At 60.6% G+C, this 112830-nt stretch carries 110 protein-coding genes and 1 riboswitch (2 of these 111 only partly in view); of the genes, 55 read left to right on the forward strand and 55 right to left on the reverse strand.

Features of this window, described 5'->3' with window-relative positions; translation table 11 throughout:
- The 3 genes from dbpA to yccS all read left to right on the forward strand — a co-directional run.
- Nucleotides 1-299 carry the final stretch of an ATP-dependent RNA helicase DbpA gene (gene dbpA, locus ICY20_RS06420; RefSeq protein WP_267463997.1) on the forward strand. It extends 1039 nt beyond the left edge of the window, so only the last 299 of its 1338 coding nucleotides appear in the window; its start codon lies beyond the left edge, outside the window; the stop codon is at nucleotides 297-299.
- 157 nt (nucleotides 300-456) lie between these two features.
- A complete protein-coding gene (locus tag ICY20_RS06425) occupies nucleotides 457-1635 on the forward strand; it encodes a BaiN/RdsA family NAD(P)/FAD-dependent oxidoreductase (protein ID WP_194937168.1) in 1179 nt (392 codons plus the stop codon).
- Between the two features lie 129 nt (nucleotides 1636-1764).
- Nucleotides 1765-3948 (forward strand): YccS family putative transporter, encoded by a 2184-nt coding sequence (yccS, locus tag ICY20_RS06430; RefSeq protein WP_159958065.1) that lies wholly within the window; start codon nucleotides 1765-1767, stop codon nucleotides 3946-3948.
- Between the two features lie 104 nt (nucleotides 3949-4052).
- Here the strand turns inward: yccS and ICY20_RS06435 are convergent, their stop codons facing one another.
- Nucleotides 4053-4790, reverse strand: coding sequence for a substrate-binding periplasmic protein (locus ICY20_RS06435; protein ID WP_159958063.1), 738 nt, complete (start codon nucleotides 4788-4790; stop codon nucleotides 4053-4055).
- Nucleotides 4791-4966: 176 nt separating this feature from the next.
- Here ICY20_RS06435 and ICY20_RS06440 point away from each other — a divergent pair, with 176 nt between their 5' ends.
- Nucleotides 4967-5419 carry a GNAT family N-acetyltransferase gene (locus tag ICY20_RS06440; RefSeq protein ID WP_194937169.1) on the forward strand — a complete coding sequence of 151 codons (453 nt, stop codon included), beginning with the start codon at nucleotides 4967-4969 and terminating at the stop codon, nucleotides 5417-5419.
- A gap of 137 nt (nucleotides 5420-5556) precedes the next feature.
- Here the strand turns inward: ICY20_RS06440 and ICY20_RS06445 are convergent, their stop codons facing one another.
- The 3 genes from ICY20_RS06445 to ICY20_RS06455 are packed head-to-tail and all read right to left on the reverse strand — an operon-like array spanning nucleotide 5557 to nucleotide 8521.
- Nucleotides 5557-5853: a winged helix-turn-helix domain-containing protein gene (locus ICY20_RS06445; protein ID WP_194937170.1), complete on the reverse strand. Its 297-nt coding sequence runs from the start codon at nucleotides 5851-5853 to the stop codon at nucleotides 5557-5559.
- A 19-nt stretch (nucleotides 5854-5872) separates the two neighbouring features.
- Nucleotides 5873-6373, reverse strand: a complete 501-nt coding sequence (locus ICY20_RS06450) for a M48 metallopeptidase family protein (protein WP_194937171.1) — start codon at nucleotides 6371-6373, stop codon at nucleotides 5873-5875.
- A gap of 42 nt (nucleotides 6374-6415) precedes the next feature.
- Nucleotides 6416-8521 carry a putative bifunctional diguanylate cyclase/phosphodiesterase gene (locus ICY20_RS06455; protein ID WP_159958055.1) on the reverse strand — a complete coding sequence of 702 codons (2106 nt, stop codon included), beginning with the start codon at nucleotides 8519-8521 and terminating at the stop codon, nucleotides 6416-6418.
- A 310-nt stretch (nucleotides 8522-8831) separates the two neighbouring features.
- Here ICY20_RS06455 and ICY20_RS06460 point away from each other — a divergent pair, with 310 nt between their 5' ends.
- The gene (locus ICY20_RS06460; protein WP_159958053.1) at nucleotides 8832-9497 is read left to right on the forward strand and encodes a polysaccharide lyase family 7 protein; all 666 of its coding nucleotides are present in this window, start codon (nucleotides 8832-8834) and stop codon (nucleotides 9495-9497) included.
- A 143-nt stretch (nucleotides 9498-9640) separates the two neighbouring features.
- Nucleotides 9641-10870: an alanine racemase gene (gene alr / locus ICY20_RS06465; RefSeq protein WP_194937172.1), complete on the forward strand. Its 1230-nt coding sequence runs from the start codon at nucleotides 9641-9643 to the stop codon at nucleotides 10868-10870.
- A gap of 178 nt (nucleotides 10871-11048) precedes the next feature.
- Here the strand turns inward: alr and fba are convergent, their stop codons facing one another.
- From fba to tkt, 6 genes are all read right to left on the reverse strand, one after another.
- Entirely contained in the window at nucleotides 11049-12113 is a 1065-nt protein-coding gene (gene fba / locus ICY20_RS06470; protein ID WP_122488823.1) for a class II fructose-bisphosphate aldolase, read from the reverse strand.
- Between the two features lie 282 nt (nucleotides 12114-12395).
- Nucleotides 12396-12731 carry an MliC family protein gene (locus tag ICY20_RS06475; protein ID WP_159958049.1) on the reverse strand — a complete coding sequence of 112 codons (336 nt, stop codon included), beginning with the start codon at nucleotides 12729-12731 and terminating at the stop codon, nucleotides 12396-12398.
- A gap of 47 nt (nucleotides 12732-12778) precedes the next feature.
- A complete protein-coding gene (locus tag ICY20_RS06480; protein WP_159958047.1) occupies nucleotides 12779-13009 on the reverse strand; it encodes a hypothetical protein in 231 nt (76 codons plus the stop codon).
- 32 nt (nucleotides 13010-13041) lie between these two features.
- Entirely contained in the window at nucleotides 13042-14205 is a 1164-nt protein-coding gene (locus tag ICY20_RS06485) for a phosphoglycerate kinase (RefSeq protein WP_159958045.1), read from the reverse strand.
- A 17-nt stretch (nucleotides 14206-14222) separates the two neighbouring features.
- On the reverse strand, nucleotides 14223-15278 hold the full coding sequence (epd, locus tag ICY20_RS06490; RefSeq protein ID WP_159958043.1) for an erythrose-4-phosphate dehydrogenase: 1056 nt from the start codon (nucleotides 15276-15278) through the stop codon (nucleotides 14223-14225).
- 138 nt (nucleotides 15279-15416) lie between these two features.
- Nucleotides 15417-17414, reverse strand: coding sequence for a transketolase (gene tkt / locus ICY20_RS06495; protein ID WP_194937173.1), 1998 nt, complete (start codon nucleotides 17412-17414; stop codon nucleotides 15417-15419).
- Nucleotides 17415-17674: 260 nt separating this feature from the next.
- Between tkt and ICY20_RS06500 the strand changes: the two genes are divergently transcribed.
- From ICY20_RS06500 to ICY20_RS06520, 5 genes are all read left to right on the forward strand, one after another.
- Entirely contained in the window at nucleotides 17675-18670 is a 996-nt protein-coding gene (locus tag ICY20_RS06500) for an ArsR/SmtB family transcription factor (protein WP_159958041.1), read from the forward strand.
- An 18-nt stretch (nucleotides 18671-18688) separates the two neighbouring features.
- Complete coding sequence (gene metK, locus ICY20_RS06505) at nucleotides 18689-19879, forward strand: methionine adenosyltransferase (RefSeq protein WP_122488816.1); 1191 nt, start codon at nucleotides 18689-18691, stop codon at nucleotides 19877-19879.
- Between the two features lie 219 nt (nucleotides 19880-20098).
- Nucleotides 20099-20452 carry a hypothetical protein gene (locus ICY20_RS06510; RefSeq protein WP_159958040.1) on the forward strand — a complete coding sequence of 118 codons (354 nt, stop codon included), beginning with the start codon at nucleotides 20099-20101 and terminating at the stop codon, nucleotides 20450-20452.
- A gap of 95 nt (nucleotides 20453-20547) precedes the next feature.
- Nucleotides 20548-22230: an NAD-dependent DNA ligase LigB gene (ligB, locus tag ICY20_RS06515; RefSeq protein WP_194937174.1), complete on the forward strand. Its 1683-nt coding sequence runs from the start codon at nucleotides 20548-20550 to the stop codon at nucleotides 22228-22230.
- A 21-nt stretch (nucleotides 22231-22251) separates the two neighbouring features.
- A complete protein-coding gene (locus ICY20_RS06520) occupies nucleotides 22252-22647 on the forward strand; it encodes a DUF1090 domain-containing protein (protein ID WP_159958038.1) in 396 nt (131 codons plus the stop codon).
- 5 nt (nucleotides 22648-22652) lie between these two features.
- On the opposite strand, the gene ICY20_RS06525 is transcribed toward ICY20_RS06520, so the two are convergent.
- Nucleotides 22653-23102 carry a c-type cytochrome gene (locus ICY20_RS06525; protein ID WP_159958037.1) on the reverse strand — a complete coding sequence of 150 codons (450 nt, stop codon included), beginning with the start codon at nucleotides 23100-23102 and terminating at the stop codon, nucleotides 22653-22655.
- A gap of 129 nt (nucleotides 23103-23231) precedes the next feature.
- Between ICY20_RS06525 and mltA the strand changes: the two genes are divergently transcribed.
- Complete coding sequence (gene mltA / locus ICY20_RS06530) at nucleotides 23232-24416, forward strand: murein transglycosylase A (RefSeq protein ID WP_159958036.1); 1185 nt, start codon at nucleotides 23232-23234, stop codon at nucleotides 24414-24416.
- Nucleotides 24417-24540: 124 nt separating this feature from the next.
- Here mltA and ICY20_RS06535 read toward each other — a convergent pair whose 3' ends face one another.
- Nucleotides 24541-24927 (reverse strand): MAPEG family protein, encoded by a 387-nt coding sequence (locus tag ICY20_RS06535; protein ID WP_122488810.1) that lies wholly within the window; start codon nucleotides 24925-24927, stop codon nucleotides 24541-24543.
- A 208-nt stretch (nucleotides 24928-25135) separates the two neighbouring features.
- Here ICY20_RS06535 and ICY20_RS06540 point away from each other — a divergent pair, with 208 nt between their 5' ends.
- Nucleotides 25136-26395, forward strand: a complete 1260-nt coding sequence (locus ICY20_RS06540) for a cation:proton antiporter (RefSeq protein WP_122512667.1) — start codon at nucleotides 25136-25138, stop codon at nucleotides 26393-26395.
- On the opposite strand, the gene ICY20_RS06545 is transcribed toward ICY20_RS06540, so the two are convergent.
- A complete protein-coding gene (locus ICY20_RS06545) occupies nucleotides 26389-27276 on the reverse strand; it encodes a formate/nitrite transporter family protein (RefSeq protein ID WP_159958035.1) in 888 nt (295 codons plus the stop codon). The two genes, ICY20_RS06540 and ICY20_RS06545, sit on opposite strands and share 7 nt — an antisense overlap.
- A gap of 86 nt (nucleotides 27277-27362) precedes the next feature.
- Nucleotides 27363-27758 (reverse strand): acyl-CoA thioesterase, encoded by a 396-nt coding sequence (locus tag ICY20_RS06550; protein WP_159958034.1) that lies wholly within the window; start codon nucleotides 27756-27758, stop codon nucleotides 27363-27365.
- Between the two features lie 197 nt (nucleotides 27759-27955).
- A riboswitch (S-adenosyl-L-homocysteine riboswitch) is annotated at nucleotides 27956-28062 on the forward strand.
- A gap of 21 nt (nucleotides 28063-28083) precedes the next feature.
- On the opposite strand from ICY20_RS06550, the gene ahcY reads away from it, so the two are divergent.
- The 5 genes from ahcY (at nucleotide 28084) to ICY20_RS06575 (ending at nucleotide 34656) form a co-directional block, all read left to right on the forward strand.
- A complete protein-coding gene (gene ahcY, locus ICY20_RS06555) occupies nucleotides 28084-29493 on the forward strand; it encodes an adenosylhomocysteinase (RefSeq protein WP_159958033.1) in 1410 nt (469 codons plus the stop codon).
- Between the two features lie 176 nt (nucleotides 29494-29669).
- On the forward strand, nucleotides 29670-30515 hold the full coding sequence (gene metF, locus ICY20_RS06560; RefSeq protein WP_194937175.1) for a methylenetetrahydrofolate reductase [NAD(P)H]: 846 nt from the start codon (nucleotides 29670-29672) through the stop codon (nucleotides 30513-30515).
- Between the two features lie 82 nt (nucleotides 30516-30597).
- Nucleotides 30598-31680: a hypothetical protein gene (locus tag ICY20_RS06565; RefSeq protein WP_194937176.1), complete on the forward strand. Its 1083-nt coding sequence runs from the start codon at nucleotides 30598-30600 to the stop codon at nucleotides 31678-31680.
- 63 nt (nucleotides 31681-31743) lie between these two features.
- Nucleotides 31744-32535 carry a substrate-binding periplasmic protein gene (locus ICY20_RS06570; RefSeq protein ID WP_194937177.1) on the forward strand — a complete coding sequence of 264 codons (792 nt, stop codon included), beginning with the start codon at nucleotides 31744-31746 and terminating at the stop codon, nucleotides 32533-32535.
- A 222-nt stretch (nucleotides 32536-32757) separates the two neighbouring features.
- The gene (locus ICY20_RS06575) at nucleotides 32758-34656 is read left to right on the forward strand and encodes a DEAD/DEAH box helicase (protein WP_194937178.1); all 1899 of its coding nucleotides are present in this window, start codon (nucleotides 32758-32760) and stop codon (nucleotides 34654-34656) included.
- A 234-nt stretch (nucleotides 34657-34890) separates the two neighbouring features.
- On the opposite strand, the gene ICY20_RS06580 is transcribed toward ICY20_RS06575, so the two are convergent.
- Together ICY20_RS06580 and ICY20_RS06585 are read right to left on the reverse strand one after the other, a co-directional pair.
- Nucleotides 34891-35469 carry a YceI family protein gene (locus ICY20_RS06580; RefSeq protein ID WP_159958029.1) on the reverse strand — a complete coding sequence of 193 codons (579 nt, stop codon included), beginning with the start codon at nucleotides 35467-35469 and terminating at the stop codon, nucleotides 34891-34893.
- Nucleotides 35470-35501: 32 nt separating this feature from the next.
- A complete protein-coding gene (locus tag ICY20_RS06585; protein WP_194937179.1) occupies nucleotides 35502-36053 on the reverse strand; it encodes a cytochrome b in 552 nt (183 codons plus the stop codon).
- A gap of 249 nt (nucleotides 36054-36302) precedes the next feature.
- Here ICY20_RS06585 and ICY20_RS06590 point away from each other — a divergent pair, with 249 nt between their 5' ends.
- Nucleotides 36303-37709 carry an adenosylmethionine--8-amino-7-oxononanoate transaminase gene (locus ICY20_RS06590; protein ID WP_194937180.1) on the forward strand — a complete coding sequence of 469 codons (1407 nt, stop codon included), beginning with the start codon at nucleotides 36303-36305 and terminating at the stop codon, nucleotides 37707-37709.
- A gap of 71 nt (nucleotides 37710-37780) precedes the next feature.
- Nucleotides 37781-38500 carry a 16S rRNA (uracil(1498)-N(3))-methyltransferase gene (locus ICY20_RS06595; protein ID WP_194937181.1) on the forward strand — a complete coding sequence of 240 codons (720 nt, stop codon included), beginning with the start codon at nucleotides 37781-37783 and terminating at the stop codon, nucleotides 38498-38500.
- A gap of 153 nt (nucleotides 38501-38653) precedes the next feature.
- On the opposite strand, the gene ICY20_RS06600 is transcribed toward ICY20_RS06595, so the two are convergent.
- Genes ICY20_RS06600 through ICY20_RS06610 form a run of 3 tightly spaced genes read right to left on the reverse strand, consistent with a single transcriptional unit; the run spans nucleotide 38654 to nucleotide 41175 of the window.
- Nucleotides 38654-39556 carry a transporter substrate-binding domain-containing protein gene (locus ICY20_RS06600; RefSeq protein WP_194937182.1) on the reverse strand — a complete coding sequence of 301 codons (903 nt, stop codon included), beginning with the start codon at nucleotides 39554-39556 and terminating at the stop codon, nucleotides 38654-38656.
- A gap of 25 nt (nucleotides 39557-39581) precedes the next feature.
- Nucleotides 39582-39932, reverse strand: coding sequence for a RidA family protein (locus ICY20_RS06605; RefSeq protein ID WP_159958022.1), 351 nt, complete (start codon nucleotides 39930-39932; stop codon nucleotides 39582-39584).
- 10 nt (nucleotides 39933-39942) lie between these two features.
- Nucleotides 39943-41175 carry a D-amino acid dehydrogenase gene (locus ICY20_RS06610; protein WP_194937317.1) on the reverse strand — a complete coding sequence of 411 codons (1233 nt, stop codon included), beginning with the start codon at nucleotides 41173-41175 and terminating at the stop codon, nucleotides 39943-39945.
- A gap of 99 nt (nucleotides 41176-41274) precedes the next feature.
- Here ICY20_RS06610 and ICY20_RS06615 point away from each other — a divergent pair, with 99 nt between their 5' ends.
- A complete protein-coding gene (locus ICY20_RS06615; protein ID WP_194937183.1) occupies nucleotides 41275-42177 on the forward strand; it encodes a LysR family transcriptional regulator in 903 nt (300 codons plus the stop codon).
- 125 nt (nucleotides 42178-42302) lie between these two features.
- On the opposite strand, the gene trhA is transcribed toward ICY20_RS06615, so the two are convergent.
- Nucleotides 42303-42920 (reverse strand): PAQR family membrane homeostasis protein TrhA, encoded by a 618-nt coding sequence (trhA, locus tag ICY20_RS06620; protein ID WP_194937184.1) that lies wholly within the window; start codon nucleotides 42918-42920, stop codon nucleotides 42303-42305.
- 144 nt (nucleotides 42921-43064) lie between these two features.
- Here trhA and ICY20_RS06625 point away from each other — a divergent pair, with 144 nt between their 5' ends.
- Nucleotides 43065-43979: a LysR family transcriptional regulator gene (locus tag ICY20_RS06625; protein ID WP_159958016.1), complete on the forward strand. Its 915-nt coding sequence runs from the start codon at nucleotides 43065-43067 to the stop codon at nucleotides 43977-43979.
- Between the two features lie 31 nt (nucleotides 43980-44010).
- Here ICY20_RS06625 and madM read toward each other — a convergent pair whose 3' ends face one another.
- The 9 genes from madM to mdcA all read right to left on the reverse strand — a co-directional run bounded on the left by madM (nucleotide 44011) and on the right by mdcA (nucleotide 51122).
- On the reverse strand, nucleotides 44011-44775 hold the full coding sequence (gene madM / locus ICY20_RS06630; protein ID WP_122488792.1) for a malonate transporter subunit MadM: 765 nt from the start codon (nucleotides 44773-44775) through the stop codon (nucleotides 44011-44013).
- Between the two features lie 4 nt (nucleotides 44776-44779).
- On the reverse strand, nucleotides 44780-45172 hold the full coding sequence (gene madL / locus ICY20_RS06635) for a malonate transporter subunit MadL (RefSeq protein WP_194937185.1): 393 nt from the start codon (nucleotides 45170-45172) through the stop codon (nucleotides 44780-44782).
- A gap of 67 nt (nucleotides 45173-45239) precedes the next feature.
- Nucleotides 45240-46139: a malonate decarboxylase subunit epsilon gene (gene mdcH / locus ICY20_RS06640; RefSeq protein WP_194937186.1), complete on the reverse strand. Its 900-nt coding sequence runs from the start codon at nucleotides 46137-46139 to the stop codon at nucleotides 45240-45242.
- Complete coding sequence (locus ICY20_RS06645; protein ID WP_194937187.1) at nucleotides 46136-46723, reverse strand: malonate decarboxylase holo-ACP synthase; 588 nt, start codon at nucleotides 46721-46723, stop codon at nucleotides 46136-46138. The genes mdcH and ICY20_RS06645 overlap by 4 nt, the downstream gene beginning before the upstream one ends.
- Entirely contained in the window at nucleotides 46717-47487 is a 771-nt protein-coding gene (gene mdcE, locus ICY20_RS06650; RefSeq protein ID WP_194937188.1) for a biotin-independent malonate decarboxylase subunit gamma, read from the reverse strand. Before mdcE ends, ICY20_RS06645 begins: the two co-directional genes overlap by 7 nt.
- Nucleotides 47484-48326, reverse strand: a complete 843-nt coding sequence (locus ICY20_RS06655; protein ID WP_159958008.1) for a biotin-independent malonate decarboxylase subunit beta — start codon at nucleotides 48324-48326, stop codon at nucleotides 47484-47486. The genes mdcE and ICY20_RS06655 overlap by 4 nt, the downstream gene beginning before the upstream one ends.
- Nucleotides 48319-48618 carry a malonate decarboxylase subunit delta gene (locus tag ICY20_RS06660; protein ID WP_049711127.1) on the reverse strand — a complete coding sequence of 100 codons (300 nt, stop codon included), beginning with the start codon at nucleotides 48616-48618 and terminating at the stop codon, nucleotides 48319-48321. Before ICY20_RS06660 ends, ICY20_RS06655 begins: the two co-directional genes overlap by 8 nt.
- Nucleotides 48618-49451: a triphosphoribosyl-dephospho-CoA synthase gene (locus ICY20_RS06665; protein ID WP_194937189.1), complete on the reverse strand. Its 834-nt coding sequence runs from the start codon at nucleotides 49449-49451 to the stop codon at nucleotides 48618-48620. Before ICY20_RS06665 ends, ICY20_RS06660 begins: the two co-directional genes overlap by 1 nt.
- The gene (gene mdcA / locus ICY20_RS06670; protein WP_159958004.1) at nucleotides 49452-51122 is read right to left on the reverse strand and encodes a malonate decarboxylase subunit alpha; all 1671 of its coding nucleotides are present in this window, start codon (nucleotides 51120-51122) and stop codon (nucleotides 49452-49454) included.
- Nucleotides 51123-51502: 380 nt separating this feature from the next.
- On the opposite strand from mdcA, the gene ICY20_RS06675 reads away from it, so the two are divergent.
- Both ICY20_RS06675 and ICY20_RS06680 read left to right on the forward strand, forming a co-directional pair.
- Nucleotides 51503-51781, forward strand: a complete 279-nt coding sequence (locus tag ICY20_RS06675) for a type II toxin-antitoxin system RelE/ParE family toxin (RefSeq protein ID WP_159958002.1) — start codon at nucleotides 51503-51505, stop codon at nucleotides 51779-51781.
- Nucleotides 51782-51795: 14 nt separating this feature from the next.
- Nucleotides 51796-52083 carry a HigA family addiction module antitoxin gene (locus ICY20_RS06680; protein WP_105699617.1) on the forward strand — a complete coding sequence of 96 codons (288 nt, stop codon included), beginning with the start codon at nucleotides 51796-51798 and terminating at the stop codon, nucleotides 52081-52083.
- Nucleotides 52084-52264: 181 nt separating this feature from the next.
- Here the strand turns inward: ICY20_RS06680 and ICY20_RS06685 are convergent, their stop codons facing one another.
- From ICY20_RS06685 to pilG, 6 genes are all read right to left on the reverse strand, one after another.
- Nucleotides 52265-52720, reverse strand: coding sequence for a chemotaxis protein CheW (locus tag ICY20_RS06685; protein WP_159958000.1), 456 nt, complete (start codon nucleotides 52718-52720; stop codon nucleotides 52265-52267).
- Nucleotides 52713-58532, reverse strand: a complete 5820-nt coding sequence (locus tag ICY20_RS06690; RefSeq protein WP_194937190.1) for an Hpt domain-containing protein — start codon at nucleotides 58530-58532, stop codon at nucleotides 52713-52715. Before ICY20_RS06690 ends, ICY20_RS06685 begins: the two co-directional genes overlap by 8 nt.
- A 158-nt stretch (nucleotides 58533-58690) precedes the next feature.
- Nucleotides 58691-60742, reverse strand: coding sequence for a methyl-accepting chemotaxis protein (locus ICY20_RS06695; protein WP_159957996.1), 2052 nt, complete (start codon nucleotides 60740-60742; stop codon nucleotides 58691-58693).
- A complete protein-coding gene (locus ICY20_RS06700; protein ID WP_159957994.1) occupies nucleotides 60739-61263 on the reverse strand; it encodes a chemotaxis protein CheW in 525 nt (174 codons plus the stop codon). The genes ICY20_RS06695 and ICY20_RS06700 overlap by 4 nt, the downstream gene beginning before the upstream one ends.
- A 12-nt stretch (nucleotides 61264-61275) precedes the next feature.
- Complete coding sequence (gene pilH, locus ICY20_RS06705) at nucleotides 61276-61641, reverse strand: twitching motility response regulator PilH (protein ID WP_034101258.1); 366 nt, start codon at nucleotides 61639-61641, stop codon at nucleotides 61276-61278.
- Nucleotides 61642-61686: 45 nt separating this feature from the next.
- Nucleotides 61687-62094, reverse strand: coding sequence for a twitching motility response regulator PilG (gene pilG, locus ICY20_RS06710; RefSeq protein WP_159957992.1), 408 nt, complete (start codon nucleotides 62092-62094; stop codon nucleotides 61687-61689).
- 239 nt (nucleotides 62095-62333) lie between these two features.
- On the opposite strand from pilG, the gene gshB reads away from it, so the two are divergent.
- The 7 genes from gshB (at nucleotide 62334) to ICY20_RS06745 (ending at nucleotide 68327) form a co-directional block, all read left to right on the forward strand.
- Nucleotides 62334-63287 carry a glutathione synthase gene (gene gshB, locus ICY20_RS06715; protein ID WP_159957990.1) on the forward strand — a complete coding sequence of 318 codons (954 nt, stop codon included), beginning with the start codon at nucleotides 62334-62336 and terminating at the stop codon, nucleotides 63285-63287.
- Nucleotides 63288-63364: 77 nt separating this feature from the next.
- On the forward strand, nucleotides 63365-64270 hold the full coding sequence (locus ICY20_RS06720) for an energy transducer TonB (RefSeq protein WP_159957988.1): 906 nt from the start codon (nucleotides 63365-63367) through the stop codon (nucleotides 64268-64270).
- A 174-nt stretch (nucleotides 64271-64444) separates the two neighbouring features.
- On the forward strand, nucleotides 64445-65014 hold the full coding sequence (locus ICY20_RS06725; protein WP_122488774.1) for a YqgE/AlgH family protein: 570 nt from the start codon (nucleotides 64445-64447) through the stop codon (nucleotides 65012-65014).
- On the forward strand, nucleotides 65014-65451 hold the full coding sequence (gene ruvX / locus ICY20_RS06730; RefSeq protein WP_005792259.1) for a Holliday junction resolvase RuvX: 438 nt from the start codon (nucleotides 65014-65016) through the stop codon (nucleotides 65449-65451). The genes ICY20_RS06725 and ruvX overlap by 1 nt, the downstream gene beginning before the upstream one ends.
- A 72-nt stretch (nucleotides 65452-65523) precedes the next feature.
- Nucleotides 65524-66030 (forward strand): bifunctional pyr operon transcriptional regulator/uracil phosphoribosyltransferase PyrR, encoded by a 507-nt coding sequence (gene pyrR, locus ICY20_RS06735; RefSeq protein ID WP_159957986.1) that lies wholly within the window; start codon nucleotides 65524-65526, stop codon nucleotides 66028-66030.
- 24 nt (nucleotides 66031-66054) lie between these two features.
- A complete protein-coding gene (locus tag ICY20_RS06740) occupies nucleotides 66055-67059 on the forward strand; it encodes an aspartate carbamoyltransferase catalytic subunit (RefSeq protein WP_194937191.1) in 1005 nt (334 codons plus the stop codon).
- Nucleotides 67056-68327 (forward strand): dihydroorotase, encoded by a 1272-nt coding sequence (locus tag ICY20_RS06745; RefSeq protein ID WP_194937192.1) that lies wholly within the window; start codon nucleotides 67056-67058, stop codon nucleotides 68325-68327. Before ICY20_RS06740 ends, ICY20_RS06745 begins: the two co-directional genes overlap by 4 nt.
- Before the next feature lie 147 nt (nucleotides 68328-68474).
- On the opposite strand, the gene ICY20_RS06750 is transcribed toward ICY20_RS06745, so the two are convergent.
- Entirely contained in the window at nucleotides 68475-68903 is a 429-nt protein-coding gene (locus ICY20_RS06750) for an NINE protein (protein WP_159957980.1), read from the reverse strand.
- A 250-nt stretch (nucleotides 68904-69153) separates the two neighbouring features.
- On the opposite strand from ICY20_RS06750, the gene ICY20_RS06755 reads away from it, so the two are divergent.
- Nucleotides 69154-69795 carry a C40 family peptidase gene (locus ICY20_RS06755; RefSeq protein WP_194937193.1) on the forward strand — a complete coding sequence of 214 codons (642 nt, stop codon included), beginning with the start codon at nucleotides 69154-69156 and terminating at the stop codon, nucleotides 69793-69795.
- Between the two features lie 137 nt (nucleotides 69796-69932).
- Here ICY20_RS06755 and ICY20_RS06760 read toward each other — a convergent pair whose 3' ends face one another.
- Nucleotides 69933-70967 carry a type IV pilus twitching motility protein PilT gene (locus tag ICY20_RS06760; protein WP_194937194.1) on the reverse strand — a complete coding sequence of 345 codons (1035 nt, stop codon included), beginning with the start codon at nucleotides 70965-70967 and terminating at the stop codon, nucleotides 69933-69935.
- 57 nt (nucleotides 70968-71024) lie between these two features.
- Here ICY20_RS06760 and ICY20_RS06765 point away from each other — a divergent pair, with 57 nt between their 5' ends.
- The 9 genes from ICY20_RS06765 (at nucleotide 71025) to ICY20_RS06805 (ending at nucleotide 77743) form a co-directional block, all read left to right on the forward strand.
- Nucleotides 71025-71711 carry a YggS family pyridoxal phosphate-dependent enzyme gene (locus tag ICY20_RS06765; RefSeq protein ID WP_194937195.1) on the forward strand — a complete coding sequence of 229 codons (687 nt, stop codon included), beginning with the start codon at nucleotides 71025-71027 and terminating at the stop codon, nucleotides 71709-71711.
- Between the two features lie 33 nt (nucleotides 71712-71744).
- Nucleotides 71745-72563 carry a pyrroline-5-carboxylate reductase gene (proC, locus tag ICY20_RS06770; RefSeq protein WP_159957972.1) on the forward strand — a complete coding sequence of 273 codons (819 nt, stop codon included), beginning with the start codon at nucleotides 71745-71747 and terminating at the stop codon, nucleotides 72561-72563.
- Between the two features lie 24 nt (nucleotides 72564-72587).
- A complete protein-coding gene (locus tag ICY20_RS06775; protein ID WP_122512691.1) occupies nucleotides 72588-73175 on the forward strand; it encodes a YggT family protein in 588 nt (195 codons plus the stop codon).
- Between the two features lie 210 nt (nucleotides 73176-73385).
- A complete protein-coding gene (gene metX / locus ICY20_RS06780; RefSeq protein ID WP_159957970.1) occupies nucleotides 73386-74525 on the forward strand; it encodes a homoserine O-succinyltransferase MetX in 1140 nt (379 codons plus the stop codon).
- Between the two features lie 7 nt (nucleotides 74526-74532).
- A complete protein-coding gene (metW, locus tag ICY20_RS06785; RefSeq protein ID WP_017735309.1) occupies nucleotides 74533-75153 on the forward strand; it encodes a methionine biosynthesis protein MetW in 621 nt (206 codons plus the stop codon).
- A gap of 21 nt (nucleotides 75154-75174) precedes the next feature.
- Complete coding sequence (locus ICY20_RS06790) at nucleotides 75175-75609, forward strand: DUF4426 domain-containing protein (protein WP_159957968.1); 435 nt, start codon at nucleotides 75175-75177, stop codon at nucleotides 75607-75609.
- Nucleotides 75606-76202: an RdgB/HAM1 family non-canonical purine NTP pyrophosphatase gene (gene rdgB / locus ICY20_RS06795; RefSeq protein ID WP_105697147.1), complete on the forward strand. Its 597-nt coding sequence runs from the start codon at nucleotides 75606-75608 to the stop codon at nucleotides 76200-76202. The genes ICY20_RS06790 and rdgB overlap by 4 nt, the downstream gene beginning before the upstream one ends.
- Nucleotides 76199-77401 (forward strand): radical SAM family heme chaperone HemW, encoded by a 1203-nt coding sequence (hemW, locus tag ICY20_RS06800; protein ID WP_228758341.1) that lies wholly within the window; start codon nucleotides 76199-76201, stop codon nucleotides 77399-77401. The genes rdgB and hemW overlap by 4 nt, the downstream gene beginning before the upstream one ends.
- Nucleotides 77402-77419: 18 nt before the next feature.
- Nucleotides 77420-77743 carry a DUF3392 domain-containing protein gene (locus ICY20_RS06805; protein WP_016972961.1) on the forward strand — a complete coding sequence of 108 codons (324 nt, stop codon included), beginning with the start codon at nucleotides 77420-77422 and terminating at the stop codon, nucleotides 77741-77743.
- 250 nt (nucleotides 77744-77993) lie between these two features.
- On the opposite strand, the gene ICY20_RS06810 is transcribed toward ICY20_RS06805, so the two are convergent.
- From ICY20_RS06810 to ICY20_RS06830, 5 genes are all read right to left on the reverse strand, one after another.
- The gene (locus ICY20_RS06810) at nucleotides 77994-78806 is read right to left on the reverse strand and encodes a hypothetical protein (RefSeq protein WP_159957964.1); all 813 of its coding nucleotides are present in this window, start codon (nucleotides 78804-78806) and stop codon (nucleotides 77994-77996) included.
- A 78-nt stretch (nucleotides 78807-78884) separates the two neighbouring features.
- The gene (gene trmB / locus ICY20_RS06815) at nucleotides 78885-79610 is read right to left on the reverse strand and encodes a tRNA (guanosine(46)-N7)-methyltransferase TrmB (protein ID WP_194937196.1); all 726 of its coding nucleotides are present in this window, start codon (nucleotides 79608-79610) and stop codon (nucleotides 78885-78887) included.
- A 9-nt stretch (nucleotides 79611-79619) separates the two neighbouring features.
- A complete protein-coding gene (locus tag ICY20_RS06820) occupies nucleotides 79620-80414 on the reverse strand; it encodes a thiazole synthase (protein WP_015886353.1) in 795 nt (264 codons plus the stop codon).
- 52 nt (nucleotides 80415-80466) lie between these two features.
- Nucleotides 80467-80667: a sulfur carrier protein ThiS gene (gene thiS / locus ICY20_RS06825; RefSeq protein WP_015886354.1), complete on the reverse strand. Its 201-nt coding sequence runs from the start codon at nucleotides 80665-80667 to the stop codon at nucleotides 80467-80469.
- Between the two features lie 71 nt (nucleotides 80668-80738).
- On the reverse strand, nucleotides 80739-81116 hold the full coding sequence (locus tag ICY20_RS06830; protein WP_122488760.1) for a DUF423 domain-containing protein: 378 nt from the start codon (nucleotides 81114-81116) through the stop codon (nucleotides 80739-80741).
- A gap of 74 nt (nucleotides 81117-81190) precedes the next feature.
- Between ICY20_RS06830 and mtgA the strand changes: the two genes are divergently transcribed.
- On the forward strand, nucleotides 81191-81913 hold the full coding sequence (gene mtgA / locus ICY20_RS06835) for a monofunctional biosynthetic peptidoglycan transglycosylase (protein WP_194937197.1): 723 nt from the start codon (nucleotides 81191-81193) through the stop codon (nucleotides 81911-81913).
- A gap of 193 nt (nucleotides 81914-82106) precedes the next feature.
- Here the strand turns inward: mtgA and rpoH are convergent, their stop codons facing one another.
- The 4 genes from rpoH to ftsY all read right to left on the reverse strand — a co-directional run bounded on the left by rpoH (nucleotide 82107) and on the right by ftsY (nucleotide 86211).
- Complete coding sequence (rpoH, locus tag ICY20_RS06840) at nucleotides 82107-82961, reverse strand: RNA polymerase sigma factor RpoH (RefSeq protein WP_016972967.1); 855 nt, start codon at nucleotides 82959-82961, stop codon at nucleotides 82107-82109.
- Nucleotides 82962-83087: 126 nt separating this feature from the next.
- A complete protein-coding gene (gene ftsX / locus ICY20_RS06845; protein ID WP_159957960.1) occupies nucleotides 83088-84113 on the reverse strand; it encodes a permease-like cell division protein FtsX in 1026 nt (341 codons plus the stop codon).
- Nucleotides 84110-84781: a cell division ATP-binding protein FtsE gene (gene ftsE, locus ICY20_RS06850; protein ID WP_135290290.1), complete on the reverse strand. Its 672-nt coding sequence runs from the start codon at nucleotides 84779-84781 to the stop codon at nucleotides 84110-84112. The genes ftsX and ftsE overlap by 4 nt, the downstream gene beginning before the upstream one ends.
- Nucleotides 84778-86211 (reverse strand): signal recognition particle-docking protein FtsY, encoded by a 1434-nt coding sequence (gene ftsY, locus ICY20_RS06855; RefSeq protein WP_194937319.1) that lies wholly within the window; start codon nucleotides 86209-86211, stop codon nucleotides 84778-84780. The genes ftsE and ftsY overlap by 4 nt, the downstream gene beginning before the upstream one ends.
- Before the next feature lie 232 nt (nucleotides 86212-86443).
- On the opposite strand from ftsY, the gene ICY20_RS06860 reads away from it, so the two are divergent.
- The 4 genes from ICY20_RS06860 to ICY20_RS06875 all read left to right on the forward strand — a co-directional run bounded on the left by ICY20_RS06860 (nucleotide 86444) and on the right by ICY20_RS06875 (nucleotide 91077).
- Nucleotides 86444-87799 carry a M16 family metallopeptidase gene (locus ICY20_RS06860; RefSeq protein ID WP_159957956.1) on the forward strand — a complete coding sequence of 452 codons (1356 nt, stop codon included), beginning with the start codon at nucleotides 86444-86446 and terminating at the stop codon, nucleotides 87797-87799.
- Nucleotides 87792-89282: a M16 family metallopeptidase gene (locus ICY20_RS06865; RefSeq protein WP_159957954.1), complete on the forward strand. Its 1491-nt coding sequence runs from the start codon at nucleotides 87792-87794 to the stop codon at nucleotides 89280-89282. Before ICY20_RS06860 ends, ICY20_RS06865 begins: the two co-directional genes overlap by 8 nt.
- A complete protein-coding gene (rsmD, locus tag ICY20_RS06870) occupies nucleotides 89282-89899 on the forward strand; it encodes a 16S rRNA (guanine(966)-N(2))-methyltransferase RsmD (RefSeq protein WP_159957952.1) in 618 nt (205 codons plus the stop codon). The genes ICY20_RS06865 and rsmD overlap by 1 nt, the downstream gene beginning before the upstream one ends.
- Before the next feature lie 182 nt (nucleotides 89900-90081).
- Nucleotides 90082-91077: a hydrolase gene (locus ICY20_RS06875; RefSeq protein WP_194937198.1), complete on the forward strand. Its 996-nt coding sequence runs from the start codon at nucleotides 90082-90084 to the stop codon at nucleotides 91075-91077.
- A gap of 120 nt (nucleotides 91078-91197) precedes the next feature.
- On the opposite strand, the gene ICY20_RS06880 is transcribed toward ICY20_RS06875, so the two are convergent.
- Nucleotides 91198-92052 (reverse strand): sulfurtransferase, encoded by an 855-nt coding sequence (locus ICY20_RS06880; RefSeq protein ID WP_159957948.1) that lies wholly within the window; start codon nucleotides 92050-92052, stop codon nucleotides 91198-91200.
- A 34-nt stretch (nucleotides 92053-92086) separates the two neighbouring features.
- On the reverse strand, nucleotides 92087-92758 hold the full coding sequence (locus tag ICY20_RS06885; RefSeq protein WP_194937199.1) for a TetR/AcrR family transcriptional regulator: 672 nt from the start codon (nucleotides 92756-92758) through the stop codon (nucleotides 92087-92089).
- A gap of 147 nt (nucleotides 92759-92905) precedes the next feature.
- Between ICY20_RS06885 and ICY20_RS06890 the strand changes: the two genes are divergently transcribed.
- The 5 genes from ICY20_RS06890 (at nucleotide 92906) to ICY20_RS06910 (ending at nucleotide 97630) form a co-directional block, all read left to right on the forward strand.
- Nucleotides 92906-94333: a coniferyl aldehyde dehydrogenase gene (locus ICY20_RS06890; protein WP_194937200.1), complete on the forward strand. Its 1428-nt coding sequence runs from the start codon at nucleotides 92906-92908 to the stop codon at nucleotides 94331-94333.
- A gap of 28 nt (nucleotides 94334-94361) precedes the next feature.
- On the forward strand, nucleotides 94362-94907 hold the full coding sequence (locus tag ICY20_RS06895; RefSeq protein ID WP_194937201.1) for a twin-arginine translocation pathway signal protein: 546 nt from the start codon (nucleotides 94362-94364) through the stop codon (nucleotides 94905-94907).
- Between the two features lie 140 nt (nucleotides 94908-95047).
- On the forward strand, nucleotides 95048-96643 hold the full coding sequence (locus tag ICY20_RS06900; protein WP_194937202.1) for a GMC family oxidoreductase: 1596 nt from the start codon (nucleotides 95048-95050) through the stop codon (nucleotides 96641-96643).
- A 103-nt stretch (nucleotides 96644-96746) separates the two neighbouring features.
- Nucleotides 96747-97226, forward strand: coding sequence for a pantetheine-phosphate adenylyltransferase (gene coaD / locus ICY20_RS06905; protein ID WP_003176711.1), 480 nt, complete (start codon nucleotides 96747-96749; stop codon nucleotides 97224-97226).
- A 152-nt stretch (nucleotides 97227-97378) separates the two neighbouring features.
- Nucleotides 97379-97630: a YfhL family 4Fe-4S dicluster ferredoxin gene (locus tag ICY20_RS06910; protein ID WP_003213796.1), complete on the forward strand. Its 252-nt coding sequence runs from the start codon at nucleotides 97379-97381 to the stop codon at nucleotides 97628-97630.
- A 121-nt stretch (nucleotides 97631-97751) separates the two neighbouring features.
- Here ICY20_RS06910 and mutM read toward each other — a convergent pair whose 3' ends face one another.
- Complete coding sequence (mutM, locus tag ICY20_RS06915; protein ID WP_135292515.1) at nucleotides 97752-98564, reverse strand: bifunctional DNA-formamidopyrimidine glycosylase/DNA-(apurinic or apyrimidinic site) lyase; 813 nt, start codon at nucleotides 98562-98564, stop codon at nucleotides 97752-97754.
- A 21-nt stretch (nucleotides 98565-98585) separates the two neighbouring features.
- On the reverse strand, nucleotides 98586-99452 hold the full coding sequence (locus tag ICY20_RS06920; RefSeq protein WP_194937203.1) for an HDOD domain-containing protein: 867 nt from the start codon (nucleotides 99450-99452) through the stop codon (nucleotides 98586-98588).
- A gap of 225 nt (nucleotides 99453-99677) precedes the next feature.
- Between ICY20_RS06920 and ICY20_RS06925 the strand changes: the two genes are divergently transcribed.
- From ICY20_RS06925 to ICY20_RS06935, 3 genes are all read left to right on the forward strand, one after another.
- Complete coding sequence (locus tag ICY20_RS06925) at nucleotides 99678-100874, forward strand: class I SAM-dependent rRNA methyltransferase (protein ID WP_053127951.1); 1197 nt, start codon at nucleotides 99678-99680, stop codon at nucleotides 100872-100874.
- A 388-nt stretch (nucleotides 100875-101262) separates the two neighbouring features.
- Complete coding sequence (locus ICY20_RS06930; RefSeq protein WP_159957934.1) at nucleotides 101263-102345, forward strand: SagB/ThcOx family dehydrogenase; 1083 nt, start codon at nucleotides 101263-101265, stop codon at nucleotides 102343-102345.
- Between the two features lie 122 nt (nucleotides 102346-102467).
- Nucleotides 102468-103682, forward strand: a complete 1215-nt coding sequence (locus tag ICY20_RS06935; protein ID WP_194937204.1) for an MFS transporter — start codon at nucleotides 102468-102470, stop codon at nucleotides 103680-103682.
- Here ICY20_RS06935 and ICY20_RS06940 read toward each other — a convergent pair.
- On the reverse strand, nucleotides 103657-105390 hold the full coding sequence (locus ICY20_RS06940; RefSeq protein ID WP_194937205.1) for a DUF4153 domain-containing protein: 1734 nt from the start codon (nucleotides 105388-105390) through the stop codon (nucleotides 103657-103659). The two genes, ICY20_RS06935 and ICY20_RS06940, sit on opposite strands and share 26 nt — an antisense overlap.
- A gap of 278 nt (nucleotides 105391-105668) precedes the next feature.
- Between ICY20_RS06940 and ilvD the strand changes: the two genes are divergently transcribed.
- The gene (ilvD, locus tag ICY20_RS06945) at nucleotides 105669-107510 is read left to right on the forward strand and encodes a dihydroxy-acid dehydratase (protein WP_159957928.1); all 1842 of its coding nucleotides are present in this window, start codon (nucleotides 105669-105671) and stop codon (nucleotides 107508-107510) included.
- 61 nt (nucleotides 107511-107571) lie between these two features.
- On the opposite strand, the gene ICY20_RS06950 is transcribed toward ilvD, so the two are convergent.
- The 4 genes from ICY20_RS06950 to ICY20_RS06965 all read right to left on the reverse strand — a co-directional run.
- Entirely contained in the window at nucleotides 107572-109923 is a 2352-nt protein-coding gene (locus tag ICY20_RS06950) for a TonB-dependent siderophore receptor (RefSeq protein ID WP_407692618.1), read from the reverse strand.
- A 180-nt stretch (nucleotides 109924-110103) separates the two neighbouring features.
- Complete coding sequence (locus tag ICY20_RS06955) at nucleotides 110104-111051, reverse strand: FecR family protein (protein WP_194937207.1); 948 nt, start codon at nucleotides 111049-111051, stop codon at nucleotides 110104-110106.
- Entirely contained in the window at nucleotides 111048-111581 is a 534-nt protein-coding gene (locus ICY20_RS06960; protein ID WP_159957922.1) for an RNA polymerase sigma factor, read from the reverse strand. Before ICY20_RS06960 ends, ICY20_RS06955 begins: the two co-directional genes overlap by 4 nt.
- Before the next feature lie 205 nt (nucleotides 111582-111786).
- A protein-coding gene (locus ICY20_RS06965) for a haloacid dehalogenase-like hydrolase (RefSeq protein ID WP_194937208.1) crosses the window boundary here: on the reverse strand, nucleotides 111787-112830 show its 3' portion. Its footprint extends 15 nt past the window's final position; 1044 of the gene's 1059 nt are visible here — the last part of the coding sequence; the start codon falls outside the window, past its right edge; it ends in the stop codon at nucleotides 111787-111789.

Genomic DNA, 112830 nt, shown 5'->3' on the forward strand with positions numbered 1-112830 from the left:
AGAAGTCGCCGCTAAACTGGGACCAACTGGACAACCTCAAGCCGCAAAGCGGTGGACCGTTGTTGCCGGTGATGAGCACGCTGTGCATTGCTGCTGGCCGTAAAGACAAGGTGCGTCCGGGTGACATCCTTGGTGCATTGACCGGTGAAGCCGGGATTCCGGGTGCCCAGGTCGGCAAGATCGCAATCTTTGATTTCCAGGCGTTTGTGGCGGTTGAGCGTGGCATCGCCAAGCAGGCGTTGCAGCGTTTGAATGACGGCAAGATCAAAGGCCGTTCGCTGCGCGTGCGGATCCTGTAACACGATCTCCAATTTATCGGAGATCCATGTGGGAGGGGGCTTGCTCCCGATAGCGGTGTATCAGTACCAGATGTATTGACTGACACACTGCTATCGGGAGCAAGCCCCCTCCCACATTTGATTGCATTTCAAATCAGTATTTTGTGAGGACACCGTTTTGCGCTCGACCGAAGTTGTGATCATTGGCGCCGGCGCCGCAGGCTTGATGTGCGCACTGACCGCCGCCGGGCGCGGGCGCAAGGTGATGTTGATCGACCACGCCAACAAGGCCGGCAAAAAGATCCTGATGTCCGGCGGTGGCCGCTGCAATTTCACCAACATGTACACCGAGCCCGCCAACTTCCTCTCCCACAATGCGCACTTCTGCAAGTCGGCCCTGGCGCGTTATACCCAGTGGGACTTTATCGGGTTGGTGGTCAAGCATGGCGTGCCTTACCACGAGAAGAAGCTGGGCCAACTGTTCTGCGATAACAAGTCCAGCGACATTCTCGGCATGCTGCTCGACGAGTGCATTCAGGTCGGCGTGAGCATGCACCTGGACACCTCGATCGAAGAGATCGCCAAGGTCGACGGCGGCTACCAGTTGCAGACTACCTTGGGCGAGTTGCGTTGCGAGTCGCTGGTCATTGCCACCGGCGGGCTGTCGATCCCGACCTTGGGTGCCACCGGGTTTGGTTACCAAGTGGCCAAGCAATTCGGTCACGAACTGCTGCCGACCCGCGCAGGGCTTGTACCGTTCACCATCACCGACCAGCTCAAGGACCTGTGCGGCGAGTTGTCTGGCACTTCAGTGGATTGCCTGGTGAGCTGCAACGACCAGAGCTTTCGCGAAAACATCCTGTTTACCCATCGTGGCCTGAGCGGGCCGGCGATTTTGCAGATTTCTTCGTACTGGGAATCCGGAGACACGGTGGAGATCAACCTGCTGCCCGACCACGACGCCCACACCTGGCTGCAAGAGCAACAGACCGAGCGCCCCAACAGCGAGCTGAAAACCCTGTTGGGCGAGATCTTCACCAAGAAGATGGCCAACCTGCTGGCGGAGACCTGGTTTGTGTCCAAGCCGATGAAGCAGTACACCCACGCCGAAATCGCCGACATCGCGCAGAAACTCGGCAGCTGGCAGTTGGTGCCGGCAGGTACCGAAGGCTATCGCACCGCCGAAGTGACACTTGGCGGCGTGGACACGCGGGAAGTGTCATCAAAGACCATGGAATCGCTGAAAAGCCCTGGCCTGTACTTTATCGGTGAAGTGCTGGATGTAACCGGCCACCTGGGCGGGTTCAACTTCCAGTGGGCCTGGGCTTCAGGCTACGCGGCGGCGCAGTACGCCTGACTGAAGGATGTACTCGGTCTAAATGTGGTGTGCCTGGGAATAATTTGCTGCCAGATGTGATCGTGACCCTTGCCGTGGCGTCACTGATGGGCCAACTTAACGGCATCGTCCCGGAAGACCCCAGCCTTCATGTCATCGACCTCGTTCAAGCAGTCCCTGCGCCGTCTCTGGGCGCTGGATAAATTCAGCTACAGCATTCGGGTGTTCATCGCCCTCACCGGCAGCATGGCGCTGTGCTGGTATCAGGATGAGATGACGCTGCTGATCCCGTTGTTCCTGGGGATTATCGCCAGCGCCCTGGCCGAGACCGATGACAGCTGGCAAGGCCGCCTCAATGCCCTTGCCGTAACCCTGGTGTGTTTCAGCATCGCCGCGCTGTCGGTGGAATTGCTGTTTCCCTACCCCTGGATTTTCGCGATTTCCCTGGCCCTGGCCACCTTCTGCCTGACCATGCTCGGCGCCCTCGGCGAGCGTTACGGGGCGATTGCCTCGGCCACGCTGATCCTGTCGGTGTACACCATGATTGGCGTGGACCAGCGCGGCGGCGCGGTCTCGGATTTCTGGCATGAACCGCTGCTGCTGGTGGCCGGCGCTGCCTGGTACGGCGCGCTGTCGGTGCTGTGGCAGGCGCTGTTTTCCAACCAGCCAGTGCAACAGAGCCTGGCGCGGTTGTTCCGCGAATTGGGCCGCTACCTCAAGCTCAAGTCCTCATTGTTTGAACCGATCCGCCAGCTGGATGTGGAGGCCCGTCGCCTGGAATTGGCCCAACAAAATGGCCGTGTGGTCGCTGCGCTGAACGCCGCGAAAGAAATCATTCTGCACCGCGTGGGCAATGGCCGACCGGGGTCGAAGGTCAGTCGGTATCTGAAGCTGTACTTCCTCGCCCAGGACATCCACGAGCGCGCCAGTTCCTCTCACTATCCCTACAACGCGCTGGCCGACGCCTTCTTTCACAGCGATGTGCTGTTCCGCTGTCAGCGCCTGCTGCGCCAGCAGGGCAAGGCGTGCCAGGCCCTGGCCGAATCAATCCAACTGCGCCAACCCTTCATTTATGACGACAGTTTCGCCGAGGCTTTGGGCGACCTGAATGCATCCCTGGAGCACTTGCGTATCCAAAGCAACCCGGCCTGGCGTGGCCTGCTGCGCTCGTTGCGCGCCCTGGCGGCCAACCTGTCGACCCTCGACCGCCTGCTGGGAGACGCCAGCAACCCCGACAGCCTGGCCGATGCCACCGACAGCAACCTGCTGGACCGCGCCCCGCGCAACCTTAAGGAAATGTGGACGCGCCTGCGTACCCAAATGACGCCTACGTCTTTGCTGTTCCGCCATGCGCTGCGCCTGTCCCTGGCGTTGACGGTGGGCTATGGCATGTTGCATGCGATCCACGCGTCCCAGGGTTACTGGATCATCCTCACCACCCTATTCGTGTGCCAACCCAACTACGGTGCCACCCGACGCAAGCTCGGCCAGCGGATCATCGGCACCGCCATCGGCCTGACCGTGGCCTGGGCGCTGTTTGATCTATTCCCGAGCCCCCTGGTGCAGTCGATGTTCGCCATCGCCGCCGGCCTGGTGTTCTTTATCAACCGTACCACCCGCTACACCTTGGCCACGGCCGCCATCACCTTGATGGTGCTGTTCTGCTTCAACCAGGTGGGCGATGGCTACGGGCTGTTCCTGCCGCGCCTGTTCGATACCTTGCTCGGCAGTTTGATTGCAGGCCTGGCGGTGTTCCTGTTCCTGCCCGACTGGCAAGGCCGGCGCCTGAACAAAGTGCTGGCCAACACCCTGACCTGCAACAGCATCTACCTGCGCCAGATCATGCAGCAATACGCGGCGGGCAAGAGCGACGACCTGGCCTACCGCCTGGCCAGGCGCAATGCACATAACGCGGATGCAGCGCTGTCGACCACCCTGGCGAATATGCTCATGGAGCCGGGACACTTTCGTAAGGAGGCCGATGTGGGCTTCCGCTTCCTGGTGCTGTCGCACACCTTGCTCAGTTACTTGTCAGGGCTGGGGGCACACCGCGAGACTCAGTTACCGGCCGAGGTGCGTGAGCATTTGATCGACGGGGCGGGTAACACCCTGGCGGCCAGCATCGATGAAATTGCCACGGGGCTGGCGAACAAGCAGCCGATTGCGATCCAGAGTGATGCCGAGGAAGCGCTGGCGGCGGATCTGGAGCAGATGCCGGATGAGATTGATGAAGGGCAACGGTTGGTGCAGACACAGTTGGCGTTGATTTGTCGGCAGTTGGGGCCGTTGCGTACGCTGGCTGCGCATTTGATCAAAGACACCAGCGCCGGTTAGATCGCCATCGGGGGCAAGCCCCCTCCCACATTCGACTGCATTCCAAAGGGCGTACTGGGTTAAGTGTGGGAGGGGGCTTGCCCGCGATGAGGCCCGCAAGAGCGCTACATCCCATGTGCCTTCATCAACCGCGCATAACTCCCATCCGCCTTCATCCTGGCGATCTCCCGATCAAACCCAGCCACGATCTGCTCATGCGCTGGGTTTTTCAGGCTCACCAGGATATGCAGGCTGTTCTCGCTCAACGGCTTGGGCAAAAACTCCACCGCATTGCGCACCCGCGCCGATTCATGGGACAGGTAATAGCGCGCCACATACTCATCCTCCACCGTCAGCCGCACTCGCTGGGCCGCCAGCATGCGTGCGGCCATGGCGAAGTTGTGCACCGGGACTTTCTGCAACTGTGCGTCCTGATCGAACGCCGCCGAATAGGCGTAGCCGCGCACCACGGCGATGGGGTAGTCGTGCAATTGCTCAAGGTTCTGGAACTCGATGGGGTCATCGCGGCGCTTGATAAAGCGCACACGGTTAAGCAGGTATTCGCCGGAGAACTGCCCCAATTGCGTGCGGGCATCGTCGTACCAGGCATTGACCAACACGTCATAACGCCCGTCGCCCACGCCCATCAGCGCACGCGCCCACGGTACCTGTTCAAAGTCACTGGCGTAGCCGGCGCGGGCCAGGGCCGTGCTGACAATATCGGTCGCCAAGCCACCATTGATCAACGTGGCATCGGTAAAAGGGGGCCAGGCATCGGCGACCAGACGTAAACGCTGCGCTAACGCCGGCTGGGCCAGCAACAACACTCCAATCAAAGCAACGGCACGAAACAATCGCGGCATGCTCAACGTCCTTGGCGGGCCCAGAGGTTCTAACAGTAGCTCAAGATTACACAAAGAAACGGTCGGCGAATGCACCCAATGATGGCAAATTGATTTCACTCACAAAAATAACCGATTTAGACACAATCGGCCGCCGCGCTTACTATCGGCAACAGACACTTATAAGAGATCACGTCATGACAGTCGAATGGGTCTGCAAACATCACACCGATCTGGGCAAGGAACAGCTTTACGCCATCCTGCGCCTGCGCAGCGAGGTGTTTGTCGTTGAGCAAAAGTGCGTTTACCAGGACATCGACGGGCAGGACCTGGGCGGCGACACCCACCACCTGATGGCCTGGCAGGACGACCAATTGGTGGCTTATCTGCGCTTGCTCGACCCCGAATCCCAAGGCGGCGATGTGGTCGTAGGCCGCGTGATCGTGGCGCCGGTGGCGCGGGGCACCGGGCTGGGGCATCAGATGATGGAAGAGACACTCAAGCAGATTGAAGAAATCTGGCCTGAGACGCCGATTTTTCTGTCAGCTCAGGCGCATTTGCAGGGGTATTACGGGCGGTACGGGTTTGTGGTGGCGGGGGAGGAATACCTTGAGGATGATATTCCGCATATAGGTATGCGCCGGGTTTGAGGGCCTCATCGGGGGCAAGCCCCCTCCCACACTGATTGGGTTCACAAATCTAGATATGTGAATACAGTCAAATGTGGGAGGGGCGGTGCGACGATTCGACTTGCCCCCGATAGCGCCAGTGCAAACACCCACTATCTTCAGGGATAACCCAACACCCGCTTCACCGAATCCAGGTTCAACTCAATCCACTTGCGATCAATCGCCCCCCAACTGCGAATCCGATACTGCCCCGCATGATTGCGCGCGCCGTCTTCCTGCTCGAACTCACACACAATATCCAAGTCAGCCAAGGCCGCAATGGTGTCCTGCGCCGTACGCCTGGGCATACCAGTCACCTCGGTCAGCGCCGGCACATTACTGGCCAGCCCGCTGTCGATCAGATACGCCACATACAGACGGCGGTAGAAACTGCTTTTGGTCTTGCTCACTTCCATGGTCAATCGCCTTGTGCGGTCAGGGCTTGCCCTGCAGGTCGCGATACGTGAGGTACACCCGCAGGTCGAATTCCACCTGATGGTAGCCCGGCATCATGTATTCACAGAGTTTGTAGAACGCCTTGTTGTGGTCCGACTCCTTGAAGTGCGCCAGTTCGTGTACCACGATCATGCGCAGGAACTCGGGTGCGGCCTCTTTGAACAACGCAGCAATGCGGATCTCTTTCTTGGACTTGAGGTTAGCGCCCTGCACCCGCGAAATCGTGGTGTGCAGGCCCAGGGCGCGGTGGGTCAGGTCCAGGCGGTTATCGAACAGCACTTTGTCGATGGCCGGCGCGTTACGCAGGTGTTCCTGCTTCAAGGCCAGGGCGTAAGCGTACAGGGCCTTGTCGCTCTGCACGGCGTGACGCTCGGGGTAACGTTGTTCCAGATAAGCGCCCAACTGGTCTTTGGCGATCAGTTGGCGCACTTGTTCTTGAAGGGCCGGGGGGTAGGCCTGGAGGTATTTCAGCGCGGTCATGGGGTCGGCAACAGGGTTCGAATGGCCGCCAGTGTAGCGAATTCAGCGCAAGCGAGGGTGCGACCAGCCGGGGACTTCGTCGGCCATCAACGGCTGCGCTGCCCATAAGCCCTGGACAAACGGGCAACCATTGGCCTTGAGCCACTGCGCTTGTTCAAAGGTGTCCACGCCTTCGGCGACCACCAACACATCAAAATGCCCGCACAGCTCGATAATGCTGCGGGCCATTGCGGCATCGCGCACCGAGCCTGGCAGGCGCGCCACCAGTTGCGGGTCGAGTTTCAGCGTATCGAACGCCAGGTCGCGCAGGTGAGACAGCGAGCAGTTGCCCGAGCCAAAGTCATCCAGCGCAATACGCACGCCGATCTGGCGCAACAACTTGAGCTGCTTGGCCGCCTCTTCCAGGTTGCTCATCAAGCTGTCTTCGCTGATTTCCACTTCCAGTTGCCGGCCCTGCAACCCATGTCGTTCGAGTACCTGCTGCAGTTGGCTGGCCAGGTTGGGCATGTTGAACTGGTTGCTACTCAGGCTCACGCTCAGCACCAATTCATCATCAAAGGTGGCTTGCCACGCCTGGCGCTGGGCGGCGACCTGATGGTAGATCCACGCACTCAGCTGGCTGATCAGCCGCGCCTCTTCCAACAATGGCAAGAAGAGTCCTGGCGGCACGTCGCCAACGCTGGGGTGCTGCCAGCGCAGCAGCGCCTCGACGCCGCGCAAACGGCCGTCCACCAGTGACACCTGTGGCTGGTAGACCAGGGTGAAATCCTTGTTTTGAATGGCCGTGCGCACGCTGTCTTCCAGCATCAGGCGTGAACGGGCACGACCGTTCATTTCCTGGTCGTAATAGCGATATTGCTGACGCCCTGCGCGCTTGGCTTCATACATGGCGATGTCAGCCGCACGCAGCAGCCCGTTCAAGTCCGAGCCGCAGTCCGGGAAGGTGGCGATGCCGATGCTGACGCCAAGCATTACATCCAGACCGTCTACCTGCTGGCAGATCGAAACCCGTTCGATCAACTTTTCCGCAATCTTTGCCGCCTGCTCGGGGAACTCAAGCTCCAGCAACGCCGTAAATTCATCCCCGCCCATGCGTCCGAGGATATCGTAGGAATTAAGGCAACCCTGCAACTGCTCCGAAACCCAGCGCAGCACCCGGTCACCGGCGTCATGCCCCAGAGAATCATTGACCCGCTTAAAGCCATCCAGGTCCAGGTACAGCAACACCAGGGACTGCTCACCCCGCTCGCCTCGCAGCAAGGTACTCTCCACCGCCTGGTAGAAGCCGCGCCGGTTCAGCAGCCCCGTCAGGGGGTCGGTGACCGCCTGGAACTCCAGTTGTTGGTGCAGGTGGCGCACTTCGGACATGTCCAGCACCGTCACCACCATGGCTTTCTGTTCGGCCGGCAGCGGCGCACACGACAAGGCCACCGGCACCTGTTGGCCGCGCCCCGTGCGCAGGATCGCGTCATGCAGGCGCCAGGTTTCACCCTTGCGGTAACCGGCGTGCATCTGTGAATCCAACCACGTGGGTATATGGGGCTTTTGCAGGAAACTGAGAAAGTCCTGGCCTTGCAGCTCATCTATCTTGGCGTTGAGCAGACGCGAGATCGCCGGGTTGGCGTACTCGATCACGCCCTCCTCGCCCACCACCAGGATGCCTTCGGCGGCGTTATCCAGCACCGAGGCATTGAAGGCGCGGGCCGACTCCAAGTCATGGCTCAGGCGCTGCAAGGCTCGGCGATTACGCTGATGCTCCAGCAAGGCCTGGACCTTGGGCTTGAGAATATGCGGGTCGAAGGGTTTGAACAGGTAATCGATGGCGCCGCTGGCATAACCTTCCAGCACCGCTGCGGGGGATTGGGCGTTGGCGCTCAGAAAGATGATCGGCGTCATCCGCGTGCGTTGGCTGCCCCGCATCAGGCGGGCCACTTCAAAGCCATCCATGCCAGGCATCTTCACATCCAGCAGCACCAGGTCAACTTCGTGCACCAACAACAATTCAAGGGCTTCCAGCCCAGAGCCGGCGGTGATCACTTGCCAGTCGTCCCGCTGCAGAAGCGCACGCATGCTGACGAGGTTTTCGGGGTAGTCATCGACCACCAAGAGAACCGAGCTGCCATCGACGGGGTTTGGAGCGCATTCCATGCTACGTCTCTTCCTTGGGAGCTATTCCGGTCAATTCTGACAGAAAACCCGGACAAACTCTGAGGCCTCACTCTAGCCCCGGTTCTAAAAAATCAGAAGTAACGTCGGTGCCATCATTGCGCCAATTTTCAGGAAGCCGACTAACGGTCAGTGCCCACAGCCCACGGTTCATGGGAAACATGGCTTTTTGGCATTCCCTTGGCGCCAATAAATTGCCAGCAACTGTTTAACAATCTGGTTAACACCACCTATAAAGAACCTGACTGGCCCACAGGCCAAAGCCTTCACCTTCTGTAAAAAGGCATACGCCATGATCGACCTTTCCACCTGGAACCTGAGCATTCCCGTCGGCTCCCCGCCCGCGACCATCGACACGCCCAAGCTGATGAGCGGTTTCAATGACCAATATTTCCAGGCCGAAGGCAGCAACGTGCAATTCTGGACACCCGTCACCGGAACCCGCACCGAAAACGCCATCTACCCACGCAGTGAGTTACGCGAGACCTATGCCGATGGTCGCCTGCGTAACTGGACCTACCCCGATGCCGACAACTTCCTGCGCGCCACGCTGCAGGTTGATCAAGTGCCATCCTCCGGCAAGATTGTCATTGGGCAGATTCATGCCTATGACAGCCAGAAACCGATGATCAAACTGGAGTATCAGTTCAAGGAGAAAACCCAAACCGGCAACATCGTCGCCAAAGTGCGCATGCGCCCGGATGAGGACGAAAGCCGCGTGGTCATCGTCGCGTCCAATGTGCCGCTGCAAAAGAGCTTCACCTATGTGATCAATCTCAACAAAGCGGGATTACTCAGCGTGTACGCAGCGGACGGCGAGTGGAACGAACGCATCGGCGCGGCCTGGGGCGCCAAGCCGCTGTATTTCAAGGCCGGCGCGTATGTGCAGGACAACAGCGGCAACAGCAAGGAAGGCGCGCGGGTGACGTTCGCCAAGCTGGACATCGACCACGACTAAACGCTGATTCGCTTCAGCGATGTCTACCACGACGCTTTAGGACAGAACCGCGACCAGGGCCTCGACTTTCTTGTAGGACAATTCGAGTATGGCGCCGCGCTCGCGCACTGCCCTCGATAAGAAAAGTCATGGAGACTGCTCAAATGCCCTTCTCTCGTTCCCTGCTCGCCCTGTCCATGGGCCTGGTTCTGCTGCACAACCCAACCTTCGCCGCCCCGCCGCTGTCGATGACCGACGGGGTGGCGCAAGTGCACACCCAGGACAGCAACGCCTGGGTCGAAATCAGCAAAGCTGCGTTCGAACACAACATCCGCACCCTGCAAACCACTCTCGCCGACAAATCCAAAATCTGCGCCGTGCTCAAGGCCGATGCCTACGGCCATGGCATTGGCTTGCTGATGCCTTCGATCATTCAACTGGGCGTGCCCTGCGTCGGCGTCGCCAGTAACGAAGAGATTCGTGTGGTGCGCGAAAGCGGCTTCAAGGGCCAACTGATCCGCGTACGCACCGCCGCTTTGAGCGAACTCGAAGCCGCGCTGCCGTACAACGTCGAAGAACTGGTGGGTAACCTCGACTTCGCCGTGCGCGCCAGCCTGATCGCCGAGCACCACGGCCGCCCACTGGTGGTGCACCTGGGCCTGAACTCCAGCGGCATGAGCCGCAACGGCGTAGAAATGACCACCCCTCAAGGCCGTCGTGATGCCGTCGCCATCACCAAAGTGCCGAACCTGGAAGTGAAGGCGATCATGACCCACTTCGCCGTCGAAGACGCCGCCGACGTGCGTGCAGGGCTCAAAGCCTTCAACGAACAGGCGCAGTGGCTGATCAATGTCGCCCAACTGGACCGCAGCAAGATCACCCTGCACGCGGCCAACTCGTTCGCGACCTTGGAAGTACCTGAATCGCGCCTGGACATGGTGCGCCCAGGCGGCCTGCTGTTTGGCGATACGGTGCCGTCCTTCACCGCTTACCAACGCGTGATGCAGTTCAAGTCCCATGTGGCCTCGGTGAACACTTACCCCAAAGGCAACACCGTGGGCTATGACCGCACCTACACCCTGGCGCGGGATTCGAAACTGGCCAACATCACCGTTGGCTACTCCGACGGCTATCGTCGCGCGTTTACCAACAAAGGCATCGTGCTGATCAACGGGCACCGCGTGCCAGTGGTGGGCAAGGTGTCGATGAATACGCTGATGGTGGACGTGACCGATGTGCCCACGGTGAAGAGCGGGGATGAGGTGGTGTTGTTTGGCAAGCAGGGCACTGTGCAAACGACCCAGGCGGAAGTTGAAGATATCAACGGAGCGTTGTTGGCGGATCTTTATACCGTGTGGGGCAATTCCAATCCAAAAGTGCTGGTGGATAAATAACGCGTAGGCATCCTCCGGTGTCCGCCGGGATCGCTCGCGGACAAACACCACAGTTCAAATGTGGGAGCCGGGCTTGCCCGGCTCCCACAGGGGTTCTGCGTGTTGCTACTTCCCTTAGCCAAACCGCAGCCACAAAAAAACCCGCATCACTGCGGGCTCCTTTTCAAACACCTGAGGCTTAGTTGACCTTGGCGTTCAACTCACCTTTCAGGTAACGCTGGTACATAGCTTCCAGCGAGATCGGCTTGATCTTCGAACCATTACCCGCAGTACCAAACGCTTCATAGCGTGCGATACACACATCACGCATCGCCGTTACGGTCGCGCCGAAGAATTTACGCGGGTCGAACTCGCTTGGGTTGGTGGCCATCAGACGACGCATCGCACCGGTGGATGCCAAGCGCAGGTCGGTGTCGATGTTGACCTTGCGCACGCCGTGCTTGATGCCTTCGACGATTTCTTCAACCGGTACGCCGTAGGTTTCTTTGATGTCGCCGCCGTACTGGTTGATGATCGCCAGCCATTCTTGCGGTACCGAGGAAGAACCGTGCATCACCAGGTGGGTGTTGGGGATGCGCTTGTGGATTTCTTTGATGCGGTCGATGGCCAGCACGTCGCCAGTCGGTGGCTTGGTGAACTTGTAGGCGCCGTGGCTGGTGCCGATGGCGATGGCCAGGGCGTCAACTTGGGTCTTTTTCACGAAGTCAGCGGCTTCTTCCGGGTCGGTCAGCATTTGGCTGTGATCCAGCACGCCTTCGGCGCCGATGCCGTCTTCTTCGCCGGCCATGCCGGTTTCAAGCGAACCCAGGCAGCCCAGCTCGCCTTCAACCGAAACGCCGCAGGCGTGAGCCAGCGCGACGGTTTGTTGGGTAACGCGTACGTTGTACTCGTAGTCGGTTGGGGTCTTGCCGTCTTCGCCAAGGGAGCCGTCCATCATCACCGAGCTGAAGCCCAGTTGGATCGAGCGCTGGCACACGTCAGGGCTGGTGCCGTGGTCCTGGTGCATGCACACCGGGATGTGCGGGAATTCTTCGATTGCGGCGAGAATCAGGTGACGCAGGAACGGGGCGCCAGCGTATTTGCGCGCACCGGCCGAAGCCTGGACGATGACGGGGGAGTCGGTCTTGTCAGCGGCTTCCATGATGGCGCGCATCTGCTCAAGGTTGTTGACGTTAAAGGCTGGGACGCCGTAGCCGTATTCGGCTGCGTGGTCCAGCATTTGACGCATGCTGATAAGTGCCATTGTGTTGTCTCTCCCGGTCGAGGGTCGTTAATCGTGCAAGCCTGCCGTAGCGGCGGCTGCTATTCAAGTTATTGCAGGCCAGGGTTTGCAGGCCTGGCTTGCTGAATCGTTATTGCAGTGTCCGGTTCGCAACTTATGCCAATTTGGAACCGGATTTACTGTGGGAGGGGGCTTGCTCCCGATGACAGTGGATCAGCCAGCACACAGGTGTCTGACAAACCGCTATCGGGAGCAAGCCCCCTCCCACATTTGGATCTCATCTCTCTTGAGATCGTGTTCTTTCTACTGAGCCTTGCAGCCACGGCCGATCAAATCATCGGTGGCCACCCAGTAAACCAGGCCTTCCTCGCCTTTTGTGTGAAACGCCAATTGGTCGTTGGCATACAGCACACCCGAGGCGGCAACGTCCTGCTTCAGGCGATAAACCTGGTCGGAACCGCCGAGGCGTACATCCACCTCGGATTTAGCTTGGTTGGCAAAGCGCCAGTTGACCTCGGCCTTGCTGTCGCAAGTCCAAGTGGTCCACTTGTCGGCAGGCTCTGCTTTGCTAGTGAACATGTTCATGCTGCTGCAACCGGCCAACAGGGCCAATGCAGCCAGGGCGAAAACGCCTTTCATTGCCAATCCTCGTAGGGCGACCCGTGGCCGCCAATTGATCAGACCCGTCAAGGGCAGCCCTGTTCCTGACCGTTGGGCGCGGCGTCGTATCTCTCCAACCGCTCATTGCCGATGCGCTTGTTGATCACCGGCATGGTCTCGGCTTGCCAGTCAGCCTGGTAGCAGCCTTTTTTCTGCGCCGCGCCAGGCTGATTCCCAGCCCCAGGCGTCGCATTTGGCGTGCTGCCGCAGCCAGCCAGCAGGCCCGCTGCAATCACCAGTGCCAACGACTTGATCATGGGAATGCTCCTTTTCCGGATCATCTCGCGCCTTAACCCTTAGCTCGGCTTTCCAGCACTTCAACGGCCGGCAGCACTTTGCCTTCGACGAATTCGAGGAACGCGCCGCCACCGGTAGAAATGTAGGAGATCTGGTCAGCCACGCCATATTTATCGATGGCCGCCAGGGTGTCGCCGCCGCCGGCAATGGAAAATGCCGAGCTTTCAGCGATGGCCTTGGCCAGCACCTTGGTGCCGTTGCCAAACTGGTCGAACTCAAATACGCCTACCGGGCCGTTCCACAGAATGGTCTGGGAGGCTTTCAGCAGTTCGGCGAAGTTGGCAGCCGTTTGCGGGCCAATGTCCAAAATCATGTCGTCGGCAGCCACATCCGCGATCAGCTTGACGGTGGCTTCGGCGCTTTCGGCGAATTCTTTGGCGACTACAACGTCTACCGGCAATGGCACGCTGACTTTGGCAGCGATGGCACGGGCGGTGTCCAGCAGGTCCGGCTCGTACAGGGACTTGCCCACCGGGTGACCGGCTGCGGCCAGGAAGGTGTTGGCAATGCCGCCGCCGACAATCAGTTGGTTGCAGATGGTGCTGAGACTGTTGAGCACGTCCAGCTTGGTGGACACTTTGGAGCCGGCAACGATCGCCGCCATTGGCTGCGCCGGGGCGCCCAAGGCCTTGCCCAGTGCATCCAGTTCAGCGGCCAACAGTGGGCCAGCCGCCGCAACCTTGGCGAACTTGGCCACGCCGTGGGTCGAGCCTTCGGCGCGGTGCGCGGTGCCGAAAGCGTCCATCACAAACACGTCGCACAGCGCAGCGTATTGCTGGGCCAGTTCGTCGCTGTTCTTTTTCTCGCCCTTGTTGAAGCGCACGTTTTCGAACAGCACGATGTCGCCAGCTTTCACGTCAACGCCAGCCAGGTAGTCAGCCACCAGCGGCACGTCGCGGCCCAAGGCTTTGCTGAGGTAATCGGCTACAGGCTTGAGGCTGTTTTCGGCGGAGAACTCACCTTCGGTCGGGCGACCCAAGTGGGAACAGACCATCACGGCCGCGCCTTTTTCCAGGGCCAGCTTGATGGTCGGCAGCGAGGCCAGGATTCGCGCATCGCTGGTGACAACACCGTCCTTGACTGGGACGTTGAGGTCTTCGCGGATCAGTACGCGCTTACCTTGCAGATCGAGGTCGGTCATCTTCAACACGGTCATGGGTCGCAGTTCCTGAATTACTGTTGAGGTTGTTTATTAGCGATGTGCAGATAGTGGCCTGCAACATCCAACATACGGTTGGCAAAACCCCATTCGTTGTCGAACCAGGCCAGGATGTTCACCAACCTGGGGCCGGAAACGCGGGTTTGGCTGGCATCGACGATCGCCGAATGCGGGTCGTGGTTGAAATCACAACTGGCGTGAGGCAACTCGGTGTAGGCCAGCAAGCCTTTGAGCGGGCCACTGGTGGCGGCGTCGCGCAAAATCCGGTTGACCTCCGTCGCATCGGTATCGCTGACGGTTTGCATGGTGATGTCCAGGCAGGACACGTTCACCGTCGGCACCCGTACGGCTTTGGCCTGGATTCGCCCGGCAAGTTCCGGCAGCAGTCGTTCGATGCCGCGCGCAAGGCCTGTAGACACCGGAATCACTGACTGAAACGCCGAGCGTGTGCGGCGCAGGTCTTCGTGATGGTAAGCGTCGATTACCGGCTGGTCGTTCATCGCCGAGTGAATGGTGGTGATCGACACGTAGTCCAGGCCAATCGCCTGATCCAGCAGGCGCAACAGCGGCACGCTGCAGTTGGTGGTGCAGGAGGCGTTGGACACCAGCAACTCATCGCCGGTCAGGCAATCCTGGTTGATGCCGTAGACGATGGTGGCGTCGACATCTGCCTCGCTGGCCATCGGCTGGGAAAACAGCACACGCGGCGCGCCGGCATCCAGGAAACGCTGGCCGTCGGCACGGGTGTGATAAACACCGGAACATTCCAGCACCAGGTCGACGCCCAGCGCCTTCCAATCGATGCCTTCGGGGGTGGCACTGCGCAAGACCTTCACGCAGTTGCCATTAATATGCAGACAGTCGTCTTCAACCCGCACTTCGCCGGGGAAGCGGCCGTGGGTGGAGTCAAAGCGTGTCAGGTATTCGATGCTGGCCATGTCGGCCAGATCATTGATCGCGACAATTTCAAACCCGGCTGCCGCCCCTCGCTCGAACAGCGCACGCAAGACGCAACGACCAATGCGGCCGTAGCCGTTGAGTGCAACTTTGTAGGGACGCGGTTGGGGCATGGGGTTCTCGATCAAGGTTAGTTCGGTGTTGAATGCACAGACGCTATCGCGGGCAAGCCCGCTCCCACATTAGACCGCGATCCAAATGTGGGAGCGGGCTTGCCCGCGATGGCGTCAGTTCAGACAACGCAGACTGACTTAGTCTTCCAGCAGCTCTTCAGCCTGACCCAGGATGTTGTCCAGGGTGAAACCGAACTCTTCGAACAACGCTGGCGCCGGCGCCGACTCACCGTAGGTGGTCATGCCGATTACGCGACCTTCCAGGCCCACGTATTTGTACCAGTAGTCGGCGTGAGCCGCTTCGATAGCGATACGCGCGCTGACCTGCAACGGCAATACCGATTGCTTGTAGCCGGCGTCCTGGGCGTCGAACACGCTGGTGCACGGGATGGAAACCACACGCACCTTGCGGCCTTGTTCGGTCAGCTTGTCGTACGCCTGAACGGTCAGACCCACTTCGGAACCGGTGGAGATCAGAATCAGCTCCGGCTCGCCGTCGCAGTCTTTGAGCACATAACCGCCACGAGCGATGTCGGCGATCTGCGCGTCGGTACGCACTTGGTGTTGCAGGTTTTGACGGGAGAAGATCAGCGCCGAAGGGCCGTCTTTACGCTCAATGGCGTGCTTCCAGGCCACGGCAGATTCAACCGCGTCGGCTGGGCGCCAGGTGTCCAGGTTCGGCGTGGTACGCAGGCTGGTCAGTTGCTCGACCGGCTGGTGCGTCGGGCCGTCTTCGCCCAGGCCGATGGAGTCGTGGGTGTACACATGGATCACGCGTTTTTTCATCAGCGCGGCCATACGTACGGCGTTACGGGCGTATTCCATGAACATCAGGAAGGTCGCGCCGTAAGGCACCAGGCCACCGTGCAGGGACACGCCGTTCATGATGGCGCTCATGCCGAACTCACGTACGCCGTAGTACATGTAGTTACCGCTGGCGTCTTCAGCCGACACGCCTTTGCAGCCTTTCCACAGGGTCAGGTTGGAACCGGCCAGGTCAGCCGAACCGCCGAGGATCTCAGGCAGCAGCGGGCCAAAGGCGTTCAGGGTGTTCTGGCTGGCTTTACGGCTGGCAATGGTCTCGCCCTTGGCCGCGACTTCGGCGATATAGGCCGAGGCTTTTTCCGAGAAATCGGCAGGCAGGTCACCGGCAAGGCGGCGTACCAGCTCGTTGGCCAGCACTGGGAATTCGGCGGAGTAGGCAGCGAAACGCTGGTCCCACTCGGCTTCGGCGGCCAGGCCTTTTTCCTTGGCATCCCACTCGGCATAGATGTCGGCCGGGATTTCGAACGGGCCGTGGTTCCACTTCAGCGCTTCACGGGTCAAGGCGATTTCCGCGTCACCCAGTGGGGCGCCGTGGCAGTCTTCTTTACCTTGCTTGTTCGGCGAACCGAAGCCGATGGTGGTCTTGCAGCAGATCAGGGTCGGCTGCGCGCTCTTGCGAGCGGTCTCGATGGCGGTCTTGATCTCTTCTGGATCGTGGCCGTCAACGTTGCGGATTACCTGCCAGTTGTAGGCTTCGAAACGCTTAGGGGTGTCATCGGTGAACCAGCCTTCGACTTCGCCGTCGATGGAGATACCGTTGTCATCGTAGAAGGCGATCAGCTTGCCCAGGCCCAGGGTACCGGCCAGGGAAGCGACTTCGTGGGAAATGCCTTCCATCATGCAGCCATCACCCAGGAACACGTAGGTGTGGTGGTCGACGATGTCGTGACCAGGGCGGTTGAACTGCGCGCCTAGTACTTTTTCAGCCAACGCAAAACCAACGGCGTTAGCCAGGCCTTGGCCCAGGGGACCGGTGGTGGTCTCGACGCCTGGGGTGTAGCCGAATTCCGGGTGACCCGGCGTGCGGCTGTGCAACTGACGGAAGCTTTTCAGGTCGTCGATAGTGACGTCGTAGCCGGTCAGGTGCAGCAGCGAATAGATCAACATCGAGCCATGGCCGTTGGACAGCACGAAGCGGTCACGGTCGGCGAACGATGGATTGGTCGGGTTGTGTTTCAGGTAGTCACGCCAAAGTACCTCGGCGATATCCGCCATGCCCATCGGGGCACCTGGATGGCCGCTGTTGGCTTTTTGCACGGCATCCATGCTGAGGGCACGAATGGCGTTGGCACGCTCACGACGGCTGGGCATCGCTGATCTCCTGGGGTTTGCATATAAAGAAACGGAAAAAAGGACCGGCATTTTCCCTCAGCCACCGCCTGCGGGCAATGACAGATAGTCACTTGAAGACGTTTTTCCTGCCGTTTGCGCGCCAATCCCTTGCAGAAACCCGCCACTGGTTCGTCGAAAGGTTATAGCGGCTGCTTATAACCGCCGCTTATCGATCAATATCAAAACTTTTTGATATTGGCCTTGCCTGGACTTGCACCCGTCTCTAGACTGCTGGCCCTATGAATCTACCCATGCCCTCCCTGCGTCCCGATGACGGCGAAGAACTGGCAGCCTTGTGCAAGGCCGCTGGCGAACCGTTGCGTTTGAACGTATTGCGCGCACTGGCCAACGATTCCTTCGGTGTATTGGAACTGGCGCAGATCTTCGCCATCGGCCAGTCCGGCATGAGCCACCACTTGAAGGTGCTGGCCCAGGCCGACCTGGTAGCCACACGCCGCGAAGGCAATGCGATCTTTTATCGTCGTGCACTGCCCCACACCGAACTACTGGGCGGCAAGTTGCATGCGGCCCTGCTCGAAGAAGTGGACAGCCTGAGCCTGCCCACTGATGTGCAATCGCGCATCGGCCAGGTCCACGGGCAACGCGCGGCGGCGAGCCAGGACTTTTTCGCACGGGTTGCCGAGAAGTTTCGAGCCCAACAAGACCTGATCGCCGGCCTGGCCCAGTACCGCGACAGCGTACTGGCGCTGCTGGACAAGCTGAGCTTCAGTGATGAAGCCACGGCGCTGGAAGTTGGCCCCGGCGATGGCGGTTTCCTGCCCGAGCTGGCACGCCGCTTTCAACAGGTCACGGCGCTGGACAACAGCCCGGCCATGCTCGAACTGGCTCGCCAGCTGTGCGAGCGCGAAGCACTGGGCAACGTCAGCCTGCAGTTGGCTGACGCGCTCAACAGCACGACTATCAAGGCCGATTGCGTGGTGCTGAACATGGTCTTGCACCATTTCGCCGCACCCGCCGAAGCCCTCAAGCAAATGGCCGGGCTGCTGCACCCCGGCGGTAGCCTCTTGGTTACAGATTTATGCAGCCACAACCAGAATTGGGCCAGGGAGGCCTGCGGTGATCTCTGGTTGGGTTTTGAACAGGATGATCTGGCCCGTTGGGCCACCGCTGCGGGACTCGTTCCCGGGGAAAGCCTCTATGTAGGTTTACGTAATGGTTTCCAGATCCAGGTCCGCCACTTTCAGCGACCGGCTGGCGACACTCACCATCGGTAAAATCAGGAAAACATCGAGATGAGCGAATACTCCCTTTTCACCTCCGAGTCCGTGTCTGAAGGGCATCCGGACAAAATCGCCGACCAGATTTCCGACGCGGTGCTGGACGCCATCATTGCTGAAGACAAGTTCGCCCGTGTGGCGTGCGAGACTCTGGTGAAAACCGGTGTAGCAATCATCGCTGGCGAAGTGACCACCACCGCCTGGGTTGACCTGGAGCAGATCGTTCGTGACGTAATCACCGACATCGGCTACACCAGTTCCGACGTTGGTTTTGACGGCGCCACGTGCGGCGTGATGAATATCATCGGCAAGCAGTCCCCCGACATCAACCAGGGTGTTGACCGTGCCAAGCCAGAAGATCAAGGCGCCGGTGACCAGGGCCTGATGTTCGGCTACGCCAGCAACGAAACCGACGTGCTGATGCCAGCACCGATCACGTTCTCGCACCAACTGGTGCAGCGCCAGGCCGAAGCCCGTAAATCCGGCCTGCTGCCGTGGCTGCGCCCGGACGCCAAGTCCCAGGTGACCTGCCGTTACGAAGGCGGCAAGGTGGTCGGCATCGACGCCGTTGTACTGTCGACCCAGCACAACCCGGACGTTTCCTACGCTGACCTGCGCGAAGGCGTCATGGAGCTGATCGTCAAGCACGTGCTGCCGGCCGAGCTGCTGAGCAAGGACACCCAGTTCCACATCAACCCGACTGGCCAGTTCATCATCGGCGGCCCGGTGGGCGACTGCGGCCTGACCGGTCGCAAGATCATCGTCGACAGCTACGGCGGCATGGCCCGTCACGGCGGCGGCGCGTTCTCGGGTAAAGACCCATCCAAGGTTGACCGTTCGGCGGCCTACGCCGGTCGTTACGTAGCCAAGAACATCGTGGCGGCTGGCCTGGCCGAGCGTTGCGAGATCCAGGTTTCCTACGCGATTGGTGTGGCCCAGCCTACGTCGATCTCGCTGAACACCTTCGGCACCGGCAAGATCAGCGATGACAAGATCGTCAAGTTGGTGCGCGAGATCTTCGACCTGCGTCCTTACGCGATCACCACCATGCTCGACCTGCTGCACCCGATGTACCAGGAAACCGCAGCCTACGGCCACTTCGGTCGTACCCCTGCACAGAAGACCGTTGGCGACGACACCTTCACCACGTTCACCTGGGAAAAAACCGACCGCGCCAACGACCTTCGCGTCGCTGCCGGCCTGTAATAGCCCGCAACACCCAAAGCCCTGCCGGGTTCGCCCGGCGGGGCTTTTTATTGCCGGATGATTCGCGGGAACGTTCACATTTTTTGGATCCAAACCTTGCAGGCCCAATGATGGCCCACTAGAATCCGCGCCCTCTCGGGCCCTTCACCTTATTTGGATATTGCCCTGCGCCAGCCCGGGACCCAAACGCGCGCAGGCAATCGAACATTGAGGTTTTTCATGCGCATTTCCAAGCTCGCCCCTGCTGCCCTTCTGCTCAGCCTGTTCGCCCTGCCGTCTCACGCCGGCACCGACCTGAGCGCACTGGGTGGCGCCCTGACGTCCAAACTGGGCGGCGGTGACTCCGGCGACTGCCAGCAACACGCCAAGGACCTGCAAACCAAAATCGATGCCGCCGAAGCCAAGAACGACAGCTTGTCCGTCAAGGCCTATAAGGCAGCACAGGACCAGGTCAATAAAGGTTGTGACAAATTGACCGAAGCCCAAGCCAAGGCCGACGCCAAGCAGCAGACCACCGAAGCCAAGGCAGATAAGAACGATACCGTGAAAGCCCTGGGCGGCCTGTTCAAGTAAGCAGAAACACCCAGTAAAAAGCCCCGCACGGTCGGGGCTTTTTTATGGGCGCAGGGATCATTTAGGCTGGGCACCCTTTCCGGGCAAGGATGCTCATGATGCGTCAACTGATAGCTTTTCTGCTTTGCGCCCTACCCCTTTGGACGTGGGCCAAAACCTGCCCCAATGACGCCCGTACACAGGTCGACAACCTGGCCACGCAGATCCGCCAATGGGATGACCGTTACCACCGACTGGGCCAATCCCCCGTCAGCGATGAGCTCTACGATCAGGCCCGCCGCCGGCTGGCCACTTGGCGCGAATGTTTGCCCCAACCCAGCGCAACGCCTGATAACCCGCTGGCCACCGCGCGGGGTACGGTGCCTCACCCGGTGGCGCATACGGGCCTGGCAAAATTGCAGGATGAAAGCGCTCTCGATGCCTGGCTGGGCACACGCAGTGAGGTATGGATGCAACCCAAGGTCGACGGTGTTGCCGTCACCCTGGTCTACCGCCAGGGCCAGCTGAGCCAGGTCATCAGCCGTGGCGATGGCAATCTCGGCCAGGACTGGTCCGCCTCCGCTCGCAAGATCCCCGGCATTGTCCAGCGGTTGCCCGAGCCTATCGATCTGGTGCTGCAGGGCGAATTGTATTGGCGCCTCGATGACCACGTGCAATCAGCCCGCGGCGGGCTCAATGCCCGAGGCAAGGTGGCCGGGCTGATGAACCGCCGCCAACTGAGTGATACCGACGCTGGCGGTATCGGCCTGTTTGTCTGGACCTGGCCTGATGGGCCGGCGTCTTTCACCGAGCGTCTTGCAACCCTGGCGCGCTGGGGTTTCGGCGACAGCCAGCGCTACAGCCAACCCATCCAAAACATCGATGAAGCCGTGCACTGGCGCACTTATTGGTACAACCACCCGCTGCCTTTCGCCAGCGACGGCGTTGTGCTGCATCAAGCCCAACGCGCCCCCGCCGAGCGCTGGCAGGTCAGCGCGCCCTATTGGGCCGTCGCCTGGAAGTACCCGGTCGCCCAAGCACTGGCGCTGGTACGCAAGGTGCAATTCAAGGTCGGTCGTACCGGACGTATCACCCCCATGCTGGAGCTGGAGCCGGTGCAACTGGACGACCGTCAGATCAGCCGCGTGAGCGTTGGCTCCCTGAAACGCTGGCAAACCTTGGACATTCGCCCTGGCGACCAAGTATCCATCAGCCTGGCCGGCCAGGTAGTCCCTCGTCTGGACAACGTGATTTTGCGCAACGAGCAACGGGTCGAGGTGCAAGTGCCAAACCCTCGCAACTTCCACGCCTTGAGTTGCTGGCAACTGGACCCCGGCTGCGAAGAGCAACTGCTCGCTCGCCTCACCTGGCTCAGTGGCAACCAGGGGCTGGCACTGCCACATATGGGCCGTGAGACGTGGAACGTATTGATCCAGGCCGGTCTAATCGCAGGCTTTCTTGATTGGTTGACCCTGGATGCCGCAGAGCTTGCTAACATTGATGGCTTCGGCGATCGCAGCCGTGCGCGCGTGCTCGACAGCCTCAACAGCGCACGGCAACGGCCATTTGCACAATGGCTCAAGGCCTTGGGCGTACCGCCTGCGGCACGCAATAACCTGGAGGGCGACTGGCAGACGCTGGCCACCCGAGACACCCAAGCCTGGCTGGCCATCGACGGCATCGGCCCGGGCCGCGCAGCGCAATTGAGCGCTTTCTTTCGCGACCCGCAGGTACAAACCTTGGCACACACATTACGCGTGGCCGGCATCGACGGGTTTCAAGCCCGAGCCGACCACTAGATTGCGACCTTGGAGCCCCACATGAAATTTCTAGCCCCCTTCGCCCTGCTGACCGTCGCAAGCTTTATGACCACCCCGCTGTTGGCGGCAGAAGAAGCGCCGCAACTCACCGGTTGTGCCGCCAAGCGCCAAGCCATCAGCCAGCAGATCGAGCAGGCCAAGGCCCATGGCAACAGCGCCCAGCAAGCAGGCCTCGAAAAAGCCCTGAGCGAAGTCACCGCCAATTGCACCGACGCCTCCTTGAAAAAAGAGCGGGAAAACAAGGTGCTCGACGCCAAGCACGAAGTCAGCCGCCGTCAGGCCGACCTCGACAAGGCGATGAAAAAGGGCGACGCAGAGAAGATCAACAAGCGTAAAGACAAACTCGCCCAGTCGCGTAAAGAACTGCAGGAAGCCGTGGAAGACCTCGACAAGTAAACCGGTCAGTGGTCCCGAAACTGTTTATGGCAGGCGCTGCAGGCATCTTCGACCTTCTGCACCGCCGGCCCCAGATTAGTGGCCTTGTAGGGCTGCACTTGACTGGCGATCACCAATTCACCGGTGGCCGCTTCCAGGTTGCGGGCCAGTTCCTGAAAACGTGCCTGTTGCTGCCACACGTCATCCTTGGCGCTGGTATGGTCTTCTTCGCGCACGCTCGGGAAATGCTTCCAGGGCTCATGGGACAGCGCATCCAGCTTGACCGCGCCTTCGGCAAATTTAGCGCCGTCGAAAGGAATGCGCCCACGCAACATGCCACCCAGGTCTTCGCTGGTCTTGAGCATCTGCTTGAAGATCGCCTTGCGCTGGCCCAAGGGCGAATTCGGATCAACACCGCCACAGGCGGACAATGTCAGGCAGGCCAGCATTACAACGGTCAGTCTTTTAAAAGTCATGGTGGCTTCGAGGTCACGGAAAACGGCGGCCAGTATCCTCGCACCGTCGGCAAAGACCAATAGCCCTATTAATAATAAGGGTTGCCCGAAGACGCTGCGGCGCGGGCAATCGCTTCAGGAAATACGTGTATGAATGTCATCGAAAAACGCTGGAGCCGCCGATTGGTATGGGCTTTGCCAATGATCGCGCTGCTGGCCGGCTGCGATGCGGGTAAGGAACCTGCCAAAGATCAAACGCCTGAGCCCCACGCCGTTGCGACTTATGTAAGCGCTCCGTGGGAAGCTCTGCCGGCCGTTTCCGACAGCGATTTGCTGGCCGGTTTCGAGTCTTGGCGCAGCGCCTGCCAACGCCTCAAGGCTGACCCGATCTGGGGCGCCACCTGCGCCGCAGCAGCCACGGTGCCCAGCAATGCAGTTGCGGTACGCGGTTTTCTCAAGGAGCGTCTGGACGTATTCGGCCTGCGTTCGGCCGACAACACGCCGAACGGCCTGATCACCGGCTACTACGAGCCGGTCTACCCCGGCAGCCTGACCAGAACCGCCAAGGCCAATGTGCCCGTGTACGGCGTGCCGGATGACCTGATCATCGTGAACCTCGAAAGCATCTACCCCGAACTCAAAGGCAAGCGCCTGCGTGGTCGGCTTGAGGGTCGTGTACTCAAACCGTATGACGACGCCAGCATCATCAACGGCCAGGGCTCCACGGCCCAGCCGATTGCCTGGCTGACCAACCCGATGGACCTGCAATTTCTTCAAATCCAGGGTTCGGGTCGAATTCAACTGGCGAACGGGCGCCAATTGCGCGTCGGTTACGGTGACCAGAATGGCTACCCCTACCGCCCTATCGGCCGCTGGCTGGTGGAGCAAGGTCAGTTGAAGAAAGAAGACGTGACCATGGGCGCTATCAGCGCCTGGGCCAAGGCCAACCCGCAGCGCATCCCGGAACTGCTGGCGAGCAACCCCAGCTACGTATTCTTCAGCGCCCGCCCCGACAGCAACGAAGGGCCGCGGGGTTCGCTGAATGTGCCGTTGACGGCTGGTTACAGCGTGGCGGTGGATCGCAAGGTGATTCCACTGGGCAGCTTGTTGTGGCTGTCGACCACCAAGCCAGACGGCTCCCCAATCGCAAGACCTGTAGCCGCGCAAGACACAGGCGGCGCAATCACCGGCGAAGTACGTGCAGACCTGTTCTGGGGCACCGGTGATGCGGCGGGTGAGCTGGCGGGGAATATGAAGCAGCAGGGGCAGATCTGGATGTTGTGGCCCAAAGGCGCGGCGCTTCCCCAGGTGCCGGATGCCCCTACGGGCACTTGAAAACACCGGGAACCCAATGTGGGAGGGGGCTTGCCCCCGATGGCGGCGGGTCAGTAATAGATGAGCTGACTGACAGACCGCTATCGGGGGCAAGCCCCCTCCCACAGGGGTTCTTCGTCAACTGTCAGATCGATACGAAGAAGAAACTCGCAATTAAAGCCATGCCTGCAAACCACACCAGCGACCGCAGGATCGCCCAGTCCGCCACGTAGCAAATGATGTACAACAAGCGACTGGTGATAAACAGCACAGCCAGCACGTTGATGGTCACCAATTCGGCCGTACCGGCCAAGTGCGCGATAATCACCGCCGCCGCAAACGCCGGGGTGACTTCAAAGCTGTTGAGCTGGGCGTTATGCGCGCGCCGGGCGAAGCCGTCGAGGGTATCCAGAAAGGCGCGAGGGTCGTGGTTCTGCCGAGGCCCGAACTTGCCCTGGCTGAATTTGGCCAGGCCCGTGCATAGGTAAGGCAAGAAAATTGCGATCAACACACACCAGAAAGCTACCGTCATCACTGAGTCCTTTTTTGGTTTTCTATTTTTAATTTGAAACAGAAATTAGAGTTTTAGCACTAATCTCGGCACGCCGCACTCACCGTTATGAGCCGATACACCACAATAGGTTCTATCGGTGTTTTGCGCCCTGCCCTGCAACATCACGCCGCTACTGCGGTCCATCCCAGCACTAAACGCTCTGCCACCCAACTTCCAAGGACCCCGGATGCTTGAACTTGTCGCCGCCTTTATTTGCCTCACCACATTGCTCACCTATGTGAACTTCCGTTTTATCGGCCTGCCGCCCACCATCGGCGTGATGGTCACGGCCCTGATTTTCTCCCTGATCCTGCAAGGCCTGAGCGTTCTCGGCTACCCAGGCTTGGAAGAACGCGTCCAACAACTGATCGGCCAGATCGACTTCGGCGACCTGCTGATGAACTGGATGCTGTCGTTTCTGCTGTTCGCCGGCGCCTTGCACGTCAACCTCAACGACCTGCGCAGTTACCGCTGGCCTATCGGCCTGCTGGCGACCTTTGGTGTGTTGATCGCCACCGTAGTGATCGGCAGCCTGGCGTATTACATCTTTGCCCTGTTTGGCTGGCACGTCAGCTTCCTGTACTGCCTGCTGTTCGGTGCACTGATTTCGCCCACTGACCCGATTGCAGTACTGGGTGTTCTACGTACGGCCAATGCCTCCAAGCCGCTGAAAACCACCATCGTCGGTGAATCCCTCTTCAACGACGGTACAGCGGTAGTGGTATTTACCGTACTGCTAGGCATTGCACAGCTGGGCGAAACACCTACCGTGGGCGCCACTGCCATGCTGTTTGCCCATGAGGCAATTGGCGGCGTGGTGTTCGGTGGCCTGATCGGCTATCTGGTGTACCTGATGATCAAGAGCATCGAGCAGCACCAGATCGAAGTGATGCTGACCCTGGCTCTGGTGATCGGCGGCTCGGCGATGGCCTCCGAACTGCACGTCTCCGCACCGATTGCGATGGTGGTAGCCGGCCTGATCATCGGCAACCTGGGCCGCAAGCTGGCGATGAACGACATGACTCGCCGCTACCTGGACGGCTTCTGGGAATTGCTCGATGACATGCTCAACGCCCTGCTGTTCGCGTTGATCGGCATGGAACTGCTGCTGTTGCCGTTCAACTGGTTGCATGTGTTCGCCGCCAGCCTGTTGGCCGTGGCGATCCTGCTGTCGCGCCTGCTGACAGTGGCCCCGGCAATCCTGCTGCTGCGCCGCTGGCGCACAGTGCCACGCGGCACCATCCGCATCCTTACGTGGGGCGGCTTGCGCGGCGGGGTTTCGGTGGCGCTGGCGCTGGCCTTGCCATTGGGCCCGGAGCGGGATCTGCTGCTGAGCATCACCTACATCGTGGTGCTGTCGTCGATCCTGTTGCAGGGCCTGAGCATCGGCAAGCTGGTCAAGCGCGTGACCCGAGACGAGCCCCAGGCCGCACCTGAAACTCACTGATCCTTGTTGATCTGCTGCGGGTGCCTAGGATCCGCAGCAGCCTTGCCCGGCAAGCTGCTTTCGCTGCGAATCTGCGCATGGCTAATCAACGCAAAGATAAAGCTGCCACCGATGATGTTGCCCGCCAGCGTGGGCCCGGCGAACACCAGCCAGAAATCCTTCCACGGCAGTTCGCCGGCAAACACCAGGTACGAGACTTCCGCCGACCCCACCACGATATGGGTGAAATCGCCCAAGGCCATGAGGTAGGTGATCAGGATAATGATGAACATCTTGGCGCTTTCCATGGACGGGATCATCCACACCATGGTGGCGATCATCCAGCCGGAGACGATGCCCTTGGCGAACATCTGGCCGGGGTGGTTCTCCATGACCTTGCGGCCGATTTCCAAAAAGGCCAGGTCGGTCTTGGTATCGAAAATCGGCAAATGCAACATTACGTACGCCACCAACAAGGTGCCGCACAGGTTGCCCACCAACACCACCGTCCACAGCCGCAACAGCCGTCCGGCATTGCCCAGCGTGGGTTTGCTCATCACCGGCAGAACAGCGGTCAGGGTGTTTTCGGTGAACAACTGCTGGCGCGCCAGGATCACAGCGAGAAAGCCCGCGCAGTAGCCGAAGCTGGCGATCACTTTGAACCCCTCGGCATCGGGCAGCCGCGAGTTGAGCAACCCCATCGCCATCAGCGACAACCCCATGGTCAGGCCGGCGGCGAGTGCCGACCACCACAAGGCGGCGACGTTACGCTCCAGCTCCTGGTCGCCCTGGGTGCGGATGATTTCATGCAGCACCGCCGCACGCGGCGGCTGGTTTTTGTCGACGTCCTGCTGCTCTTCCTGCGACAGGTTGGGGGTCTTGCCGTCTGCTTGCGTGGCCATGGGCGTACCTGAACAGGAGGGTGTTGTTCAGGTACGACCTGCGGCCCATCACGAGCGTTCAATACCCGCCGACGCGGGGTAAGGCTTTATTCGGTTTCCTGGAACTGGTCTTTGACGTACTTGATTTCAGTGCGGCCATGGGGCGCCGGCAAGCCGTCTTCGCCAAGGTTGACGAAAACCATTTTTTCCACGGTGAGGATGCTTTTGCGCGTGATCTTGTTGCGCACTTCACAGGTCAGGGTGATGGAGGTGCGGCCGAACTCGGTGGCGGTGATGCCCAGCTCGATGATGTCGCCCTGACGCGAGGCGCTGACGAAGTTGATTTCGGAGATGTACTTGGTCACCACGCGCTGGTTGCCCAGTTGGACAATCGCGTAGATCGCCGCTTCTTCGTCGATCCAGCGCAGCAAGCTGCCACCGAACAGGGTGCCGTTGGGGTTGAGGTCTTCAGGTTTTACCCATTTGCGGGTGTGGAAGTTCATAGTCACTCCAAGCGTCTTGCGAAATGATGGGCAACATCATGGCAGAGGCCGGGCCCAAGCTCTATGAGCCATTGCCTATCAAGCCGATGAGGGATCTTCATGTACCCGACAGAAAGGCTTGGGAAGTACGGCGCACACGGCTATAATCGGCGCCGTTTCAAAACGGTCATATCCACTTGTTACCGTTTTCCCGCCACCTGTCCGAGGGGCGCTGCAGCAGGTTCAACCTGTCAGGCTCGGATGGGGCGTTGTCTGGCCTGGTTCATCGGGCTTGATACTAAACGCACAACGGCGCCCATTCGCACACTACGAATGGAGGCTCTTCATGAGCGCTGTCAACACGCCTGCTGGTTTCACCGACTACAAAGTCGCCGACATGTCCCTCGCTGCCTGGGGCCGTCGCGAAACCTTTATCGCCGAATCCGAAATGCCAGCCCTGATGGGTCTGCGTCGCAAGTACGCCGCTGAGCAGCCGCTCAAAGGCGCCAAGATCCTCGGCTGCATCCACATGACCATCCAGACTGCCGTGCTGATCGAAACCCTGGTTGCCCTGGGTGCCGAAGTGCGTTGGTCGTCCTGCAACATTTTCTCGACTCAAGACCAGGCCGCCGCTGCTATCGCCGCTGCCGGTATCGCGGTATTTGCCTGGAAAGGCGAGACCGAAGAAGAGTACGAGTGGTGCCTGGAGCAAACCATCCTCAAGGATGGTGCGCCTTGGGATGCCAACATGATTCTCGACGACGGCGGCGACCTGACCGAGCTGCTGCACAAGAAATACCCGGCCATCCTCGACCGCGTCCACGGCGTGACCGAAGAAACCACCACCGGCGTGCACCGCCTGCTGGACATGCTGGCCAAGGGCGAGCTGAAAATCCCGGCCATCAACGTCAACGACTCGGTGACCAAGAGCAAGAACGACAACAAGTACGGCTGCCGTCACAGCCTCAACGACGCCATCAAGCGCGGCACCGACCACCTGCTGTCGGGCAAACAAGCCCTGGTGATCGGCTACGGTGACGTGGGCAAGGGTTCGTCCCAGTCCCTGCGTCAGGAAGGCATGATCGTTAAAGTCTCCGAAGTTGACCCGATCTGCGCCATGCAAGCCTGCATGGACGGTTTCGAAGTGGTTTCGCCGTTCATCGACGGCCAGAACGACGGCACCGAAGCAAGCATCGACAAAGCGTTGCTGGGCAAGATCGACCTGATCGTGACCACCACCGGCAACGTGAATGTTTGCGACTCGAACATGCTCAAAGCCCTGAAAAAGCGCGCTGTTGTCTGCAACATCGGTCACTTTGACAACGAAATCGACACCGCTTTCATGCGCAAGAACTGGGCATGGGAAGAAGTGAAGCCGCAGGTTCACAAGGTTCACCGTACCGGCGCGGGCGATTTCGACCCACAGAACGACGACTACCTGATCCTGCTGGCTGAAGGCCGTCTGGTTAACCTGGGCAACGCCACTGGCCACCCAAGCCGCATCATGGACGGCTCGTTTGCCAACCAGGTACTGGCGCAGATCTTCCTGTTCGACCAGAAGTACGCCGACCTGTCGCCAGCCCAGAAAGCCGAGCGCCTGACCGTGGAAGTACTGCCGAAGAAACTCGACGAAGAAGTGGCCCTGGAAATGGTCCGCGGCTTCGGCGGCGTCGTGACTCAACTGACCAAGACCCAGGCCGACTACATCGGCGTGACCGTTGAAGGTCCGTTCAAGCCGCACGCTTACCGCTACTGATCGACCTGCAGGCGCCGGCTTTTATGTGGGAGCTGGCTTGCCTGCGATAGCATCACCTCGGTATGCCTGACACACCGAGGTGCCTGCATCGCGGGCAAGCCCGGCTCCCACAGAAGCCCGGCACTTGTATCGATTGTGTATGCCTTCCAGGCTTTTGAGTTTCACAGGGTATTACCATGTCCCAAGACCGTCGCTACAGCTTCGAGTTCTTCCCGACCAAGACCGATGCTGGGCATGAAAAACTGATGGCCACGGCCACCCAGTTGGCCAGCTACAACCCCGACTTCTTCTCCTGCACCTACGGCGCTGGCGGTTCCACCCGTGACCGCACGATCAACACCGTGTTGCAGCTGGAAAGCCAAGTCAAAGTTCCCGCCGCTCCGCACTTGTCGTGCGTGGGCGACAGCAAGGACGACCTGCGCGGCCTGCTGACCCAATACAAGAGCGCCGGCATCAAGCGCATCGTCGCCCTGCGCGGCGACCTGCCATCCGGCATGGGCATGGCCAGCGGCGAGCTGCGCTACGCCAATGACCTGGTGAGCTTCATCCGCGAAGAAAGCGGCGATCACTTCCATATCGAAGTGGCGGCTTACCCGGAGATGCACCCCCAGGCACGCAACTTCGAAGAAGACTTGAAGAACTTCGTGCGCAAGGCCAACGCCGGCGCCAACAGTGCGATCACCCAGTACTTCTTCAACGCCGACAGCTACTTCTACTTCGTTGAACGTGTACGGGCGATGGGTGTAGATATCCCGATCGTGCCGGGCATCATGCCGATCACCAACTACAGCAAGCTGGCTCGCTTTTCCGACGCCTGCGGCGCAGAAATCCCACGCTGGGTGCGCAAGCAACTGGAAGCCTACGGCGACGACGTCACGAGCATCCAGGCGTTCGGTGAGCAGGTCATCACAGAAATGTGTGAAAGTTTGTTGCAGGGTGGCGCGCCAGGGTTGCACTTCTATACCCTGAATCAGGCTGAGCCGAGCCTCGCTATCTGGAACAATCTCAAGCTGCCACGCTGAGTTCTGTTCAAGCAGCACCCAGGCCCTCGTTTATACGGGGGCTTTTTTTGTTCATACATCCCGGAAAGGAAGCCAGCAGTAAATGAATACAGCGTCCCCGACTCCACGCCCCCAACTGATCTATCTGGTTTTCGGCGCCGAGACTTACCATCAGGAAGCGGTATTCAGCATCGCCAGTGCCCTGGCCCACCTGGGAGGCCCCCAGGACATGCCATTGGACATCCAGGTATTCAGCGATAACCCGGCGCCTTACCGCGACCTGCCCGTGCAAGTACACACGCTGGACGAAGCCACCCGCAAACGCTGGTGCGAGCCCCACGGTTACCATTTCCGCACCAAGCACGTGCTGTTGCGCCAGGTACTGCAGACCGCTGAGCGCGCACTGCTGATCGACACCGACACGTTCTTCCACGACTCGCCCATGGCGTTGTTCGAGCGCGTCGCCCCTGGCACGCTGCTGTGCAATGCCTTCCACGCAAAATACGGCGATAACCGCGAAGGCGTGCTGTATGAAACCCTGGCCACGCACCTGGCAGAACGCGGCTTGACCGACGACGATATGTGGCTGCTCAACTCCGGCGTGATCGGCATCGCGCAACAAGACGCCTACCTGCTGGACCGCTCGATTGAACTGATGGACGAACTGTTCCCAATGGCCAGGGGTGCCTACACCCTGGAAGAGTTCTGCCTGTCGGTGGCAGCCTACCGCAAGGTCAACGTGCGCCAGTGCCCTGACCTGATCCACCACTACTGGAGCCGCAAGCAGTTGTTCCGCGCCAAGGTCAAGGCATGGATCGCCAAGCACTCGGCCAGCCCCACCAGCACCGACGCCCTGGCCGACACCCGCAAGGTCTCCGCCCATCTGCCGCGCCCGCCGCGCCTGCAACGCTTGATGTACAAGCTGATCACCCTGGCCCTGCCCAAGCGTAAGCAGCAGTTCATACGCGAAATTCTCTACGGCTGCTACGAGCACGAAAACGAGTTCGACCAAGCCTGCGGCCCGGTGTGGTGGGACAAGGCGCGGCAGAACCAGGAAGAGCGGCAGAAATGCCCGGTCGACGCCCACCAACTGGAACACTGGTTCGCCAACCCAGTGGTGCGCCTGATACTCGGCGAGCGGCGCGCAGCCATCTATGAACACCTGATGACTTCGGAAACAAAATAGCGTCGCCCGCAGATGCGTGTGCCAGAGCTTCTCTTTAAGGCTGGGGCGTCGTAATCTCAGGGCATGCCCGTCATTCTGAAGCTGTTGACCGCTGCGCTATTCACTTGCCTGAGCCTGGCCGCTTATGGCGAGAAATTACGCATTGTCACCGAGCCCTGGGCGCCCTACGTGTATGAAGAGAGGGGCGCCATGCAGGGGCTGGACTACGAAACCACGGTGACCGTGTTCCAGCGCCTGGGGGTGGACGTGCAATGGCAGTTCCTGCCCTGGAAGCGCTGCCTGGCCATGCTGGACCAGGGTCACGCCGACGGCGCGCTGGATATTTTCCACAGCCACGACCGCGACGCTCAGCTGTTGTACCCCAGCGAACCGCTGTCAGAAGTGCAATTCGTACTGTTCTACGCCAACGACCGCCCTCACCCGGCCCAGACCCTCGATGACCTGCGCGGCCTTACCGTCGGCATTTCGCCGGGCTACCTGTATGGCGCGCCCTTCAGCGACTCCACCGTGTTCAACCGCGAACCGGCCCCCAGCCATGAAGCCAACTTCGGCAAACTGTTGCTGGGGCGCATCGACCTGGTGGTCACCGACCGCCGCGTCGGCCAGCATGTGATCAAGGCGATGGGCCTGGAGGGCAAGGTCAGCCAGGCACCGGTGGTGGTCAGCCGCCAGCAGCAGTTTCTCGCGGTGCGTCGTGGCGCCGGCATGGACCTGCTGGTGCAACGCTTTGCCGCCGAACTCAAGCGTTTCAAGCAGGAGCCCGCCTACGCGGCCCTGAGCGCCAAATACGGTGGGCTCCAAGCGATTACAGCCTCAGAACACGCCGTTGAGCAGCAGGAAAGCAGCGCGCCGTGATTGCTCTGTTATACTCCGGCCTTTCCGCCAGGCTTACGCCCGGCCGCTGAGGTCTCGAAAACGGCACCCAACCCCGCTACAGCGCAGCTTTGCAGCCCGCGCGAGCCGGTGGAGTGCCCGCCAGACGCAGCAGGACCGGACGGGATAACGCTCCCCTAAGCGTCATTCACGCCCGGCAAGATTATCCCTTTGGGCCAAGCCCTAACTAAAACAGGATTACTCATGTCCTTTGCTTCCCTCGGTCTCTCCGAGGCTTTAGTCCGCGCCATCGAGGCAGCGGGCTATACCGAGCCTACTCCGGTGCAACAGCGGGCCATTCCCGCCGTGTTGCAAGGTCGCGACCTGATGGTTGCGGCTCAGACAGGTACTGGTAAAACCGGTGGCTTCGCCCTCCCGATTCTGGAGCGGTTGTTTCCCAACGGTCACCCGGACAAATCCCAGCGTCACGGCCCGCGCCAACCGCGTGTACTGGTCCTGACCCCTACCCGCGAACTCGCCGCCCAAGTGCACGACAGCTTCAAGCTGTATGCCCGCGACCTGAAGTTCGTCAGCGCCTGCATCTTCGGCGGCGTCGGCATGAACCCACAGGTTCAGGCCATGTCCCGTGGTGTGGACGTGCTGGTTGCCTGCCCAGGTCGCTTGCTCGACCTGTGCGGCCAAGGCAGCGTCGATTTGTCCCGCGTGGAAATCCTCGTGCTGGACGAAGCCGACCGTATGCTCGACATGGGCTTTGTCCATGACGTGAAAAAGGTCCTCGCCCGCCTGCCGGCCAAACGCCAGAACCTGCTGTTTTCGGCAACGTTCTCCCAGGACATCACTGCCCTGGCCGGCAAGCTGCTGCACAACCCGGAACGCATCGAAGTCACGCCGCCGAACACCACGGTCGAGCGTATCGAGCAGCGCGTATTCCGTCTGGCCGCCAGCCACAAGCGTGCGCTGCTGGCCCACCTGATCACCGCAGGCGCCTGGGAACAGGTGCTGGTGTTCACCCGCACCAAGCACGGCGCCAACCGCCTGGCCGAGTACCTGGACAAGCACGGCCTCACCGCCGTCGCCATCCACGGCAACAAGAGCCAGAACGCGCGCACCAAAGCCCTGGCCGACTTCAAGGCCGGCACTGTGCGCATCCTGGTGGCTACCGATATCGCCGCTCGCGGCCTGGATATCGACCAGTTGCCACACGTAGTCAACTTCGAGCTGCCTAACGTCGACGAAGACTATGTGCACCGTATCGGCCGTACTGGCCGTGCCGGTCGTTCGGGTGAGGCCATTTCCCTGGTCGCACCGGATGAAGAAAAACTGCTGAAAAGCATCGAGCGCATGACCAAGCAGAAAATCGCCGATGGCGACCTGATGGGCTTCGATGCCAGCGCCGTAGAGGCCGAGAAGCCAGAAGCGCGCGAGCGTCCGGACGTGCGCAACCCACGCAACCCACGCGGTCCGAAGGGTGATGGCCCGAACGGCGGCGGTGGTGGCGGTGGTCGTCGCGACAAGGGCAAAGACAAGGGCGGCAAAGAAAAAGCGCCAACCAACGGCCGTGGCGAACGCCCAGCCCGCGAACAGAAGCCCCGTGAAGGCACCCCGGCCCGCGAACAGCGCCAGCCGAGCCAGCCGCCACGCGCTGCCGCTGACCGTGCACCGGACGAGTTCCTCGACGACGACGTGGATAACTTCGGTAACCGCGTCGACTACGTGCCACAAGCCAAGCCGGCCCAAGGCCGCGGCCGTCGCCCAGGTGCTCCGGCACAGGGTGCTGGTGCTGGCACTGGCAGCGGCGCGCCACGTGGCGGTCAGCCTCAGGGCGGTCGTCAGAACGCTCCGCGCAACAGCAGCGGCGGCACCACCGGTACGCCTCCTGCCAAGCGCAGCGGCCCGCGCAGTGGTGCACCACGCGATGGCCAGGCTCGCCGCGAAGACTCGCGCAGCAACAACCGCCGCCCGGCCCGTGACGACCAGCCTCGTTCGTCCGAGCCAGCCGTGCAGAACCCACGCGGTGGCCCGGCGCCAAAGATCATCCACAAGGAGTCGAAAGCAGACCGCTTCCCGACACCCGAGCAGTTGGATCAACTGCCAGGCCGTCCTCGTGGTGAGAAACCGGCGTTGCTGACACGCAACCGCTGAGTTTCAAAGCCCCATAAAAAATGCCCCGCCTTTTTCGAGGTGGGGCATTTTTTTTGGCACAACAAAAACAAATGGGCTCTTTTGTGGGAGCTGGCTTGCCTGCGATGGCATCAACTGCTTATACCTGACACACCGTGGCGCCTGTATCGCAGGCAAGCCAGCTCCCACATTGACCGCATTCCAAACATAAAAAAACCGGATCTCGCGATCCGGTTTTTTGTATGCGAGCAGAAATTACTTCTGCTTCACGCCTTCCAGTGAGATGTCCAGGTCAACAGTCTGCGAGGACGGGCCTGGGCCTTTGATGCCGAAGTCGTTCAGGTTGACGGTGGTCTTGGCGTTGAAGCCAGCACGTTCGCCGCCCCATGGATCTTTGCCTTCACCGTTGAAGGTGGCCTTGAAAGTCACAGGCTTGGTTACGCCATGGAACGTCAGGTCGCCAGTCACATCAGCAGTTTTGTCGCCGGTGGACTTGACGGCAGTGGAGACAAACTTCGCGTCAGCAAACTTGGCAACGTCCAGGAAGTCTTTGCTGGCGATGTGTTTGTCACGTTCAGCGTGGTTCGACCACAGGCTGGCGGTTTTCACATCAACGGCGATTTTGCTGGCTTCAGGCTTGGCTGCGTCCCAGCTGAACGTGCCATCCCAGTCCTTGAAGGTACCGTGGATGAAGCTGTAGCCCAGGTGGCTGATCTTCCAATCGATGAAGGCGTGCTGGCCTTCTTTGTCGATCTTGTAGTCAGCGGCCATCGCAGAACCGGCGGACAACAGAGCAGAACCGAGTGCCAGAGCGGCGAGAGTCTTCTTCAACATGCTTTCTATTCCTTGTGAGTCGAGGTTGAACATCAGGCTTTGCGCCCCAGCATTCGCGTCAGGGTCACATCACGATCAATGAAGTGGTGTTTCAATGCAGCCACGCCGTGCAAGCCGGCAAAGACTACTAACACCCAAGCCAGGTACAAGTGCACCAGGCCTGCGTTGTCTGCCTGGTCCGGTAGCCCGGCAACCACGGCAGGAATCTCAAACAAACCAAACACCGGAATACCGACACCGTCTGCGGTGGAAATCAGGTAACCGGCGATCATCACCGCAAACAGCCCGAGGTACAGGAACCCGTGGCCAAAAGCGGCGCCGATACGGGTCATGCGGCTGTAGCTGGCCAACGGTGGCGGCGGCGGGCTGATCAGGCGCCAGACAATACGCACCAGCATGATCGCGAACAGCGTAATGCCGATGCTCTTGTGCAGGTCGGGTGCGTCTTTGCGCCAGGCGCTGTAATAGTCCAGGCCGACCATCCACAAACCCAAGGCAAACAAGCCAAACACCACCAGGGCCACGCCCCAGTGCAAAACCATGCTGACCCAGCCATAGCGGGCCGGTGAGTTGCGTAACTGCATGTACTTAATCCCGTAAGAGCTGCGCCCAAGACTAGCGCGTTACCTATCGAATTAAAGCGGAAAATTTCGCTTTGAAATATCGAGAAATGTGATCTTGAGGTTATGAAGCGTAAATTAACCACGGATTAAGGACTATCCCGAAGAAACGTGACAGACCGTCCTGCGTTTACTGCCAATTCGCATGTAATGGGTTGTGACACAGTCGCCCATTGCATAGGCTTGCGCGATTGTTGCTTGAGGAGACGAAAAATGGGCTTGAACAACCAGTGGATGCAACGCGATCTCGCCGTGCTGTGGCATCCCTGCACCCAGATGAAAGACCACCAGCAACTGCCGCTGATCCCGATCAAGCGCGGTGAAGGCGTGTGGCTGGAAGACTTCGAAGGCAAACGCTACCTCGACGCCGTCAGTTCCTGGTGGGTCAACGTATTTGGCCACGCCAACCCGCGCATCAACCAGCGCATCAAGGACCAGGTCGACCAACTGGAACACGTGATCCTTGCCGGTTTCAGTCACCAGCCGGTGATCGAGCTGTCGGAGCGCCTGGTCGCGATGACGCCCGAAGGCCTCACCCGCTGCTTCTACGCCGATAACGGTTCATCGTGCATCGAAGTTGCGCTGAAAATGAGCTTTCACTACTGGCTCAACCGAGGCCTGCCGAATAAGAAGCGCTTCGTCACCCTGACCAACAGCTACCACGGCGAAACCATCGCCGCGATGTCGGTGGGCGACGTGCCGCTGTTTACCGAGACCTACAAGGCGCTGCTGCTGGACACCATCAAGGTGCCGAGCCCCGACTGTTACCTGCGCCCCGAGGGCGTGAGCTGGGAAGACCACTCGCGCACCATGGCCCAGGTGATGGAACAGACCCTCGCCGAGCACCACGCAAGCGTTGCCGCCGTGATCATCGAGCCGCTGATCCAGGGCGCCGGTGGCATGCGCATGTACCACCCGGTGTACCTCAAGCTGCTGCGCGAGGCCTGCGACCGCTACGGTGTGCACCTGATCCACGATGAAATCGCCGTGGGCTTCGGCCGTACCGGCAGCATGTTCGCCTGTGAACAGGCCGGCATCCGCCCCGACTTCCTGTGCCTGTCCAAGGCCCTCACCGGCGGTTACCTGCCGCTGGCGGCCGTGGTCACCACCGATGACGTCTACGACGCGTTTTACGACGACTACCCTACCCTGCGCGCCTTCCTGCATTCCCACAGCTACACCGGCAACCCGCTGGCGTGCGCGGCGGCGTTGGCGACCCTGGATATCTTCGAAGAAGACAACGTCATCGAAAACAACAAGGCCCTGGCCCAGCGCATGGCCACCGCCACCGCGCACCTGGTAGACCATCCCCATGTCTCGGAGGTGCGCCAGACCGGCATGGTGCTGGCCATCGAGATGGTGCAGGACAAAGCCACCAAGACCGCCTACCCATGGCAAGAACGGCGTGGCTTGAAGGTGTTCGAACATGCCCTGGAACGCGGCGCCCTGTTACGACCACTGGGCAGCGTGGTGTACTTCCTGCCGCCCTATGTGATTACGCCGGAGCAGATCGACTTCCTGGCCGAAGTGGCCAGCGAAGGGATCGATATCGCCACCATTAGCAGCGTCAGTGTTGCAGTGCCTAAAGACTTCCACCCTGGTTTCCGCGACCCCGGTTGATTTGTGGCGAGGGAGCTTGCTCCCTCGCCACAGTGACCTCGCGCCTACATAGAATTTTGCAGAGAACAGAAATGAGACTGTCCCGTTTTTTCACCGACACCCCGTTGAGCATCGGCGACCACGAATTGCCTGAAGCCCAAGCGCACTACATCAGCCGCGTCTTGCGCATGGGTGAAGGCGATGCCGTGCAATTGTTCGACGGCTCCGGCCAGGAGTTTTTGGGCAGCCTGCTGGAAGTCGGCAAGAAACGTGTCACTGTGCGACTGACGGAAAGCTTCAACGGCCAGACTCAATCACCGCTGCATATCCACCTTGGCCAGGGCCTGTCCCGGGGTGAACGGATGGATTGGGCGATCCAAAAAGCCACAGAGCTTGGCGTCAACGAAATCACCCCGATCTTCAGCGACCGCTGCGAAGTGCGCCTCAAGGACGAACGCGCCGACAAGCGCCTGCTGCACTGGCGCCAGGTGGCGATCAGCGCGTGCGAGCAGTGTGGGCGTTCAACGGTGCCGGTGATTCACCCGCCGCTGTTGCTGGCAGACTGGTTGAAACAGACCGAGGCGGATCTAAAGTTGGTGCTGCACCCGGTGGCCGAACCGATGGTGAGCCATGCCAAGCCTTCCAGCCTGGCGTTTTTGATCGGCCCTGAAGGTGGGTTGACGGACAGCGAAGTCGAGGTCGCCCAAGCTGTCGGTTACCACGCCGCGCGCCTTGGGCCGCGCGTGTTGCGTACCGAAACCGCGCCAGTCGTTGCACTGGCAGTAGCCCAACAACTGTGGGGCGATTTCTAACCCTCTTCCTTTGTAAACCCAGTCAAACATGTGGGAGGGGGCTTGCTCCCGATAGCGGTAGGTCAGTGATAGGTTTGCTGACTGTCACACCGCTATCGGGAGCAAGCCCCCTCCCACATTTGGATTGGGTTACCACATCACCAAGTCACCCCATCACTCCACCGGGTCACTCACTGGCTTGGCAATGATCGCCTTCAACTCGCTGGTCATCGGAAATTCCAGGTTCAAGCCCTTGGGCGGGATCGGCTGTTCAAACCAACGCTGGTAAATCCCATTGATCTCCCCACTGCGGTACAAGTCTCCCAGCGTCTCGTTAACCACCGCCAGAAACTGCGGGTCGTCCTTGCGCAGCATGCAGCTGTAGATTTCCCGCGATTGCTCCTTACCGACCACCACCCACTTGTGCGGGTCCTTGGCCTTGGCGCGTTCACCGTACAGCAACGCGTCATCCATGTAGAACGCCGCCGCGCGGCCCGTCTCCAGCATCTTGAACGCCTCGCCGTGGTCCTTGGCGCTGATCACAAACATATTGGCCTTGTGCTCAGCGTTGTAGCTCTTGAGGAAGCGCTCGTTGGTGGTGCCAGCGGTGGTCACCACGTTCTTGCCGGTCAGGTCGGCGAAGCCCTGGATGCCGCTGTCCTTGGCCGTCAGCAACTGGCCCTTCACGTAGATAAACCCGTAAGAAAACGCCACCTGTTTCTGCCGCTCGGCCGTCACCCCGGTGGAGCCGCATTCCAGATCAACCGTACCGTTTTGCACCAACGGAATGCGGGTCTGGGAGGTCACCAGGTTGTACTTCACGTTGAGGTGGGGCACCCCGGTTTTCTGCTGGATACGCTCGACGATCTTGCTCGCCAGGTCCACCGAGTAGCCCATGGGTTTGCCCGTGTGATCCCCCACGTAGGAAAACGGCACCGACGCATCGCGATACCCCAGCGTGATGGATTTTGCCCCAGCGATCTTGGCCAATGCGCCGCCTAGCGGGGCTTCGTTTGCATGGGCCTGTGCGCCCAACAAAAGCCCCAGGGTGCAGCCAGTCAACAGGATTTTTTTCATTGTTATGCTCCGTTGGTCTTTGAGGTTATTTACGTACGGCAATCACGCTGATTTCCACCAGTACGCTGGGCCGCGCCAGCTCCGCTTGCAGCGTGGTGCGTGTCGGCGCCATGCCCGGCGACAACCACGCGGACCACACATCGTTCATCGGTGCAAAACCGTCGCCGATATCTTTGAGGTAAATCGTCGCATTGAGCAGGTGGTCCTTGTCGCTGCCCGCCTGGGCCAGCAGTGCATCGATCTTGGCCAGCACTTCTTGGGTTTGCGTGGTGACGTCCTGCCCGTCGCCCGGCACCTGGCCCGAGAGAAAAACCAGATCCTTAAAAGTAACGGCGCCAGAAAGCCGGTCATTGCTGCTGATACGGGTGATGGTCATCGGTGCATCCTCAAGCGGCGCGGGGCGTCAGGCCCTGCATATCAATGGAAGGAACCTGTTGGTCAATCAACTCGGCCAACAGTTGGCCGCTGCCGCAGGCCAAGGTAAAACCAAGGGCGCCATGGCCCAGGTTAAGCCACAGGTTGCGATACACACTGGCGCCAATCAGCGGCACGCCGGTGGGGGTGGCCGGGCGCATGCCGGCCCATTCCACCGCGTGGGCGTAGTCGCCTGCCATAGGGAAAGTCTCCAACGCCTGACGTTTCATCAGGGCCAGGCGCTTGGGCTCAAGGCCGGAATCGAAGCCAACGATATCCACCATCGCCGCCACCCGCAGTTGCTTGCCGATACGGGCGTAGACGATCTTGCGGTCGTAGTCAGTGATGCTCATATTTGGCGCCTGATGCTGCGGGCCAATCGGCACGCTGAGGCTGTAGCCCTTAAGCGGATACAGTGGCAGCGACACGCCCAGCTCGGTGCTGCGGTACCCGGCTGCTAGCACCAATTGATCAACCGGCATGACTTCATCGCCCAGCTCGATGGCCTGTACTGCACCGCCCGCGTGACGAATGCCGGTGACCTTGCGACCCAGCAAAAAGCGGCAGCGCCCGGAGCCTTCAAGGCGTTCGGCCAAGCGCTGGCAGAAGGCATGGCAATCGCCCACTTCCTCATTCGGCGTGTAGATGCCGCCAACAAAACCACCCCCCGCCAATGCCGGCTCCAAGTGAGCGCAATCGTCAGCCGACAGCACCTGTTGTTGCAGGATATCGGTGACTTTACTGCGGGCATGTTCGAAGGAGTTGGCATGACGGAAGGTCACCAGCTTGCCGTTGCGCCGCCAGTCGAAACCGTCCAGATGATCGTGCTCGCACCATTGCTGCAAGGTGTCTTGGCTCAGGGATGCCAGGCGCAGAAGGTGCGCGGCATTGCGCTTGTTCACCGAGCCACGGCAGGCGCCCAGGAACGCCGCCATCCAGCGCCATTGCTGAGGGTCAAGGCGCGGGCGCAACTTCAAGGGCGAGTCACCGCGCAGCAACCAGCCGATGGCTTGCAGCGGCACCCCAGCATCCGCCAGCGGTGCAACGTAGCGGTAGGACAGCTGCCCGCCGTTGGCGAAACTGGTTTCGCTGCCCAGCGTATCGCGGGCTTCGATCACCGTCACTTCATGGCCGGCACGCACCAACGCATAAGCACTGGCCAAACCGATCACCCCACCGCCGATGATGCACACCATTGCCGCCACCTGTCGTTCAATCAAGAGGCCTCAAGCCTAGGGGCAGGTGACAGGCCACCGACAATGAATAAAGATGGGCCACCTATAAACAAAGGTTATGGACTTGCCATGCGCCTGCGTCATATCGAAATCTTCCAGGCCATCCGCCAGACGGGCTCCGTGAGCGCCGCCGCGCAGTTGCTGCACGTGTCGCAACCGGCGGTGACCAAGGTGTTGCAGCACGCCGAGTTGCAACTGGGCTTCCCGCTCTTTCTGCGGGTGCGCGGCAAATTGCAGCCCACGCCAGAAGCCCTGGCGCTGGAAAGCGAAGTGGAGAAAGTCACCGAAAGCCTGCAAGGCGTGCGGCGCCTGGCCAAGAGCTTGCGCCGCAAGCCGGGCCAGAGCGTGCGCATCGGTGCGATCCCGGCGCTGGCCTTGTCGTTGCTGCCACCGGCGATCCTGGAGTGGAAACGCGACTACCCGGACATGGCCTGCGAACTGTCCAGCGACCATAGCCGTGAGTTGGTGCAGAAGCTGTTGATGCGTGAGATCGACCTGGCGTTGACGCTCAACTTCTCTGGCCATCCGGGCTTGACCACCCAAGTGTTGGCCCACGGCGTACTGGTGGCGTTGGCCTCGAAGGGGTACTGGCCCGAGTCGCAGTTGAGCAAGCCGTTAGCCCTGAGCGAGCTGGCAGGCGCGCCGTTGATTGGCCTCTCCAGCGCCGACCCGTTGGCGGCCAAGCTCGACAGCTACCTGGAAAACGTCGACCCACCGCCCCGGGTGACAATCAGTGTGCAGACCTACTCACTGGCCCGGGCGATGGTGGAATCCGGCGCCGGCCTGACGGTGATCGACCCCTTTACTGCCCTCGGTGCTTCAACGGCCTCCACCCACATCCGCACGCTCACCCCGCCGCTGCCAATCACCCTATACGCCCTGACCCGAGCGGATGAGCCACCGCCGCATATGCTGGCGAAGTTACTTGAGATTTTCGCCAGTCGCGCTCAAGGGTTATTACAACGGTTATAAGGACACCGAGGAACTCATGTGGGAGGGGGCTTGCCCCCGATGGCGGCGGGTCAGCACATGATGTGCTAGCTGACACACTGCAATCGGGGGCAAGCCCCCTCCCACATTTTTGATCTCATAGGCTGTTAGAGCACGTAATGCATAATCGCCACGAAGTGCAGCAGGCTCCCGCCAATCACAAACAAATGCCAGATCCCATGGGAATGCCGCAGGCGATCTTCCAACGCAAAAAAGATGATACCCACGGTGTACAACACCCCACCCGCCGCCAACCAGGTAAACCCGGCCGTGCCCAGCGCCGCGATCAGCGGTTTGACCGCCACCAGCACGACCCAGCCCATCACCGCGTAGATCACAATCGACAGGATGCGCGCCTCGGAACGCGGCTTGATCTCCTGCAAAATGCCGATCACCGCCAGCCCCCACACAATCCCGAACAGCGTCCAACCCCACGGGCCGCGCAGGGTCACCAGACAAAACGGCGTGTAGCTGCCGGCGATCAACAGGTAGATCGAAAAGTGATCGACCTTCTGCATGATCTCTTTTCGCCGCCCGCGCACGCTGTGGTAAACGGTGGAGGCGCTGTACAGCACCATCAGCGTAAAACCATAAATCGCCACGCTGACAATCTTCCAGGGGCTGCCATCCAGGCTCGCCACCACCAACATCCACACGGCGCCAACACACGCCGCGACTGCACCGAGCAAATGGCTCCAGGCGTTGAATCGTTCCCCGTGGTACATCGCTCACCGAACTCCTGTAACAGATATGGGTTGGCTGGCAAGCCTCCAGCCTTGCGCATAAGAGTGCAAGCGGCGTGTGACGTTCCGAGGACGCGAGGCGGTTTTGCGGGCACAATCGGGCGTATTCGAATAAGAGCCACGGCCATGCTGATCGACGAAGAGTTCACCCTCAAGAAGCTGGAAATCTTCCTGGCATTCATGCGCACCGGCAACCTGGCCCGCGCCGCCGCCGAGCTGCAAACCAGCAATGTCAGCGTGCACCGCGCCATCCACTCCCTGGAAAACGCCCTGCGCTGCCCGCTGTTCAAACACGAAGGGCGCAACCTCACGCCGCTCGAAAGCGCCTACGTACTCGAAGAACGCGCACAAAAACTGGTGGCCGACGTCGTCGACAGCGTGCGCCTCACCCGCGAAGCCGCCGGGTTCTCGGCCGAGCGCTTCAAGCTGGGCTCGCTGTACTCGCTCACGGTCAAGACCGTGCCGCAGCTGATCATGGGCCTGAAAATCAGGCGCAGTGAACTCAATATCGACCTGATCCTGGGCTCCAACTTCGACTTGCTCTACAAGCTCAAGAACATGGAAGTGGACGCGATCCTCATCTCCCTCGACGAGCGCGCCAACGATCCCGATTGCGAGCAGATCGCGCTGTTTACCGACGACATCTTCCTCGCCACCCCGGCCGACTCACCGTTTGACCGCGAACAGCAAATCGACCTGGCGGATGTGCGCGACGCCACCTTCATCACCCTCACCCAAGGCTTCGCCACCCACCAGGATGGCAATCGCGTGTTCAAGCAGGCGGGGTTCGAGCCGAAGGTGGCGATGCAGGTGAACGATATCTTCACCCTGCTAAGCATGGTCAGTTCAGGGGTAGGTTATGCGCTGCTGCCGGGGCGGATTGCGGCGGTGTATGAGAACCGCGTGAAGCTGATACCGCTGCAACCCAGGTATCGGTTGCAGCAGCAGATTGGGGTGGTGTTTCTGAAGGCCAAGGAGCGCGATCCGAATTTGCTGGCGTTGTTGGCGGAGTGTCGGATGTATGCCAATCGGCAGGCTTGATCGTTCCCACGTTCTGCGCAGGAACGATGGGTCAACCCACCAAACCCCGCATGATCAGAAACAGCAACGACGGCCCGAGCAAACATCCCAGTGCCGTGTAAAACGCAGCGGTCAGGCAACCGTACGGCACCAGCTTCGGATCCGTCGCCGCCAAGCCGCCAGCCACACCGCTGGACGTGCCCATGAGACCGCCGAATATCACCGCACTGCGAGGGTTGTTCAGGCCAATCAACGGAGCAACGAACGGCGTCATCACCATCACCAAAATGGCCTTGATCAACCCGGCTGCAATCGACAGCGCCATGACTTCGGAACTGGCGCCAATCGCCGCGCCAGTCACCGGGCCGACGATGTAGGTGACGGCACCGGCACCTATGGTGGTCAAGCTGACGGCATCGGTGTAACCGAACGCCATGGCCACGCCGACGCCTGCGATGAACGATGACCCGACTCCGACAAACAACGCCAAGACGCCGACGTAGCCCGCCCGTTTGAGTTCATCGACGCTCACGCCAAACGCCGTGGCAACAATGGCAAAGTCCCGCAGCATCGCCCCGCCCAACAGGCCAATGCCCGACAACAACGGAATATCCACCACGCCCTTGGCACCACCGGTGAAAGCGCCGCCGACATAGGACAGCACCAGCCCCAGCAAGATGGCGATGGCTGAACCGTGCAAACGGCCTTTGGTGAACGTATCGGAGATCCAGTAGGAAACCCACATCGTCAAGCCGATCACTGCAAACCCGCTGATCAAACCGTAGCCGGTGATCACTTTCATCATCGATTCGTACATAGGATCACCCGGCTTCTTTGGTAGGGACAATCGCACTCGGCTCATGATTGCCGATGCGTACCAGCACCGGTACCAAGGCAAAGCCCAGTAACACCGCCAAAGTTCCCGCCAGGATAGCCATAGGGCCGCCGCTGATGGCGCCGTAGACGTTCTGCTGGGCGGCCATGGCCACTACGATCGGAATATAAATCGCTGCCCAAAAACTCACGCCCTGTTCCGACTTGCCGGTAAACAATCCACGTTTGCTCAGGTAACTGCCGAGCCCAATCAATAACAACATGGCGATCCCTACCCCACCCACGTTGGCCGGAATACCCATCCACCTGCCCAACAGCTCACCGACAAACAAGCCGGCCAAGGTACAGAACGCCAAAAACGCCACGCCGTAGATAATCATTGTTGTTGTCCTCAAAGTGCTCGATCGAAATTGTTGTTGTTGTGCTTCGAAAGCCTTGGGTAGTGCTTTATCGGTGGCGGCGCTCCTCCTCTTGCAGCAGGGCCTGCAGGGTGTCCAGGCGCGCGCCTTCGCAGGCGATCACCGTACCTTGTTCAAAGACGCGACGTGACAGGCCGGTGAGCACGGCGCCGGGGGGCAGTTCGATTTGCAGGCGCACGCCGCGCTCATAGGCGCTTTGCACGGTGCCGCGCCAGTCGACGATGCGGCACATGTTAAAGGCCAGGTCGTCGCGCAGTTGCTCTGGGTTGTGGATAGGTCGCGCACGGGTGCTGCTCAGGTAGGTGATGCGCGGCGCCTTGAGCGCAACGAACGCCTGAGCCAGCGCCTGGGCCGGTTGCTCCAGCAGCGCGCAATGGGACGGCACGCTGACGGCCAGGCGCTTGGCGATGCCGTTGCCCTTGATGCGTTGGGCGACACGTTGCATGGCGGCATCGCTGCCGGCGATTACGGTCTGGTTGTCGGCGTTGATATTGGCCAGGTACACCGGGGTTTCGGGGCTGTGGACATCGGCCAATAACTTTTCCACTGTGGATAACTCGGGGCCGATGAGAGCGGTCATTCCATATCCCTGTGGATAAGCGTTTTGCATCAGCTCGCCACGCAGGCTGACGAGCCTGAGCGCGTCGCTGAAGTCCAGCGCACCCGCAATGACTGCCGCCGGATAAGCACCGATGGACAACCCTGCAACGTAATCCGGTGTGTGTTGCAGCAACCGGGCGTGGGCCACACCGGCGATCAGCAGGCAGAGCTGAACGGCGCGGGTGCTGGCCAACGCTTCGGGCGAATCCAATGCGCGTGCATCTTCACCCAAGGCATCACTGGCTTGCTCCAACACCTCGGCTGGCAACGCCTGAAGCATGCCTGGCCGTTGGGCGCCCTGCCCTGGAAACACCAGAAGGCTGCTCATGCCACGGCCTGCCAGGGGTCGATCACCAACTGTGCACCCGTGGCGGTTTTCAACAGCACCCGCCGTGACGGGCCGGCCCACTCGCGCAAGGCGACGGCGCCGTAGGGGGTTTGCAGTTGCAGGTCTACGGCGCACACGACCTTGTCCAAGCTCTCCAGCAGATCGCGTGCATCATGCCGATCAAGCGGCGCGGGCGTGCGCAGAATCAAGTCCAGATCGCTCATGGCATGCAACGCTTCAATGCCTGTGGCCAGCTCAAAACCTGCGCTGCCACTGACGCCCCAGTTCAAAGGCGCCAGCACCGGCCGCACCTGATCGAGTGCCTGCAATGCGGGTAAATCCCGAGCGCCGATAACGTCGCGTAACGCTTCCGGCGCTACTCGCCGTTGCACGGCAGTCATCGGCATTACCGCTGCAAAGCGCTGCTCGCGCAATTGCCCACGCACGCCCACAGCGACAAAGCCCTGTGCAACAACAGCGCGACGCACGACCACCGCGTCCAACGCACCCACTGCCCATGCTGGCGCGTCAGCGGGCAGATGCGCCGGGGTCATGCCCCAGAGCAAATCGTGGGCGTTCACCATTGCTCCCGCAGCAGTTGGCGCACGTGGCTGGAAGCGGCGCGGTTAGTGGCGCCCAGACGGCTGCTCAAATCAGGCGTGTCGATATCCTTGATGGCGCTGACCAGGCAATCGCCAACCCGTGCCACATCGTCGGCCATGGGCTGTTCAATCTGGCTGACCGACAAGGTCTCCCAAAGCAAACCAAGGCTGGCGTAGCTCTCGATGTCATAGGCCATTGGCGGCACGCTGGCGGCCAAGGCTTCCAGCTCTTCGACGCTGCGCAAGGTCACCCGCGCCGCCGACGCCTTGCCCATGGCGTGCACCATCACCCCGGGATCGCGCAGGGCGATCAGGCGGTTGGCTTGATAACCGTGGGCGAGAAACGCACCCGACATGGCCTTGCCCACCAACAGCGCGATCACCGGATGCCCGGCGAGCCGAGCGCGGGCGTAGCTGTCGGCGGCGGCAGCCAGGGCCTGATGAATGCCGAGGGCTTCTTCGCGACGACCGTAGGCTTGGCTCGGCACATCAACGATGGCGATCAGCGGGCGCTTGTCGCCACAGGCGATGGCTTCATCCACGGCCTTGGCCAGGCCCCAGCCTTCGAGCAAGCCGACTTCGCCGTTGCGAGCGCGGGGGAAGCGGTTTTGCGCGTCGGTGACCACGGCAATAAAGCGCACGGCCTGCTCGCCCAACACACCATCGGCGACCTTCAATGAATTCGGCAAGCCCTCGACAGGCGTTGCCCCGGCGCTTAACGCGTTGAACCACTGCAACCCTCTCATGAGCGTTCTCCTTGATACAGCGCGCGCACGGTCGCGGGATCGATCTGCGGTGTGGCGTCCAGTTCGGCGAGGCGCGCCAGGTAGTGTTCGGCCTGACGGCTGCGTTGTTGAGTGGGCAGGCCTTGTTGCAGCAATGTGCTGACCGTCTGCTGGATCTCGGTGATGTCGTCGGCCACATAGCGGTCCGCCAAACCGCTGTTAAACCGTTGCTCGCCACCGGTCAGGCTCCAGATAAACGGCCGGTCACGGGAGTCGTACTCATCGAGCCCTGCTTCCTGCTCGATCACCTGCGGGCCGTTCAAGCCGACGCGGGCTTCACGGGTCACCACGAGGTAGCTGCACAACCCGGCGGCGATGGACATGCCGCCAAAACAACCGACACTGCCCGCCACCAAACCGATCACCGGCTGATACTGACGCAGGTCGACAATCGCTGCGTGGATGTCGGCAATCGCGGCCAGACCGAGGTTGGCTTCCTGCAAACGCACGCCACCGGTTTCCAGGAGCAATACCGCGCGAGTGGGGACGCCGTTGCGATTGTCCTCGGCTGCCAGCTCAAGTGCGCCGGCGATTTTTGCGCCGCCGACTTCCCCGAGGCTGCCGCCCTGGAAATTGCCTTCAATCGCCGCGATCACCACCGGCAACCCGGCGATACTGCCCTTGGCGATCACCACGCCGTCGTCCGCTTGAGGCACCACACCTTGGCGACTGAGCCACGGCGACATGACGCGCTGGAAGGGGTCGATCAATTCACGGTAGGAACCGGCGTCCAGCAAAGCCTTGGCCCGCTGGCGTGCACCCAACTCGACGAAGCTGTGTTTGGCGAGTAAGTCAGTCATGGCCAACCTCCTCAAAGCCTTGTTCCAGACGCAAGCGCACCACACCGGGCGTGGCGCCGAAATCGTGGATATCAATCTTCAACGCCGGGGGCGTCTGCTCCTGGAAGATCCGTTCAAACAGATGCTGCCAGCGCTGCTCGGCGCCATTGACCGAAGTCTGCACTTGAATCGTCAGCGTGCCCGGCGTGCCCGGTTCCAACAGCACTTCCAGGTCGCCGGAACCGACACACCCCACCAGCGCACGGCCTTTTGGCGGCTGCCCGGCGGGGAATTCAAAGGATAAGGTTTCCATCACAACGCTCCGTCGAGGCGGTCGATAAACAGGCAAGCGGCCAACAGGTCGGCGGCGCCGCCGGGGGAGGCATTCAGGGCCAGCAGTTGGTTATCCAGTTCATGCAGTTGGCGGCGCCCGACCAGGGTGGCGCTGCCGCCCGCATCCAATACGGCCTGAGCGCCGCGTTGCATGGCAACGATGCCTTCGGGGCCTGCGCGGTAGAGCACGCAGGTGTCGGCCAGCTCGGTCATGATCGCGAGCAAGGCGTCCAGGCGGGCGTTCTGTTCGCCGGTGTTTTGCTGGCGGCTTTTACGCAATTGCGGCAGGCCGCGCTGGGTGACCGAGGGGAAGCCCAGTTGAGCTTCTTCACGGGCACCGCGTGCGCCGTAACGCTGCGCAACCTGGGCGCCGTGGCTCATCGGTTGAGGTGCGTAGCGGTCGTTGAGCAGGGCCAATCGGGCGGCGTTCAACGTTATGGCGCGCGGCTCCAGGGCGGCCGCTGCGGTCAACAGGCCCAGGGCCCAGATCGCGCCGCGATGGGTGTTCACACCGCCTGTGGTGACGAGCATCGCTTGCTCACCCTCACGGCCAATGCGCCCGAGGGCTTCACGCAGGGGTAAACCGACTTCACCGAATTCAATAGCCGCCTCGGCCATCTCCTTGAACATCGGCCACAGCGACAACGCCGAGGCGTGCATCAGGCCCAAGTGCAAATCGCTATGGGCACCGTTGCCGCGACGGTCCACGAGGGCGGGTTTGGGTGACAGGTCGGCCTCGTCGATCAGCGCATCCACGGCCATGTCCGCCAGGCGTTCGGCGAGGGTGAGTTCATGCAGTTTGAGGGCGCGCATTTACCAGCTCCTGAATTTGGCGGGCGGGTTGTACAGGCCACCGGACCAGTCCACCAAGTCGGCCACGCTCTTGGCGGCGAGCAGCTCGCGGGTGGCGTCGGTGCGGCGGATGCCGAGATCTTCGGGCAACGCGATCAAGCCTTCGCGGCGCATGCGGGCAGTGTCTTTGGGGTTGTGGCGCAGGCCGATGGCGGTTACGCCGGCGACGGCGGCGATCATCGCCTGGCGCTCTTCCAGGGAGCGCGCTTTGTACAGGTAAGCGATGCCTTCCTCGGTGAGCAGGTGGGTGACGTCGTCGCCGTAGATCATGATCGGCGCCAGGGGCATACCGCTTTTGCGGGCGACCTCGACTGCGTCCAAGGTGTCGACGAAGGTCGGTTTGCCGCCTTCCTGGAAGGTCTCGACCATTTGCACCACGAGTTTTTTGCCGCGTTCGAGCAAGGCTTCCGGGGCGTCGTCGTGGCGCATGTCCAGCCACGCCGGGGTGCCGTGGCGGCGACCGCGTGGGTCGTGGCCCATATTGGGTGCACCACCGAAGCCAGCGAGGCGGCCGCGGGTCACGGTGGAGGAATGCCCGTCGCCGTCGACTTGCAGGGTGGCGCCGATAAACAGGTCCACCGCGTACTGGCCGGCCAGTTGGCAAAACATGCGGTTGGAGCGCATCGAGCCGTCGCGGCCGGTGAAGAACACATCCGGGCGGGCGGCGATGTAGTTTTCCATGCCCAGTTCGGTGCCAAAGCAATGCACGCTTTCGACCCAACCGCTTTCAATCGCAGGGATAAGGGTTGGGTGCGGGTTGAGGGTCCAGTTGCGGCAGATCTTGCCTTTGAGGCCGAGGGACTCACCGTACGTAGGCAGGATCAATTCAATGGCGGCGGTGTTGAAACCGATGCCGTGGTTGAGGGACTGCACATTGTGTTTTTCGTAGATGCCGCGAATCGCCATCATCGCCATCAACACGTGCACCGGTTTGATATGGCGCGGGTCGCGGGTGAACAGCGGTTCGATGTAGAACGGCTTGTCGGCCACCACCACAAAATCCACCCAGCTTGCCGGGATGTCGACGCGGGGCAAGTCGGTAACGTCATCCACCAACTGGTTGACCTGCACGATCACGATACCGTCACTGAACGCGGCAGGCTCGATCAGGGCCGGGGTGTCTTCGGTGCTGGCGCCGGTGTAGATATTGCCGGCGCGGTCGGCCATGAAACCGGCGCTGAGCACCACGTTGGGGATCAAGTCCACCACCAGCCGCGCATAGAGTTCGATGTAGGTGTGAATCGCGCCGATTTCCAGCAGGCCGTCTTCCAGCAACTGGCTAATGCGCAGGGATTGGGTGCCGGCGAAAGAGAAATCCAGCTTGCGGGCGATGCCTTTTTCAAACAGGTCCAAGTGCTCGGAGCGGCCGACACTGGGCATGATCATGTGCAAATCGTGGAGCTTGGCGGGGTCGGCCTTGGCCAAGGAGCGGGAAAGGAAGTCGGCCTGTTTTTGGTTGTTGCCTTCCAGCACCACGCGGTCGCCGGGGAGGATCAGGGCTTCGAGCGCTTCGACGATCTTGTCGCTGGCCAACACCGCACCATCTGCGTACTTTTTGACCAACCCGAGCCGCCGCTGCTTCTCGTCACGCCGCCGCGTCCAGCGCGAGTCGGGGGTAGTTATTGTTGTCATGGTCGCTCCACGGGGTTTGCTGTCGTGGGCTGTACCTTAGGAGTGAAGCTGTAGACGCATCAATCAAGCTCAGCGGCTGATCGTTACGGCTGGAGTAATGGAACATCAGCAAACGCGGACTCAAGCCGAGTTGAGATCAAAATGTGGGAGGAGGCAGTCCCAAAAAGGGACCGATCAGTCCCTGATTGGGACCGCTTTATGTCTGTCACTTTCTAGACAGCCTCAGCGAAATTTCCGACAGCTTCTTCAGGTTGTTGCTCGGAATCTGCCTCTCTAGCCTTCGCAGTCCGAATATTGCCACGGGCATCCATCGTGAATCCGACAGCTCAACCCGATACAAGGCCATTGCAGGGCGTGATGTATCACATCACAATCGCGCCATGATCGTCAGCTGGAAACATAAAGGCCTCAGAGCCTTCTATGAGACCGGTTCAACCAAAGGGATCAACGCAAATCATGCAAATCGCTTGCGGCGTGTTCTGATCGTGCTCGACAAAGCCGAACACAGCGAGGAACTGAATCTCCCCGGCTGGCGTTTCCATCGGTTGAAAGGCGACCTTATCGACTATTGGTCCGTCAGCATCAGTGGTAACTGGCGCATCATTTTTCGGATGTTCGACGATCAAGTCGAGCTGGTTGATTATCTTGATTACCACTGAGTAGAGGTATCGATATGGGCATGCACAACCCACCTCACCCAGGAGAAATCCTGCTTGAAGATGTGATTCCCGCACTGGGCATCACCATCACCGAAATGGCCCGTCGCCTTGGATTTGCCCGTGAGACTTTTTCAAGGATTTTGCATGGGCATGCACCCGTAAGCCCAGACTTGGCCGTGCGACTTGAACGAGCCGGTGTGAGTACCGGAAGGTTATGGCTATCGATGCAGAGTGCCTACGATTTGTGGCAGGCCGAACATCGGGAGCAGCCGGTGATTGAGCGGTTTGCGCGGATTGAGTAGCGGGCACGGTCTATCCAGCGCTGAAGATCAAATGTGGGAGGGGCGGTGCGACGATTCGACTTGCCCCCGATGGCGGTGGGTCAGCTGAATATGTATCAACTGACAGTCCGCAATCGGGGGCAAGTCGAATCGTCGCACCGCCCCTCCCACATTGGATCTTCACTGGGGTTGAGAATAGCGGTCAGGCCAAGCCGGATTCGACCAATAGCGCTTCCAACCCCATCAAATCCGGCACCTTCGCCACCTGCTCCCCCACCTGCACCGCCGCAAGCTCCAGCGGGCACAGCGGCACATCCACATAGCTCAACTGGCTATCAAGCTTGTACGAGCGTGGAATGCCCTGGATCACTAGCGCAATAAACTTCAATGTAGGCCGGCCGCCCAAGGCGTTGAGCACCACGATGCGTGAACGCTCGCTGGCGACGATGGCTTCACCACACGCCGCTTCAAAGCTGATCAGCGGCACTTGCTGGTCGCGCCAGGTCACTTGGCGCAGGTACCACGGCGGTGCATCGCTGGCCGGTTCCCCGCGCTGAAAGTCGATCAGCTCGGCGATGGCGACGTTGGGCAGCACCAGGTGACGGTCGGCCAGCGGCAGCAACAGGCCGGTAAGTTGGCGGGTGCGGTGGTCAAGCATGGGACTTGCTCCAGTAGGCGATGCTTTCCAGCAGCACCGACTCTTGGTACGGCTTGCCGAGGTAGTCATTGACGCCGATGGCCATGGCGCGGTCGCGGTGTTTTTGGCCGGTGCGCGAGGTGATCATGATGATCGGCAGGCGCATCAGCCGTGGGTCGTTACGTACCTGAGTGGCCACTTCGAAGCCGTCCATGCGTGGCATCTCGATGTCCAGCAGCATCAAGTCCGGGGTGTGTTCTTCCAGCAGGGCGATTGCGTCGATACCGTCTTTGGCCGTGAGCACGTTCATGCCGTTGCGCTCCAGCAGGCGGCTGGTGACTTTACGCACGGTGACCGAATCGTCCACCACCAGCACCAGCAGCGGGCGCTTTTTCAGCGGGTCGTTGAGGATAAGTGGCGCATCGACTCTCTGGGCCGGCAACGCCGGTTGGCGGGCGCGGATATGCGCCAGCAAGTCGATGATCAACACCACGCGGCCATCCCCCAGGATGGTCGCACCGGACAAGCCTTGCACCCCGGAAAACTGCGGGCCAAGGCCCTTGACCACGATCTCTCGGGTTCCGGCCATGGCGTCCACCTGTACCGCCACGTGCCGTTCATTGCACTGCACCAACAGCACCGGCACCGGCTGGTACTGGCCCAGCAGGTTCGGACGGCCAACGGTGTGCAGAAGGTCGCCGAGATAAAACAGCTCGTAGCGCTGGCCGGCATATTCGTAATGCGGCGGGTCTTGCTGGTAATGCCCCGCCAGCTCATGAGGCATCACCCGCACCAGGCCTTCGATGGTGTTGAGCGGGATCGCGTATTGATCGTCGGCACACTGCACCATCAACGCCCGATTGACCGATACGGTAAACGGCAGGCGAATGCGAAAGTGCACGCCCTCACCTGGCGTCGACTCGATAAACATCGAGCCCCCCAGTTGGCGCACTTCTTCATGCACCACGTCCATGCCCACGCCGCGCCCTGAGATCTGGGTGATCTTCTCGGCGGTGGAAAACCCAGGCTGGAGAATGAACTGCAAGACATCGCGGTCGCTGATGTCTTGAAGGGGGTCGAGCAAGCCGCGCTTGATGGCCTTGCGCCGCACCGCTTCCAACGGCACACCGGCGCCGTCGTCGCGCATGTCGAAGACGATATCGCCGCCTTCGTGGGTCAGGTCCAGGGTGATGCGACCCTTCTCCGGTTTACCCGCCAACAGGCGCGCCTCGCGAGACTCCAGGCCGTGGTCAACGGCGTTGCGTAGCATGTGCTCCAGCGGTGCCGCCATGCGCTCCAGCACGTTACGGTCCATTTCACCTTCGGCGTTGCCGACGACGAACTCCACATCCTTGCCCAACTCGCCGGCCACCTGGCGCACGATGCGCTTGAGGCGCGGCAGCATGCGTTCAAAGGGCACCATGCGGGTGCGCATCAGGCCTTCTTGCAACTCGGTGTTGATGCGGGCCTGTTGCTGTAACAGGTCGTGGGCGTCGCCATTGCGACGGTCGAGGGTTTCCTTGAGGTCGAGCAGGTCAGACACCGACTCGGACAGCGTACGGGACAACTGCTGCAACTGGGAATGACGGTCCATTTCCAGCGGGTCGAATTCTTCATAGCCCAGGCGCTCGGCCTCGGCTTGCTGGCGGCTGAGGATGCGCCCCTGGGTTTCGGTATCAAGGCGACGCAGTTGGTCGCGCATGCGCTCAATGGTGGTTTCCACCTCGTTGAGGGCGATGCGTGCGTCGTTGACCTGCTGTTCGATGCGCCCCCGAAAGATCGAGGTTTCACCCGCCAGGTTGACCAAATCGTCCAACAAGTCGGCGGAGACCTTCACCATGTCGGCAGCCGGGTCGACCACCGCTTCGGCCTTGCCTACTGGCAACGCCACAGGCATCACCGGCTCGTCGCTTGGGTGCACCAGGCTCCTGATCCGTTCGATCAGCTTGTCTACCGAGCCCACCGGCAAGCCATCCGCCACGGCGTCGACCATCTGCGCAAGGCGGTCATGGCAGCCTTGCAGCAGCGCGAACAACTGCGCCGACGGTGCCAGCAAACCGGAAGACAACCCTTCGTAGAGAAACTCCAGCTCATGGGCCAGGTCGCCAATCGGCCCGATCTCGACCATGCGCGCGCCGCCCTTGAGGGTGTGCAAATCTCGCAGCAGGGTTTCCACTTCCTGACGATTGCCCGGCTCGGCCTGCCAGCGCAGCAGCGCGCTGCTGGAGCTGTCGAGAATGTCGGCGGCTTCTTCGAGAAAGATCTCCAGCAACTCGGGGTCAGCCCCCGACAGCGGCGTTGCAACGGCCGGCGCCGCTGGGGGATTACCCTGACGCAACGCCCGCAGTTGGGCAACCAGCCCGGCACCGTCGCTCAAGGGCTGATGGCGTTGCAGCTCTTCGAGCTGCAACGCCAGCCGCTCATGGCTGGCCATCAGCACCTGGGACAGTTCGGCAGAATAACTGTAGCGACGGTCCACCAGGCCTTCGTAGAGGCACTCCAACTCATGGGCCAGGTCGCCAATCGGCTCGATCTCGGCCATGCGTGCGCCGCCCTTGAGGGTGTGCAAATCGCGTTGCAATGAGGACAAGGGCGCGGCGTTGTCGGGCTCCAGCAGCCAGCGTTTAAGGGACTGCCCGGCGCTGTCGAGGATGTCTACGGCTTCTTCGAGGAAGATCTCGACGATCTCGTCGTCCATCGCCGGCTCATGACCCAACTGCTGGGTCGCAGCGCCCAACTCGGAGATGCTCAGGGTACGACTGCCGTCGGTTTTGATCAGGCCGGTGGCGGACGGGTCGAGGGCTTCGTCCAGCAGTTCGCGCAGGGCTTGAACCCGTTCCGGTGCCGGGTTGATTTCCTGGCCGGCGGCCAACTGGTCGAGCATGTTGATCAGCGCTTCGTGAGCGTGCTCGGCCTCATGAAAGAACCGCTCGCTGACCGCCAGGCTGCTTTCTTCGACGGCGCCGTAGAGGTCGAGCAAGGCTTCGCACAGTTCGTCGATCGCATGCAGGTCGGCGACGTGGGCCCCCTCCCCCAGGGTGGTCAGTTCATCCAGCAGCGCGGTGAGTTCCTGACGCTCGCCGGGGTGTTGTTGCCAGCGACGCAGCAGGCTTTCGGCGTCGAGCAGAATATCCATGCCCTGGGCCAGGAAGTTGGCGATCAGTTGCGGGTCGCGCTTGATGCGCAGGCCCGTGTTCGGTGCATCAAGCAAGGCTTCAAGCTGCTGGTCGAGCAGGCTTTGGGTGCGGTCGATCAGGTCTTGTGCGCCTTTGATCGGCGCCAGCGGGTCACGGTCCAGATAACGCAGCCCACGTTGGAACAGGCCTTCGGCTTCCAGCAGCAACTCCACTTCGTCCAGGTCCAGCGGCAGGCGGTGGGCCTTGTATTCGCGGGTGAGATGGTCGAGCGGGCGCGCAAGCTCGGCGATGGGCAGCACGCCGGCCATGTAGGCGCTGCCTTTGAGGGTGTGCAGGGCGCGTTGCAGTTCATCGCTGACTTGCAGCGGCACATGCTCGGCGGCTTGTTGCAGAAATTGGTTGAGGCTTTCCAGATGGCTCTGGGCTTCGTTGCGAAAAATCTCTAGCAGCATCGGGTCGTGGGCTTCGGCGGCGTGCACTTGCGCGCCACTGGCCAGGGCGTGAGCGCGGGCGGCCAGGGCGTCAACTTCGTCACGTTGGTGCTGGTCGTCGGTGGCGAAATCGGCGATCAGCTCCGGCAGCAGGGCCACGGCTTCGTCCAGTACCTGCTGTACCTCAGGGCCAAGGGCGACGCTGCGTTCCAGCACACGGTTGAGCAGGTTTTCCACGGCCCAAGCCAGCTCGGCCAGCACCAGCGCACGCACCATGCGACCGCTGCCCTTGAGGGTATGGAAGGCCCGGCGCATTTCGCCCTGGGCGGTCTTGTCGGTGCTGTTGGGCAGGTAGCGGTGCAGCACTTCGAGGACTTCGTCGGTTTCTTCGAGGAAGACTTCGCGCAGTTCGTCGTCAATGGGCTCTTCGTCGGCCGGTGGCGGCAGCAGACTACCGGGGCGTTGCAGGGCCGGTGGGTTCAAGCGTGAAGTGGGGCTGGCCAATGCATCGAACTGGGATTGGGTCGGCGCAATCTCGGTGGACAGCGCGCCGTCAGGGGCGACCAGCGCTTGGCGCCAGGGCTTTTCGGTGGGCAGGTAACCCAGCGCAGCGAGGCCTTGGGTGGCCCGTTCCAACACCCGTTCGCCATCGGCATCGGGGTCTTGGAGCATGCGTTCCAGGTAGTACTCAAGGCCACTGATCACATCGGCGAAATGCCCCAGTTGCGCCTCGGATGGCGGCGCGTCGTTGCCCATCAATTGTTCGTCGACGTAATCGGTGCAGCCGCGCATCAGGCTCGCGGCCCGTGGCAGCGGAATCATTGCCAGCGCGCCACGTACCTGGCTCAGCAGTTCGGGCAAGGACTCCAGGCGCTGACGGTCCCAATCGGCTTCAACGCAGTCGATCACCAGCTCCTTGGCCTGGCGCAAACACTGGCACGACTCACGGATCACCAACTGGTGGATCTGGGTCAGGTCGGTGGTGGGCAAGCGGCTTTCTTCGCGGCTTTGCGGCTCGACGGTGCCGACCATGCCGGCCAACGTGGCTTCGACGTAGAGCAAGGCGCCGGCGACATCCATCAGCACGGCATCGTTGGGCTCACGCTGCCCCTGGGCCAGGCTCAGTACCACGGCGAGTTGATCGATGATCACTTTGCGCGGCTGGCCGAAGCCCAGCACCGCCAAGGTATCGGCGATCTGGCGCAACGGCGCCAGCAAGGCGTCCAGATCGTTGGTGTGCTGGCGGTCGCTGCGCACAAACAGGTCGAGGCGCTCCTTGACCCGCACCAACTCTTCACACAGTGCACCAAGTACCGAGCCCATGGCATTGCGGTCCGGCCCGGCCAGTCGCGCCCGCTCGGCGTCTACCACGGCGCTGTCGGGCAGGGCGTCGTCCAGGCCGTAGCGCTCTTTGAGACTTTGCATGCGTGGCGTCGGCCGGGTGACCTTGGCGACATAAAACAGCAAACTTTTGAGCAACTCATCCGGCGCAGGCTGATTGATGCCGCCGATACCCTGGGCCAGCAGCCGCTTGAGTTGTTTGTCACTGGCCTTGAGCAGGCTGCGCAGCGCCGGGCTGTTGGCGATCACGCCGGTGAGCATGCCTTCGACCAACGCCGAGGTGACTTGCCACAACGGCAGCAGCGGCGCGCCCTGGCACAGCGCTTCGAGGCGGGCGAACACTCGCGCCATGTCTTCCAGGTTGCTGGGGCCGTGGTCTTCACGCAGTAACCCGGCCAGGGCTTGTTGCAGCAGTTGGTGCCATTGACGCAGTTGTTCTTGCAGGTCCGGTGCTGCGCGTTGGGCCAGGGCTTCATCGGGCAATGGCGCAATCGACAGCAGTTGTGGGCTGAACAGGCTCGTCTCCGACAACAGGCTTTCACCGCGGGCGCTGCGCAGGTCGTTGAGCAGCGGCAACACCACCAGCGGCAAGTCGCGGCGGGCGCTGTGTACGCGGTCGAGATACAGCGGCAATTGGTTGAGGGCTTGTTGCAGCAGGCGGATGCTTTCGTCGCGCTGGCTGACGCGCTCGGCTTGCAGTGCCAGGGCCAGTTCTTCCAGCTCTTCGGCCAGCAGTGCCGCGCCGTAGAATTCGACCATCAGCAGCGCGCCATGCACTTGGTGAATGGCGGCGAGGCACTCGCTGATGGCGTCGCCGTCAGCGGTTTCGACAAAGGCGTCCAGCGCCGCACGTGCCTGTTTCAGGGTTTCGGCAATGTCGCCCTTGACCCATTCGAGGGCTACGTAGTCGTGCCGATCAACCATAACTGCTCCGCTTAGAATTCGTGGGTTACCTTGATCTCAAAACCAATGGAGATCCAATGTGGGAGGGGGCTTGCTCCCGATGGCGGTGTGTCAGTCAAAGAGATTGTGACTGAACTACTGCAATCGGGAGCAAGCCCCCTCCCACATTTAACTTCATTTCAACTGTCGACCTGCTTTGCTGGCGGCAGGGTGAAGCCCGACACCGAACGGCGCAACTGGCTCGCCATTTTTGCCAGGTTGCCGATACTCTCAGCGGTAGCGGTCGACCCCGACGACGTCTGCGTCGTGATCTGCTGAATCACGTTCATCGTCAACGAAATCTGCCCCGCCGAACTGGTCTGTTGCTGCGCCGCATTCGAGATGCTCTGAATCAACGCCGCCAACGTCTTCGACACCCCTTCAATCTCTTCCAGTGCTACGCCAGCGTCCTGCGCCAACCGCGCGCCGCGCACCACTTCGGTGGTGGTCTGCTCCATGGAGATCACCGCTTCATTGGTATCCGCCTGGATCGCCCGCACCAGGGTCTCGATTTGCCGGGTGGCGGCAGATGAGCGTTCAGCCAGTCGCTGCACCTCATCGGCCACCACGGCAAAACCGCGCCCGGCGTCCCCGGCCATGCTGGCCTGGATCGCGGCATTGAGGGCGAGGATGTTGGTCTGGTCGGCGATGTCGTCGATCAGGCTGACGATATCGCCAATCTCTTGGGACGACTCGCCCAGGCGTTTGATGCGCTTGGCGGTGTCCTGGATCTGCTCGCGGATGTTGTCCATGCCGTGGATGGTGTTATGCACCACTTCGTTGCCCTTGTTGGCGATCTCTACCGAGCGCTCCGCTACGGCCGAGGACTCGGCGGCGTTGGCCGACACCTGGTCGATGGACTGGGCCATCTGGTTGATCGCGGTGGAGGCCTCGGCGATTTGCTGGGCCTGGTGCTCGGAGGCTTGGGCCAGGTGCATGGCAGTGGCCTGGGTGTCCTGTACCGCACCGGCCACCTGCCCGGCGGTGAGGTTGATGGTGGCCACCAGGTCGCGCAATTGGTCGACGGAATAATTGATGGAGTCGGCGATAGTGCCGGTGAAGTCTTCGGTCACCGAGGCGGTTACCGTCAGGTCGCCGTCGGCCAGGTCTTCGATTTCATCCAGCAGACGCATGATCGCGTTCTGGTTGCGCTCGTTCTTCTCGGCGGTTTCATGCAGTTGGCGGTTAGTCTCGCGCACCATCACCAGGCCGATCAGGATGATCGACGTCAGCGCCAGCAAACCCAGTACATAGCCGCCGATGGTGTCCAGGCTACGCCCGCTGGCGAGGTTTTCAAACCCGGTGGCCAGGTGTGAGGCTTCATCGAGCAGGGTTTGCGAGAGGTTAAAGATATTGCTCGCCGACGCGCGCACCTGAAACAGCTGCGGCGAGGTTTCGAGGATCTCATCCACCGAGCCTGAAACGAACTCGAACAGTTCAGCGATTTCCGCCAGCCGCGCTCGGGCGTCGGGGTCTTCGACCTGGGTGATACGCAGGCCGGCATTCCCCTGAAGCATGCCGTTGAGCACCTGGCCGAAGCGGTTGGCGTCGCGGCCAAAAGTGTCGGCGGCCTGGGCGGCGGATTCGTCGCCGGCGAGCACGGTGTTGACCGCGCCCAGGATACGTTCGGCCAACAGCGACTGGCGCTGGGCCAAGGCCACCTGGCTGGCAGGAGCCCCGCGTTGCAGCAGGATGTCGACGACCTTCTCCGACTCCATCTGCAATTGCGGCACAGTTTCGGCCAATGTCGCGGCCACTTGATGCAGCGACAGCACGGTCTGCTCGCTGGCCAGGATCGCATCGGTGTTCTTCAGCAGCGCTTCCCAGTCGGTCTGCACAGCACGCATTTCGGCGCGTACCGCGCTGGGCGCAGCAGGCAGCCCGGTTTGCGGGTCACCTTTTTTCAGGTAGCCCCAGCGTTGGGCGAAGTCGTTGCGCGCATCCCCCAGCAGCTTGAACGCGGCCGACTTGCCGGCGGCGGCTTCGGTGGCGTTCTTGGCGATGCGCTGAGACAGCACCCGCAGTTCACCGGCATGGCCGATGTACTGCTTGTCGTAGGTCGATTGGGTGTTGAGGTACGCGAAGTTGGCGAACAGCAGCATGATGAATACGATCAGCGCGATAAACAGCACGATGATCTGCGAACGGCTTCGCGAGCCGGCCTGGGGTTTGGGCGTGGTAGCGGTGGTCATGCGGCAACATCCATGAAGCCTGGAGCCTGGGCCAGGGTGAAGGGGCTGAAGACCTGCCACAGCGGCTCGCCGTCGAACTGGCCCTGGATAAATGGCGTGCCCGGAGTGGCGTTCGCCTGCAATGCGTCTTGCGCGAAATGCTGCATGCCTACCACCTCGTCTACCAGCAGCCCGACAAACAGGTCGTTGTATTCCACCACCAGCACCCGCCGCTGTTTGCGCGCCCTGGACAGCTCAAGGCCGAGGAACCCACCCAGGTCCATCACCGGCAACAAACGCCCACGCAGATTAGCCACTCCCTTGACCCAGGCCTTGACCCCGGGCATTAAAGTGCAGCGCGGCTCATGCAACACTTCGGCGACTTCGCCCATGGGCGCCACGTACCAATGCTGACCCACGCGAAAACCGATGCCGCTCCAGCGTTGCTGGCGGGTTTCCTGGGACGGCAGGTCGGCGGCCAGCAGGCGGCAGCGGCGGTCGATGTCGAGCAACAGCTCAAAGGCGGTTTGCGACTCGGTCATGATGGCCTGCCGTCAGCCGGCCAGCACCTTGTTCAGGGTGGCGATCAGGGTGTCTTCGTCCACCGGCTTGGTCAGGTAATCCTTGGCGCCCTGGCGTGCGCCCCAGATTTTGTCGGTTTCCTGGTCTTTGGTAGTGATGATGATGATCGGGATGCCGTTGGTTTCCGGCTCCTTGGACAGCTGACGGGTGGCCTGGAAGCCGTTGAGGCCCGGCATCACGATGTCCATCAGCACGGCGTCGGGTTTTTCCTGGCGGGCCAGGGCCACGCCGTCCGCGCCGTTTTCGGCTTTGAGAACTTCGTGACCGTGCTTTTCCAGCATGCCGGTCAGTTTGTACATTTCGGTCGGCGAATCGTCGACGATCAGAACACGTGCCATGGTTTTCCCCACTAACTTGGTAGACACCAACCCTGGTGGGCGGTGTCAGAGTGCTTGTTCTACCGCGGCGAAAGCAGGCACGTAGGCCTTGATCGCACCCAGCAGTTCTTCCTTGCTAAAAGGCTTGGTCAAAAACTGATCGACACCCACGATGCGCCCCTTGGCCTTGTCAAACAGGCCATCCTTGGAAGACAGCATGATCACCGGGATCGACTTGAACGCCGGGTTGTTCTTCACCAGCGCGCAGGTCTGATAGCCATCCAGGCGCGGCATCATGATGTCGACAAAGATAATGTGCGGGTGATGATCAACAATCCGGGCCAGGGCATCGAAACCGTCAATGGCCGTGATGACATCGCACCCCACGTTCTTCAACAAGGTCTCGGCGGTGCGGCGGATCGTCTTTGAATCGTCGATCACCATCACTCTCAAGGCGTTGGAATGCTGTTCCATATCTGCTCTACCATCGCCACAGCGAATCGGTTTTCGGTGTGTACTGCCTGATGTTGCACAGGGTGAGCGCCGCAAGCCTTGGAATTCAAGGGCTGCTGCGCCGTGGCAGTCTTTTTAGCACAGTCTCGGGGAGCAATCTATCGAGGCACCCGTCAGGTGGTTTTTCCTTGACCCACAACAGTCGCAGCGCCACTCTGACGCCACTTTTATGCGCCCTAATTTGCTAGAGGAAACCCCCCATGAGCGTTCGCGTCGGCATTGTCATGGACCCTATCGCCAGCATTTCCTATAAAAAGGACAGCTCGCTGGCCATGCTCCTGGCCGCCCAGGCCCGCGGCTGGACCCTGTTCTATATGGAGCAGCGCGATCTTTACCAGGGCGAAGGCGAAGCCCGCGCTCGCATGCGCCCGCTGCAGGTGTTCGCCAACCCCGAGAAGTGGTTTGAGCTTTCGGACGAAGTCGACAGCCCGTTGAGCGATCTGGACGTGATCCTGATGCGCAAAGACCCGCCGTTCGACATGGAGTTCGTCTACACCACCTACCTGCTGGAGCAGGCCGAGCGCGCTGGCGTGCTGATCGTCAACAAGCCGCAAAGCCTGCGTGACTGCAATGAAAAGCTGTTCGCCACCCTATTCCCACAGTGCACGCCGCCAACTGTAGTCAGCCGCCGCGCCGACGTGCTGCGTGAATTCGCTGCCAAACACGGTGATGTGATCCTCAAGCCGCTGGACGGCATGGGCGGCACCTCGATCTTCCGCCACCGCGCTGGCGACCCGAACCTGTCGGTGATCCTCGAAACCCTGACCGCCCTGGGCACCCAGCAGATCATGGGCCAAGCCTACCTGCCGGCCATCAAGGACGGCGACAAGCGCATCCTGATGATCGACGGCGAGCCGGTGGATTACTGCCTGGCGCGTATCCCGGCGGCGGGCGAGACCCGTGGCAACCTGGCGGCCGGTGGTCGCGGCGAAGCACGGCCCTTGTCAGAAAAGGATCGCTGGATTGCAGGCCAAGTCGGACCGACTTTGCGGGAAAAGGGACTGCTCTTTGTAGGCCTTGACGTAATTGGCGAGCACCTGACTGAAATCAACGTCACCAGCCCCACCTGTATCCGTGAGATAGACAATGCATTCGGCACAAACATCGGCGAAATGCTGATGGCTGCCATTGAGCGCAAGCTACAAGCCAAGTGACATAGAACAGCCGGACACACACCAACATTGCGTTATCATGCGCCACCTGTGAAACGCGCGATGTTGGTTTTCTTGTCATGACACTCCCGTCCGATCTGCCCCCCGAACTCTCCCACAGCGGCGTGCGCCCGGCTGATCGGCTCGGATTTACCCTGTTCCTGGCAGCGTTGATTCACTTGGCCCTGATCCTCGGGCTGGGCTTCACCATGGTCGAGCCCAAGCAGATCACCAAGACCCTCGAAATCACCCTCGCCACGTTCAAGAGCGAAAAGAAGCCCGAGAAGGCTGATTTTCTTGCCCAGGACAATCAGCAAGGCAGCGGCACCCTGGACAAGAAGGCGATCCCCAAGACCACCGAAGTCGCGCCGTTCCAGGACAACAAGGTCAATAAGGTCACGCCGCCACCGGCGCCCAAGCCGGAGGTGCAACAAAGCGCACCCAAGGCTGCCGTGACCACCGTCGCGCCCAAACCGCAAAAAGCCCCGACCCAGCGCGAAAAGACCAAGACCGAGCCAAAACCCGAGCCCGTCAAACCCGCACCTACGTTCGACAGCTCGACGCTGACCGATGAGATTTCCAGCCTCGAAGCCGAACTGGCCAACGAACAACAGCTGTACGCCAAGCGCCCGCGCATCTACCGGCTCAATGCCGCCTCCACCATGCGGGACAAAGGCGCCTGGTATAAGGACGAATGGCGTAAGAAGGTCGAGCGCATCGGCAACCTTAACTACCCGGACGAAGCACGGCGCCAGCAGATCTACGGCAATTTGCGTCTATTGGTGTCGATTAACCGTGACGGCACGTTATATGAAGTGCAGGTACTGGAGTCCTCCGGCCAACCGCTGCTGGACCAGGCCGCACAGCGTATCGTGCGCCTTGCTGCGCCTTTTGCACCCTTTACCGGCGACCTGAACGACGTCGATCGCCTGGAAATCATCCGCACCTGGAAGTTCGCCAAGGGCGACCGCCTCTCCAGCAACTGAGGCCTCAAGAGCAGCCTTGTTGTGGCGAGGGAGCTTGCTCCCGCTGGGCTGCGAAGCGGCCCCAAAAAATGGGCCTGCTGCGCAGTCCGACGGGAGCAAGCACCCTCGCCACATTCATATGCCCACAGATGATCAGACTTGTCAGTTCGCCCCTCCAACGCCACACTACCGAACATGAAAAACGTCAGCCCGACCTACCTCAAGCACCAATTCCTGATCGCCATGCCCCATATGGCCGACCCGAACTTTGCGCAGACCTTGACCTACATCGTCGAGCACACCGCCAATGGTGCCATGGGGTTGGTGATCAACCGCCCGCAAGAGCTGAACCTGGCGGATATCCTTGAGCAACTGCGCCCCGAGATCGACCCGCCAGCCCGTTGCCAGGCTGTGCCGATCTACATCGGCGGGCCGGTGCAGACCGACCGTGGTTTTGTGCTGCACCCTACCGGGCCGAAGTTCCAGGCCACCGTCGACCTTGAAGGCGTGTCGTTGTCCACTTCCCAAGACGTGTTGTTCGCCATCGCGGACGGCATCGGCCCTGAGCAAAGTGTGATCACCCTGGGTTATGCCGGCTGGGAAGCGGGCCAATTGGAAGCCGAACTGGCCAGCAATGCCTGGCTGACGTGCCCGTTCGATGCCGACATTCTATTCAACACCCCCAGCGAACAGCGCCTGGAAGCAGCGGCGGCCAAGTTGCGCGTCAACCTGAGCCTGCTCACCAGCCAGGCGGGGCACGCCTGATGGCTTTGCGTTTGATACTGGGGTTTGACTACGGCACCAAACAGATCGGCGTGGCGGTCGGCCAGGTGATTACCGGCCAGGCCCGCGAGCTGTGTACCCTCAAGGCCCAGAACGGCATTCCGGACTGGAACCAGGTCGAAGCCCTCATTAAAGAGTGGAAGCCCGACGCCGTGGTGGTCGGCCTGCCCCTGAACATGGACGGCACCCCCAGCGACATGTGCCTGCGCGCCGAAAAATTCGCCCGCCGCCTCAATGGCCGCTACAACCTGCCCTTCTATACCCACGATGAACGCCTCACCACCTTTGAAGCCAAAGGTGAGCGGCGCGACCGTGGCGGCCAAAAGGGCAGCTACCGCGACAACCCCGTGGACGCCATCGCCGCCGCCCTGTTGCTACAGGGCTGGCTGGACGAAAACACCGCTTTATTTGAATCCTGACTGACGCGGCTTGCCGCGTCTTTTTACGTTTGAGCCCGGACCTTGCCTGCGCAAGGCCTTGAAGGAGCCACCATGAGCTTGCCGAACCCCGCCGAACTGATCAGCCAGATGGCGACGAGCCTCACGGCCCATCTGCAACACCGTGCCATCAGCGAGCCGCGTTTTATCGGCATTCGCACTGGCGGTGTGTGGGTGGCCCAGGCTTTGCTGGATGAATTGGGCAGTGACTCGCCCCTGGGTACGCTGGATGTGTCGTTCTACCGCGACGATTTCAGCCAGAACGGCCTGCACCCGCAAGTGCGCCCGTCGGCCCTGCCCTTCGAGATCGAAGGCCAGCACCTGGTATTGATCGACGACGTGCTGATGAGCGGCCGCACCATCCGCGCGGCCATGAACGAACTGTTCGACTACGGCCGCCCGGCCAGCGTGACCCTGGTATGCCTGCTGGACCTGGACGCCGGTGAACTGCCGATCAGCCCGGATGTGGTCGGCGCCACACTGTCGCTTGCTGCCCATCAACGGGTAAAATTGCTCGGTCCAACGCCGCTCGCACTCGAACTGCAAGACCTTGCCCTTTAAACCGCCTTGTAAAGAGTCCCCGCGATGACGCCTCTAGATGCCAAGCGCCCGCTGCAGCTCAATGCTCAGGGTCAGTTGCAACATTTCTTGTCCCTCGACGGTTTGCCCCGCGAACTGCTCACCGAAATCCTCGACACCGCCGACTCGTTCCTTGAAGTCGGTGGCCGCGCGGTGAAGAAGGTCCCGCTGCTGCGCGGCAAGACCATCTGCAATGTGTTCTTCGAGAACTCCACCCGCACCCGCACCACCTTTGAGCTGGCGGCCCAGCGGCTGTCGGCCGACGTGATCACGCTGAACGTGTCCACCTCGTCGGCGAGCAAGGGCGAAACCCTGCTCGACACCCTGCGCAACCTCGAAGCCATGGCCGCCGACATGTTCGTGGTTCGCCACGGCGACTCCGGCGCCGCGCACTTCATCGCCGAGCACGTGTGCCCGCAGGTGGCAATCATCAACGGCGGCGACGGCCGTCACGCCCACCCGACCCAGGGCATGCTCGACATGCTCACCATCCGTCGGCACAAAGGCAGCTTTGAAAACCTCTCGGTGGCCATCGTCGGCGACATCCTGCATTCACGGGTGGCACGCTCGAACATGCTCGCCCTTAAAGCCTTGGGTTGCCCGGATATCCGCGTGATCGCGCCGAAAACCCTGCTGCCCATCGGCATCGAGCAGTACGGCGTCAAGGTCTACACCGACATGGCCGAAGGCCTCAAGGATGTAGACGTGGTGATCATGCTGCGCCTGCAACGCGAGCGCATGGCCGGTGGCCTGTTGCCGAGCGAAGGCGAGTTCTACCGTTTGTTCGGCCTGACCACCGCACGCCTGGCCGGGGCAAAGCCGGATGCCATCGTGATGCACCCCGGCCCGATCAACCGTGGCGTGGAGATTGAGTCGGCAGTGGCCGACGGCCCGCAATCGGTGATCTTGAACCAGGTCACCTACGGCATCGCCGTACGCATGGCCGTGATGTCCATGGCCATGAGCGGGCAAACCGCGCAACGTCAATTCGAGCAGGAGAACGCCCAGTGAAGCTCAGCATCCTCGGCGCTCGCGTCATTGACCCGGCCACTGGCCTGGACCAAGTTACCGACCTGCACCTGGACGCCGGCAAGATCATTGCCATCGGCGCCGCCCCGGCAGGTTTCAGCGCGACTGAAACCATCGACGCCAAAGGCCTGGTGGCCGCGCCTGGCCTGGTCGACCTGAACGTCGCCCTGCGCGAACCGGGCTACAGCCGCAAAGGCACCATCACCAGCGAAACCCGCGCCGCCGCTGCTGGTGGTGTGACCAGCCTGTGCTGCCCGCCGCACACCAAGCCGATTCTGGACACCTCGGCCGTGACCGAGCTGATCCTGGACCGCGCCCGTGAAGCGGGCAATTGCAAAGTGTTCCCCATTGGTGCCCTGAGCAAAGGCCTCGAAGGCGAACAACTCGCCGAGCTGATCGCCCTGCGTGACGCCGGTTGCGTGGCCTTCGGCAACGGCCTGGAAAGCTTTCGCAGCACCCGCACGCTGCTGCGCGCCCTGGAATACGCAGCCACGTTCGATCTGACGGTGATCTTCAACTCCCAGGACCACGACCTGGCCGAAGGTGGCCTGGCCCACGAAGGCGCCGTGGCCAGCTTCCTCGGCCTGCCGGGTATCCCGGAAACCGCCGAGACCGTGGCCCTGGCCCGCGACCTGCTGCTGGTAGAGCAAAGCGGCGTGCGTGCGCATTTCAGCCAGTTGACCAGCGCACGCGGTGTGGCCCTGATCGCACAGGCCCAGGCCCGTGGTTTGCCGGTAACGGCGGATGTGGCGCTGTATCAGTTGATTCTGACGGATGAGGCGCTGATCGACTTCTCCAGCCTGTACCACGTGCAGCCACCCCTGCGCACCCGCGCCGACCGAGATGGTTTGCGTGCGGCGGTCAAATCCGGGGTGGTGTCGGCGATTTCCAGCCATCACCAGCCCCACGAGCGGGATGCCAAGCTGGCGCCGTTTGGTGCGACAGAGCCGGGTATCAGCAGCGTTGAGCTGTTGCTGCCACTGGCGATGACGTTGGTGGAAGATGGTTTGCTTGACCTGCCGACCCTATTGGCACGCCTGAGCACCGGCCCGGCCGACGCCCTGCGCCTGCCAGCGGGCAAGTTGGAGGTAGGTGGGCCTGCGGACCTGGTGCTGTTTGACCTGGGCAGCTCGACGGTGGCCGGGGAACATTGGCTGTCGAAGGGTGAAAACTGCCCGTTCATTGGCCATAGCCTGCCGGCGGCGGTGCGTTACACCGTGGTCGACGGACGTATTACCTACCAGGCCTGATACCCCGCCTATCTAATGTGGGCACAGTAAATGTGAGAGGGGGCTTGCTCCCGATTGCAGTGGGTCAGCTAAAAATAAGCTGGCTGACCCACCGCTATCGGGGGCAAGCCCCCTCCCACATTTAGATCTCACTAAAGTTCACAGAACTCAGCGCCCGCCATTGCGCTCAGCATTACGAATCGATATCTGCGTATTCAGCGTCCAGAAGTCATACAGCACCCCCACCAAAAACAGCCCACCGGTCAGCAAGTAGATCAGGCCACTGATCCATTTGCCCTGATACATACGGTGCACACCAAACACGCCGAGAAAGGCCAGCAGTACCCAGGCGATGTTGTACTCGATAGGCCCAGCGGTAAAACGCAGGTCGGCTTCACGGTCCATGGCCGGGATCAGGAACAGGTCGATCAACCAGCCGATGCCCAGCAAGCCCAAGGTGAAAAACCAGATCGTGCCGGTCACCGGCTTGCCGTAATAGAAGCGATGCGCCCCGGTAAAACCGAAAATCCAGAGCAGGTAGCCGATCACCTTGCTGTGGGTGTCTTGCGGGGAATAATCCTGTCGATAGGTGTTCATCGCGTACCTCTTTTGTCTCGATAGATAAATTTTTTCATTTTCTTTGTGACTTTTTTACGGGCGCCCGACGTACGGCAAATGATATCTTCCCTGCCCTGAAAGCCTTATGCCACCTGACTTGTGTAGGACAATTGCGGCGTTTCGTCGCGTTTTTCCTGATTTTGACGTCAAGGTTCAGTCGACAAACGGCCTGAGAACGACACAAAAAGCTGTTATAAAGTTGCGCGCAAACACTTAAGAGCCACGCCTAATGCGACCATTTTTCAAGACATGGCTAACCATTTGCCTATTAATGCCACTGGCCGCCCACGCCACCAATCGTGAGCAACGACTTCCGAACGTCAACGGTTTCACGCCTAAAGTACACAGCACGCCAAGCACCGCCAAATCGGTAAAGCTGACCGTCAACCGCCCAACCCAGTTGAGCAAGGTTCACAACGGTAAAGCAGTTTCCAACCTGGCTGGCGTCGACACCAAGCAAAGCAGCAACGTCCTCAGCCGCGCCGTTAACGTGCTCGGTACTCCTTATCGTTGGGGCGGCAGCAGCCCAAGTAAAGGGTTTGACTGCAGCGGCTTGGTGAAATATGCGTTTAACGACGTCGCTGCGGTGGATTTGCCACGTACGTCCAATGCCATGGCGGCCGGTCATGGGCAGAAGGTTGACCGCAAGGACTTGAAGCCCGGCGACCTGCTGTTCTTCAAGCTCAAGAGCCGCCAGGTGAACCACGTTGCCATTTACCTGGGCAACGACCGGTTTATCCACGCGCCGCGTCGGGGCAAGTCGGTAAGTATCGACACGCTGAAGAAGCCGTTTTGGAACAAGAACTATGTGATTGCCAAGCGGGTGCTGCCTAAAGAGCAGAACAGCAACTTGCGGGTCGTCCAGCGCTAATCCCAAGCTGAAATACAGTACAAATGTGGGAGGGGGCTTGCCCCCGATAGCAGGGTGTCAGTCAGCACATGTATTGGCTGACCCACCGCTATCGGGAGCAAGCCCCCTCCCACATTTAATTGCAGGGTACTTGAGAGCTATATATCACCCGGCACCCTTGCCTTCTCGCGCGCCTCCTCCCGGCTGACCACCCCCTCGGTCACCAACCCCTTCAAACTCATATCCAACGTCTTCATCCCCAACGCCCCACCCGTCTGGATCGCCGAAACCATCTGCGCCACCTTGTCCTCGCGGATCAAATTGCGAATCGCGGGCGTACCCAGCATGATTTCGTGCGCCGCCACGCGCCCGCCGCTGAGCTTCTTCACCAGCACTTGGGACACCACTGCCTGCAGCGATTCAGAAAGCATCGAGCGCACCATGGCTTTTTCCCCCGCGGGGAACACATCCACCAGCCTGCCCACGGTCTTTGCGGCCGACGACGTGTGCAGGGTGCCAAACACCAGGTGCCCGGTCTCAGCGGCTGTCAGGGCCAGGCGGATGGTTTCCAGGTCGCGCAGCTCGCCCACCAGGATCACATCCGGGTCTTCGCGCAGTGCCGAACGCAGGGCGTTGGCAAAACTATGGGTGTCGCGATGCACCTGACGCTGGTTGATCAGCGCGGTCTTGGGCCTGTGGATAAATTCGATCGGGTCTTCAAGGGTCAGGATGTGCTGGCGGCGATGCTGGTTGAGGTAGTCGATCATCGCCGCCAACGTGGTGGATTTGCCCGAGCCGGTGGGCCCGGTGACCAGCACCAGACCCCGAGGCAACTCGGCGATACGTTGGAACACCTCGCCGAGCCCGAGGCTCTCCAGACTCTGCACCTCGCTGGGAATGGTGCGAAACACCGCGCCCATGCCGCGATCCTGCTGGAACACATTGGCGCGGAACCGCGCAACGCCTGGTAGCTCGAAGGCAAAGTCTGTTTCGAGAGATGTTTCGAAATCCTTTTGCTGGTATTTGTTCAGCAACGGGCTGAGCAAATCCGCCACCTGAGGCGACGACAGCACCGGCCCATCCAGCGGCCAGACCTCGCCATCGACCCGTAACATCGGCGCCAGACCTGCGGACAGATGCAGGTCGGAAGCGCCACGGCGCACGCTGGCCGTCAGCAGTTCAGTGATATCCATAGGGCTTTCCATTTCCAGTAGAATGCCGCGGACTCCATATCCACGGGCGCATCTTGAATGTCGACGATAGCAGACAACCTCGGCCAGGTTAGCCAGCGCATCCGCGCCGCAGCCGACGCCGTGCAGCGCGACGCAAGCAGCATCCACCTGCTGGCCGTGAGCAAGACCAAGCCCGCGCAAGCCGTGCGCGAAGCCTATGCCGCCGGCCTGCACGACTTCGGTGAAAACTATCTGCAGGAAGCCTTGGGCAAACAAGCCGAATTAACCGACCTGCCCTTGAGTTGGCACTTCATCGGCCCCATTCAATCGAACAAGACGCGCGCTATCGCCGAGAACTTCGCTTGGGTGCATTCCGTGGACCGCCTCAAAATTGCACAACGCCTGTCCGAACAACGCCCGGCCGACCTGCCGCCGCTGAACATCTGCATCCAGGTCAACGTCAGTGGCGAAGCCAGCAAGAGCGGCTGTACACCCGCCGACTTGCCGGCGCTGGCCAGCGCTATCAGCGCCCTGCCGCGCTTGAAATTGCGTGGCCTGATGGCAATCCCCGAGCCGACCGAAGATCGCGCCGCGCAAGATGCAGCGTTCGCTCAAGTACGCGACCTGCAAAACAGCCTTGACCTGCCGCTGGACACACTTTCCATGGGCATGAGCCACGACCTTGAGTCGGCCATCGCCCAAGGCGCCACCTGGGTGCGCATCGGTACCGCCCTGTTTGGCGCCCGCGACTACGGCCAGCCGTGAAATGGCTGACTTTTCACTGAATAAGGACCTGTCATGAGAGACACGCGTATTGCCTTTATCGGCGCCGGTAACATGGCGGCCAGCCTGATCGGCGGCCTGCGGGCCAAGGGCCTGGACGCTGCGCAGATCCGCGCGAGCGACCCGGGTGCCGACACCCGTGCCCGCGTCAGTGCCGAGCACGGTATCGAAACCTTCGCCGACAACGCCGAGGCCATCCAGGGCGTCGATGTGATTGTGCTGGCGGTGAAACCCCAGGCGATGAAAGCCGTGTGCGAAAGCCTGCGCCCGAGCCTGCAACCGCATCAGTTGGTGGTATCCATCGCGGCCGGCATTACCTGCGCCAGCATGACTAACTGGCTCGGCGCCCAACCCATTGTGCGCTGCATGCCCAACACTCCGTCGCTATTGCGCCAGGGCGTGAGCGGCCTGTATGCAACCTCCGAGGTCAGCGCCGCCCAGCGTGATCAGGCCCAGGAACTGCTGTCTGCCGTGGGCATCGCCCTGTGGCTGGAACAGGAACAGCAACTGGATGCAGTCACCGCCGTGTCAGGCAGTGGCCCGGCGTATTTCTTTCTGCTGATCGAGTCCATGACCGCCGCCGGCGTAAAGTTGGGCCTGCCTCAGGAAGTCGCCAAGCAACTGGCCGAGCAAACCGCCCTGGGCGCCGCACATATGGCCGTTTCCAGCGAAGTGGATGCGGCCGAGCTGCGCCGTCGCGTGACCTCGCCAGGTGGCACCACCCAAGCCGCTATCGAATCTTTCCAGGCCGGGGGCTTTGAAGCCCTGGTAGAAAAAGCACTGGGTGCCGCAGCACATCGTTCGGCCGAGATGGCCGAACAACTGGGCAAATAATCGTCCCTTATTCAGGAATCAAACATGCTCGGAATCAATGACGCGCTTATTTTCATCATCCAGACCCTGGGCAGCCTGTACCTGCTGATCGTGCTGATGCGTTTTATCCTGCAACTGGTGCGGGCGAACTTCTACAACCCGCTGTGCCAATTCGTGGTCAAGGCTACCCAACCACTGCTCAAGCCACTGCGCCGAGTCATCCCGAGCCTGTTCGGGCTGGACATGTCGTCGCTGGTGCTGGCGCTGCTGCTGCAGATTCTGTTGTTCGTCGTGATCCTGATGCTCAACGGCTATCAGGCCTTCACCGTACTGCTGTTGCCATGGGCGCTGATCGGCGTGTTCTCGCTGTTTTTGAAGATCATTTTCTGGTCGATGATCATCAGCGTGATCCTGTCGTGGGTCGCACCCGGCAGCCGCAGCCCGGGCGCCGAACTGGTCTTCCAGATTACCGAGCCGGTGCTGGCGCCGTTCCGCCGACTGATCCCTAATCTGGGCGGCCTGGACATCTCGCCGATCTTCGCGTTTATCGCGATCCAACTGGTGCAGAGCTGGGTGATCCCGCGGTTGGCGTTTTACGCGTTCATGCCTAAAGAACTGTTCGGCCTGATCTGACGCTTATGTGGGAGCTGGCTTGCCTGCGATAGCATCGCCGCGGTGTGCCTGTAATACCGAGGCGCCCGCATCGCGGGCAAGCCCGGCTCCCACAGAGGTCAGTGCCCACATTTTGTATCTGCGGATTGAATTGAATCCCTATAGGCCTTTGCTTGCCGCTAGGTGCAGCGGTCTTTAGACTTACGCCTCATTTAAACGAGAGCAGGGTCGATGCCAGCTGCCTTCCCCCCCGATTCTGTTGGACTGGTCGTGCCCCAAGTGGCGCACTTCAGCGAACCCCTGGCCCTGGCCTGCGGTCGTTCGCTGCCTGCCTATGACCTGATCTATGAAACCTACGGCCAATTGAATGCCACGGCGAGCAACGCCGTGCTGATCTGCCACGCCCTGTCCGGCCATCATCATGCCGCCGGCTTCCACTCGGCCGACGACCGCAAACCCGGTTGGTGGGACAGCTGCATCGGCCCCGGCAAACCCATCGACACCAATAAATTCTTTGTGGTCAGCCTGAACAACCTGGGCGGCTGCAACGGCTCCACCGGCCCCAGCAGCCTCAACCCGGAGACCGGCAAGCCATTCGGCGCCGACTTCCCGGTGCTCACTGTTGAAGACTGGGTACACAGCCAGGCCCACCTCGCCGACCTGCTGGGCATCCAGCAATGGGCCGCCGTGATCGGCGGCAGCCTGGGCGGCATGCAGGCGTTGCAATGGACCATCACCTACCCAGACCGCGTGCGCCATTGCCTGGCAATTGCCTCGGCCCCCAAGTTGTCGGCGCAGAACATCGCCTTCAACGAAGTGGCGCGCCAGGCGATCCTCACTGACCCTGAGTTCCACGGTGGTTCGTTCCAGGAAGCGGGCGTGATTCCCAAACGCGGCCTGATGCTGGCACGGATGGTTGGGCACATCACTTACCTGTCCGATGACTCCATGGGCGAAAAATTCGGCCGTGGCCTCAAAAGCGAAAAGCTCAACTACGACTTCCACAGCGTCGAGTTCCAGGTAGAAAGCTACCTGCGTTATCAGGGTGAGGAGTTCTCCGGGCGTTTTGACGCCAACACCTACCTGCTGATGACCAAGGCACTGGACTACTTCGACCCGGCGGCCAACTTTGATGATGACCTGGCCAAAACCTTCGAAGGTGCCACGGCCAAGTTCTGCGTGATGTCGTTCACCACCGACTGGCGCTTCTCGCCGGCCCGCTCCCGTGAGCTGGTGGATGCACTGATGGCCGCGCGCAAAGACGTCTGCTACCTGGAGATCGACGCTCCGCAAGGCCACGATGCCTTCCTGATCCCGATCCCGCGTTACTTGCAGGCGTTCAGCAACTACATGAACCGAATCGTATTGTGAGAAAGCCATGAGAGCCGACCTGGACATCATCCAAGACTGGATCCCCGCCGGCAGCCGCGTGCTCGACCTGGGCTGCGGCGATGGCGAACTGCTGAGCTGGCTGCGCGACAACAAGCAAGTGACCGGCTACGGCCTTGAAAACGACCCGGACAACATCGCCCAGTGCGTGGCCAAGGGCATCAACGTGATCGAGCAGGACCTGGACAAGGGCCTGGGCAACTTTGCCAGCAACAGCTTCGACATCGTGGTGATGACCCAGGCCCTGCAAGCGGTGCACTACCCGGACCGCATCCTCGACGAAATGCTGCGCGTCGGCCGCCAGTGCATCATCACGTTCCCCAACTTCGGTCACTGGCGCTGCCGCTGGTACCTGGCCACCAAGGGCCGCATGCCGGTGTCGGACTTCCTGCCGTACACCTGGTACAACACGCCGAACATCCACTTCTGCACCTTCGAAGACTTCGAAGCGTTGTGTGGCGAGCGTGAAGCCAAGGTGATCAACCGCCTGGCCGTCGATCAACAGCACCGCCACGGCTGGGCGAGTAAGCTATGGCCCAATCTGTTGGGCGAAATCGGTATTTACCGGGTCAGCAGCCCTGGCCTGACCGACCACAAAATTGCCGTCTAATCATTTTCAAGAGGGACGATCATGAGTCGCTTGGCTATTTTTCTACTGACCGCATGCCTGGGCACCAGCGCCATCGCAGCGGACTCTATCGACGCTAATCGCAAGAAAGACTTCGGCGATATCACTGTCCACTACAACACCTTTACTTCCAGCTTCTTGCAACCGGAAATCGCCCAGAAGATCGGCGTGGTTCGCAGCAAGGAGAAGGGGTTGATCAACGTAACCGTGATCAAGGGCGTGAACCCTGTGGCCGCGCAAGTGACCGGCACCATCAAGGACCTGGGCGGCAAGAGCGAAGTCCTGACCTTCAAGCAAATCAGCGAGAAAGGCGGGATCAACTACCTCGCGCCCTACTCCGTGACACAGCGTGAATACAAGACGTTTACCATCAACGTCGAAACCGGCGGCAAAGCCCATAGCTTCCAATTCAACCAAGAACTCTTTCCGGCCGAATGATGAACCTCACCCAACTCGTACTGGCCAGCCATAACGCCGGCAAACTAAAAGAATTGCAGGCGATGCTCGGCGAATCCGTGCAACTGCGCTCTATTGGTGAGTTCAGCCAGGTAGAACCTGAAGAAACCGGCCTGTCGTTCGTCGAGAATGCCATCCTCAAGGCCCGCAATGCTGCACGCATCTCTGGCCTGCCGGCGTTGGCGGATGACTCGGGGTTGGCAGTGGACTTTCTCGGCGGCGCCCCTGGCATCTATTCGGCGCGTTATGCCGATGGCAAGGGCGACGCGGCCAACAACGCCAAGCTGCTGGACGCCCTCAAGGACGTGCCAGACGCCGAGCGCGGCGCGCAATTCGTCTGCGTGCTGGCCTTGGTGCGCCACGCCGATGACCCGTTGCCGATCCTGTGTGAAGGCCTGTGGCACGGGCGCATCCTGCATGCGGCCAGCGGTGAGCATGGCTTTGGCTATGACCCGCTGTTCTGGGTGCCGGAGCGCAATGTCTCCAGCGCAGAACTGAGCCCGGCCGACAAGAACCAGATCAGCCACCGCGCCCGCGCAATGGATTTGCTGCGCCAACGCCTGAGCCTGAAATGACCCAAAACACTTCTGCGCAGCCGCTGATTCACGGCGGCGCGCAAACACCTCGGGCGGCCCTGCCGCTGCTGCCGCCCCTGGCGCTGTACATCCACATCCCGTGGTGCGTGCGCAAATGCCCGTATTGCGACTTCAACTCCCACACCGCCAGTAAAGTGCTACCGGAAGAAGAGTATGTGGACGCCCTGCTGGCCGACCTCGATCAAGACCTGCACGCTGTCTACGGCCGTGAACTGAGCTCGATCTTCTTTGGCGGCGGCACGCCGAGCCTGTTCAGCGCAGCCGCGCTCGGCCGCTTGCTCAAAGGTGTAGAAGCGCGCATCCCATTTGCTGGCGATATCGAAATCACCCTGGAAGCCAACCCCGGCACTTTCGAACAAGAGAAGTTCGTGGCGTACCGCAAGCTGGGGATCAATCGGCTGTCCATCGGTATCCAGAGCTTCCAGCAAGAAAAGCTTGAGGCCCTGGGCCGCATCCACAACGGCGATGAAGCCGTGCGCGCTGCCGGCATGGCGCGTCAGGCAGGGTTCGATAATTTCAACCTGGACCTGATGCATGGTTTGCCCGATCAGTCCCTGGACGACGCCCTGGGCGACCTGCGCCAGGCTATCGCACTCAAGCCCACGCATTTGTCCTGGTACCAACTGACCCTCGAACCCAACACCGTATTCTGGAACCAGCCCCCTACGCTGCCGGAAGACGACACCCTGTGGGACATCCAGGAAGCCGGCCAGGCACTGTTGGCCGAGCATGGTTACGCGCAATACGAAGTATCGGCCTACGCCCAGCCCGGCCGCCCGGCTCGGCATAACCTGAATTACTGGAGCTTTGGCGACTTTATCGGCATCGGCGCCGGCGCCCACGGCAAGCTCAGCCATCCCGATGGACGCATCGTACGCACCTGGAAAACCCGCGCGCCCAAGGACTACCTCAACCCGGCCAAAAGCTTTCAGGCTGGCGCGAAGGAACTGACCAACGAGGAGCTGCCGTTCGAGTTCCTGATGAACGCTTTGCGCCTCACCGAAGGCGTCGAGGCCAGGCTATACGCCGAACGCACCGGCCTGGAGCTGACGAGCCTGGATGGAGGCCGTCGCGAAGCAGAACAAAGTGGCTTAATGCAGGTCGAACCGTCACGCCTGGCGGCGACCGACCGCGGGCAACTCTTTCTCAATGACCTGTTGCAGAAGTTTTTGAGCTGATCGCTCTAAGGAAATCGAATGGATTTGGTACTCGACCTGCTCGCCACCGTATCCCGCTGGAGCCGTAGCAACCTGTCGGAAATCTCCTTGGCCCTGGTGGGCTGCCTGCTGGTGCTGTTTGGCGCCGACATCAAGGGCTGGGTAGAAGCGCGCCTGGGCAGCATCGCCGGGGCGTTGCGTGTACCGCTGATGGCGTTGGTGTGCATGATCGGCAGCGGTGCGGCGTTGATCTATGCCACACCGTGGATTGTGCGGGGGTTGAGCCAGTTCAATAACTACAGCCTGGCGCCGGTGCTGGTGGTGGTGCTGGTGTTGATCGGCGTAGTAGCCGACCGCCGCTAATCTCAAACACACCGCAAAACAAATGTGGGAGCGGGCTTGCTCGCGAATGCAGGGTGCCAGTCACTGAAGATGCCGACTGATCCACCGTATTCGCGAGCAAGCCCGCTCCCACATTTTTGAGCGCATTCCAGGCTGGCAGCCTGTCGGCCAACCCTTCTCGGGATTCAAATCCCAAGCCCCGTGCTCAACCGCGCAGCACGGCTGCTGGCGCAGATTGAGGGGCTCGCTACCATCGCGCAACGAAACAGCGCTATTTGGCAGCCTGCCCTCCAAACGCTTTTTCGTAATACCCTTTGAGCGTCATCGGGTCTTTACAACCCAGCTCTAACGCTTGGTTCAGGTAGGTCAGGTTAAGGCTGTCCGGCATGCCTTTTTCGTTCATCCGAGTCGCTGCCAATATGTAGTAGGCGTCCGCCCGGTACTGGTCATAGGTCAACATCCGCGCACTGGCCCGCGCCTGCTCGTTGGCTACGGTCCATTCCTGCTTGATTTCAGCCAGACGATCTTTCTCGAAACATAGTGAGCGTTGTGTGTACAAAGGGTAATAGCCCTGAAATCCATCAGCGCGCAGGAGCATCTGCTTAAGATCCTCCAGATACTTCACATGGCCAGGGTCAAGAAAATTAAGGCGCATGTAAGTCTGGTCGCATTGATAGTAATAACCTACCGCGGCCGCCAACAGGCCTTGATCCATTGCCCTGTGCATCGGCTCGCAGACCTGTTTGCGCTCGACGTCCGACATCCCGAACCGACTTTGCATATTGGCCAGCATGTAAGTCGCTACCGTATGCCCACCGTCGGAAGCCATCTTTAGGTCGTTTTGCAACGCAGCAATCTTATCCTTACCTTCTTTGGCCAACTCAGCCGAGACCTTGGGATCCAGTTTGCCACTGGCCTCCAGAGGCAGGTTTTCCTCAATCAACACGCGCACTTGTTCCGCTTTCTTTTGAGCACGCTCAAAGTAGTCGTCAGGAGAAATCACGGGAAGGGAGGCGGTCGTAGTGGCGAATACTGCCGAAGACAGCAGACTCAGCAGCAACAAGCAGGGGAACGTAAACTTCAAAACCTTGTATTCCTTTACAGGTAGAAACGAAAACGGCGGTGAAGCAAACCTGCTTCACCGCCGCTGATACCTAGCCGTTTAAGCCAGTTTTTCGAACTTCAAATCCCAAACCCCATGCCCGAGTCGCTCACCACGACGCTCAAACTTGGTGATCGGGCGCTCAGCCGGGCGTGGCACGCATTTGCCGTCTTCAGCGATGTTGCAGTAGCCAGGGGCGACGTTCATCACTTCCAGCATGTATTCGGCATACGGCTCCCAATCGGTGGCCATGTGCAGGATGCCGCCGACTTTAAGCTTGCTGCGTACCAGCTCCGCGAAGGAGGCCTGGACGATGCGGCGCTTGTGGTGACGGGCTTTGTGCCATGGGTCGGGGAAGAACAGCATCAGGCGGTCGAGGCTGTTGTCGGCGATGCAGCGGTTGAGCACTTCGATCGCGTCGCAGTCGTACACCCGCAGGTTGGTCAGGCCCTGGGTCAGCACGCCGTTGAGCAGCGCGCCAACACCTGGGCGGTGCACTTCAACGCCGATAAAGTCTTGCTCTGGCGAGGCAGCGGCCATTTCCAGCAGGGAGTGGCCCATGCCAAAACCGATTTCCAGGGAACGCGGGGCCGAACGACCAAACACCTGATCGTAGTCCACTGGCGCATCGGCCAGGGGCAACACGAACAGCGGCGTGCCTTGTTCCAGGCCCTTTTGCTGGCCTTCGGTCATGCGACCGGCGCGCATCACAAAACTCTTGATGCGGCGGTGCTTGGACTCGTCGCCTTCTTCCAGGGTGTTCGGCGTTTCGTTTGATTCAGTCATCAATGGCTCTTACTTGATCAGACCATCCAGCGGCGAGGAGGCGCTGGCGTAGAGTTTTTTCGGCATGCGCCCGGCGAGGTAGGCCAGGCGGCCCGCGACGATGGCGTGGTTCATGGCTTCGGCCATCATGATCGGTTGTTGGGCATGGGCGATGGCCGAGTTCATCAGCACCGCATCGCAGCCAAGCTCCATGGCGATGGTTGCGTCGGAGGCCGTGCCCACGCCCGCATCCACCAGCACCGGGATCTTGGCTTCTTCAAGGATGATCTGCAGGTTGTACGGGTTGCAGATACCCAGGCCGGAGCCGATCAGACCGGCCAATGGCATTACGGCGATACAGCCGATCTCGGCCAGTTGACGGGCGATGATCGGGTCATCGCTGGTGTAGACCATCACGTCAAAGCCTTCCTTGACCAGGGTTTCGGCGGCCTTGAGGGTTTCGATCACGTTGGGGAACAGGGTTTTCTGGTCGGCCAGTACTTCCAGCTTCACCAGGTTGTGGCCGTCGAGCAGCTCACGGGCCAGGCGGCAGGTGCGCACGGCTTCGATGGCGTCGTAGCAGCCAGCGGTGTTCGGCAGGAAGGTGTAGCGATCCGGCGACAGCACTTCGAGCAGGTTCGGCTCGCCTTCGATCTGGCCCAGGTTGGTGCGGCGCACGGCGAAGGTGACGATCTCGGCGCCCGAGGCTTCGATGGCCAGGCGGGTTTCTTCCATGTCGCGGTACTTGCCGGTGCCGACCAGCAGACGGGACTGGTAGGTACGACCGGCCAGGACGAAGGGCTTGTCGCTACGAACGATGCTCATGGGAAATCCTCGAAATGGGGTGAGGTTCTGCAGAATTCAGACAGCTGCGCGACTAGCCGCCGCCAATGGCGTGGACCACTTCGACCTGGTCACCTTCGGTGAGCGCGGTCTCGGCGTGCAGGCTACGCGGGACGATATCCAGGTTGAGTTCCACCGCGACACGACGCCCGGTCAAGTCCAGGCGGGTCAGCAGGGCCGCAACGGTTTCACCGTCGGGCAGTTCAAAGGATTCGCCGTTCAACTGAATGCGCATGCCGCGGGCCGCCATCGTTTTTAGGGGTCGGCATTCTAGCCCGATCCCGGTTGATGACCCAAGTCCCTCGGTCAGATCACCTGCAAGCGCCATGCGGCCAAGCCCAGGAAGAACCAGCCGAGCAGGAATGCCAACCCGCCAAACGGCGTAATGATGCCGAGTTTGCTGATGCCGGTCATCGTCAGCACATACAAGCTGCCGGAGAACAACAGGATACCGACCACAAAGGAGATGCCTGCCCACGTGACCACGCGGCCGGGCAGGTGCGCCGCCAGCAAGGCCACGCCAAACAAAGCCAGCGCATGCACCAGTTGGTAGGTTACGCCAGTATGGAAGATCGCCAGGTATTCGGCGCTCAGGCGGTTTTTCAGGCCGTGGGCGGCGAAGGCGCCGAGGGCAACACCGGTGAAGCCGAAAAAGGCAGCCAGCATCAGAAAGCTACGCAGCATAAGGAACTCCAGTCAGACTCGGGGGGCAGGGTCTGTATAATGGCCCGCTCAACGGGTTCGGCCAAGCCATCTCTATGCTGCGTCTCCTCTTCAAGCGTTTTCTCAAAGCCGTGAAATGGTTTGCCATCGCCAGTGTGCTGATGGTGCTGCTGTTTCGTTTCGTGCCGCCACCGTTCACTGCCCTGATGGTGGAGCGCAAGGTCGAATCCTGGTTCGACGGCGAGCCGATTGACCTGCAACGCACGTGGGTGCCGTGGGACGAGATCTCCGATGACCTGAAAGTGGCGGTAATGGCCGGTGAAGACCAGCGCTTCCCGCAGCATTGGGGCTTTGATTTTGGCGCGATCCAGGCGGCGATCCTGCACAACGAGCGAGGCGGTTCGATTCGCGGTGCCAGTACGTTGAGCCAGCAGGTGTCGAAAAACCTGTTCCTGTGGGCGGGTCGCAGTTATTTGCGCAAAGGGCTGGAAGCCTGGTTTACCGGGTTGATCGAGATACTGTGGCCCAAGCAACGCATTCTTGAGGTGTACCTCAATAGCGTGGAGTGGGACGAAGGGGTGTTTGGCGCAGAAGCGGCGGCGCGGCATCACTTTGGGGTGAGTGCCAAGGGGCTTTCGCGCCAACAGGCGAGCTATCTGGCGGCGGTGTTGCCGAACCCTCGGGTGTGGAGTGCCAGCCACCCGACGGCGTATGTGGCAAGGCGCGCCGCGTGGATTCGACAGCAGATGAGTCAACTGGGCGGCGATGGCTACCTGGTCGAACTCAACAACACCCGCAAGGCCCCCTGGTCCGACTGACACAACATAGTACCTGTGGGAGCTGGCTTGCCTGCGATGGCGGTGTGTCAGCTTGCAAAGAGGCTGACTGACAGGGCCTCATCGCAGGCAAGCCAGCTCCCACAGTGGACCGAGTAGTTTTTGAAGTTTGCGAATGCAAACAAAAATGCCCCGATCTCTCGATCGGGGCATTTTTTTGTCTTTGCGCAGCGTCTTAAGCAGCGATCGACAGTTTCAACTTGTTCATCGCGCTTTTCTCAAGCTGACGAATCCGCTCGGCCGACACGTTGTACTTCTGCGCCAGGTCGTGCAGCGTGGCTTTGTCTTCCGCCAGCCAGCGCTGGTAGAGGATGTCACGGCTGCGGTCGTCCAGCACTTCCAGCGCTTCGTGCAGGTTGTGGTTGGAGTTGTCGCTCCAGTCCGCATCCTCCAGTTGACGCGCCGGGTCGTACCGGTGGTCTTCCAGGTAGTTGGCTGGCGACTGGAAGGCGCTGTCGTCGTCCGCTTCAGCGGCCGGGTCGAAGGCCATGTCATGGCCAGTCAGGCGGCTTTCCATCTCGCGCACTTCACGGGGCTCCACGCCGAGGCTTTCGGCCACGCGGTGGACTTCCTCGTTGTTCAGCCACGCCAGGCGTTTTTTCTGGCTGCGCAGGTTGAAGAACAGCTTGCGCTGGGCCTTGGTGGTCGCCACTTTCACGATGCGCCAGTTGCGCAGGATGAACTCGTGGATTTCCGCCTTGATCCAGTGCACGGCAAACGACACCAAACGCACACCCATCTCAGGGTTGAAGCGTTTCACAGCCTTCATCAGGCCAACGTTGCCTTCCTGGATCAGGTCAGCCTGGGCCAGGCCGTAGCCGCTATAGCTACGGGCGATATGTACGACAAAACGCAGGTGGGCGAGCACCATCTGCCGAGCCGCCCCCAAATCCTGCTCATAATAGAGACTCTCGGCCAGTTCACGCTCCTGCTCGGGCGTCAGCAATGGAATGCTGTTGACCGTGTGCACATACGCCTCCAGGTTTGCACCCGGGACCAGAGCATAAGCAGGTTGCAAAGAAGTGGTCATACGAAACCTCCGACTCACATAACTCGTGCAGTTCAGCACTGCGAAAATTGACCGGGAACCGTAAGACAAGTTCCCTAAACCACTGATACGGCCAATACAAACGAAACCACATTAATCTGACATTAACTACTTCGGTGCCAGCTCACGTAAATGACGTGCGACCGCAATCCAAGCACCGATATACCCCAACAATACCGCGCCAAGCAAGAGGCTCAGACCATCGGCTACCGGCACCCCGGCCAAGGCGAAATCGCTGCCGTAAAGCCCGGCAAGCCCGATTACCGCGTCGTTCAGCCAGTCAAGGCCAAACGCCAGTACGCCCCAGGACAAAACCCCGGCACCGAAGCCATAAAGCGCGCCCATGTACAGAAAAGGACGACGCACATAGCTGTCTGTGCCGCCGACCAGTTTAATCACTTCTATCTCGATGCGACGGTTTTCAATATGAAGACGAATGGTATTACCTATCACCAAAAGTAATGCAGACACCAACAGCACCGTCAGACCGAACACAAAGCGGTCGCCCAGCTTGAGGATCGCCGCCAAGCGCTCTACCCAGACTAGATCAAGCTGAGCCTGTTGCACCTTGGGCATCTCTGCGAGTTTTTGTCGCAGGGCTTCCAGGGCCGGCTTGTCCACTTCGTTTGGCGTCACCAACACCACGCCTGGCAGCGGGTTCTGCGGCAGCTCCTTGAGCGCCTCGCCCAGGCCGGATTGTTGCTGGAACTCCTCAAGGGCCTGATCGCGGCTGATGTACTCGGCATCGGCCACACCCGGAATATTCTTGATGTCGTCGCGCAGCGCTTCGCCTTCTTTGGCGCTGGCGTCAATGTTCAGGTACAGGGAAATCTGCGCCGCACGCTGCCAGGAACCGCCCAGGCGCTCCACATTATTAAGCAGCAGCGACAAACCCATCGGCAGGCTCAAGGCGACCGCCATTACCAGGCAGGTGAAAAAGCTGCCAATCGGCTGCTTGCCCAGGCGACGCAAGCTGTCGAGCAGGCTGGCGCGGTGGCTTTCGATCCAGGCGCGCAGCAGGGTGCTGAAGTCCGGGCCATCGTCATCATGGTCGTGTTTTTTCTTCTGCGGCTGCGGGTCGGCGGCTTTCGGCGCCACGCGTTCGGAGACTTTAGGGCTGCGTGTTGCACTCATACGCCCGCCTCCCCATCACCGATCAGGCGGCCGCGTTGCAGGGTCAGCATGCGGTGGCGCATGCGGGCGATCAGCGCCAGGTCGTGACTGGCGATCAGTACGCTGGTGCCCAAACGATTGATATCTTCGAACACCCCCATGATCTCGGCCGCCAGACGCGGGTCGAGGTTACCGGTAGGTTCGTCCGCCAGCAGCAAGGCCGGGCGGTGGACGATGGCGCGGGCAATGCCGACGCGCTGTTGCTGACCGGTGGACAGGTCGCCAGGATAAAGGTCGGTCTTGTCCGACAGCGCCACGCGCTCCAGGGCTGAATCCACGCGTTTAACGATCTCGGCCTTGGACAGCCCGAGAATCTGCAACGGCAGGGCGACGTTATTGAACACCGTGCGATCAAACAGCAACTGGTGGTTCTGGAACACCACACCGATCTGGCGGCGCAGGTAAGGGATCTGCGCATTGCTGATAGTGGCCAAATCCTGGCCCGCCAGCAGCAGCTTGCCGGTGGTCGGGCGCTCCATGGCCAGCAGCAGTCGCAACAAGGTGCTTTTACCGGCACCGGAGTGGCCGGTTACAAACAAGAATTCGCCGCGACGCACTCGAAAGCTCAGCTCATGCAAGCCCACATGCCCGTTGGCATAGCGTTTACCGACCTGCTCGAATCGAATCATGAACGCTCCCGCTCGGCAAACAGTGCCTGTACAAAGGGTTCGGCTTCAAAGGTGCGCAGGTCGTCGATGCCTTCACCAACACCGATATAACGAATCGGCAACCCGAACTGTTTAGCCAGGGCGAAGATCACGCCGCCCTTGGCCGTGCCGTCGAGCTTAGTCAATGCCAGGCCGGTGAGCTGTACCGTTTGGTTGAATTGCTTGGCCTGGCTGATGGCGTTTTGGCCGGTGCCGGCGTCGAGCACCAGCAGCACTTCGTGCGGGGCGTCTGCGTCGAGCTTGCCGATCACGCGGCGCACTTTCTTCAGTTCTTCCATCAGATTGTCTTTGGTGTGCAGGCGACCGGCGGTATCGGCGATCAGCACATCAATGTTACGGGCCTTGGCGGCTTGCACCGCATCGAAGATCACCGAGGCGGAATCGGCGCCGGTATGCTGGGCGATCACCGGGATCTTGTTGCGCTCGCCCCACACTTGCAGTTGCTCAACCGCCGCAGCGCGGAAGGTGTCGCCCGCAGCCAGCATGACTTTTTTGCCTTCGGACTGCAGCTTCTTGGCCAGCTTGCCGATGGTGGTGGTCTTGCCGGCGCCGTTGACACCCACCACCAGGATCACGAACGGCTTGTTCGGGGTGATCACCAGCGGCGCTTCAACGGGTTTGAGCATGGCAGCCAACTCGGCCTGCAGAGATTTGTAGAGCGCGTCGGCGTCGGTCAGCTGTTTGCGTGCGACCTTCTGGGTCAGGCTCTGGATGATCACGGCGGTGGCTTCGACGCCCACGTCTGCGGTGAGCAGGCGGGTTTCAATATCTTCCAGCAGTTCGTCATCAATGACCTTTTTGCCGAGGAACAGGCTGGCCATGCCTTCGCCGATGCTGGCGCTGGTCTTGCTCAGGCCTTGCTTGAGGCGGGCGAAGAAGCCGGTCTTGCTGGCTTCGGCAACAGCGACCGGCTCTTCAATGAGCGCAGGGGCGGCCACTTCGACTACAACCGGGGCAGGTGCAGGCTCGACCACTAACGGCGCGGGCGCTTCGAACACCACAGGCTGAGGCTCGACAATCACGGGGATCGGCGGGGCCACATGCTCAGCTTGCACGTCTTCAACCAGTGCAACGGGCTCTTCGGCCACCGGCAGCTCCGGCCACGGTTTGTGCTCGGGCTCAGGTTCTGGCTCGGGCGCTACCTCGGCAACCGGCTGCAACACCGGCTCAGCCATCGGCAACACCACCGGCGCCGGTGCTTGGGCAACCGGTTCGGCTTCTACTATAGGTTCAGGCGCTGCAGGTTCAGGAATAGGCTCAGAAATCGGCTCATCCTGAACCTGTGGCTGTTCCTCGACGGTTTCCTGCGGCTTTTTGCGCAGCCATCCGAACAGGCCTTTCTTCTCGCCAGCCGGGGCTGGGGTCTTCTTGTCGTCGTTGGAACCAAACATGGAGACGGCTATCTCAAGGTAGCGACGCGCCAAGGGGCGCGCCGGTAAATAAAATTCGATGCGTAACAGACTGTTTTTTAGCCAGCTCGTTCATGCGCAACATTTTGTAAGGCCTAAATAGGGCCTAAACAAGACTGCCGCAGTGGCCGTCCGTAAATCCGACCAGTATCCTAGCACCTCCTCGCCCGCCGACGCTAAGACCAAGCGGGCAGCCCAACAGGTTTAAAAACGAATGAATGCTCTAGCCCGCCACGCCGCAGGCCTGCTGTTCAGCACAGTTTGTCTGCCTCTTTCAGCTTTGGCTGCCGATCCACAACCCACCCACGAATTCACCCTGGATAACGGCCTGAAGGTGGTCGTGCGCGAAGACCATCGCGCGCCGGTGGTGGTTTCGCAGGTCTGGTACAAGGTTGGTTCGAGCTACGAAACCCCGGGCCAGACCGGTTTGTCCCACGCCTTGGAGCACATGATGTTCAAGGGCAGCGCCAAGGTCGGCCCAGGCGAAGCCTCGCTGATCCTGCGCGACCTGGGCGCCGAAGAAAACGCCTTTACCAGCGACGACTACACCGCTTATTACCAGGTACTGGCCCGAGACCGCCTGGGCGTGGCCTTCGAGCTGGAGGCCGACCGCATGGCCAGCCTGCGCCTGCCGGCCGACGAGTTCAGCCGTGAAATCGAGGTGATCAAGGAAGAGCGCCGCCTGCGCACCGACGACAACCCGATGTCCAAGGCCTACGAGCGCTTCAAGGCCATGGCCTTCCCGGCCAGCGGCTACCACACACCGACCATCGGCTGGATGGCCGACCTCGACCGCATGAAGGTCGAAGAACTGCGCCACTGGTACCAGTCCTGGTACGTGCCAAACAACGCCACCCTGGTGGTAGTGGGCGATGTGACGCCGGACGAAGTCAAAACCCTGGCACAGCGCTACTTTGGCCCGATCGCCAAGCGTGACGTACCGCCGGCCAAGATCCCGATGGAACTGGCCGAGCCCGGCGAACGCCTGATAACCCTGCGCGTGCAGACCCAACTGCCGAGCGTGTTCCTGGGTTTCAACGTGCCTGGCCTGGCCACTGCCGAAGACAAACGCTCGGTACAAGCCCTGCGCCTGATCTCGGCCTTGCTGGACGGCGGCTACAGCGCGCGTATCTCCGAGCAACTGGAGCGGGGTGAGGAGCTGGTTTCCGCGGCCTCCACCAACTACGACGCCTACACCCGTGGCGACACCCTGTTCATGCTGAGCGCCACCCCCAACCAGCAGAAAAAGAAAACCATCGCCCAAGCCGAAGCCGGCCTGTGGCGCCTGCTGGACGAATTGAAAGCCAAGCCACCGACCGCCGAAGAGTTGGAACGAATCCGCGCCCAGGTCATTGCCGGCCTGGTCTACCAGCGTGATTCCATCACCAGCCAGGCCACGGCCATTGGCTCGCTGGAAACCGTCGGCCTTTCCTGGAAGCTGATGGATACCGAGCTTGCCGACCTGCAAAGCGTGACCCCGGAAGACATCCAGAAAGCCGCGCGCACCTACTTCACCCGCGAACGTCTCAGCGTCGCCCATGTTTTGCCTCAGGAGACCGCTCATGAGTGATCGCAAAAGCAGCCGCCTGATCTTCCCCGGCCTGGTGGTCGTCACCTTGATCGCCGCCAGCGCCGTGTATTTCCTGCGCCCGACCGAGTCGGTCGCCAGCCCGGCGCTGGAAAAAGCCCAATCGTCCAGCAAACTTCAATCGTTGGCTGAGCTGGACGGCAAGGCACCGACCAACCGCAAGCTCGACGTACAAACCTGGACCACCGCCGAAGGCGCCAAAGTGCTGTTCGTCGAAGCCCATGAGCTGCCGATGTTCGACATGCGCATCCTGTTTGCCGCCGGCAGCAGCCAGGACGGCGCTGTACCGGGCCTGGCCTTGATGACCAACGCCATGCTCAATGAAGGCGTGCCCGGCAAGGACGTGAGCCAGATCGCCCGCGACTTCGAAGGGCTGGGCGCCGATTTTGGCAATGGCGCTTACCGCGACATGGCGCTGGTTTCCTTGCGCAGTTTGAGCGCGGGCGACAAACGCGAGGCGGCGCTGTCGCTGTTTGACGAGGTGATCGGCAAGCCGACCTTCCCGGCCGACTCCCTGGCACGCATCAAGAACCAGATCCTCGCCGGTTTCGAATACCAGAAACAAAACCCGTCCAAGCTGGCCAGCCTTGAGCTGTTCAAGCGCTTGTACGGCGATCACCCTTACGCTCACCCGAGCGAAGGTACGCCTGAGAGTGTTCCGAAGATTACCCTCGCGCAGATGCAGGCGTTTCATGCCAAGGCGTATGCCGCCGGTAATGCAGTGATTGCTGTCGTCGGCGATCTGACTCGCACCGAAGCCGAGGCCATGACGGCCAAGGTCTCCGCATCACTGCCTAAAGGCCCGGCGATGGCGAAGATTGCCCAACCGACCGAGCCCAAGGCTGGCCTGAGCCACATTGAGTTCCCGTCCAAGCAGACGCATCTACTGTTTGCCCAACTCGGCATCGACCGTGCCGACCCGGACTACGCAGCCTTGTCCCTGGGTAACCAGATCCTCGGCGGCGGTGGCTTCGGCACCCGCTTGATGAGCGAAGTGCGTGAAAAGCGCGGCCTGACCTATGGCGTGTACTCCGGTTTCTCACCGATGCAGGTACGCGGCCCGTTCATGATCAACCTGCAGACCCGCGCCGAAATGAGTGGCGGCACCCTGCGTTTGGTCGAGGAAGTAGTGGCCGACTACCTCAAGACCGGCCCGACGCAAAAAGAACTGGATGACGCCAAGCGCGAGCTGGCGGGCAGCTTCCCGCTGTCGACCGCGAGCAACGCCGATATCGTCGGGCAGTTGGGGGCAATGGGTTTCTACAACCTGCCGCTGACCTATCTGGAAGATTTCATGAAACAATCCCAGGCCCTGACCGTAGAGCAGGTCAAGGCTGCAATGAACAAACACTTGAGCGCCGACAAGATGGTCATCGTGACCGCCGGCCCGACGACTGCGCAAAAGCCACTACCGCCCCCCACTGATAAACCCGCCGAGCAGCCGCTCGGGGTTCCGGAGCATTAATGGCCAGTTCATCTCGCCCTAAAAAACCTGTCCACAACGTACATAACGGTGTGGGCCAGCTGCGCATCATTGGCGGTGAATGGGGCAGCCGCAAGCTGAGCTTCCCCGACGTCGTGGGCCTGCGCCCGACGCCGGACCGCGTGCGTGAAACCCTGTTCAACTGGCTCGCGCCGCATATCGGCGGGGCCAAGGTGCTGGACCCGTTCGCAGGCAGCGGCGCCTTGTTCCTGGAGGCGCTGTCCCGTGGCGCTGCCCAGGCTCAGGCGCTGGATGCGAGCAATGTGGCAGTTTCAAGCCTCAAGGAACATTTGGGCACCCTGCGCTGCACCAACGGCCAAGTGCAAACCGCCGATGCCCTGCGCTACCTGGAAACCCAGCCGGCCAGCGAGTTCGACGTGGTATTTCTCGACCCGCCGTTCAACCAGAACCTGCTGCCGACCGTGTGTGCGCTGCTGGAAGAGCGCCAATGGCTGGCACCGGATTCGTGGATCTACACTGAAAGCGAGACTGCGCCGTCTACCCTCGGCCTGCCTGGCGCGTGGCGCCTGCACCGGGAGCAGAAGTCCGGGCGGGTGTATTACGCGTTGTGGCACCGGTTGGTCGAAAGCGCCGCCTGACTTTTCAGGCTGGCCTCTATATGTGTGGCGAGGGAGCTTGCTCCCGCTGGGCTGCGAAGCAGCCCCAAAGCCTGCACCCGTGCTATGACTGAATATACGCGGCGCTCTTGAAAGGCCTGCTACGCAGCCCAGCGCGAGCAAGCTCGCTCGCCACAATGAGTTTGCTTGCCAACGAGAGCTTCATGACCCCGTCGTCCGACCTGTTCACCCCCGCCTTCGGCCTCGGCAACCCCCACCTGCAAACCTTGTGGGGGCCGCTGTGGCGCCCCACTACCCATATCGAACGTCAGCGCGAGCGCCTGTGGCTGGACGACGGTGATTTCCTCGACCTCGACTGGCACGGCCCCCATGACGCCCGCGTGCCCTTGGTGTTGGTGCTGCATGGGCTGACCGGTTCGTCCAATTCGCCCTACGTGGCAGGCCTGCAAAAGGCGCTCGCTGCTCAAGGCTGGGCCAGCGCAGCGCTGAACTGGCGCGGCTGTTCGGGGGAACCCAACCTGTTGGCCCGCAGTTACCATTCGGGCGCCAGCGAAGACCTGGCCGCCGCGATTGCCCATCTGCGTGCCAAGCGGCCGTTGGCACCGCTGTATGCGGTGGGTTATTCGCTGGGGGGCAATGTGCTGCTCAAGCACTTGGGCGAAACCGGCACGTCGTCAGGTCTGCAAGGCGCTGCGGCGGTGTCGGTGCCGTTTCGCCTGGATCAGTGCGCGGATCGCATCGGGCTGGGCTTTTCGCGGGTGTACCAAAAGCACTTCATGCGCGAAATGCTGGCGTATATCCGCGTCAAGCAGAGCCGTTTTCTGCTGGATGGCCGGGCTGACGGGCTCAAAGCCCTGGAAGCGCTGGGTTCGCTGGAGAAAATGCGCACGTTCTGGGATTTCGATGGGCGGGTGACGGCGCCGTTGCACGGTTTTCTGAGTGCCGAGGATTATTATCGCCGGGCGTCGAGCCGCTATTATTTGGGTGAGATTCGTACGCCGACGCTGATTATTCATGCCGCTGACGACCCGTTCGTATTCGCTCACAGCTTGCCTGAGGCTAGCGAGTTATCGGATTGCACGGAGTTTGAGCTGACGGCAAAAGGCGGGCATGTGGGATTTGTCGATGGATCGCTCAAGCGCCCAAGCTACTACCTCGAACGCCGCATCCCCCAATGGCTACTGACACAACAGGGTTAAAACTGTGGGAGCTGGCTTGCCTGCGATAGCGGTGGGCCAGCTACCCATGTATCAACTGACAGTCTGCTATCGCAGGCAAGCCAGCTCCCACATTTGGATTGGGTTCACACGCCCAGCACCTCAATCGCCAGTGGCAATCGCCCGCTGTGGATCGGTGATCCACTCACTCCACGACCCCGCATACAACTTACCCAACGGATACCCTGCCAGACTCAGGGCAAACAGGTTATGGCACGCCGTCACTCCCGAACCGCAATACGCCACCAGCTCATCCGGTGAACGGCCCTGCAACTGCGCAGCAAAGCGCTGTTTGAGTTGCTCAGCCGGCAAGAAGCGGCCATCACTGCCCAGGTTTTCATTGAACGCGGCGCACTGTGCGCCGGGAATATGCCCGGCAACCGGATCGATCGGCTCCACTTCACCGCGAAAACGCGCCTGGGCACGGGCATCGATCAGGGTCAGGCCCGGCTGGCCCAAGCGTTTCTGCAAGTGCTCGGCATCCAGCAGCATCTGGTTGTCTGGCGTGCCATTGAAAGTACCCACCTCGATGATTGGCGCATCCAGGCTCAACGGGAAACCCGCGCCATGCCAGGCCTTGAGGCCACCATCCAGGATAAATAGGCCATCGCGCTTGCCCAGCCAAGCCAGCAACCACCACGCCCGGGCGGCGAAAGCACCAGGGCCGTCGTCATATAAAACGACATCAGTGTCAGCATTGATGCCCCATGCGCGAAATTGTCGAACCAGGGCGTCTGCCGCCGGCAAAGGGTGACGACCCGTCACACCCTTGGTCACTGGCCCACTGAGATGGCGCTCCAGGTCAGCATATTGCGCGCCTTCGATATGCCCTTCGGTGTAGCTGCAACGCCCGTAGTCCGGGTCTTCGAGCGCAAAACGACAATCCAGGGTCACAAGCCCCGACGACTTCTGGCGCTCGGCCAGTTGCTGGGGGCTGATCAGTTGGGCAAGCGACATGACGAACTCCTGCAGACAGATTCGGGGAAAGGTCCTACTTCACTTCTTCCAGTGCCTGATTCAACGGCACGTAAAACTCTTTGAACAGCGCATCTACCGCTTCTTTGGCTTCAGGAGTCACAAACCCAGCCTCCAGCACTAGCACCTGATACACCCCGCGCTTGATCGCCTCGGCGCTCAAGTGGGTGGAATTTTCATTGGTGGTGCACAGAAAACGCACCCAAGACGTGAGAATGATCCACGCGTTAAGGGTCAAGGCTTCGGTCTGGATGGGGTCCATCTTGAGGATGCCAGCATCGACAAACCCTCGGTAAATGGCGTTGCCCTGGGTCAGGCAGCGCTGGGAAAACCGCCGGTAGCCGGTGGCCAGTTCCGAGTCGCTTTCCAGTAGATGCTCAAGGTCGCGGTGCAGGAAACGGTAGCGCCACATGCCGGCCAGCAAGGCCTGCAAGTAGAAACGTTTGTCTTGGACGGTGGCGGCGCGGCCCTCGGGTGGGCGCAGGAAACTGTCCACCAAGGCTTCGTATTCACGAAACAGCACGGCGATGATCGCCTGCTTGTTGGGGAAGTGGTAGTACAGGTTGCCCGGCGAAATTTCCATGTGGGCGGCGATATGGTTGGTGCTGATACTGCGCTCGCCCTGCTGGTTAAAAAGCTCCAGGCTGGTTTGCACAATGCGCTCGCTGGTCTTTACTCGTGGTGCCATAGGGGAATCAGCTTCTGTACACGTGATGGGGCATCTTACGGCCAATCATGGCCCGGATAAATCTGCATGTTGCTGCAATGTTATTTGACAATTTAGAGCAATGACTCTAAAAATCGAGGCAGACCTATAACAATCGGGAACTGCGCCATGTCTGCCAACGTTGCCTACCTGCAAGATTCCCAGGCACTGGATCAACTCCAAAGCCTGTTCGACGCCCAACAACGCGCGTACGCGGCCAACCCGATGCCGCCGGCCGCCCAACGCCAGCAATGGCTCAAGGCCCTGCGAGACCTGCTCAGCGACGAACGCCAAGCGTTGATCAGCGCCATCAGCCAGGATTTCAGCCATCGCAGCGCCGACGAAACCCTGTTTGCCGAATTGATGCCCAGCCTGCATGGCATTCACTACGCCAGCAAACACCTCAAGGGCTGGATGAAACCTTCCCGCCGCGCTGTAGGCTTAGCCTTTCAACCCGCGTCAGCCAAAGTTATTTACCAACCGCTGGGCGTGGTTGGGGTGATCGTGCCCTGGAATTACCCGCTGTACCTGGCCATCGGCCCGCTGGTCGGTGCCTTGGCTGCCGGTAACCGGGTGATGCTCAAGCTCAGCGAGTCCACCCCGGCCACGGGCGAACTGCTTAAAAAGCTGCTGGCAAAGATCTTCCCCGAAGACCTGGTGTGCGTGGTACTGGGCGAAGCCGAAGTGGGCATGGCGTTTTCCAAGCTGCGCTTCGATCACCTGCTGTTCACCGGCGCCACCAGCATCGGCAAGCATGTGATGCGGGCGGCGGCCGAGCACTTGACCCCGGTCACCCTGGAGTTGGGCGGCAAGTCACCGGCCATCGTCTCAGCCGATGTGCCGCTCAAGCACGCCGCCGAACGCATCGCCTTCGGGAAAGCGCTGAACGCCGGGCAAACCTGTGTGGCACCGGACTATGTGTTGGTGCCCGAAGACCGCGTAGACGCTTTCGTCGAGGCTTACACCCAGGCGGTTCGCGGGTTTTATCCGACCTTGGCGGACAACCCGGATTACACCGCCATCATCAACGAACGACAACTGGCCAGGCTCAATGCCTACATCAAGGACGCCACTGACAAAGGCGCCACCCTGATTCAGCTATACGACCAAGGCCAGGCCCGGCGTATGGCCCACAGCCTGTTGCTGAATGTCAGCGACGAAATGACCGTGATGCAGGACGAAATCTTCGGCCCGGTGCTGCCCATCGTGCCGTATCGCGGCATCGATCAGGCCTTTGCCTACGTCAACCAGCGCCCTCGCCCGCTGGCCCTGTACTACTTCGGCTACAACAAGGGCGAACAGAACCGCGTGCTGCACGAAACCCACTCCGGCGGCGTGTGCCTGAACGACACCCTGCTGCACGTGGCCCAGGACGACATGCCGTTTGGTGGCATCGGCCCCTCGGGCATGGGCCACTACCACGGGCATGAAGGTTTTCTTACCTTCAGCAAGGCCAAAGGGGTGCTGGTGAAGCAGCGCCTGAACGCGGCGAAGTTGATCTACCCGCCCTATGGAAAGTCCATCCAGAAGTTGATCCAGAAGCTGTTTATTCGTTGATATCGCCACTCTCGGGACAATAAAAACAATGAACCCCAGCCTGACTGATACACCTGCGCTGTCGCGGCGCGGCGTCTTGAAAATCGGCCTGTGCGCCAGCGCATTCCTGGCCACCGCCGGGCTCGGCGCCAGCCTGAGCGGCTGCTCCAGCAGTACACCGGCCAGCGGCTTTGTGATGTTGCGCAGCAGTGATTTGCCCTTTCTGCGGGCAGTGATCCCGGTGTTACTGGAAGGCGTGGCCAGCGCGCAAGAAGTAACCAACGGGGTTGAAGACACGCTTAAAAAGCTCGACTTCAGCCTGCAGCGCCTGTCGCCAGAGATGTTCAAGCTCACTCAGCAATTGTTCGACGTGCTCGGCATGGGCATTACTCGGGGACCGTTGACTGGCATCTGGGGCAGTTGGGAAAACGCCAGCGGCGAGCAGATCCGCAACTTCCTGCACCGCTGGGAGAACAGCTACCTGAACCTGCTGCGCATGGGCCAGGGCTCATTGCTCAAGCTGGTGATCATGGCGTGGTATTTCCAGCCGGCGGCTTGGGCCCACTGCGGCTATCCCGGGCCACCCAAAATCTAGCCTTGAAAACCCAATCAAATGTGGGAGGGGGCTTGCCCCCGATGGCGGTGTATCAGAAAAAAATTTATTGCCTGACCCTCTGCTATCGGGGGCAAGCCCCCTCCCACATTGCATACCTATAACAACAAGAGTGCACACCTATGCCCGTACCCGATCTGTTCCGCGAAGGCCTGGCCCGCGGCTGGAAAACCCACAATGGCGCCGCCCTCGACAGCGACCTGACCCTGGAAGCCGACGTCGCCATCATCGGCAGCGGCGCCGGTGGCGGTACGACGGCTGAAATCCTCAGCGCCGCCGGCTACAAGGTGTTGCTGATCGAAGAAGGCCCGCTCAAGACCAGCAGCGATTTCAAACTGCTCGAAGACGAGGCCTACACCAGCCTGTACCAGGAAGGCATCGGCCGCATGAGCAAGGACGGTGCGATCACGATTTTGCAGGGCCGAGCCGTGGGTGGCACCACGCTGATCAACTGGACTTCAAGCTTTCGCACGCCCGACGCCACCCTTTCCCACTGGGCCAGCGAATATTCGGTGAAAGGCCATAGCAGCGCCGACATGGCGCCCTGGTTCGAAAAGATGGAACAGCGCCTGGGCATCGCCCCTTGGGCCATGCCACCCAACCCCAACAATGATGTGATCCGCAAAGGCTGTGAGAAGCTCGGCTACAGCTGGCATGTGATCCCGCGCAATGTGCGCGGCTGCTTCAACCTGGGGTATTGCGGCATGGGCTGCCCGGTCAACGCCAAGCAGTCGATGCTGGTGACGACCATCCCCTCTACCTTGGAAAAGGGCGGAGAGTTGCTCTACCTGGCCCGTGCTGAGCGCCTCAAATACAGCGGCGACACCATCAGCAGCCTGGAATGCGTGGCCATGGATGAACTGTGCGTGGCACCGACCGGTCGCAAGATCACGGTGAAAGCCAAGCACTACGTGCTCTCCGGCGGCGGTATCAACAGCCCGGCGCTGCTGATGCGCTCGGACGCCCCCGACCCGCATTCGCGAGTGGGCAAGCGTACCTTCTTGCACTTGGTGAATTTCTCCGCAGGGTTGTTCGATGAGGTGATCAACCCGTTTTACGGCGCGCCACAATCGATCTACTCCGACCATTTCCAATGGCAGGACGGCACCACCGGCAAAATGTCGTACAAGTTGGAGGCCCCTCCCCTACATCCTGCGTTGGCCAGCACCCTGCTGGGCGGCTACGGCGAGCAGAACGCTTTGGACATGAGCCAACTGCCCAACACCCATGCCATGCTCGCGCTGCTGCGAGACGGCTTCCACCCCGACAGCCCCGGCGGCACGGTGGATTTGCGCGGCGACGGCACGCCGGTGCTCGACTACCAGGTATCGGACTACGCCTGGGACGGTCTGCGCCGCGCCTTTCACAGCATGGCCGAAATCCAGTTCGCGGCCGGCGCCAAGTCGGTCAAGCCGCTGCATCACGATGCGCGCTACGTGAAAAGCCTGGGCGAAGCTCGCACGATGATTGAGGGCCTCAACCTAGAACTGCATCGCACGTGCCTGGGCAGTGCTCATGTGATGGGCGGTTGTGCCATGGGTGATGACCCGAAAAACGCAGTCGCCGACAGCCTGGGTCGCCATCACCAGTTGCGCAACCTGTCGATCCACGATGGCTCCCTATTCCCCACCAGTATTGGGGCTAACCCCCAATTATCCGTGTATGGATTGACCGCTCAATTGGCGACAGCGTTGGCCGAACGTCTGAAAACAGCGTGAAAAAACACGCTCTATCGTGGCTTCTTCTACATAAGTTGACTTGGCCGACCGGATTGGCTGCGATACCATCCGGTTCCCCAACGGACTCCGCCAGGACGACGCGATGAACCGAGTGTTGTACCCAGGTACCTTCGACCCGATTACCAAAGGCCATGGCGATCTGGTCGAACGCGCCTCTCGCCTGTTCGACCATGTGATCATCGCGGTCGCGGCCAGCCCCAAGAAAAACCCGCTGTTTCCCCTGGAGCAGCGCGTGGAGCTGGCGCGTGAGGTCACCAAGCACCTGCCCAACGTAGAAGTGGTGGGTTTTTCGACGTTGCTTGCGCACTTCGCCAAAGAGCAGAACGCCAATGTGTTCCTGCGTGGCCTGCGTGCGGTGTCGGACTTCGAATACGAATTCCAGCTGGCCAACATGAACCGCCAACTGGCGCCGGACGTGGAGAGCCTGTTCCTCACGCCGTCAGAGCGTTATTCGTTCATTTCCTCGACGTTGGTACGTGAAATCGCCGCTTTGGGCGGGGATATCACCAAGTTCGTGCACCCGGCCGTGGCCGATGCGCTGACGCTGCGCTTCAAGAAGTAAGCGGTATAGTGGCGAGGGAGCTTGCTCCCTCGCCACAAAGACTGCGATCGTCGCCTGGGTTTGCCACAAGCTCGCACTGCAAGCGCCAATGCGGCACAATTGCGCGCATTAGTTTTCAGATGCCCTGGCTGACAGCCCTGGCAGGAGTTTCCATGTCTTTGATCATCACCGACGATTGCATCAATTGCGACGTCTGCGAACCCGAGTGCCCGAACGCTGCCATTTCCCAAGGTGAAGAGATCTACGTGATCGACCCTAACCTGTGCACGCAGTGTGTCGGCCACTATGACGAACCTCAGTGCCAGCAGGTGTGCCCGGTGGATTGCATTCCGTTGGATGAGGCTCATCCGGAGACGGAAGAGCAGTTGATGGAGAAGTACCGGCTGATCACCGGCAAGGCTTAAGGGCCTCATCGGGGGCAAGCCCCCTCCCACACTGACTGTATTCACAAATAGAAAGCTGTGAACCCGGTCAAATGTGGGAGGGGGCTTGCCCCCGATGGCTATATCAGCCATCACCCAACAATCAGCTCTGGCACCTAGGGCAAAACACACTCGCCCGCTGCCCCAACACCACATTGCGCAGCTCAGTCCCGCAGACCTTGCAGCCCTCGCCGCCTCGGCCGTACACGAACAGCTCCTGCTGGAAGTACCCCGGCTGCCCATCCCCGCCAATAAAGTCCCGCAACGTAGTGCCGCCCCGCTCAATCGCAGCGGCCAGCACGCGCTTGATCTCGATTGCCAGCTTCAAATAACGCGCCCGTGAAATCCCACCCGCCGCCCGACGCGGATCAATCCCCGCCGCAAACAGCGCTTCGGTCGCGTAGATATTGCCCACGCCCACCACCACCGCGTTGTCCATGATGAACGGCTTCACCGCCATCGACTTACCGCGCGACAGCTGGAACAAGCGCTCACCGTCAAACAAGTCGGTCAACGGCTCCGGCCCCAGGCGCAGCAGCAGTTCGTGGTTGTGCGGGTCTTGGCTCCACAGCATCGCGCCGAAGCGCCGCGGGTCGGTGTAGCGCAGGGCCAGGCCGGATTCGAGTTCGATGTCGACGTGCTCATGCTTGAGTGCCGGCAACCCGGCCTCGACCAAGCGCAAGTTGCCCGACATGCCCAAATGGCTGATCAAGGTGCCCACTTCGGCATTGATCAACAGGTACTTGGCACGCCGCTCTACCAGCACGATGCGTTGCCCGGACAAGCGTACATCCAGGTCTTCCGGGATCGGCCAGCGCAGGCGCCGCTCACGCACCACCACACGACTCACCCGTTGGCCCTCAAGGTGCGGGGCAATGCCGCGTCGGGTGGTTTCGACTTCGGGTAACTCGGGCATGCGTACCTCTTAAAGGAAGGGTCAGTGAACGCCCAGTTCGCGGATCGACAACTTCATGCTTTCAAAGTCGTATTCCGACAGGCCCACGTAGTCCAGCACCAGGTGGCTGATGGCATTCCACTCATGGTCCACCGTCTGGTTGCCCAGCACGCGGTAGGACGAGCAGATGTGCTCGGCCATTTTCAGGATCGCCAGCAGGTTTTTAAGCTGCGGGTTGCGGGACGACTCATCGCTGAAAACGGCCAGGGCGTTGTGGTGGTTGGCGATGGCGTCGGTCACATGCTCCGGCAGGCGCCAGGATTTAGCGGTGTAGTAGCCCACCACTGCATGATTGGTGTTGAACGCGTTGTTCTCGGTATCGACCACGCGGCAGTCCGCACCGGCATTGGCGTAGGCTTCTTCGAGCACCGCCATGTAGTTGGGGAAGCGCTTGAGCATCAACGGCACGCCGCAATCGTGGAACAGGCCCAGGGCGTAGGCCTCGTCCACGGCTTGGGCGCCGGTGCGCTTGGCCAGGGTGAGGCAGGTCATGGCCACGTCCTGGGCGGTGTCCCAAAAGCGGTTGAGGGTGACGATGGTGTCGTCGCTCATCTCGCCCTTGATCGACAACGCGTTGATCAGGTTGATGATCGAGCGGCTGCCCAACAGGTTAACGGCGCGCTGGATCGAGGCGATCTTGTTGCTCAGGCCGAAGTACGACGAATTAACGACCTTGAGCAACGCGCCGGACAGGCCCGGGTCCTGAGAAATCAGCCGGGCGATCACTTCCAGGTCCGGATCGGGCATGTATTGCTCCATCTGCAGATCCACCATGATCTGCGGTTGGGGCGGTACGCTGATACCTTGCAGGGCCTGTTGGATCTGTTCGGCGGATAGCTCTTGGGACATAAGTACTTACTCTGGACTAGGGGGCGATTCTAACCCCTAAGCAAACCTGACCGACACCTCAAAAAACCGAACTGCAACCCGGTCAGATGTGGGAGCTGGCTTGCCATCTATGGCATCACCGCCGTACGTCAGATACACCCCGTTGCCTGCATCGCGGGCAAGCCCGCTCCCACATGAAACGCGCTGTAACAGGTATACTCCCGCTCTTTTTTCCGGAGCGACGTCATGTCCCTGCCAAGCCTGCGTCTCAAAGCCAACGCCGATCGTCGTTTGCGCAACGGCCACCTGTGGGTCTACAGCAACGAAATCGACGTGGCTGCCACCCCACTCCACGGCTTCCAGGCAGGCGACCAGGCTATCCTGGAAGCGGCCGGCGGCAAGACCCTGGGCATCGTGGCCATGAGCCCGAACAACCTGATCTGCGCTCGTCTGCTGTCGCGCGACATCAAGTTGCCGCTGGACAAGTCGCTGCTGGTGCACCGCATCAACGTCGCCCTGTCCCTGCGTGACCGCCTGTTCGACAAGCCGTTCTACCGCCTGGTCTACGGCGATTCCGACCTATTGCCGGGCCTGGTAGTCGACCGTTTCGGCGACATCCTGGTGGTGCAGATCGCCTCGGCGACCATGGAAGCCCATAAAGAAGACGTGATCGCAGCGCTGACCCAAGTGCTCAAGCCAAGCGGCATTCTGTTCAAGAACGATTCTGCCGCCCGCGACGCCGAAGGCCTCAACCGCTACGTCGAAACCGTGTTCGGCTTGGTGCCGGAGTGGGTAGCTCTGGAAGAAAACGGCGTGAAATTCGAAGCCCCGGTGATCCAGGGCCAGAAAACCGGCTGGTTCTACGACCACCGCATGAACCGCGCTCGCCTGGCCCCGTATGCCAAAGGCAAACGCGTGCTCGACCTCTACAGCTACATCGGCGGCTGGGGCGTGCAGGCTGCGGCCTTCGGCGCCAGTGAAGTGTTCTGCGTCGACGCCTCTGCCTTCGCCCTCGACGGCGTTGAGCGCAACGCTGCGCTGAACGGCGTTGCCGAGAAGATGACCTGCATCGAAGGCGACGTGTTTGAAGCGTTGAAAGAGCTCAAAGCCAGCGAAGAACGCTTCGACGTGATCGTCGCCGACCCACCGGCCTTCATCAAACGCAAAAAAGACATGAAGAACGGCGAAGGCGCCTACCGTCGCCTCAACGAGCAAGCCATGCGCCTGCTCAGCAAGGACGGCATCCTGGTCAGCGCTTCGTGCTCCATGCACTTGCCGGAAGACGATCTGCAAAACATCCTGCTGACCAGCGCCCGTCATTTGGATCGCAATATCCAAATGCTGGAACGTGGCGGCCAGGGCCCGGACCATCCGGTGCACCCGGCGATCGTAGAGACGCGCTATATCAAGAGCATTACGTGCCGCCTGCTGCCGAATAGCTAAGTTCATTCGCGTGATGCTGCCCGACTGGTTCCGGGCAGCATCAGTTCACAAAACCGTCCCCTTCAAAAAAAACGAACCTCTTCATTTCTTGTACAAAGTCAAAAACCACTTATAGCTTCATCGTTACAGCAAAAACATACTACAACACCACCAGAATCCTCCTACGCCCCCTGACTAGATAAATCTAAAACCAGCGCCTAGCCTAGTTTCCGTCACCTTTGATTTGCGTGACAGCTACTTAACTTAATGAAATGGAGAGCTGATATGAATGCAATCATTCTTGAGTCAAAAGCACTGGCAGCATTCGCACTGATTGGAATGCCTAAATAAGTCGTTGATTACGGGCTGGGTTGTACACCAACCCAGCCCCAAGAAAGGGGAGTAAACAATGCAAATAAATCCCAACTTATTTTTCCTAACAAAATCGCAACATCTGATTATCTGGAATTACGAAACCCACGAGCAATTTGAGTTAGATCTCGCGCACTCGCAGCGTTTGCTGGAGCTTGTTTACGACCTTTCGCTTTATGACCCTGAGCTTGAGATAGACTCGACGTTCACTAATAACTCAATTATTCAACAAGGTGCGCCAGCGCCAGATAACCAGTGGGGATGGGATGACTTGTCGAGGATATTCCACATCGGTACAAAGGACTTGTCAGATACTGATCAGCCTACAGACAGCGTCAGTTGGGCAGCTCATTATTTGGCCCACTGCCAGGGCGTAATGCGCACGAACCCTCCTGCTTCAAATCGGTTCGCTCATCTCCAACAGGAAGACTTTATCAGCCTACCGCAGCCCTCACCGAACGAATCTCTCAGAGCATACCCGTTACTGCAGCACACGCTAATAAAACGAAAAACCTGCCGCAGCTACTTAAACAAAAGCATTTCTTTAGAAGACCTAAGCACGCTGCTCTACCTGTCTCTAGGGCACTTAAAAGAACGCCTGCAAGACACCTCAGATTTAACGCCCCCCTCTTTCCAAGCTAGACGAAGCAGTCCGTCAGGTGGTGGATTAAGCTCCAGCGAAGGTTATGTGTATGCGCACAACATAAGAGGCGTAAACCCCGGACTTTATTATTACCACCCAGCGCTACACGCACTCAGGCTAATTCGTCGAATACAAGAGCCTCTTGGAAACTACCTTAACGGCCAGCACTTCATCGATAACCTTCCCTTTGGTATTTTCATTACTTCGCGATTCGACAAGCTGTGGTGGAAGTATCCACACTCCCGAGCCTACCGAGTTGCCCTCATAGAAGCCGGACACATCGCACAAACGACCCAACTCATTTCAACCGCCATGGGGCTTAACACATGGCTGTCCTCCGCTATCAACGACACCAAGGTCGAGAAAGCCCTTGGCATACAGGGCCTTGGAGAGCAGCTAGTTCTTTTCGTCGGAGCAGGCTACAGCGACGGTCAGGTTTTCAGCGATGAATTCGAAAAGCTTTTGAGGACTGATTGAAGCCTTGGCAATGCAGCCTTTTACAGCATGCCTCGGGAAGAGAATGACTCCACCTTTATTGATTGAATTCTCGCCACCCAAGGCTAGTATCGGTTTTGGGTACCCCTCCGGAATACAAAACAATGTCTGAGTCTTCCTGCTCGCCCTTACCCGGTGGTGTGATAAAACGCCACCAACCCTCACGCTTCATCCTCATCACCTGCATCTCCCTGATCAGCTTCTTCCCGATCAATATCCTGCTGCCCTCCTTCCCCGCCCTGTCCGCCCACTTCGACACACCAACGACCGACGTGGCGCTATCCATCAGCCTGTTCACGCTGGTTTTCTCGATCTCCCAACTGGTCGCCGGCCCGCTGTCGGACAAATGGGGTCGCAAGGAAGTGCTGATCGGTTGCATCGCCCTGTCGATCCTTGGGGCCATCGGTTGCGCACTGGCGCCGGATTATCTGACGTTCCTGCTGTTTCGCAGTGTGCAGGCAATGGGTTGTGGATTCTTTGTATTGGGCCACGCGCTGGTGGAGGACTTGTTCGATGAGCAAGATCGCGCCCGCATACGCCTGTATTACATGACCTTGAGCGGCTCATTTGTGGCGCTTTCGCCGCTGATCGGCTCCTGGCTGCAAACCACCTTCGACTGGCAAGGCAGCTTCTACGGCTTTGCCCTAATGGCGCTGGGCATGCTGATCCACGCGTTGTGCATCTTGCCGTCGAAGTCCGCCAGCCCGCACCGCGAGCCGGTGTCGATCATCGCCACCCTCAAGGCCGTCATGCGCAATAAGAATTTCCTGCGCTACTGGTGGATCGCCGCGCTGGTCTTCACCTGCTACTTCGCCCTCATCAGCGTCACACCGCTGATTTTCATGGATGCCTTGAAGCTCTCCGAATACCAATACGTGCTGGTGCTGATGGTGTACGGCGTGGCCTACCTGCTCGGTGGCGTCGCGGCATCGTATCTGCAGAAACACATCCCCCTGTCCCGGCAGATCAATATCGGCCTTCGCTTGCTGGCAATCGCCGGGGGGCTACTGACGTTGATTGTCAGTATGGAAGCCATCACCACCGTGACCCTGCTGATCCCGATGCTGATCAGCGCCCTCGCCGTCACCCTGGTGCGACCCGCCGCGATTTCCGCAGCGATGCTGCTGTTTTCCAGCAGCGCCGGCACGGCGGCGTCGGCGGGCAACAGCATCATGTTCCTCACCGCCGCCGTCAGCAGCGCGGCGTTGGCCCAGGCGGGCGAGCATCTGCTGCTGACCATCGCCCTCAGTTTCATCGTGCTCAGTCTATGGGGGCTGATCACCAACCGGCAGACTACGGCTCACGCATTACCGGTGTGAGCAGCATGTCACTGGTCTGCAACTGCCGGTAACGCGGCTTGACCAGCTCGATCCTGCCGATGCGGATGTCGTGGATCAACATCTCGGTGTCCACATAACCGTCCGGCAGTTGCGTCCAGACCAGTGGGCCGCGATCGTCCCACTTGCCCTTCTCGTCCAGGGCAAAGATGCGCGGGGGCTTGGAGTCGTGGCGATAACCGGTGTTCGGAATCGCCAGCACTTCGGGTTGGCCATCCAGGTCGAGGTCCACCGCCCACAACACACACTTGGACTCGCACGGTGAGTCGGTATCCAGGCTCAGCTCTGCAAATTGCTCGCTGCCCTTGGGCTTGGGGCCGATCCATTCCAGTTCGGCCTTGGGCCGCTGGGCGCGCTCCTTGGCGTATTGCTCGCTGAAACTCAGCGACGTGTCGTCCATCCGCTCGCGCAAGATACGGCGCGAGTCCGCGTCGAGAATGCGCTCTTTATCCAGATCCTCCTGCAACCGGGCGTAAGCCTCCTCGCCGGCCTTCTCCAGGCCAAAACGCAGGTAGTGCGCATCAAAGGCCTCAGCCTTGGTGCGCCCGTCGAGCAAGCGTTGCACCTGATCATTCACACTGAGTTGCACTGGGCTGAGCAACGGCGTGTTGATCAACACCACCAGCGCACAAAACAGCAACGCCAGTGCCGGGTTGGTCACGCGCAAATTGCCCAGCCACACCGGTTTACGCAGCACCACCGCCCACACCGCCGCCAGGCCATACAAACCGCACAACAACGCCGCCGCCAGCGCGATGAAGCGTTGCGGCGACAAGGCGTATTGCTCAACCCGCAGCCAGCTCGAATAAAACGCCAGCGCCGCCAGCACCGGCAGACACAACAGGCTCAACTCGATAAAACGCGTCAGCCACTGGGGATAGGGCCGCGGCTGCCGGCCATCCTGGAACACCCCATTGAGCAGGAACAACTGCGCGCCGGCCAACACCAGCAAAATCGGCGTGGAGTAGCCCGTGGCCCAGATCCGCCCGAGCCCGGTAAACGGCAGGGCCAGGGTAAACAGCACGCTGATCAGCGCGATCAACGGCAGCAGCAAACCGCAGGCGCTGAGCAGCATGCTGCGCATCTGGCCGATGACCTTCTCGCTACGCGCCGCCAAGTACATGCCAAGCGCGAACACCAGCGGCAGGGCAAAACACAGGAACAACTCACTCCAGAAGTGCCGCTCGAAAAACTCGATGCCCAGCATCAGGAACAGGCGGCTCCACAGCTTGAGCAACGCCATGAACAACCCCACCAAAATCAACGCGTAGAGCACGATAAACACGCTGTTCCAGGCTTGCTGGAACAGGTCTTCATAGCGCCAGCGCTGGCCTTTGGCAGAGGGCCAGGCGAACAGGAAACTGGCGCAGACGTAGCTCAGCACCACCACGCTGATAAACCAGGAGTTGATCGCCCAACGGTTGTTGCCGATATGCTCGGCGCCGTAACACACCCACAGCGTCATGCCGCCCATCAGCAGGGTGAACACCAGCGTTGGCAACAACGAACGCCAGTGTCGTGCTTTTTCGCCAAGCAACTGCAACGTGGTGCCGCCCACCAGGGCCAGGGTGTAGGTGACAAAAAACAGCGCTTCGTTTACGCGATAAAGCTGGTCGGAGTAATAGAAGGCGATTCCCTGGACCAGGCCGATCAGCAGGTAGAACCCAAGAAAACGATTGATACCGGGCATTCCAGTTCCTTTGGAGTGGGGAGGGGCAAAAAAGGCCGCCAGTCTAAACAAAGCCGCAGGCCCTGTATTGCCCCGTTCCCTCCAGCCGCCAGCGGTGTAGAATCGGCCCTATTCATCGCCAGTCATCCCCCGGCGGGTTTATGAGCTCAAGGCCAATGCGCACGGCGATCCCGTAACGTTTGCGGCAACTTCCGGACACCAGGGCCATTTTTCGGGTGTTCCAGACGTCAATAGAAGCTCACTCCCCTTTGATACCGATTAGCCGCCCGGAGTGCTCCATGCCAGATTATCGCTCGAAAACATCCACCCACGGCCGCAACATGGCCGGCGCCCGCGCACTGTGGCGCGCCACGGGGATGAAAGATGACGACTTCAAAAAGCCGATCATCGCGATTGCCAACTCGTTCACCCAGTTCGTACCGGGCCACGTCCACCTCAAGGACCTGGGCCAACTGGTCGCCCGCGAGATCGAACGCGCTGGAGGCGTAGCCAAAGAATTCAACACCATCGCCGTCGATGACGGCATCGCCATGGGCCATGACGGCATGCTGTATTCCCTGCCGAGCCGCGAGATCATCGCCGACTCCGTGGAATACATGGTCAACGCCCACTGCGCCGACGCCATCGTGTGCATCTCCAACTGCGACAAGATCACCCCCGGCATGCTGATGGCCTCCCTGCGCCTGAACATCCCGGTGATCTTCGTCTCGGGCGGCCCGATGGAAGCCGGCAAGACCAAGCTCGCCTCCCACGGCCTCGACCTGGTGGACGCCATGGTCATCGCCGCCGATTCCAGCGCTTCTGACGAGAAGGTCGCGGAATACGAGCGCAGCGCCTGCCCTACCTGCGGTTCGTGCTCCGGCATGTTCACCGCCAACTCGATGAACTGCCTGGTAGAAGCCCTGGGCCTGGCGTTGCCGGGCAACGGCTCCACACTGGCCACCCACAGCGACCGCGAACAGCTGTTCCTGCAGGCCGGCCGCACCATCGTCGAGCTGTGCAAGCGCTACTACACCGAGAACGATGACTCGGTATTGCCGCGCAATATCGCCAACTTCAAGGCGTTCGAAAACGCCATGACCCTGGACATCGCCATGGGCGGTTCCACCAACACCATCCTGCACTTGCTGGCCGCAGCGCAAGAAGCCGAGATCGATTTCGACCTGCGCGACATCGACCGTCTGTCCCGTCACGTGCCACAACTGTGCAAGGTCGCGCCGAACATCCAGAAGTACCACATGGAAGACGTGCACCGCGCTGGTGGGATCTTCTCGATCCTGGGTTCGCTCGCCCGTGGCGGCCTGCTGCACACCGACCTGCCGACCGTGCACAGCAAGACGCTCGCCGAAGGCATCGCCAAATGGGACATCACCCAGACTGACGATGAAGCCGTGCATCACTTCTTCAAGGCTGGCCCGGCCGGCATCCCGACGCAAACCGCGTTCAGCCAGTCGACCCGTTGGGAAACGCTGGATGACGACCGTGAAAACGGCTGCATTCGCAGTGTCGAGCACGCCTACTCCCAAGAAGGCGGCCTGGCCGTGCTGTACGGCAACATCGCCGTCGACGGCTGCGTGGTGAAAACCGCCGGTGTGGATGAGTCCATCCACGTCTTCGAAGGCCGCGCCAAGATCTACGAAAGCCAGGACAGCTCGGTACGCGGCATCCTCGCTGACGAAGTGAAGGAAGGCGACATCGTGATCATCCGCTACGAAGGCCCCAAAGGCGGCCCGGGTATGCAGGAGATGCTGTACCCGACGTCGTACCTGAAATCCAAAGGCCTGGGCAAAGCCTGTGCACTGCTGACCGACGGGCGTTTCTCCGGCGGTACGTCGGGCCTGTCCATCGGCCACGCTTCGCCAGAAGCCGCTGCCGGTGGCGCGATTGGCCTGGTGCAGGATGGCGACAAGGTACTGATCGACATTCCGAACCGTTCGATCAACCTGTTGATCAGCGATGAAGAGCTGGCCGCACGCCGGGCCGAGCAAGACAAGAAAGGCTGGAAACCGGTAGAGAAGCGTCCACGCAAAGTCACTACCGCGTTGAAGGCCTATGCGTTGCTGGCCACCAGTGCCGACAAAGGCGCTGTGCGTAACAAGGCCATGCTCGACGGCCTGTAAGCTGCGCCCATAAAAATGCCCCGCCTAGTGCGGGGCATTTTTTTGCCTGGCGTTAGGCGCCCTAGTAGTTGGCCCGCACGCTCAAGGTCAAGTTGCGCGGCTCGCCGTAGAAGTTGGAACCCCAGGCACTGTCGACGCGCTCGTAGTAAACCCGGTCAAACAGGTTGTTCACGGTCAGGCTGGTGGAGACTTGCGGGCTGATGGTGTAGCCCACCTGAGCCGTTGCGACGCTGTAGCCACTCTGCTGGAAATGCACGTCACCGCGTTCGTAGTAGGTCGGGCTGACAGCGCGCAAACCGCCACCGACGCTGAAGTCTTTGAGTGGGCCGTCGACAAACTCATAGCGGGTCCAGACATTAAAATTGTGCTTGGGCGTGATCGTGCTGAACAAATCGCCTTCTGTCAGCGAATCCGCCTTGAGAATTTCAGTCTGCGTGAACGCATAGCCGGTGGTGATACTCCAGTTGTCAGTGAGGTTGCCGGACAGCTCCGTCTCCCAACCCTGGCTGCGGACCTTGCCCTGAGCGGCGTAGGTTTGGGTATTGCCCAGCAACTGCGCACGGTTTTCATCGTAAATACGGAACAGCGCCACGCTGGCGTTGAGGCGCCCATCGAAAAACTCACGCTTGAGGCCCACTTCGTACTGCTTGCCTTTACGTGGCTTGATGGTTTGGCCGCCGGCATTCACTTCGGTTTGCGGCTTGAATACGCTGGTGTAACTCGCGTAAGCCGACAGTTCAGGCGTCAGCTTGGCGACCAACGCGGCATAGGGAATGAACTTGCGGTTGATGTCGGTTTGCGTGTTGCTGTAATTGTTGAAAAACGCGTTGGCGTTTTGGGATTCGCTCTCAAACCAGGTGACACGGCTGCCCAGGATGACATCCAGCCAGTCCGTCGCACTGATTTTGGTACGCCCGTAAAGCCCATACTGGTGGGAAGTAGACCAGTTGCCGTTGTCCATGACGAACTCGGATTTGGGGATATTGATAGCGCCCGGATCAAACACATTGATCGGGTAATACTCCCCGCCGCCGTAGGTAAAGTCCTTGTTCACATGCTGGTATTCAGCCCCCAAGGTCAGCTCATGGGTACGACCCAGCGCTTGCACCGGCAGGGTGACGAAGCTGTCCAGGCCCAGGGTTTTAATGTGGGTGTAATAGGAATACGCCACGGCCGAGCTTTCGCCGGTCGCAGGGTCAACGGCCCCATCGGTCCAGGTGAAATTACGCGTAGGGGTCTCGGCGTCTCGATAAGTCAGGGAGGTCTTGAATTGACCACCATTGTCCAACTGGTGGTCCAACTCGGTGAAACCTTCCCAGACTTGCTCCTTGAGCTGGTTCCATTTTGCGTCAACATAGGTTGAGCGCTTCACGTCCAGCAGCTTGCCATCGGAATAGGCGGGCAGCCCGAACGCTGGCGTCGAATGGTTTTCCTGGTAGGCGCCGCCGACCGACAGAGTGGTGGCGGGGTTGAAGTCGTATTCCAGGCGGCCATACACCATCGGCTTTTTGTTCTGTGCGTAATCCACAAACGACTTGTTGCTCTCGTAGGTGGTCACAAACCGCCCCCGCAACGAGCCTTGCTCATTCAGCGGCCCGGTCACATCCACGGAGCTGTGGTAGTGATCGTAGGAACCGGCGGACAATTCCCCGCCCAAGGCGAAGTTGCCCAAGGCGCGCTTGCGCACGACGTTAATCGTGCCACCTGGCTCGCCAGCCCCCTGATAGAGCCCTGAAGGCCCCCGCAGTACTTCGACGCGATCGTACATCGCCAAGTCAAAACTGGTGGCCAAGTCGCCCTGGCCAGTGGGTTGCGAGACGCCATCGACCTGCACCTGGTCTACCAAAAAGCCACGCACATACACATCGTTAAGGCTGGAGCCGGAGTTGTAGGTCTTGATGGTGGCGCCCGTCACCTGCCGCATGGCGTCCTGGAGGCTGTTCATATTTTGATCATCCAGCCGCTGGCGCGTCAGTACGCTGATGGACTGCGGGATGTCTTTGAGCTTCTGCTCGCCCTTGCCGATGCTGACGGCATTGCTGGTGTAAGAACGGGTGCCTTCGGTGGTCACTGCCGAGCGCTGGCCGCTGACGGTGGTTGCACCCAGCTCCAGCGCCGCGCTTGAAGGCAGTAGTCTTTCCAGGGTCACCGTGTCGGCGTCAATGAACCGCACAGCCAAGCCACTGTCGGCGAGCAATCGGGCCAACGCATCGCGCTGGGATAACTGCCCGCGGACACCTGGGGAAACTTGCCCTTGGGTCACATCGGCCGCCGTCAACACCTGCACCCGCGTCACCGCCGAAAACGCTGCCAACGCGCCGTCCAGGCTTTGCCCTGGAATATCGAAGCGATAAGTCTGAGCTTGAGTGGCTTCAGCGGCCTGCAGGTACAGCGGCGCAGTGCCGCAAGCCATGGAAATGGCCAGTGCCAGCAAGGGCCGTGCGGCGTATCGGTGTGCCATGGATGGTGCTCCCCGGTGCAAAAAAGTCTGTGATCGGCGCCGCACTACTTGAGAGTGCTTACTATTTGCGCCTCAGTGATCAAGGACGATGCCCTGTGGGAAAACCCTGAAAATATTTTGAGAAACTTGCACTCAGGACGCTTTGCCTTCGCGCAACACCAGCAAATACGGGGTGTAGTGCTCGGCGTGCAGGTTGAGGGTGTACTCCAGCGCCTTGATCACGGCATCAGGCTTGTCGATCTCGAACACGCCAGACACCACGCGATTGCGCAACGCGTCGCCCAACACCAAGGTCTTGCCGGGCCAGTAGCGGTTCAACTCGCTGACCACCTCCGACAGCGGCTGCTGGCGAAACACCAATTGCCGCTGACGCCAGGCAAAACCGCTGGCCGGGTCGAAACCGTGGACGTTCGCAAGGCGCTGGTCCTGATATTCCACCGCCAATCCAGGCTCCAGGTAAACCGGCGTGCCACTGCCAGCGCTGACTTGCACCTTGCCCTGGGCCACCTGCACCCGTGTCTGCGCATCACGCCGCGCCACGCTGAACTGGGTGCCGACCACCTTGACCCAGCCCTCGCCGGACTGCACCACGAACGGCCGCGACGGATCTTTGGTCACGCTGAAAAACCCTTCACCGCGCAGCAGACGAATCTGACGCTCACCACCGCTCATGCGCACTTGAATCGCGCTGTCGGTATTGAGTTGCAACTGGGAGCCATCGGCCAATTCAACGGTGCGCGACTCGCCGGTGCCGGTGGCGTAGTCCGCACGCAGGCGGTCCAGCCAGGGGGTGTTCTGCACCGTCAGCCCTACCGCCAACAGCATGGCGGCGGCGCACGCCCAACGGCGCGCCGGTTTACGCCAGGCGGCTTGCTCGGCGCGGCGGATTACCCGGGCCGGCTCGCGCAAGCCACCGAGCAGCGCCTGCACTTCCTGCCAGGCGTCATCCTGGGCCTGGCCTTGCCCGAGCCAGGCGGCAAAGGCCTCCATTTCGGCCGGGGTCACGTCCTCGGCTTGCAGGCGGAAGTACCAGCCAGACGCTTCTTCGAACACTTCGTCGGCAGTGGGTGTGGCGGTCATGACCGACGTCCTTGTGCATCGCAGGCGAGCCGCGTCTTGATGTAGGCGCGGCATTCAATCAAGGAGCGACGCAATTGGTATTCCACACTGCGCGGGGTGATCGACAGGCGCTCGCCAATCTCGCGGTAGGAAAGTTCGTCGACATGATAGAGCAGGAAGATCTGCCGAGTCGCTTCGGGCAACGCTAGGATCGCGTCCTGCATCAGTTGTTCTTGCTGGTAGGCCGCCAATTGTTCATCGGCACCGGGGTTGGTGCACGGCAGTTCTTCACTGGGCTCGCCCGCGTCCAGGCGCTCACGGCGGATGGCCTGGCGCTGGTGATCGCGCACCAGGTTGCTGGCAATGGTGAAGAGAAAGGCCGGGAGGTTGTCGATCTTCTCGCCGCAGCCCATGCGCGCCAGGCGCAGGAACGATTCCTGGGTCAGGTCGGCGGCCACTTGGGCGCTGCCGGTGCGCCGGGTGACGAAGGCTTCGAGGGCTTTCTTCTGCTCCGCGAACAGGCGCGCGATCTGCGAATTCCAGGAGAGCACGGCACTACCTTGAGAGGAACGGGGAGTTCAGGAGGTGTGCACGCTAGCAGAGGATGAGATTTGTTCGCAATTGATATCTATTTTTTGCTGTGGGTTTTGTGGTGTTCCTGAGATAGCTATCGGGGCAAGCCCCCTCCCACATTTTGACCGTGTGAACCCGATCAAATGTGGGAGCTGGCTTGCCTGCGATAGGGGCGACTCGGTGTTACTGAATGTCGTCAGGCTTAACGATCACCCAGTTTTTGTCCGCCGTCACCGCCAACCCTTCCTTGGCCTGCGCCGCCGCATGCTTGGCCATCATGCCGTTGAGCTGGGTCATGTATTTGTCCTTGCGGTTGATCCACAGGTGCACGCCACCCTTGGCCACGTCCACATCGTGAAACAGCATGTAGCCATCGCTGGTCGGCGTATCACCACCGACGATCACCGGCTTTTTCCATTCGTCGATGTAGGTGAGGATCGCCGCGTGTTTACCGGCCATCCAGGTCGCCGGGGTCCACAGGTACGGGGTGAGTTCCAGGCCAAGGTTGGCCTTCTCGTCATATTTGCCGGCGGCGATCTGTTTGCGGGCGGTGGTCAGCTCGCCGGTCTTGCGGTCTTTGAGCAGGGTGGTCACGCCGATGACATTCTCGGGTTTGACGTTGTAGCCGTACTTGGGATCGGCGGCGACCATGCGCACCAGTTCCTCGGAAGCGGCGGTCATTACGTACACCTCGATGCCGTTTTCCATCAGCTTGTTGTACAGCTCCTGTTGGCCAGTGAAGATTTTTGGCGGCTGCACTTCGGACTTTTTCACCGCGTCGCCTTCGAAATAACTCACCGGCACAGGCTTGCCGGAGGCCATCAGCTCATCCACCTGGACCTTGAGTTCCTTGAGGGTGAAGCCAGAGAACACTTGGGCAACCCACGGGTAGCAGACCATGTCGTCCACTTCGCAAAGGCGATAGTAGTAACTGAACAGGCTTTCTTTGTGGTCGGCCGTGTCTTTGAAGGGCATCAGCTTGAGTGACGGGTCGAGGCTGTCACGGGTGATCAGGCCCTTGTTTTCCATGTAGGGCAGCAGGGACTCTTCGAGGTCGTAGCGGTAGCTGGTGTTGTCCATGTCGAACACCGCGTAGTTACCCTTGTTGGCGTTGGCGGCGACCATCTCGTTCAGTTGCTTGGCGGCCGGGGCTGGCCAGTGTTTCAACTCGGTGGCGGCCATGGCCTGGCCGGCGAGGCCCAAGCACAGTGCTGCGGCAAACATTCT

The organism is Pseudomonas pisciculturae (assembly GCF_015461805.1).
GTDB lineage: Bacteria > Pseudomonadota > Gammaproteobacteria > Pseudomonadales > Pseudomonadaceae > Aquipseudomonas > Aquipseudomonas pisciculturae.

Coding starts and splice junctions, on each gene's coding strand:
- ftsX (WP_159957960.1), bottom strand. CDS start 84,113: ATGAGTGCAACACGCAGCCCTAAAGTCTCCGAACGCGTGGCGCCGAAA.
- ICY20_RS06760 (WP_194937194.1), bottom strand. CDS start 70,967: ATGGATATCACTGAACTGCTGACGGCCAGCGTGCGCCGTGGCGCTTCC.
- ICY20_RS06805 (WP_016972961.1), top strand. CDS start 77,420: ATGGATTTGGTACTCGACCTGCTCGCCACCGTATCCCGCTGGAGCCGT.
- ICY20_RS06755 (WP_194937193.1), top strand. CDS start 69,154: ATGCGACCATTTTTCAAGACATGGCTAACCATTTGCCTATTAATGCCA.
- ICY20_RS06595 (WP_194937181.1), top strand. CDS start 37,781: ATGAGACTGTCCCGTTTTTTCACCGACACCCCGTTGAGCATCGGCGAC.
- pilH (WP_034101258.1), bottom strand. CDS start 61,641: ATGGCACGTGTTCTGATCGTCGACGATTCGCCGACCGAAATGTACAAA.
- ICY20_RS06790 (WP_159957968.1), top strand. CDS start 75,175: ATGAGTCGCTTGGCTATTTTTCTACTGACCGCATGCCTGGGCACCAGC.
- coaD (WP_003176711.1), top strand. CDS start 96,747: ATGAACCGAGTGTTGTACCCAGGTACCTTCGACCCGATTACCAAAGGC.
- ICY20_RS06660 (WP_049711127.1), bottom strand. CDS start 48,618: ATGGAAACCTTATCCTTTGAATTCCCCGCCGGGCAGCCGCCAAAAGGC.
- ICY20_RS06540 (WP_122512667.1), top strand. CDS start 25,136: ATGCTTGAACTTGTCGCCGCCTTTATTTGCCTCACCACATTGCTCACC.
- ICY20_RS06500 (WP_159958041.1), top strand. CDS start 17,675: ATGAATCTACCCATGCCCTCCCTGCGTCCCGATGACGGCGAAGAACTG.
- ICY20_RS06700 (WP_159957994.1), bottom strand. CDS start 61,263: ATGACCGAGTCGCAAACCGCCTTTGAGCTGTTGCTCGACATCGACCGC.
- ilvD (WP_159957928.1), top strand. CDS start 105,669: ATGCCAGATTATCGCTCGAAAACATCCACCCACGGCCGCAACATGGCC.
- ICY20_RS06625 (WP_159958016.1), top strand. CDS start 43,065: ATGCTGATCGACGAAGAGTTCACCCTCAAGAAGCTGGAAATCTTCCTG.
- ICY20_RS06570 (WP_194937177.1), top strand. CDS start 31,744: ATGCCCGTCATTCTGAAGCTGTTGACCGCTGCGCTATTCACTTGCCTG.
- trmB (WP_194937196.1), bottom strand. CDS start 79,610: ATGACTGAATCAAACGAAACGCCGAACACCCTGGAAGAAGGCGACGAG.
- ICY20_RS06510 (WP_159958040.1), top strand. CDS start 20,099: ATGCGCATTTCCAAGCTCGCCCCTGCTGCCCTTCTGCTCAGCCTGTTC.
- ICY20_RS06880 (WP_159957948.1), bottom strand. CDS start 92,052: ATGTCGCTTGCCCAACTGATCAGCCCCCAGCAACTGGCCGAGCGCCAG.
- madM (WP_122488792.1), bottom strand. CDS start 44,775: ATGTACGAATCGATGATGAAAGTGATCACCGGCTACGGTTTGATCAGC.
- rsmD (WP_159957952.1), top strand. CDS start 89,282: ATGGCCAGTTCATCTCGCCCTAAAAAACCTGTCCACAACGTACATAAC.
- ICY20_RS06600 (WP_194937182.1), bottom strand. CDS start 39,556: ATGAAAAAAATCCTGTTGACTGGCTGCACCCTGGGGCTTTTGTTGGGC.
- ICY20_RS06550 (WP_159958034.1), bottom strand. CDS start 27,758: ATGAACTTCCACACCCGCAAATGGGTAAAACCTGAAGACCTCAACCCC.
- thiS (WP_015886354.1), bottom strand. CDS start 80,667: ATGCGCATTCAGTTGAACGGCGAATCCTTTGAACTGCCCGACGGTGAA.
- ICY20_RS06590 (WP_194937180.1), top strand. CDS start 36,303: ATGGGCTTGAACAACCAGTGGATGCAACGCGATCTCGCCGTGCTGTGG.
- mdcA (WP_159958004.1), bottom strand. CDS start 51,122: ATGACAACAATAACTACCCCCGACTCGCGCTGGACGCGGCGGCGTGAC.
- ICY20_RS06605 (WP_159958022.1), bottom strand. CDS start 39,932: ATGACCATCACCCGTATCAGCAGCAATGACCGGCTTTCTGGCGCCGTT.
- ahcY (WP_159958033.1), top strand. CDS start 28,084: ATGAGCGCTGTCAACACGCCTGCTGGTTTCACCGACTACAAAGTCGCC.
- trhA (WP_194937184.1), bottom strand. CDS start 42,920: ATGTACCACGGGGAACGATTCAACGCCTGGAGCCATTTGCTCGGTGCA.
- ICY20_RS06900 (WP_194937202.1), top strand. CDS start 95,048: ATGCCCGTACCCGATCTGTTCCGCGAAGGCCTGGCCCGCGGCTGGAAA.
- ICY20_RS06830 (WP_122488760.1), bottom strand. CDS start 81,116: ATGCTGCGTAGCTTTCTGATGCTGGCTGCCTTTTTCGGCTTCACCGGT.
- ICY20_RS06580 (WP_159958029.1), bottom strand. CDS start 35,469: ATGTTGAAGAAGACTCTCGCCGCTCTGGCACTCGGTTCTGCTCTGTTG.
- ICY20_RS06940 (WP_194937205.1), bottom strand. CDS start 105,390: ATGCCCGGTATCAATCGTTTTCTTGGGTTCTACCTGCTGATCGGCCTG.
- ftsY (WP_194937319.1), bottom strand. CDS start 86,211: ATGTTTGGTTCCAACGACGACAAGAAGACCCCAGCCCCGGCTGGCGAG.
- hemW (WP_228758341.1), top strand. CDS start 76,199: ATGACCCAAAACACTTCTGCGCAGCCGCTGATTCACGGCGGCGCGCAA.
- pilG (WP_159957992.1), bottom strand. CDS start 62,094: ATGGAACAGCATTCCAACGCCTTGAGAGTGATGGTGATCGACGATTCA.
- epd (WP_159958043.1), bottom strand. CDS start 15,278: ATGCCCCAACCGCGTCCCTACAAAGTTGCACTCAACGGCTACGGCCGC.
- ICY20_RS06455 (WP_159958055.1), bottom strand. CDS start 8,521: ATGGAATGCGCTCCAAACCCCGTCGATGGCAGCTCGGTTCTCTTGGTG.
- ICY20_RS06860 (WP_159957956.1), top strand. CDS start 86,444: ATGAATGCTCTAGCCCGCCACGCCGCAGGCCTGCTGTTCAGCACAGTT.
- ICY20_RS06440 (WP_194937169.1), top strand. CDS start 4,967: ATGACAGTCGAATGGGTCTGCAAACATCACACCGATCTGGGCAAGGAA.
- ICY20_RS06615 (WP_194937183.1), top strand. CDS start 41,275: ATGCGCCTGCGTCATATCGAAATCTTCCAGGCCATCCGCCAGACGGGC.
- ICY20_RS06520 (WP_159958038.1), top strand. CDS start 22,252: ATGAAATTTCTAGCCCCCTTCGCCCTGCTGACCGTCGCAAGCTTTATG.
- ftsE (WP_135290290.1), bottom strand. CDS start 84,781: ATGATTCGATTCGAGCAGGTCGGTAAACGCTATGCCAACGGGCATGTG.
- mdcE (WP_194937188.1), bottom strand. CDS start 47,487: ATGAGAGGGTTGCAGTGGTTCAACGCGTTAAGCGCCGGGGCAACGCCT.
- mutM (WP_135292515.1), bottom strand. CDS start 98,564: ATGCCCGAGTTACCCGAAGTCGAAACCACCCGACGCGGCATTGCCCCG.
- ICY20_RS06450 (WP_194937171.1), bottom strand. CDS start 6,373: ATGACCGCGCTGAAATACCTCCAGGCCTACCCCCCGGCCCTTCAAGAA.
- metF (WP_194937175.1), top strand. CDS start 29,670: ATGTCCCAAGACCGTCGCTACAGCTTCGAGTTCTTCCCGACCAAGACC.
- ICY20_RS06895 (WP_194937201.1), top strand. CDS start 94,362: ATGAACCCCAGCCTGACTGATACACCTGCGCTGTCGCGGCGCGGCGTC.
- ICY20_RS06545 (WP_159958035.1), bottom strand. CDS start 27,276: ATGGCCACGCAAGCAGACGGCAAGACCCCCAACCTGTCGCAGGAAGAG.
- fba (WP_122488823.1), bottom strand. CDS start 12,113: ATGGCACTTATCAGCATGCGTCAAATGCTGGACCACGCAGCCGAATAC.
- ICY20_RS06765 (WP_194937195.1), top strand. CDS start 71,025: ATGTCGACGATAGCAGACAACCTCGGCCAGGTTAGCCAGCGCATCCGC.
- proC (WP_159957972.1), top strand. CDS start 71,745: ATGAGAGACACGCGTATTGCCTTTATCGGCGCCGGTAACATGGCGGCC.
- ICY20_RS06695 (WP_159957996.1), bottom strand. CDS start 60,742: ATGACCACCGCTACCACGCCCAAACCCCAGGCCGGCTCGCGAAGCCGT.
- madL (WP_194937185.1), bottom strand. CDS start 45,172: ATGATTATCTACGGCGTGGCGTTTTTGGCGTTCTGTACCTTGGCCGGC.
- ICY20_RS06955 (WP_194937207.1), bottom strand. CDS start 111,051: ATGACCGCCACACCCACTGCCGACGAAGTGTTCGAAGAAGCGTCTGGC.
- gshB (WP_159957990.1), top strand. CDS start 62,334: ATGAGCGTTCGCGTCGGCATTGTCATGGACCCTATCGCCAGCATTTCC.
- ICY20_RS06655 (WP_159958008.1), bottom strand. CDS start 48,326: ATGACTGACTTACTCGCCAAACACAGCTTCGTCGAGTTGGGTGCACGC.
- ICY20_RS06480 (WP_159958047.1), bottom strand. CDS start 13,009: ATGATCAAGTCGTTGGCACTGGTGATTGCAGCGGGCCTGCTGGCTGGC.
- ICY20_RS06565 (WP_194937176.1), top strand. CDS start 30,598: ATGAATACAGCGTCCCCGACTCCACGCCCCCAACTGATCTATCTGGTT.
- ICY20_RS06535 (WP_122488810.1), bottom strand. CDS start 24,927: ATGACGGTAGCTTTCTGGTGTGTGTTGATCGCAATTTTCTTGCCTTAC.
- ICY20_RS06675 (WP_159958002.1), top strand. CDS start 51,503: ATGATCGTCAGCTGGAAACATAAAGGCCTCAGAGCCTTCTATGAGACC.
- ICY20_RS06950 (WP_407692618.1), bottom strand. CDS start 109,923: ATGGCTTGCGGCACTGCGCCGCTGTACCTGCAGGCCGCTGAAGCCACT.
- pyrR (WP_159957986.1), top strand. CDS start 65,524: ATGAGCTTGCCGAACCCCGCCGAACTGATCAGCCAGATGGCGACGAGC.
- ruvX (WP_005792259.1), top strand. CDS start 65,014: ATGGCTTTGCGTTTGATACTGGGGTTTGACTACGGCACCAAACAGATC.
- mltA (WP_159958036.1), top strand. CDS start 23,232: ATGAATGTCATCGAAAAACGCTGGAGCCGCCGATTGGTATGGGCTTTG.
- ICY20_RS06750 (WP_159957980.1), bottom strand. CDS start 68,903: ATGAACACCTATCGACAGGATTATTCCCCGCAAGACACCCACAGCAAG.
- metK (WP_122488816.1), top strand. CDS start 18,689: ATGAGCGAATACTCCCTTTTCACCTCCGAGTCCGTGTCTGAAGGGCAT.
- rdgB (WP_105697147.1), top strand. CDS start 75,606: ATGATGAACCTCACCCAACTCGTACTGGCCAGCCATAACGCCGGCAAA.
- yccS (WP_159958065.1), top strand. CDS start 1,765: ATGTCATCGACCTCGTTCAAGCAGTCCCTGCGCCGTCTCTGGGCGCTG.
- ICY20_RS06575 (WP_194937178.1), top strand. CDS start 32,758: ATGTCCTTTGCTTCCCTCGGTCTCTCCGAGGCTTTAGTCCGCGCCATC.
- ICY20_RS06910 (WP_003213796.1), top strand. CDS start 97,379: ATGTCTTTGATCATCACCGACGATTGCATCAATTGCGACGTCTGCGAA.
- metW (WP_017735309.1), top strand. CDS start 74,533: ATGAGAGCCGACCTGGACATCATCCAAGACTGGATCCCCGCCGGCAGC.
- ICY20_RS06920 (WP_194937203.1), bottom strand. CDS start 99,452: ATGTCCCAAGAGCTATCCGCCGAACAGATCCAACAGGCCCTGCAAGGT.
- ICY20_RS06685 (WP_159958000.1), bottom strand. CDS start 52,720: ATGCTTGACCACCGCACCCGCCAACTTACCGGCCTGTTGCTGCCGCTG.
- tkt (WP_194937173.1), bottom strand. CDS start 17,414: ATGCCCAGCCGTCGTGAGCGTGCCAACGCCATTCGTGCCCTCAGCATG.
- ICY20_RS06460 (WP_159958053.1), top strand. CDS start 8,832: ATGATCGACCTTTCCACCTGGAACCTGAGCATTCCCGTCGGCTCCCCG.
- ICY20_RS06680 (WP_105699617.1), top strand. CDS start 51,796: ATGGGCATGCACAACCCACCTCACCCAGGAGAAATCCTGCTTGAAGAT.
- ICY20_RS06525 (WP_159958037.1), bottom strand. CDS start 23,102: ATGACTTTTAAAAGACTGACCGTTGTAATGCTGGCCTGCCTGACATTG.
- ICY20_RS06875 (WP_194937198.1), top strand. CDS start 90,082: ATGACCCCGTCGTCCGACCTGTTCACCCCCGCCTTCGGCCTCGGCAAC.
- ICY20_RS06930 (WP_159957934.1), top strand. CDS start 101,263: ATGCAAATAAATCCCAACTTATTTTTCCTAACAAAATCGCAACATCTG.
- ligB (WP_194937174.1), top strand. CDS start 20,548: ATGATGCGTCAACTGATAGCTTTTCTGCTTTGCGCCCTACCCCTTTGG.
- ICY20_RS06725 (WP_122488774.1), top strand. CDS start 64,445: ATGAAAAACGTCAGCCCGACCTACCTCAAGCACCAATTCCTGATCGCC.
- ICY20_RS06645 (WP_194937187.1), bottom strand. CDS start 46,723: ATGGTGAACGCCCACGATTTGCTCTGGGGCATGACCCCGGCGCATCTG.
- ICY20_RS06775 (WP_122512691.1), top strand. CDS start 72,588: ATGCTCGGAATCAATGACGCGCTTATTTTCATCATCCAGACCCTGGGC.
- mtgA (WP_194937197.1), top strand. CDS start 81,191: ATGCTGCGTCTCCTCTTCAAGCGTTTTCTCAAAGCCGTGAAATGGTTT.
- ICY20_RS06820 (WP_015886353.1), bottom strand. CDS start 80,414: ATGAGCATCGTTCGTAGCGACAAGCCCTTCGTCCTGGCCGGTCGTACC.
- ICY20_RS06720 (WP_159957988.1), top strand. CDS start 63,365: ATGACACTCCCGTCCGATCTGCCCCCCGAACTCTCCCACAGCGGCGTG.
- ICY20_RS06445 (WP_194937170.1), bottom strand. CDS start 5,853: ATGGAAGTGAGCAAGACCAAAAGCAGTTTCTACCGCCGTCTGTATGTG.
- ICY20_RS06740 (WP_194937191.1), top strand. CDS start 66,055: ATGACGCCTCTAGATGCCAAGCGCCCGCTGCAGCTCAATGCTCAGGGT.
- metX (WP_159957970.1), top strand. CDS start 73,386: ATGCCAGCTGCCTTCCCCCCCGATTCTGTTGGACTGGTCGTGCCCCAA.
- ICY20_RS06485 (WP_159958045.1), bottom strand. CDS start 14,205: ATGACCGTGTTGAAGATGACCGACCTCGATCTGCAAGGTAAGCGCGTA.
- ICY20_RS06690 (WP_194937190.1), bottom strand. CDS start 58,532: ATGGTTGATCGGCACGACTACGTAGCCCTCGAATGGGTCAAGGGCGAC.
- ICY20_RS06585 (WP_194937179.1), bottom strand. CDS start 36,053: ATGCAGTTACGCAACTCACCGGCCCGCTATGGCTGGGTCAGCATGGTT.
- ICY20_RS06885 (WP_194937199.1), bottom strand. CDS start 92,758: ATGGCACCACGAGTAAAGACCAGCGAGCGCATTGTGCAAACCAGCCTG.
- ICY20_RS06925 (WP_053127951.1), top strand. CDS start 99,678: ATGTCCCTGCCAAGCCTGCGTCTCAAAGCCAACGCCGATCGTCGTTTG.
- ICY20_RS06435 (WP_159958063.1), bottom strand. CDS start 4,790: ATGCCGCGATTGTTTCGTGCCGTTGCTTTGATTGGAGTGTTGTTGCTG.
- rpoH (WP_016972967.1), bottom strand. CDS start 82,961: ATGACCACTTCTTTGCAACCTGCTTATGCTCTGGTCCCGGGTGCAAAC.
- mdcH (WP_194937186.1), bottom strand. CDS start 46,139: ATGAGCAGCCTTCTGGTGTTTCCAGGGCAGGGCGCCCAACGGCCAGGC.
- alr (WP_194937172.1), top strand. CDS start 9,641: ATGCCCTTCTCTCGTTCCCTGCTCGCCCTGTCCATGGGCCTGGTTCTG.
- ICY20_RS06665 (WP_194937189.1), bottom strand. CDS start 49,451: ATGCGCGCCCTCAAACTGCATGAACTCACCCTCGCCGAACGCCTGGCG.
- ICY20_RS06890 (WP_194937200.1), top strand. CDS start 92,906: ATGTCTGCCAACGTTGCCTACCTGCAAGATTCCCAGGCACTGGATCAA.
- ICY20_RS06935 (WP_194937204.1), top strand. CDS start 102,468: ATGTCTGAGTCTTCCTGCTCGCCCTTACCCGGTGGTGTGATAAAACGC.
- ICY20_RS06475 (WP_159958049.1), bottom strand. CDS start 12,731: ATGAAAGGCGTTTTCGCCCTGGCTGCATTGGCCCTGTTGGCCGGTTGC.
- ICY20_RS06865 (WP_159957954.1), top strand. CDS start 87,792: ATGAGTGATCGCAAAAGCAGCCGCCTGATCTTCCCCGGCCTGGTGGTC.